Below are 82,134 nucleotides of genomic sequence, written 5' to 3' on the forward strand. Positions count from 1 at the left end.
ATTCATGATTTTTTTCGGTTTTCGGATTAGCATCCACCCACACCAGACCGCCACCACGGAAGTAGCGGCGAAAACTGGCGTCACCGGAAATGAGGGTCAACGGGAGGTTGGCGTCACCGGAAATCCGGCGTGCCCATTGCAAAAGCAGGGAAGCGCGATCGTGCATGAGTCGGGAACCAAATTGGAAAGCAGCACTTGGTTGTTAGCCCTGGCCGCAATAATGCTTTATCATTGCCGGCTAACATAAAGCAATGACATGCAATGTCAACTCGATGGATCCTGACATAAAATGCATGCCCTGAATCAACCGTTTTTACTACGGATTGCGCGAGCCTTTCACATGACAAAATGGACACTGGGGTATTCCTGTCCCATCGCCCTGACCATCAGCCTTGTTCCTGCCCTGAGTCCGCTCATGGTCCAGGCAGCGCCACTCAATGCGCCACCCGCCACCGGGATCCTCGACAGCCTCTGCTATGACTATGTGCCCAAGATAGAGAAACCCAGCGCAAACGAGGACGCCAACGCCCTGCCCGTCGAGGTAGATGCCGATCGCCTGGAAGCCAAGCAGGGCGAGACCGCCGTCTACGAGGGTGACGTCAAGGTGCGTCAGGGCGTGCGCAAGTTCGACTCCGACTATGCCCAGCTGGACCAGAAGAGCCGGGATGTCATCGCCATCGGCAACATCTATTACAACGACGGCCAGATCACGGTCACCAGCGACAAGACCCTCAAGTCCAACCTGGACACCAAGAACTCCGAACTGGAGGAGGGCAAATATCAGGTTCATGGCTCACCGGTACGCGGCTTCGCCGAGAAGGTGACCATGACCAACAACAACCAGAACATCACCCTGGAGGGCGCCCAGTACACCACCTGCCCGCCGGGTCAGGAAGCCTGGACCCTGAAGGCAGGCAGCATCGACATCGACCAGTCGGAGGTGTTCGGGGAAGCCTGGAATGCCAGCCTCTGGCTCTATGACTACCCGGTCTTCTATTTCCCCTACATCAACTTCCCCATCAAGGACGAGCGCAAGACCGGTCTGCTCTACCCCGGCTATACCCAGAGCTCCAAGAACGGCATGGACATCACCCAGCCGTTCTACTGGAACATAGCGCCGAACTACGATGCCACCATCACCTCCCGCTTCATGGACAGACGGGGCCTGATGGAACAGGTCGAGTTCCGCTACATGCCGGATCCGGCCCATACCGGCAGCCTCTACTTCGAGAACCTGGCGGACGACAAGCAGTACGACGAAACGGACAGCCTCAACGACTACCTGTCCGATGGGCACCGCTACCTGCTGAACGCCCGCCACACCTCCAGGTTCCTGGACAACGCCCTGCAGGTGTCGGTGGACTACACCAAGGTGCGGGATCAGGATTACAACTACTTCAACGACTTCTCCCCCAAAGTGGGGACCCAGGTTGACAACCAGCTGCAGCAGTCCCTGAAGGCCGGCTACTTCCAGCAGAACTGGAACCTCAACGCCGAGGTGCGGACCTACCAGATCCTGCTGGCCAGCGCCCAGCAGCCCCACGAGCTGATGCCGCGCATCAACCACAACTACTACCAGCAGGGCAACTGGTACGATCTGGCCTGGAACACAGAGCTCACCAACTTCGGTTACAACAACGACCAGGCCGTCGAGCAGAACAAGGGGGAGGCCTACACCGGCACCCGCTTCTACACGGCCCCGACCCTGACCATCCCCCTGGTGGACGAAGCCGGTTACTTCCTCGACAGCCAGTACAAGCTGATGTACACCCGTTACGATCAGACGGTGCCTGACAACATGAGCAGCACCTTCACAAACCGCTTTACCCCGCGAGAAGGGGGAGACGTCACCCTGGAAGAAGGCGTCATCACCCGGGTGCTGCCCTCGTTCCGCCTCAAGGGCGGCATGACCTTCGAGCGCGACCAGCAGTGGTTCGGGGAAGGGGCCAACCAGACCCTGGAGCCGGAGTTCCAGTACCTCTACGTGCCCTACAAGGATCAGGACAACATAGGCGTCTATGACTCCACCACCATGCGCCAGGACTACTACAGCCTGTTCAGCGATCGCCGCTACGCCGGTCTTGACCGGATCAGCGACTCCAACCGGCTCTCAGTGGGGGTCACCACCCGCATCTATGATCCGGCCGGGGATGAACGAATCCGGCTGGCCGTTGCCCAAGCCTTCGACTTCGTGGCCCCCAGGGTCAAGCTCTACAGCAGCGACGAGCTGAGCACCAATACCCGCTCGCCGCTGTCGTTCGAGGGGGACGCCAAGATCAACGAGCAGTGGTATGCCCATGCCGGGGCGCAATATGATGTGGAGCAGCGCCAGATAAGCTCCGCCAACAGCGCCCTGGAATATCGCCACGAGAAGCTGATCAGCCAGTTGAACCACCGCTTCGTGCGGGACGCCAACTACGACCTGGACCACAAGGGCCAGGTGACGGATCTCAACCAGATAGGCCTGCTGCTGACCACGCCGCTGAACAACCAGTGGCATCTCTACGGAGGCTACTATCAGGAGCTCGACCAGAACGTCAAAGTGGACCGCAAGGTGGGCCTGAAGTACGACTCCTGCTGCTGGAGCATCAACTTCAACCTGGAGTGGGTCAATACGCCAGACAACGTGAACATGGCCCCGACGTCCGAGCGCAGCCTCGGCATTCAATTTGAAATGAAAGGATTGGGTAGCGTGGGTACCGGCTCCAAGGGCACGTCCCTGGACACCGAAGCACTGCCTTACATTCGTCCGTTTAACCTGCGAGACCAGTAACGGGTCTGGCAAACGCCTTGAGAGATGGATATGAAGAAGACGTTGATTTCCCTGCTGACCGCAGGCCTGTTCGGTGTCATGAGCCAGGGCGCCCTCGCCGCTCCCGAGCTGGTGGACAAGGTACTGGCCGTGGTCAACAAGGACGTGGTGCTGGCCAGTCAGCAGGAGGCCCTGGTGCAGAAGGTGAAGGCCTCCGCCCAGGAGAGCGGCCAGTCCCTGCCCGATGACGTCACCCTGCGCAAGCAGGCGCTGGATCGCCTGATCCAGGAGAGCCTGCAACTGCAACTGGCGGAGCGCCAGGGGCTCAAGATCAGTGACACCCAGCTGGAGCAGGCCATCCAGAGCATCGCCGCCGACAACAAGATGACCCTGGAGCAGCTGCGTGCCCAGCTCGAACGGGAGGGGCTGACCTATGCCCAGTACCGGGAAGAGGTGCGCCGCGAGATCCTGATGAACGAGGTGCGCCGCAGCCAGGTGCGCCGCCGCATCAACATCTCCGAGCAGGAGGTGAAGCAGGTGGTCGAGGCGCTGGGCAAGCAGGGCCAGCAGCAGACCGAGTACCACATCGGCCACATCCAGGTTGCCCTGCCGGACAACCCGAGCGCCGAGCAGCTCAACGCCGCCAAGGCCAAGATCGAACGCATCCTGGCCGCCCTGAAAGAGGGGGCGGACTTCCGCAAGCTGGCCATCGCCGAGAGTAACGGTCCCAAGGCCCTGGAAGGGGGTGATTGGGGCTGGATGAGCCAGCAGGAGATGCCCACCCTCATGGCGGAGGCGGTACAGGGCGCCAAGAAGGGCGACATCGTCGGCCCGCTGCGCTCCGGCGCCGGTCTGCACATCGTCAAGATCTTCGACACCAAGGGTCAGCAGCAGGTGATGCAGACCGAGGTGAAGGCGCGCCACATCCTGATCAAGCCCTCCATCATCCTGAGCGAGGAGAAGGCCAAGGGCACCCTGGACGGCATACTGCACGACATCAAGAGCGGCAAGGCCAGCTTCGCCAGCATGGCGGAGAAGTACTCCGAGGATCCGGGCTCCGCGGTGCAGGGCGGCGAACTGGGCTGGTCCGATCCCAACGTCTATGTGCCGGAGTTCCGCGACATGGTCAATCGCCTGCAACCAGGCCAGATCAGCGAACCCTTCCGCACCACCCACGGCTGGCACATAGTGCAGCTCGAGGATCGTCGCAGCCAGGACGCCACCGGCAAGGCCCAGGAGCAGCGCGCCTACCAGCTCATCTTCAACCGCCGCTTCACCGAAGAGTCCCAGGCCTGGCTGGATGAACTGCGCGACGAAGCCTACATCCAGATAGAACCGAACTGATGAACTGCCATCGTCTTGCCATCACCCCGGGTGAACCGGCGGGCATAGGCCCGGATCTGGTGCTGCACATCGCCCAGCGGGCGTGGCCCCACCAGCTGGTGGTGATCGCCGACCCGGCCCTGCTGCGCGAGCGGGCGGGATTGCTGGGGCTCGCCATCGAGCTGGAACCCTACGATCCCTGCGCCCCTGCCCGCCCGCAGCGGGCGGGCACCCTGACGGTCTGTCCGGTTTCCCTCGGTGCCCCCGTAGTACCGGGCACCCTCGACGAGGGCAACGGCGCCTATGTGCTGGCCACCCTGCAGCGCGCCTGCGACGGCAACCTGAGCGGCGAGTTTGCTGCCGTGGTGACCGGGCCGGTGCACAAGGGGATCATCAACCAGGCAGGGGTGTCGTTCAGCGGCCACACCGAATTCTTCGCCCAGCAGTCCGACACCGCCGACGTGGTGATGCTGCTGGCCACCGAAGGGTTGCGGGTGGCGCTCGCGACCACCCATATCCCGCTGGCCTACGTGGCCATGGCCATCACAGAGGAGCGCCTCGGCAAGGTGATCCGCATCCTGGATGCGGATCTCAAGGGCAAGTTCGGCATCGAACACCCCCGGATCTACGTCTGCGGCCTCAATCCCCACGCCGGGGAGGGTGGCCATCTCGGCCGGGAGGAGATCGACGTGATCGAACCCGCCCTGGCCGGCCTGCGCCAGGAGGGGCTCGATCTGGTCGGTCCGCTGCCCGCCGATACCCTGTTCCAGGACAAATACCTCAAGGATGCGGATGCGGTACTCGCCATGTACCACGACCAGGGGTTGCCCGTGCTCAAATACAAGGGCTTTGGCAACTCGGTCAACATCACCCTCGGACTTCCCTTCATCCGTACCTCGGTGGATCACGGCACCGCGCTGGATCTGGCAGGCAAGGGCCTCGCCGATCCCGGTAGCCTGATCACCGCGATCAACCACGCCATCCAGATGGTAGAGAAAAAAAGATATGAGCAGTAAGGTGCACATGGGCCACACGGCCCGTAAGCGTTTCGGTCAGAACTTCTTGCACGACCGTTACGTGATCGACCAGATAGTGGCCGCCATCAACCCGCAGCCGGGCCAGAACCTGGTGGAGATCGGGCCGGGTCTGGCGGCGCTGACCGAGCCGGTCGCCGCCCAGATGGACAAGATGACGGTGGTCGAGCTGGACCGGGATCTGGCGGCGCGCCTGCGCGAGCATCCCACTCTTAAAGACAAATTAACCGTGATCGAGGCCGACGCCATGCGCTTCGACTTCGCGACCCTGATGGGAGAAGGCAAGGGGCCGCTTCGCATCTTCGGCAACCTGCCCTACAACATCTCCACCCCGCTCATCTTCCACCTGTGCGAGTTCGCCGATCGGGTCGAAGACATGCACTTCATGCTGCAAAAGGAAGTGGTGCTGCGTCTGGCCGCAGGTCCCGGCAGCAAGGCCTATGGCCGTCTGAGCGTGATGACCCAGTACTACTGCCAGGTGATCCCTGTGCTGGAAGTCGGCCCGGGCGCCTTCAAGCCGGCCCCCAAGGTGGACTCCGCCGTGGTGCGCCTGGTGCCGCACAAGAACCCGACCATCGTCGCCAAGGACATCCGCTGCCTGAACCGGGTCTGCACCGAGGGCTTCGGCCAGCGTCGCAAGACCATTCGCAACAGCTTCGCCAACTTCATCACCGACGCCCAGCTGACCGAGCTCGGGATCGATGGCAACCTGCGCCCGGAGAACCTCTCCCTCGAGCAGTTCGTCACGATCGCCAACTGGCTGGCCGATCAGCAGCAGGCCTGATCCCATGGCCACACCCCGGATAGTGGTTCGCCCGCACCCCAGCTATGTGGCGGGCACCCAGGATCCCTACCATTTTCTCTACCTCATCGAGATAGAGAATCTGGGGCCGGGGACCGTGCAGCTGCTGCATCGACGCTGGCTCATCACGGATGCCAATGGCAAGATGCAGGAAGTAGAGGGGCCCGGGGTCGTCGGTGAACAACCCCTGATCGCCCCCGGCGAGACCTTCACCTACCAGAGTGGCGTCCCCCTCGCCACTCCGCTCGGCGTGATGGAAGGCAGCTATATCCTGCAGGATGAATCGGGGCAACGATTCGAGGCCCCCATAGCCCCCTTCACGCTGGCCGTTCCCAACATTATCAACTGAGGTTTCATGGCGAACTGTTTCGTCGGTGATATCCAGGGCTGCTACGACGATTTGCGCCGTCTGCTGGATCTTGCCGAGTTCGACTTCGATAACGACACACTCTGGCTGTGCGGCGATCTCGTCGCCCGCGGGCCGGACTCTCTCAACACCCTGCGTTTCGTCAAATCACTGGGACAGCAGGCCGTGACCGTGCTCGGCAACCATGACCTGCACCTGCTGGCGGTCGCCCACGGGGTCGCCCCGCTCAAGAAGAAGGACAAGCTGCAGGAGCTGATGGAGGCGCCGGATCGGGAAGAGCTGCTGGAATGGCTGCGCCACCGCCCGCTGCTGGCGGAGCACCCGGATCTGCCCATCATGATGATCCACGCCGGCCTCTCCCCCGCCTGGGATGCCCACACCGCCCGCAGCTGTGCCCGGGAAGTGGAAACCCTGCTGCGCGGGGATCAGTACAGCTGGCTGCTGCACAACATGTATGGCGATCTGCCGGACAGCTGGAACGACAGTCTGGTGGGGATAGAGCGTTACCGTTACATCATCAACAGCTTCACCCGCATGCGGTTCTGCTACTTCGATGGCCGGCTCGACTTCAAGTGCAAGAAGGGTCCCAAGGAGTCCACACCAGGCCTGCGCCCCTGGTTCGAGCAGCGCGAGCACCACGACGACGACCCCATACTGGTGTTCGGCCACTGGGCGGCGCTGATGGGCAAGACCGGCAAGGACGACATCAAGGGGCTGGACACCGGCTGCGTCTGGGGCAACAGCCTCACGATGTGGCGCTACGAGGATGACGCCCTGATAGCGACCCCCTGCCCGGCCTACGCCAAGTGAACATGACGACCTAGCAGCGACCCCCTGCCCCGCCTATGCCAAGTGAGGCAAGGAACAGGGATGGGAAATAAAACGGGCCCGGCATTGCCGGGCCCGCTCTTTATGGGATAGAGAAACACCTCACAGCCTGCGCCCCAGCCGTTTCTCCACCTGACGTCGCTCCCATTCAGGCCCGAGCAGCCTGAACGGCTGGAACAGGTTGATGGCGTGGGACATCAGCCCCAGGCCCCAGCCCAGCATGGGCCACCAGGCCCAGATATGGTCCGGGTTGCTCAGGTAGTTGATGACGAACAGGCCCGTCATCACCAGCACATAGCTGATGAGGTGGCCATAGAAGCCCTTGAGTCCCTCGACAAACTTCATCGCCTCCCGCTCATCCCTGGCCAGGTTCAGCCCACCCTCTGTCTCATTCCCTTTCATCTCGCTCTCCTGCAGTTGAGTCACATCGAGCTCAAAGACGGAGGCCAGGGCCTTGAGGGATTCCAGTCCGGGTTGCTGCCCCTGCTCGATCCGCTGAATGGTGCGAACGCTCAGGCCGGTAAAGGCGGCCAACTGCTCCTGTGACCAGCCCCGCTGCAATCTCAATTTCCTGACTATCATCATCGGCTCCTCGTGATATTGGACAGGGCCAGCATAGGGTCGAGTGGCAACAGGCGACACGACAGAGGCCTGACAGCAATCTGACTATCGTTTTAAACCAATGGCTTATATATCATCCCGCCGTTTGGTTCAGAGGCTCTGCATCAGCTCGGCGCCGAGCTCGAACGAGCGCAGCCTCGCCTGGTGATCGACGATGGGGCCGTTGAACATCAGCTCGTCGGCACCGGTCTCGGCCAGCAGGGCCTTGAGACCGTGGCGCACCCGATCCGGATCCCCCACCAGGGAGCGGGCCAGGGTCTGCTCCATGGCCATCAGCTCGCGGGCAGACCACTCCTCCCCCAGCGTCTGCACCGGCAGCGGCAGCTTGCCGGCATCGCCGCGATAGAGCCGCAGGAACTGCTGCTGCAGGGTGGTGAACAGGAAGCGCGCCTCCCGATCGCTGTCGGCGGCGATCAGGTTGACGCAGACCACGGCATAAGGCCTGGGCCAGCGCGCCGAGGGGCGGTACTGGGTGCGGTAGAGCTCCAGCGCCTGCAGCAGCAAGCCGGGCGCGAAGTGGGAGGCGAAGCCGAACGGCAGCCCCATGGCCGCCGCCAGCTGGGCGCTATAGAGGCTGGAGCCCAGCAGCCAGATCGGCACGTGCAGCCCCTGACCGGGCACCGCCTGCACGGCGCCAATCTCGTCCCCAAAGTAGCCCATCAACTCGCGCACATCCGCCGGGAAATCGTCCACCTCGCCGCTGCGCTGGCGGCGCAGCGCCTGCATGGTGCGCTGATCGGTGCCGGGGGCCCGCCCCAGCCCGAGATCGATCCGATCCGGATAGAGGGAACTTAGCGTGCCGAACTGCTCGGCGATGACCAGCGGCGAGTGGTTTGGCAGCATGATGCCGCCCGCCCCGAGCCGCAGGGTGTTGGTGCCGCCGGCCAGGTGGCCGATGAGCACGGCGGTGGCGGCGCTGGCGATCCCCGGCATGTTGTGATGCTCCGCCAGCCAGTAGCGGTGATAGCCCCAGCGCTCCGCATGGCGGGCCAGATCCAGCGAATGGCGGAACGACTCGGCCGGCAAGGCGCCTTCGGGCACGGGCACCAGATCCAGCACGGAATAGGGAACGACAGACATGGGACACTCCATTGATTCACAGGCCATTTGCCAGTGGAGCAATGTAGCACGAGATATCTGAATGAATCACGTGACCACAGGAGTGTGCCGGACTGGGGGTCCTCTCCCGTCCCAAGCTCAGGCTCAGGATGCACGCCGTCCTCACAGACAACCCGATCAGGCCCTATGCTTTTTGTCATCCTGCGAGCACACTCTCAGGAGATCATCACGGCGATCGCCGGGACAAGGACAGGTCCATGACAACAGCACGCCTCAGTCGAAAACCCTTTTACGTACACATTGCCACCCTCTTCATTCTGCTCTTCTCTCTGCTGGGAGGGGCCCTCATCGTGCTGCAGTTTCAGCAGGGCATGCGGCAGGGGCTGGAGCACGAACGACAGAGCTTCCAGCACTACCGGGAGCAGCTGGCGCTCGCCTTCAAGCTGAACCAGCGTCCGGCGCACATGTCACTGAGCCTCCTGCGCAGCGGCCAGCTGGCCGCCATGACCAGCCTGGAGGAGCGGCTCGCCTATCTGCCCCAACTGGCCGAAGTGCTGGCCAACAGCGCCAGCTATGGCGCCATCTATGCCGGTTACGAGAACGGCGACTTCTTCCTGGTGCGCAAGCTGACCGAGCGGGCAAAGGGGGCGCTGGACAACCCGCCGCCCGAGAGCCGCCTGCTGGTCCAGAGCCTGAGCCAGGGCCGGGGGGAGTTTCTCTATTTTGACCAGCGGCAGCGGCTGCTGGAGCGGCGTCCCATGCCGGACTACCGTTTCGATCCCCGCGACCGTGGCTGGTACAAGCAGGCACGCTGGAGCACCGGCATCATAGTGACCCATCCCTATCTCTTCTTCACCACCCGGGAGCCGGGCATGACGCTGGCGGTGGAGAGCGACGATCGCCGGGCGGTGATCGGGCTGGACGCCGGCGTGGAGGGGCTCTCCTCCCTCATCGGTGAGCTGCCTCTTCCCAGCCACAGCCAGCTGGTGCTGTTCGACGAGACCGGCACCCTGCTGGCTACGGATCCCGAGCGGTTGCCCAGCTTTGACCAGCTGAGCCGCCTGCCCATGCTGTCGGCGCTCCAGCACCCGATCCTCACCAAGCTGCAACAGGAGATGGCCACCCAGCCCACCCTGCTGCACCAGCCCGCCGAGCTGACGCTGAACGATGGCAATGGCTCCGACTGGCTCGTCAACCTCTCGGCCCTCGGGGAGGGATCTCCCTTCTACCTCGCCCTGCTGGTGCCGGCGGAGGTGCTGACCGCGCCGGCCCGTCAGGATGCCCTGCGCAACCTAGCCTGGGCATGTGCCGGCTTGCTCCTGCTGCTGCCCGTCATCTGGCTGGCGGCGCGGCGCACGGCCACCCCCCTGCTGGCACTGACCCAGGAGGCCGAGCGGATCCAGCATTTCGACTTCGGCGAGAGCGAGGGCCCGGACTCGGCGATCCGGGAGATAGACGACCTGGCCCGCGCCATGTCCAGCATGCGCCTGACCCTGGGCAACTTCATGAACATGGGGCGGGCGCTGACGGCCGAACACCGCTTCGACTCCCTGCTCAACCGCATCCTGCACGAGACGGTGGCGGCGGCCCAGGCAGAAGGGGGGTGTCTCTACCTGGCGAAGGAGAAACAGATGCAGGCCGTGCAGGCCATCTGGCAGTCGCAGCCGCTGGCCTGTGAACGGGTGCACTGGCAGACGGCGCTGCTCGGCGGACTCTACCACACGGATCGCCTCAGCCTGCCCCTCGATGAGGAGCAGTGGTCCCGCTACCTCGCCGACTGGGGTCCCTTCCCCGGCCCACGCCAACTGCTGGCCGAGCCCCTGTGCAACCATCGCCAGGAGCTGATCGGCTGCCTGTTGCTGGTGCTGCCGGACTGTGCCCCCCGGGAGCTGGCATCGCGCATCAGCCTCATCGAGGCGCTGGCCGGCATGTCGGCCTCCGCCATCGAAAACCAGCGCCTGCTGGAGGAGCAGAAGCAGCTGCTGGAGGCCTTCATCGAACTGATCGCGGGGGCCATCGACGCCAAGAGCCCCTATACCGGCGGCCACTGTCAGCGCGTGCCCGAGCTGGCCCGGATGCTGACACAGGCCGCCTGCGATCAGCAGCAAGGCCCCTTCAAGGACTTTCGCCTCGACGACGAGGAGTGGGAGGCCATCCATATCGCGAGCTGGCTGCACGACTGCGGCAAGGTCACCACCCCGGAGTTCGTGGTGGACAAGGCCACCAAGCTGGAGACCATCTACGACAGGATCCACGAGATCCGCACCCGCTTCGAGGTGCTCAAGCGCGACGCCCATATCGACGCGCTGGCGGCCCGGCTGCCGGCCTCGGAGCGGCAGGCGGCCGAGGAGGAGGCCGGCCCGCGCTGGCACGCCCTGGACGAGGAGTTCGCCTTCGTCGCCGAATGCAATCTGGGAGGGGAGTGGATGGCGCCGGAGAAGCTGGAGCGACTCGCCACCATCGCCAACCGCACCTGGCTGCGCACCCTGGACGATCGCCTAGGCATCAGCCAGGAGGAGCTCAGGCGCCACCCCGGCCCCTCCCCCCTGCCCTGCCGCGAGACGCTGCTCGCCGACAAGCCGGTTCACCTGATCCCCCGCCCCGCCCAGGACAACCTCGCCCGCCACAACCCCTGGGGCTTCAAGGTGCGGGTGCCCGCCCACCTCTACAACAGGGGCGAGCACTATAACCTCGCCATCGGCCGAGGCACGCTCACCGAGGAGGAGCGCTACAAGATTAACGAGCACATCATCCAGACCATCCGCATGCTGGAGCGGCTCCCCTTCCCCCAGCACCTTCGCAAGGTGCCGGAGATAGCGGGAGGCCATCACGAGCGGATGGATGGCACCGGTTATCCGCGCCAGTTGCAGGGGGGGCAGATGAGCATCCCCGCCCGCATCATGGCCATTGCCGACATCTTCGAGGCGCTGACCGCGAGCGACCGCCCCTACAAGTCGGGCAAGACGGTCTCCCAGTCCCTGGCCATCATGCAGAAGATGGTGCAGGAGCATCACATAGACCCGGCCCTGTTTGCCCTCTTCATCGAGAGCGGCATCTGGCGGGACTATGCGAAGCGCTTCCTCGCCCCCCAGCAGCTGGACGAGGCGGCCTGTCAGGCCCTGCTGGCGGAGGCGCACTGAGCCGCTCCAGCCCGCATAAGCCCATAAAAAAACGGTCAACCCAGGTTGACCGTTTTTCGTGTGGGGCCGTCTCTTAGAACAGCAGGTGGGCGACGCCGGCGATCACCGGCAGGGTGATCAGGGTGCGCAGCAGGAAGATGACGAACAGCTCCCACAGCTTGACCGGGATCTTGCTGCCCAGCAGCAGGGCTCCCACTTCCGACATATAGATAAGCTGGGTGACCGACATGGCGGCGATCACGAAGCGGGTGATGTCGCTCTCTATGGTCGAGGCCAGCACAGCCGGGATGAACATGTCGGCGAAGCCCACCATGATGGTCTTGGACGCGGCTTCTGCCTCCGGCAGTTGCAGCAGTTCCAGCAAGGGAACAAACGGCGCCCCCAGCCAGTTGAAGATGGGGGTATGCTCCGCCAGCATCAGGGCACAGGTGCCGATCGCCATCACCACGGGCAGCACGCCGAACACCATGTCCAGGGCATTCTTCACCCCTTCCCGCGCCACGGCGCCCATGTCGGTCATGCTGTCGGCCTTGGCCAGGGCGCGCTGATAGCCATAGCTCAGCACGCTGTGCTGGTGGGGGATCGCCTCCTGCTTGCGGCACAGCGGGGTGCCGTCGCTGTAGACATCCTTCTTCCAGGAGAGCGGCGGCAGGCGCGGTACCACGATGGCCGCCACCACGCCGGCCAGGCAGACGGTGAGGTAGAAGGGCACGAACATGTGCTCCAGCTTCACCTGGGAGATCACCACCAGGCAGAAGGTGATGGAGACCGCGGAGAAGGTGGTGCCGATGACGGCGGCTTCCCGCTGGGTATAGAACTTGCCTTCATACTGCTTGCTGGTGAGCAGGATGCCGACACTGCCGTCCCCGAGCCAGGATGCGAAGCAGTCCACCGCGGAGCGCCCTGGCAGGCGGAACACAGGGCGCATGATGCGGGTCATCATGGTGCCGACGAACTCCAGCAGGCCGAAGTCCAGCAGCAGCGGCAGCAGCAGGCCGGCGAAGATGAACACCGAGAACAGCACGGGCAGCAGGTCGTGCAGCACCAGGCCACCGGTCGCCCCGGAGCGCAACGCCTCGGGACCGGCCTCGAAGAAGGTCAGCAAGACGAAGATGCCCCCCAGCACCCGCACGCAGGCCCAGAAGGGGGAGACGTTGAACAGGCTGTTGAGGAAGGGGCGCCTCACCAGGATCGCCGGCTTGAACAGCCAGGCGACCAGGGTCATCAGCATGGTGGTGGTGATGATGGCGCTGACCATTGCGACCAGGTGGTCGGCAAACACCGTCTGCACCAGCTTCGCCAGCACGGCCACGGGGATGGTGACATTGCCGTCATAGATGACCGGGGTCATGAACAGCAGGATCCCGATGAGCGACGGGATCAAAAACATCAGCACGTTGCGGCGAGTGCGGATCGCCGGTGCCTCCAGGGTCTTTTCCAACATGATAGACAACCTTAAATGTGACTTTTCCTTCAGCCAGGCCACCTGCATATCCATGCCCTCACCCGGCAAACGGGCGCAAGAATAACGCAAAAAACTGCACAAACAAGCTTTTAATACATTATTTCAAGCATAAATATTTTATCAGGAGAACCATCCATAAGAACAAACCAAAACAGTCATGCATATCAATTCATTTTTGATGGTTAGCATAATGTTTCATACAGGTTAAGTTCAGGTGCGCAGTATAATGGGTTGCGGCTGGCAGGCAATAAATGACATGAGAAATATATCTATAGAGTGATCCCGTCGATCCTCCCATAAAAAAACCGGAGCCTGTCAGGGCTCCGGTCTTGTCACGAGAGAGAGTCTCAGTCGCGGACGTAGATCACTTCGACGCCGTCGTCGTCCTCATCGTCCCAGTCATCGTCATCCAGGCTGTCATCAAAGGCCTTTGAAGCCGCCAGGGCGTCGGCTTCCGCCTTGGCCAGCTGGTTCTTGTGGTAGTCGTCCCACTTGAACTCCACCTTCTCGATGGCTTCCCTGGCATCCTCCGCCAGCTGACGGGGCATGGTGTCCAGCAGATCTAGGATGTCGTAGCACACCTTCTTGGTGCCTTCCTTGCTGATGGCGGTGATGGCGTAGACCGGGCCTTCGTGGTTCAGGGCGGCCTTGACGCGCTCCATCACCTCGCCCGCCTCTTCCTCCAGGATGAGATCCATCTTGTTGAACACCAGCCAGCGCGGCTTGCCCGCCAGCTCGGGGCTGTATTTTTCCAGCTCCCGGACGATGGTCACGGCGTTCTCGGCAGGATCGGAACCATCCACCGGGCAGATATCCACCAGGTGGATCAGGACGCGGCAACGCTCCAGGTGCTTGAGGAAGCGGATCCCCAGGCCTGCACCCTCGGCAGCCCCTTCGATGAGGCCGGGAATGTCTGCAATGACGAAGGAGCGGGAGTTCTCGCCACGTACCACACCCAGGTTCGGTACCAGGGTGGTGAAGGGGTAGTCTGCCACTTTCGGACGGGCCGCAGAAACGGCGCGAATGAAGGTGGACTTGCCTGCGTTGGGCAGACCCAGCATGCCGACATCCGCCAGCAGCAGCAGCTCCAGCCTCAGGGTACGCACTTCACCCGGGGTGCCGTTGCTCTTCTGGCGCGGCGCCCGGTTGACCGAGCTCTTGAAGCGGGTGTTGCCAAGGCCGTGGAAGCCGCCCTTGGCAACCAGCAGCTTCTGATCGTGACTGGTCAAATCCCCCAGCAGTTCGCCGGTGTCTTCATCGGTGGCACGGGTTCCCACCGGCACGCGCAGGATCTTGTCCTTGCCGCGACGACCGGTACAGTTGGCACTCTGACCGTTCTCGCCACGCTCGGCGGCGTGGAAGCGCTCGAAACGGTAGTCGATCAGGGTGTTCAGGTTTTCATCGGCCACCAGATACACGTCGCCACCATCACCGCCGTCACCGCCGTCCGGGCCGCCATTCGGGATGTACTTCTCTCGGCGAAAGCTCACACAACCGTTACCACCGTCACCGGCATCGACTCGAATCTGGACTTCATCAACAAACTTCATAGGTAACCGTCACCTTAATTCGAAAAACCGATACGCAATTATAGTGATACGGGCCCCTTCGGGCGAGGCGCATCTGGCCGATGAGGGCTGTCAGCGCCGGCTCATCCGCGTGCCGTTTTTTCGTCAAACTCATCAGAAAAACAAAAGCCCCGCCAGGTTGGCGGGGCTTCGGATCCTTGCGGTCCGTAATTACTCAGCAACGATGCTGACGTACTTACGATTCTGCGGACCTTTAACTTCGAACTGCACTTTACCGTTCGCGGTAGCGAACAGAGTGTGGTCCTTGCCCAGACCAACGTTCTCACCAGCGTGGAACTTGGTGCCGCGCTGACGAACAATGATGCTGCCAGCCAGAACTGTTTCGCCGCCGAAACGCTTCACGCCCAGGCGTTTAGCTTCAGAATCGCGACCGTTGCGGGATGAACCGCCAGCTTTTTTGTGTGCCATCTATCGGACTCCTCTAATTAAGCGCTGATGCCAGTGATTTTGACTTCAGTGAACCACTGACGGTGGCCCGCTTGCTTACGGTGGTGCTTACGACGACGGAACTTGACGATAGTCACTTTCTCGCCACGGCCGTGAGCCACAACTTCAGCCACAACCTTGCCACCTTCAACGAAAGGAGCACCTACTTTGAAAGTGTCGCCTGCAGCAACCATCAGCACTTCGTTGAAGTCGATGGTAGCGCCAGTCTCAACGTTCAGCTTTTCCAGACGAACGATTTGACCTTCGGCCACACGGTGTTGTTTTCCGCCGCTTTGGAATACCGCGTACATTTGATTAACTCCGTAAAGGCGTGTCTTTTGCTCAAGGCCAGACACGCACAAAAACCTATAACAATGGGCGGGCATTCTACGCAGAACGATTTGCCGAGGCAAGGCCAATTTAGCAAAAAGTTTATTTTGTGCGCATATCTGCCCCCGTGAATAAACGCCTAACTGTAACCCATTGTGAAATCGTGTAGAATCCCCGCCATTGCTAAAAACGCAGTAAATGCTGCCGTCACGTTACGAGACTTATGGACCAACAGACTATCCGTGCGCTCTGTGCCGCCGACATGACGGCGGTCAATGAACTGATCCTGGCGAGGCTCCAGTCCGATGTCAGCCTGATCAACCAGCTGGGTTTCTATATTGTCAGTGCAGGCGGAAAACGGATGCGCCCCATGCTGACCGTGATGGCCGCACGCGCACTGGGCTATGAGGGTGAAGATCACCTGAAACTGGCCGCCATCATCGAGTTCATTCACACCTCCACCCTGCTGCACGACGACGTGGTCGACGAATCCGACCTGCGCCGCGGCCGGGAAACCGCCAACGCCCTGTTTGGCAACGCTGCCAGCGTCTTGGTGGGTGACTACCTCTACAGCCGCTCCTTCCAGATGATGAGCGAACTCTCCAACCTGAAGGTGATGGAGATCCTCTCCGATGCCACCAACACCATCGCCGAAGGGGAAGTGTTGCAGCTGATGAACTGCAACGATCCGGATACCACGGAAGAGAGCTACATGACGGTCATCTACTGCAAGACCGCCAAGCTGTTTGAAGCCGCGACCCGACTCGCCGCCGTGCTGACCCATCAGCCCGAGCCCGTCGAGCAGGCCATGACCGACTACGGCAAGTACCTGGGTACCGCGTTCCAGATCATCGACGACGTGATGGACTACTGCTCCCAGAGCGAGGAGATGGGCAAGAACGTGGGTGACGATCTGGCCGAAGGCAAGCCGACCCTGCCGCTGTTGCGCGCCATGGAAGTGGGTACCCCGGAAGAGCGTCAACTGGTGCGCGATGCCATCGAGCACCGCAACGGTATGGATCACCTGGAGCGTATTCTGGGCATCCTGGATCGCACCGGAGCTCTCGAATACTCCCGCCAGCGAGCTCGGGAAGAGGCTGACAAGGCCATCGCCGCCCTCGCCATCCTGCCGGACTCCCGGCACAAGCAAGCGCTGGAGACCCTGGCCCACATGGCGGTGCAGCGCAGCGCCTGATGCCAGCCGGCGGACAATAAAAAAGAGGCTCTCTGGCCTCTTTTTTATTGTCCGAATTCCCCGTGCACTGTCGTATCAACACAGGTTCTAACGGGCCAACGCCCACAAGATGACACCACCTGCCACCACCAGACAGCCGCCGATGCGGCGCAGCTGTTCCGGCGGCAACTCCCCGAGCTGGCGCAGCATCTGCTGCCATGCCCTGGGAGCGAGCAAGGGCCCCAATCCTTCGAAGAGCAGCAGCAACCCCAGCCCCATCAACATGGATGTCAGCATCACCTCTCCTTATCCCTGATCCCCTGCCGGTCTGTGGCCGGCAAACAAAAGGGCCTGAATCATCAGGCCCTTGGGTCATATCAACACATGTTTACTGCTTGTTGCCGTGCGGCGACTTGAGGTAGCGGAAGAACTCGCTGTCCGGTTTCAGGACCATGAGGTCGTTGCCACCGGCGAAGCTCTTGCGATAGGCCTCCATGCTGCGCACGAAACTGAAGAACTCCGGGTCCTTCTTGTAGCTGTCGGCATAGATCCTGGCGGCTTCGGCATCCCCTTCACCACGCAGTTGACGGGCATTACTCTCGGCGTCGGCGATCATCACAGTCACCTTGCGGTCGATGTCGGCACGCAGGATCTCGGCCTGCTCGCGGCCCTGTGAACGGTGTTCACGGGCAACCGCAGTCCGCTCGGCACGCATCCGCTGATAGATGGAGCTGGAAACTTCCACCGGCAGGTTGATCTGCTTGATGCGCACATCCACCACCTTGATGCCGAGCTCGGAGGAGCGCGCCATCTTCATCAGGGCATCTTCCATCACGGTACTGCGCTCGCCGGAGACGATGTCCTTGATGGTGCGGTTACCGATCTCGGAACGCAGGCCGTTGTTGATCTTGCGCTTGAGCAGGTCTTCAGCCTGGATCTTGTTGCCACCACCGGTCGCCAGGTAGTACTTGGAGAAGTCCTCGATCTTCCACTTCACGTAGGAGTCGATGATGAGGTCCTTCTTCTCGGACGTAACGAAGCGATCCGCCTGGCCTTCCAGAGTCTGGATGCGGGCATCCATCTTGCGTACCTGGTCGATGAGCGGCACCTTGAAGTGCAGGCCCGGCTCGTACAGGCGCGGTTCACCGGAGTCGACCCGTTTCACCTTGCCAAACTGCACCACGATCCCCTTCTGTCCTTCATCGACGATGAAGATGGACGAGAAGCAGACCATGGCGGCCACAGCGATGACACCAATAGCTAGCTTTTTCATCTATCAGTTTCTCCCTGTGCTGAAACGATCACCGCCACGCAGCGGGGTCGGAGTGGAGTTGGCCCCTTCGTTGGACGGCTGGGCCGCCTCGACTGCCGGGGTGCCCGCAGGACGTGCCGGTTGCACGGCATTCGCCTTGCCAGAGAGCTTGTCGAGCGGCAGGTAGATCATGCTGTTGTTGCCAGCCGGCATGTCGACCACCACCTTGTTGGCCTGCTGATAGAGCTCTTCCATGGTTTCCAGGTAGATACGATCACGGGTCAGCTCGGGCGCGGCCTGATACTGGGGCAGCAGCTCGTTGAAGCGAGCGACTTCACCCTTGGCCTTCAACACGATCTGGGACTTGTAGGCTTCGGCCTCCTGCTCCAGACGTTTGACCTGGCCACGAGCCTTGGGCTCCACTTCACGGGCATAGGCTTCCGCTTCACGGATGAAACGCTGCTCATCTTCCTGGGCGGAGATGGCGTCATCAAACGCATCCTTCACCTCTTCCGGCGGACGCGCCGGCAGGAAGTTGACGTCCACGATCTGCAGACCCATCTGATAAGGCTCGATGATGCTGTCGATCACCTGCCAGGTTTCCTGACGCACCTTCTCACGACCCGTGGTCAGCACATCGTCCATCCGGGTGTGACCCACCACGTAGCGCAGGGCGCTGTCCGTGGCCTGGCTCAGGCTCTCGTCTGCATTGGTCACGCTGAACAGGTACTGCTCGGGATCGACCACGCGATACTGCACGTCCATCTCGACCCGCACCACGTTCTCATCCTGGGTCAGCATGAAACCGGACGCCGGCAGGGAACGGACAGACTCCACGTCCACCGGGATCACCCGGTCGATGAAGGTCGGTTTCCAGCGCAGGCCGGGATCCACGTTGTGGGAGTATTCGCCAAAGCGCAGCACCACGCCCCGCTCGGCTTCGCGAATGGTGTAGAAGCCGCTGACGACCCATACCACCACGGCCACCACCAGCGCGATGGAGAGGCCGAACTTGCCGACGTCACCACCACCGGATTTGCCACCACCGAGCAGACCGCCAAAACGACGGCTCACCTTGCGAAGCATCTCGTCCAGATCAGGGGGGCCCTGATTCTTGCCGTTGTTCCCCCAGGGGTCACGGTCTTTGCCATTGTTACCAGGCTCATTCCAAGCCATCAGCGTCTCCATTAATACATGCGGATGGATATCATCTCTATCGGGCCACAGAGGGGCGATGAAATCAGCAAACCAGTTATGTTCATCGACCCATCAATGCCTGATAAAGCGTTGTAAACTCTCACCTTCTTGTTTCATGAGGCGGTTCCAGTCAGCCAGTTGCAGGCGAACTTCCAGCACAAAGTCCCCCTCCTCGCTGAAACCTTCCTGCTCGATACCTTTCAGCCGATAGAGCGCACTGCGCAGTCTGGCGGCGGAAGGGGGCAGTTGCAGGGTGTGATGCACCATGGAGCCAGCCAGCAGTTCGGTCAGTGCCTGGAACAGGTATTCACTGCCCTCGCCAGTCTGGGCCGACAACCAGACTCGCACCGGTCGTCCAGCCTCATCCCGTTCAAGACCAGCCGGACGATCCCCCAGCTTGTCGATCTTGTTGCAGATCATCAGTTGGGGACGGTCATCCGCCTCGATCTCGGCCAGCACACGCTGGACCGACTCGATATTCTCCTGCATCTGTTCATCGGCGCAGTCCACCACGTGCAGCAGCAGGTCCGCTTCGCGAGTCTCCTGCAGGGTCGCCTTGAAGGCCGCGACCAGATCATGGGGCAAGTGCCGAATAAATCCAACTGTATCCGCCAGGATCACATCACCCACATCCTGGATCACCAATTTGCGCAGGGTGGGGTCCAGGGTTGCGAACAATTGGTCGGCAGCATACACGCTGGCATCTGTAAGTTGGTTGAACAAAGTGGATTTTCCGGCGTTGGTATACCCCACCAGAGAAACGGTCGGCACTTCGTTGCGGTTGCGGGCACGGCGCCCCTGCTCCCGCTGCTTGGCCACCTTGTCGAGGCGGCGCAAAATGGCCTTGATGCGCTCACGCAGCAGGCGTCGGTCGGTTTCAAGCTGGGTTTCACCCGGGCCGCGCAGACCGATCCCCCCCTTTTGTCGCTCAAGGTGGGTCCAGCCTCGCACCAGACGAGTGGAAAGATGGCGCAACTGGGCCAGTTCGACCTGCAACTTGCCTTCGTGAGTGCGGGCGCGCTGGGCGAAGATATCGAGGATAAGGCCTGTCCTGTCCACGACCCGGCACTGGAACAGACGCTCCAGGTTGCGCTCCTGGGCGGGGGTCAGGGCATGGTTGAAGATGACCACATCGGCGTCCAGCATCTGGACCTGGGACGCGATCTCTTCCGCCTTGCCGCTGCCGACAAAAAATTTGGCGCTGGGTGCGCTGCGACTGGTGGTGATCACCCCCAGTGCATTGACCCCGGCCGAGCTCACCAGCATCTTGAGCTCGTCCAGATCCTCCCGCTCGCCCTCATCGCTGAAGTTGACATGTACCAGAACGGCCTGTTCACCAGCTTCGTAACGGTCAAACAAGCGCTTGCTCCTTGACAGGTATCATGATGGATCTGAGTTGGCGAGTGGACTCGCCGCAGGATATCACGCCTCGGCTTCACCCTGCTCTTCACCGGCGGCGCCCGGGGCGTGCTGGTGATGGTTGACGGCACGGGCCGGCACCACGGTGGAAATGGCGTGCTTGTAGACCATCTGGCTCACGGTGTTCTTCAGCAGAATCACAAACTGGTCAAACGATTCGATCTGACCCTGCAGTTTGATGCCGTTCACCAAATAGATAGAAACAGGAATACGCTCACGGCGCAGCGCATTCAAAAACGGGTCTTGGAGAGATTGCCCCTTAGCCATCTTTCTTTTCCTTATAGTTTGTTGTTTTTAAACACCGGATATTCAATATAACAACCTGATTATACAGGAGTGTCAAGCCGGACCAGCTTGGGCGACGACCCTGGCCAGATTGCCAGACTCACCAGATTCCAACCAGGTCACATCAGGCCAACCGCGCAACCAGGTCATCTGACGCTTGGCCAACTGGCGGGTGGCAACAATGCCGCGATAACGCATCTCATCATACTCCACTTCCCCCGCCAGGTAGTCCCACATTTGGCGGTATCCCACGCAGCGAATGGAGGGAAGATCCGGGGTGAGATCCCCCCGCTCGTAAAGCGCCCTGACCTCCTGCTCGAAGCCGCTGCCCAGCATCTTGTCAAACCGCTGTTCGATGCGCTGGTGCAGCACGGCCCGATCCCTCGGCGCGATGGCAAACTGCAGCGCCCGGTAGGGCAGCCCCTCTCCCTGTACCTGGGTCAGCTCGGTGAGGGTCTTGCCGCTGATGCGGTAAACCTCGAGCGCCCGGCACAGGCGCTGGGGATCGTTGGGGTGGATGCGGGCACCGGCCACCGGGTCGATGCGCACCAGTTCGTCGTGCAGCGCCTGCCAGCCGAGGCGGGCAGCCTCTTCCTCGATGCCGGCCCGCACGGCAGGATCGGCGGAAGGCAGTGGAGAAAGCCCCTCCAGCAGCGCCTTGAAATAGAGCATGGTGCCGCCCACCAGCAGCGGAATGCGGCCACGGTCGGCGATCTCTTTCATCTCCCGCAGGGCATCCTTGCAAAAATCCGCCGCCGAATAGCTCATGGCGGGATCCAGGATGTCGATGAGCCGGTGCGGGGCCTGCGCCAGCTCGGCTGGCGTCGGCTTGGCGGTGCCTATGTCCATGCCGCGATAGATGAGCGCGGAGTCCACGCTGATGATGTCGCAGGGCAGGGCCTGGCACAGTTCAATGGCGAGATCCGTCTTGCCGGAGGCCGTCGGCCCCATCAGAAAAATTGCAGTCGGCAAGTCAGCCACGTTAAACACTCCCTTCGGCCGCCCCTTCACGGGCGAGCCGGCATAAAACTGGTCATATGGATGCAACAGACGACGAGACGCCGTCAGTTGCCATCGGCAAACTCGGCCAGCACGTTCGCCAGCGGCAACGGACGCACCATGCGAACGTCTGCCAGTTGGTCACTGAAATCGGCAACAAGTTCCGTCAACAACCGGGTGGCAGTGGCAAAATCGTATATTTTTTCGGCACTTATGCCTTGTTCCACCAACCACTGGCATAGTACCCCAGCCTGCGTGTCGGCATCACTGTCAGATCCGCTCTCGACCAGTTGCAACAATTCGGGTAAGAGGCGGGCCAGATCGGTCTGGCGCAGCAGGGCGGGCACCCGAGTCAGGATCATGGTGTCGCGTCCCCCGCTTTTCAACTCCAGCCCCATGCGTTTGAGCAGACGTTCCCGCTCCTCCACCAGGGCGACCAGGTTTTTCGGCAGCTTGAAGGAGACCGGCAGCAACAGAGGCTGGGCCGCCAGCCCCTGGCCCCAGGCATCCAGCAGCCAGTGGCGCAACAACAGACGCTCGGCGCGCACCAGGGAGAGCAGCGCCAGTTGCCCCTGACGCTCCATCAGCAGATAGGCCTGCTCGACCAGGCTCAGGGCGCGCCACTCCCCCGTTCGGGCTGGCGTCTCGACGGCACCGCTCTCGGCTCCGGGCCGGGATGCCGGCGTCGCCACCTCGGGCAGGGTGGTGAGCAAGGCGCCCATGCCTCGCATCGCGGCCCGGCTCGGGGGTTCGGGAGGCTGGTAGTGTCCTCCCCTGCCACCACCGCCTTCCCGCACGCCGTCGCCATCTCGTGCAGGGGCAGGAGCCCGATAGCCGTGTTCGGCACCGTACCACTCGGTGCGCGGCGCCTGACCCGGATAGGTGATCTCCGGGCTGCCCGGCAGCTCGACCTGGGTCTCGGCCAGGGGGGCATCGGTGGCGCTCCCTGCCCCGTCCTGGCGCAGGGCGGTAAACAGCGCCTGGAAGATGAAATCGTGGATGAGACGCGCCTGATGGAAACGCACTTCGTGCTTGGCCGGATGGACGTTGACATCCACCTGGCGGGGATCCAGCTCGATATAAAGCACATAGGCCGCGAAGCGATCGGCGGGCAGCAGCTCGTCATAGGCCTGGCGAATGGCGTGATTGATGAGCTTGTCCCGCATCATGCGGCCATTGACATAGGTGTATTGCAGGTCGTTCTGCGGCCTGGCTCCTGCCGGGGTGGCCAGCCAGCCCCACAACCGCACGTCGCTGTGTTCGCTCGATACCGCCAGGGCATGGTGCATGAAGGGGGAACCGCAGACGGCGGCGAGGCGGCGCTCCTGCTCCGCCACCGTGTTGGCCGCCTTGTACTGGCGCACCACCTTGCCGTTGTGGCGCAGGATCAGGGTAGCGTCGAAGCGGGAGAGCGCGATGCGGCGCACCAGTTCGTCGATGTGGGCAAATTCGGTCTTTTCGCTGCGCATGAACTTGCGCCGCGCCGGGGTGTTGAAGAAGAGATCCACCACCTCCACCGTGGTGCCCACCGGGTGGGCCGCCGGCTTGACGGTGACGCTCATCTCACGCCCTTCCGCCTGGGCCTGCCAGGCCTCGCTCTGCTCTGCCGTACGGGAGGTGAAGGTGAGGCGGGAGACGGAGCTGATGGAGGCGAGCGCCTCCCCGCGAAAGCCCAGGCTGTTGATCCCTTCCAGATCGTCCAGGGTCGCCACCTTGGAGGTGGCGTGGCGCGACAGCGCCAGCACCAGCTCATCCCTGGCGACACCGCAGCCGTTGTCACGAATGCGGATAAGCTTGGCGCCTCCCTTGTCGATGTCGATCTCGACCCGGTCAGCCCCCGCATCCAGGCTGTTTTCCACCAGTTCCTTCACCACGGAGGAGGGCCGCTCCACGACCTCACCGGCAGCAATCTGGTTGGCCAGAATCGGCGGCAATATACGGATTGGCATCGCTTGCTCCTGCAGATGAAAAAGGGGAAGAGGTGGACCTGGCGCCATCAACGCTCACCGCCCCTCCCTGCCATCGGCAGAGAAGGGCGGCGTTCTTCAGCCCGCGCTATTTTCGCGGAATATAGAGCACCTGCCCTATCTGGATGTCCCGCGACTTGAGCTTGTTGATCTCCACCAGTCGCGCCTGGCTCACCCCGTGTTTCTCGGCGAGCCGGGAGAGACTCTGGCCACGGGTGACCACGTGGCGGATCATGTTGGACTTGTCGTTGCTCTGCACGCTGGCTACCGGCGCACTCGGCTCCTGGGCTGCGACCTTGTAAGGTTTGATCACGCCGGCACCGGAGGCGCTGCCGACACTGCTGACCGGGGCGCCGCCCTCACCGACGCGATAGGGCTCGCTCGCCGGCATCCGGTTGGTCACGACCTGCTGCGTTGGCTGGGCAACCGGCTTGCTGACGGCGACCGGCTTGCTGGCAGGCGCCTGACGCGGCGGGGCGGCAACCTGGCCCTTGCCTGTGAGCATGGGCCCCTTGGTCGGATGGCTGCGGTAATAGGCGCGGATCCCCTCGAAGATGGCGCGGGCCAACTGATCCTGATAGCTGGCGGTGGCCAGCAGCTTCTCTTCCGCGTGGTTGGAGATGAAGCCCGTCTCCACCAACACCGAGGGAATGTCCGGCGCCTTCAGCACCGCCAGACTGGCGTGCTCCGGCGCCTTCTTGTGCAACCGGGCCACCCTGCCCATGGAGCGCAGGATCTGGCGGCTCACCTCATAACCTTCGGCCCTGGACTTGTCCATGGAGAGATCCAGGAAGGTCTGTGCCAGATAGGGGTTGGGATCGGATTCGGCCAATACCTTGCCGACGCCGCCGAGCAGTTCCCCCTGCTTCTCCTGCTTCTCGAGCCAGCTGCCCATCTCGCGGTTGGCACGGTTGGTCGACAGCACCCACACGGACGCGCCGCGCGGGGTCGAGTTGTGGAAGCTGTCGGCGTGCACCGACACCAGCAGATCCGCCTTGGCCTTGCGGGCGATCTCGGAGCGCTTGTTCAGGTCGACGAAATAGTCGCCGCGCCGGGTCAGCACGGCACGCATGCCGGGCTCGCGATCGATGAGGGCCGCCAGCTTCTGCGACACCGACAGGGTCACCCGCTTCTCGTAGGTGCGGCGCGGGCCGATGGAGCCCGGGTCTTCCCCGCCGTGGCCGGGATCGATGGCGATGACGATGGCCTTGCCCTGTCCCCCGACGGGCGCGGGTTGTGCCGTGGCGCTGCCCTTCTCTTCGTAGGGCAGATCGATCACCAGCCGGTGGCCATAGGGACCAGCCGGCGCCAGCGGGAAGACCACTGGCTTGATGGAAGAGCTGAGATCCAGCACCAGGCGCAGGCTGCCTTGTTCAAGGGGCGTGCTCTCGCGGATCTTGCGCACCAGCTCGCTCTTGTTCTCGATGCGGGCCAGGTTGGCGGCATTGCTGGCGCCCTTCAGGTCGATCACCAGGCGGCTCGGGCCGGTCAGGGTGAAGTAGTTGAAATTGGGGGCACTGCTCATGTCGAGCACCACCCGGGTGTTGTCCGGCGACGGCCATACCCGCACACTCTTGAGCTGATTCGCCCAGGTGGGTAAGGCCATCAAGGAGAGAACAAAGACGAGGATCAAGCGCACTGAGATGACAACCGTTCCAGAATGGCTTCGCCGATAGCAGTGCGGGCCACGATCTGGGCCTCGCGCTGCTCGTTAACATAGGTCAGGGTGATCTCGAGATCCGGGGCGGGCAGCCAGCCCTCCCCTTTCTCCGGCCACTCCACCAGGCAGAGGGTATCGGCACCGAAGTAGTCGCGAATACCCATGAACTCCAGCTCTTCCGGGTCGGCAAGTCGATAGAGATCGAAGTGATAGACCTGCCACCTGGCCAGTTCATAGGGCTCCACCAGGGTATAGGTCGGACTCTTGACCTTGCCTTGATGGCCGAGCCCCTGCACCCAGCCTCGGGTCAGGGTGGTTTTGCCGGCCCCGAGGGCGCCGTGCAGAAAGACCGTGGTCGCCTGCTGGCACGCCTGCGCCAGCCGGCCGCCCAGGGCCACTGTTGCTGCCTCGTCCGGCAGTGTCATCATCAACGTTTTTGCCATGTTCTTCTTTTAACTTGTTACTGTGTCGGATTGACCAGACGGCGGATCCAGGGCAGCAGATCCGATGCCAGCATGCCCCTCTCCCCCTCGGCCGCAGCCAGGTCGGCCGCCTCGCCGTGGATCACGGCCCCGAGTCGGGCGGCCATCCCCGCAGGCCAGCCCTGGGCCAGGAGGGCGGCGATTATACCAGACAAGAGGTCGCCCATGCCGCCGCTGGCCATGCCCGGATTGCCCTCGTCGCAGAGGGCGATGGTCGGGCCATCGCAGATGAGCGACCCGGCCCCCTTGAGCAGCACCACGCCACCGTAGCGCCGCTGCAGCCGCGAAACGGCGGCGAAACGATCCGCCTCGACCTCGTCGATGGTGCAGCCCAGCAGGCGGGCGGCCTCCCCGGGGTGGGGGGTAAGCACCCAATTATCCCGATGACGGGGGGCCTGCGCCAGCCAATTCAATCCATCGGCGTCCAATACCAGTGGCTCCGGGGCCGCGAGGCGGTGCTCGAACCGGGCCCGGGCCCACTCATCCTGACCGAGTCCGGGCCCCAGCACATGCACCGAGGCCCAGGCCTCGTCCATGCCGGCCGGGCACCCCATCAGCTCGGGCTGTACCAGGCTGGCAGGGGGGGCGTCCGGATGCTGGCACAGGCGCACCAGGCCCGCCCCCGCCCGCAGGCAGGCCTGACCCGCCAGCAAGATGGCTCCCTGCATCCCCAGGTTGCCGCCCGTCAGCAGCACCCGGCCGCAGCGTCCCTTGTGGGCCGAGCGCGCACGCGGAACCAAGAGTCCCTTGAGGCGGGGATAATCGATCCGCTCGGCGGCGGGGATGACACCATCCTCGGGCCCCACCCCCAGGGGATCCCAGTCGAGGTGGCCGACCCCGTCCACCCCCTCCGCGGTGAGCATGCCCTGCTTGATGCCGATGAAGGTGAGGGTGCGGGTGGCGTACACCAGGGCGCCCATGGCGCGACCTGTATCGGCATTGAGCCCGGAGGGCAGATCCACCGCCAACACGGGAACCCCCAGGCCGTTGATGGTTGCGACAGCCTTTGTCATGGAAGGGGAGAGGGGTAGCTGGACACCGGTGCCGAGCAGCGCGTCTATCACCAACTCCGGCAACGGCAGTGCCGAGTGTGCCAGCTCATCGGCCATCATCACGCTGCCTCCCGAGGCCAGCCACTCCTCGGCGGCCCGCCTGGCGTCCCCCTTGAGCAGGCCGGGGGCCCGGGCGGCGATTACCAGGGGCTCGAGGCCGAGGCGCCTGGCGAGGCGGGCCAGCACATAGCCATCCCCGCCGTTGTTGCCCGGGCCGACGAAGATCCACCAGCGGCTGCTCTCGGGCCAATGATGACGGGCATAGTTGCACAGGGCGGCCCCCGCCCGCTCCATCAGAACATAGAGGGGCAGCCCCTCGCGCTCGGCCCAGCGCCGCTCCAGGCGGCGGATCTGTTCGGCCCGCCACAGGGGTTGTGCTAGACTGTCGCCCTCTTTCCTGCGGATAGCGTCCTCGAACACCTGTACCATGACGGCCCCCAAGCTTCATCATCCCATGACCCGGCAACTGGCACGCCATATTGCCACCCTGCGCCTGCCACAGCCCTGTCGGCAGAGGGGCAACGCAGCATGACGGCCGCCGAACTCGCACAGCTGGCCCACGATATCAAGCTCTGGGCACGGGAGCTAGGATTTGACCAGGTCGGCATCACAGACACGGATCTCGCCCTGGAGGAGCCCAGACTGCAGGCCTGGCTGGACGCCGGCCACCACGGCACCATGGACTACATGGCGCGCCACGGCATGATGCGGGCCCGCCCCCACGAGCTGCTGCCGGGCACCCTGCGGGTGCTGTCGGTGCGGATGAATTACCTCCCGTTCGAGGCGGGCTTCGCCGCCACCCTGCGCGACCCCACGCTCGGCTATATCAGCCGCTACGCCCTCGGCCGCGACTACCACAAGGTGCTGCGCAACCGGCTCAAGCAGCTGGGGGAGCGCATCGAGCGGCGCTGCGAGGCGCTGTTGCAAGGTTCACAGGAGACCCTGGGCGAGTGGCGTCCCTTCGTCGATTCCGCTCCCATCCTGGAGCGCCCGCTGGCGGCCAAGGCGGGGCTCGGCTGGGTGGGCAAGCACTCGCTGCTGCTCAACGAGTCGGCGGGCTCCTTCTTCTTCCTGGGGGAGCTGCTGGTCGGCCTGCCGCTGCCCCTGGACGCCCCGGTGGAGAAGGAGCAGTGCGGCAAGTGCGTGGCCTGCATCAACATCTGCCCCACCGGTGCCATCATCGCCCCCTATGTGGTGGACGGCCGTCGCTGCATCTCCTATCTCACCATAGAGAACGACGGCCCCATCCCCGAGGAGTTCAGGCCGCTGATGGGCAACCGCATCTATGGCTGCGACGACTGCCAGCTCATCTGCCCCTGGAACCGCTATGCGGATGCGAGCCCCGAGCCCGACTTCAGCCCGCGCCCCACTCTGCACCGCCCGCCCCTGCTTGATCTGTGGGGCTGGAGCGAGAGCGATTTTCTCAAGCACACCGAGGGCAGCCCGATCCGCCGCATCGGCTACCGGCGCTGGCGCCGCAACCTGGCGGTGGCTCTTGGCAACGGTCCCGCCAGCCCGCAGGTCATCGAAGCCCTGCAGCAGGCGCTCGGCGAGGCCGAGCCCATGGTGGCCGAACATATCGAGTGGGCGCTGGCGACCCTGGCCAACCGCCAGCAGGAAGACCACAAGAAGACCCGCCTGCTGATCCGCTGCATCGAAAAAGGTCTGCCGGATCACGCATAGGCGATCTGGCCCTTGCCGGATCGCAGGCATTTTTTCATGCTCTGCCGACCATTGACCATCGGCACAATAAAAGGAAGATTCGGATGCAGATGTTGGGAGTAGATATTGGCGGATCCGGGATCAAGGGCTGCCTGGTCGACACCGAGACCGGGGAGCTGATTGGCGAGCGCCACCGCATCGCCACGCCGCAACCGGCCACCCCGGCCGCCGTGGCGCACACCCTCAAGGCGCTGGTCGAGCATTTCCAGTGGAAGGGCCCGGTGGGATGCGGCTTTCCCGCCACCATCCACAACGGCATCGCCAAGAACGCCTCCAACATCGACAAGAGCTGGATCGAGACCGATGCCGCCCACCTGTTCGCCGACGTGACCGGCCTGCCTTGCTATGTACTGAATGATGCCGATGCGGCGGGCCTCGCCGAGATGCGCTTTGGCACCGGGCGGGATCGCCAGGGGGTGATCATCCTCATCACCGTGGGCACCGGCATCGGCACCGCGGTATTCGTCAACGGCCAGCTGCTGCCCAACACCGAGCTGGGCCACCTCATCCTGGAAGGCATGGTGGCCGAGCACTACTGCTCCGACGCCGTGCGCAAGCGCGAGGATCTCTCCTGGAGCCGCTGGGGCAAGCGCTTCAACAAGTACCTGGCCCGCCTGGAATTCCTCTTCTCCCCCGACCTCTTCATCCTGGGAGGCGGCAGTGCCGCCAAGCTCGACAAGTTCATCGACCGAATCGAGACCCGGGCCCCCCTGGTCGCGGCGGCAAACCTCAACCAGGCCGGCATCATAGGAGCCGCCCTCTACGGCGCGGCCCGGCAGAAGGGCTGATCCCTCCCCGTCATGCCCCCGACAGATCCGGCCCCTGTCGGGTCCCTTGGTTCAGATGTCGTCGAGCCGATGAGCCCCGTGCACCAGCCGGGTCAACCGGGATCGCGCCATCGAGGCCAGGGCCTTCAGCAGTGCCCCCGTGTCAGGCGTGGGGCACTCCCGGGCAAGGCGCTCCAGCTCGGCGATGAGCCTCTCCTCCTGCTGCGACACCAGGGCCACTATCTCCTCCGGCTGAGTGCCGGCCGCCAGCGCCAGGCGCTCGCACTCCGCCAGCAGATCCTCGCCGAATCCCTGATCCAGCCAGGTCTCCTTGACCGCCTTCCCCATCTGCTCGCGATAGTCGTGCAGATGGGCCGCCGCCGCGTCTTCCCGTCCCTGCAGATAGGCCAGCAGCATCCGGCTGCGCTCCCCGTCCACCCTGGGGATCTGGCGCCCGTAGCTGAGCCCCTGCTGATGATGAAGCTGCTCGAGATAGAGCATCAGGTCCTTGATCTGTTGAAATCGCATCTCTCCCTCCTCCTGGCATCCACCTTCTGCCAGTATAAGGAGGTGGCGCCTGGTCCCGACCGAAAAATGGTTATTTATTGTTCTGCATCAAGGGGATGGTGAAGAAAAAAAGCCGCGGGATGCGCGGTGGGCGAGAGGCGGCGCCGGGGGGGCGAGGAGTCGGTCTACCACAGGCGGGCTCCGAGAGAAGCATCGAATAGACAAGTTGTGGTTAATTTTCCAGGTTATATTCGGTCATGAATCATCAAGTCAGAATCTGATCTTGAGACTCCCGATCCCCCCTCGCCGCCATAGTCGGTGGACGGAAATCCTTATCCATTTTTTAGACGTCTAGACGTAAAAACATACGTTGACACAGCCATCCGGACATCTTAGCATCATCCTCCATGATGACAGAGCTACCCAGTGAAACCTCTGCCCAATTTACCCGCCTGTAGCGCCCTGTGCTTTAAGGCTGTTAGCACGGAAGAATCCATGATTAAGTTGATCGGTCTCAACAAAGTCTACGGTAAAGGCAGTGATGCCGTGCACGCCCTGCGTGACGTGAGCCTGCATGTGCCGCAAGGCAAGATCTTCGGGGTGATCGGTGCCTCCGGTGCCGGCAAGAGCACCCTCATTCGTTGCGTCAACCTGCTGGAGCGCCCCACCGAGGGCCAGGTCATCGTCGATGGCCAGGATCTGGTCGCCCTGAGCGAGCGGGATCTGACCCAGGCCCGCCGCCAGATCGGCATGATCTTCCAGCACTTCAACCTGCTGGCCTCCCGCACCGTCTCCGCCAACATCGCCTTCCCCCTGGAGCTCGCGGGCTGGAGCAAGGCGCAGATCCAGAGCCGGGTCAGCGAACTGCTGGCCCTGGTCGGGCTGGAAGCCCGCGCCCATGCCTATCCGTCCGAGCTCTCCGGCGGCCAGAAGCAGCGCGTCGCCATCGCCCGCGCCCTGGCGCCGGCGCCCAAGGTGCTGTTGTGCGACGAGGCCACTTCGGCCCTGGACCCGCAGACCACCCGCTCCATCCTGAGCCTGCTCAAGGAGATCAACGTCAAGCTGGGGCTCACCATACTGCTCATCACCCACGAGATGGACGTGGTGAAGGGGATCTGTGACGAAGTGGCCATCATCAGCGACGGCCGCCTGATCGAGCAGGGCGAGGTCGCCTGGTTCTTCAGCAACGCCAAGACCCAGCTGGCTCGGGATTTCATCCACTCAACCATCCACCTGGAAGTACCCCAGGAGTATCAGGAGCGGATGAGTGCGGAGCGTGTGCCCGGCAGCTACCCATTGGTCAAGCTGGGTTTCACCGGTGCCACCGTCGATTCGCCGCTGATTTCCGAGGTGAGCCGCCGTTTCAACATCGACATCAGCATACTGAGTGCGGACATCGAATACGCTGGCGGCGTCAAGTTCGGCTTCCTGCTGGCCGAGCTGTTCGGGGACGAGGCTCAGTGCGAGGCGTCCCAGCAGTTCTTCATCGACAACCACATTCAGCTGGAGGTAATGGGCTATGTCCGAAGCAATGACTAATCTGCTGCGCCCCATCCTCGGCGACTCAGCCATCCTATCCAGCTGGAGGTAATGACTCATGTCCGAAGCAATGATTAATCTGCTGGTCTCGGCCCTCGGCGACACCCTGATCATGGTGTTTGCCTCCGCCCTGTTCGGCTGCCTGCTCGGCCTGCCGCTCGGCGTGGCGCTGCACGTGACCAAGGCGGGCCAGATCCTGGCCAATCCGCTGCTCAACAAGGTCCTGGGCGTCATCGTCAACGTGGGACGCTCCGTGCCCTTCATCATCCTGCTGGTGGCCATCATACCGCTGACCCGATTCATCGTCGGCACCAGTATCGGCACCATAGCCGCCATAGTGCCGCTGACCGTCGGCTGCATCCCCTTCATCGCCCGTCTGGTGGAAGGGGCCCTGATGGAGGTGCCGGACGGCCTGCTGGAGGCGGCCAAGGCCATGGGGGCCAAGCCCCTGCAAATCATCGCCAAGGTGCTGCTGCCCGAGGCCCTGCCGGGGATCCTCAACAGCATCATCATCACCCTCGTCACCCTGGTGAACTACTCCGCCATGGCCGGCGCCATCGGGGGGGGAGGTCTGGGGGATGTGGGCATTCGCTACGGCTACCAGCGTTTCGATCCCACCGTCATGCTGGTCACCGTGGTCATTCTGGTGGTGCTGGTTCAACTCATCCAGAGCGCGGGTGAGCGCCTGGTCAAACAATGTGATCATCGTTAATCGTCGATTTCTGACAGGAGGTTTTTATGAAATTGGGCATTAAATCCGCGGCAGCCGCGCTGCTGGCAACCCTGGTACTGGTCGGCTGCGGCCAGAAGGAAGAGAACAAGACCCTGAAGGTGGGCGCCATCGCCGGCCCCGAGACCGAGCTGGTGGAGACCGCGGCCAAGGTGGCCAAGGAGAAATACGGTCTGACCGTCGAAGTGGTCACCTTCTCCGACTACGTCACCCCGAACGTGGCCCTGAACGACGGCAGCGTCGACGTCAACGCCTTCCAGCACAAGCCTTACCTGGACGCCCAGATCCGTGATCGCGGCTTCAAGCTGGTGCCGGTAGGCAACACCTTCGTCTACCCGATCGCCGGTTATTCCAAGAAGATCAAGGCGCTGTCCGAGATCAAGGACGGCGCCCAGATCGCGGTGCCGAACGATCCGACCAACCTGGGTCGCTCCCTGATCCTGCTGGAGAAGCAGGGCCTGCTGAAGCTGAAGGAAGGCGCCGGTCTGGAAGCCACCGTGCTGGACATCGTCGACAACCCGCGCAACTTCAAGATCGTCGAACTGGAAGCCGCCCAGCTGCCGCGCTCCCTGGAAGACGTGGATCTGGCCATCATCAACAACACCTTCGCCGGTCAGATCGGGCTGACCCCGACCGAGAACGGCCTGTTTGTCGAAGACAAGGAGTCCCCCTACGTCAACCTGATCGTCGCCCGCGAGAACAACAAGGACGACGAGAAGGTCAAGGAGTTCGTCCAGTCCTTCCAGACCGACGAGGTCTACAAGAAGGGGACCGAGCTGTTCAAGGGCGGTCTGGTGAAAGGTTGGTAATCACTCACTCTGTAAAAAAGGCCACGCCAAGCGTGGCCTTTTTTTTTGCCCCCGTTATCATAGTCGGAAGCACGGCAACACGAAAAACAGAACAACAATGAAGAAATGGTATCTGGCCTACTGCAAGCCCAAGGAAGAGGCCCGCGCCCGAGCCCATCTGGCAGCCCAGGGCGTCGAATCCTATTACCCCATGGTCGAGATCGAGAAACTGAAACGGGGCAAACGGGTGCCGGTGCGGGAACCCATGTTTCCCAACTACCTCTTCATCTATGTGGATCTGGAGGAGGTGACCCCGGTCACCCTGAAATCGACCCGCGGCATCAGCCGCATCATCCACTTCGGCAAGGAGTGGACCCCTGTCAGCAGCCAGCTGATCTATCAGTTGATGAGCCGGGACGACAGCGACGAGGCGCGCGCCAGCTATGCCCGTTTGCCGACCCAGGGAGACAAGGTGCTTATCGAATCCGGCCCCCTCGCCGGCTTCGAGGCCATCTATCTGGAGCCGGATGGAGAGAAACGGGCCATCCTTCTGGTCACCCTGCTCAATCAGGAGACTTGCAGCAGCTTTGAGAATCAGACCTTCCGCCGTCTGGAGTGACCGCGCAGCGTCTGATTCGCGGCGAGAAGCGCCCCCTTCGCCTGCTGGTCACCCTGCTCAATCAGGAGACCTGCAGCAGCGTCGAGAACCAGACCTTCCGCCGTCTGGAGTGACCGCGTCCCACGGTGATCAACTTCCCCGCGGGTCACCCTGCTCAATCAGGAGAACACTGGCGGCATCGACCACCTGACATGCCGGCCTTGGGGCTGAAAAAAACGGGACAGACCCGCCGGTCTGCCCCGTTTTGTTGCCGCCCGGTCGGCGTCAGGCATCCAGCGCGAAGCGGCTGATGGCCGAGGTCAGCCTGCCCGTCTCCCGCGTCAACCTGGCGGCGATCTGCTCCCCCTGCTGACTGTGTTCGCTGGACTGATGGCTGAGCCCGGCGATCTCCTCCACCGTGCCGGCGACCGACTGTGCCACCCTGGACTGCTGCTCGGTCGCCGCCGCGATGGCCGCGAGCCGGCCGCTGAGGTCCTGCACCAGCGCCGTCATCGCCTCCAGGGTCTCGGTCACCGAGGCCAGGGCCCCCCGTCCCTGCGCCACCAGCCGGGTGCCGTCGCCCACGGTATCGGCGGTCTCCCGGGTCTGCTGCTGGATGCTGGCGATGGTCTGGTTGATCTCCATGGTCGATGCGCTGGTACGACTCGCCAGCTGCCTCACCTCATCGGCCACCACCGCAAAGCCGCGCCCCTGTTCACCGGCCCGCGCCGCCTCGATGGCGGCGTTGAGGGCCAGCAGGTTGGTCTGCTCGGCGATGGTGGCGATCACCTCGGTGACGCGCCCCACCTGTTCGCTCTGGCTGCTGAGTTTCTCCATCGCCTGATCCGCCTGGGTGATCATGGCGGCGATCTGCGCCATGGTGTCCCCCATGCGTCCCAGCACCTGCTCACCCTGCCTGGCCTGCTGTTCGGTCTGGCGGGCCGCCCCGGCGGCGTCGGCAATGTTGCCGGCCACATCCCGGGTGCTGACCGACATCTGCTCGATGGCGGCGGCCACCGAATCCAGCCTCTGGCTCTGGCTCGCCAGGTCGTCCACGATGGCGTTGGTGGTCTGGCCGACCTCGCGACCAGCCCCCTCCACCTGGCCGACCGCCCCCTGGATCTCCCCCACCAGCTCGCGCAACTGGGCCGACATCCGATTGATGGAGCCCGTCAGGCCGCCCAGTTCATCCTGGCGCAGCACCGGCAGGGGGGCGAGCGGCAGGCGGCCATCGGCCACCTGACCGGCCCGGTTCACCAGGCTGGCAATCTCCCGGGTCAGACGCCGGCTGAACAGCAGGGCCACCAGGGTGCCGAGCAGGATGACGCTGGTGGTCGCCAGCAGCAGGGTGCGATGAATGGTCTGGCCGGCCGCGGTCATCTCGCCGGCCATCTTGTCCACATCCCCCCGGGTATGGGTCACCTGGGCCGCCAGCTGGTCGGCGAGCCGGGTCAGGGCGGGCTCTATCTCGGTGGCCATCAGGTGGTTGGCCCTGTCCCAGTCCGGCGCCTGGCGCTTCTCGATCACCTGGCCGACCAGCTCGGCGAAGGGGGCGGACATCTCCTCGAACAGCGTCCACAGCCCCTTCTGCGCCTCGGTGAAGCTGGCCTGTTGCTGCTTGATCTCGGCCACCCGCTGCAGATGGAACTGGTAGTAGTCCTGGTACTTGTCGCGATACGCCTTCTCCCCCGAGATGAGAAAATCCCGCAGGGCGGAGAGGGCATTGGCCAGGCCGTTGTAGGCATCCCCCACCTGCTTGAGCAGCAGGCGGCGATCCCCTGGCAGCTGATCCTGCGGGGTCGCCACCTCTTCGTTGGCAATGGATTGCAGCTGGTCCAGGGCGGCCTCCGCCAGGGGGCCCGCCTCCAGCAGCATCAGGGTGTGGGCAGGCAGGTTATCCTCGGTATGGGCCAGGGCCCAGACCTTCTCCTGCGCCTCCTTGAAGCCCCTCAGGGAGCGGGTCAGATCCGGGGTGAACGACTGCCGCTCGATGAGCCGCCAGGCCCCTTCCCACTCCTGTTTCAGGCGCGCCGACTCGGCTGGGTCCTTGCCGAGGATGAGGTAGCCACGCAGGGAGGAGACGGTGGCGATCAGCGCCTTCTGGCTCGCCTCGTCACGCTGCAGGGCGGGCAGGGCCTGGGCCAGCAAGGCATCCTGCGAGCCCTCAATCCGGCCGAGCTGATGGTAGACAAGGGTCGACGAGAGAATGATGAGCAGATTGATAAAACAGAAGCTCAACAACAGCTTGCTTGATAGTTTCATGGCCATCCTTGTGTGACTGCGGGCATCCTGCCCTGAATTAGCGCCTGATCAGCGTGGGTAGCCGTGCCAGCCAGCTCTCATGCCAGACGCTCAGCTCCTCGCGGGGCATGGGACGGGCGGAGAAGAATCCCTGGCACTGATCGCATCCGAGCCTCGCCAGCAGTTGCCAGGTGGCCTCGTCCTCGACCCCTTCGGCCACCGATTTCAACCCCAGCTTGCGCGCCAGCTCGATGCTGGATTCGATGATGGCAAGGCGGGAGGGATCCTCGTAGCAGCGATCGACGAAGGATCTGTCCAGCTTCAACTCGGTGAAGGGCAGCAGGGCGAGCTGCTGCATGGAGGAGTAGCCTGTGCCAAAGTCGTCGATGGAGAGGCCAAAGCCGTGCATGCGCAGGCGCGTCAGCACCTCCAGCGACTTGCCGAGATCCTTGACGAAGGCGCTCTCGGTCACCTCCAGGGTGATGAGCTCGGGGTTGATGCTCCAGCGTTGGCAGTGGCTGAGCAGGGTGTTGCACAGATCCCCCTCGATCAGCGAGGTGGTGGAGAGGTTCATCGACAGGTTCAGCGAGAGTCCGGTCTGCTCCCAGAGGTGACCATCGCGCAGCGCCTTGCCGATGATCACCTCGGTGAGCGGGTCGATGAGCCCGTTGTGTTCCGCCAGCGGAATGAAACGGGCCGGGGAGATGAGGCCGTAGAGGGGGTGCTGCCAGCGGGCGAGCGCCTCCATGCCGGTCCAGCGCCCGTTGTCGAAGCTCACCTTGGGCTGATACCAGGGCAGCAGCTGATCCTGCTCCAGGGCGCGGCACAGATCGTCCAGGGTGAGCTGGAAGCCGTCCTCCTCCTGACTGCGCACCTGCTGGGGGCGCCAGGCGCCGATCATCTGCGCGATCTGCTGATCGGAGGCGGGCTTGTCGATGCGCCCCAGCACCTGCAGGCCATAGGCCCGGCTCATGCGCAGCACCGCATCCACCACGTCATCCTCCAGGGCGCTGCACAGCACTATGCCGCCGCGAAACCCGCCGAGGGAGAGGCGACGCAGCAGGGCCATGCCATCCATGCCGGGCATGCGCAGATCGCAGAACAGGATGTCCACCTGGTGATGCTGGCACTGGGCCAGCGCCTCCTCCCCGTCCTGGGCCTCCAGCAGGTGGGGGTAGCCAAGCCCGCGGATCTGGTGCATCAGGGCCTTGCGCTGGAAGTTGTGATCTTCCACCACCATGATCACCCACTCATGCCGTGCACTATTCATCTAGCCATAACCCCGTTTCACCTCTGATCCCGTTCATCAATGCCTGTACTGCCAGGGCCAGCTCGTCGAGTCTGTCCCACTGCTTCAACCTGGCCGCCGCCTCCAGCCGGGCGGCCTCCTCTGCCAATGCCTGCTGCCCCACCATGCGGGCGGCCCCCTTGATGCGATGGGCCGTCTCCACCAGCGCCTGGCTATCCTGCCTGGCCAGGGCCTGCCTCATGTCCTCGCTGTCCTGCTCATTGGCTTCCAGGTATTCGGCAGCCATGCTGCGGGCCACCTCCTCGTCCCCGAACAGGGTCAACCAGCTTATGCCCGGCACCTGAACCCTGGCTTGCCGGGAGGCCATTGGCCGGGGCTCCCGGGCCGGCAGCCAGCGCACCAGGATCTGGCGCAACGCATCCAGGCTGTAGGGCTTGAACAGCATATCGTTCATGCCCGCCTCCCGCATCTGCTGGCTGGCCTCCTCCGACGTATCGGCGGTGACGCCTATGATGGGCGTCTGGTCACCAGACTCTCGCAAGGAGCGTGCCAATGCATAGCCATCCATCACCGGCATGTGGCAGTCCGTCAGCAGCAGGGCAAACCCCTGCCCCTGCCAGGCGAGCAGCGCCTGCTCCCCGTCCTCCACCACCTCGGACTCGAGCCCCAGGATGGCGAGCTGGCGGGTCAGCAGCGCGCGGTTGACGGGGTGATCGTCCGCCACCAGCACCCGCCCCCTGAGCGCCTCCCCCTGAACCCTGGCCGCCTCGCTGGGCCGCTGGCTCGACAGCTGATGGCAGGTCTCCAGCAGCAGGTCGGGATAGAGTGGAGACTGGCCGAGTCGCCACCAGGCGTCGCTCCCCATGCGTCCGCGCAGCGCCTCATGGTGCGAGAGTACTATGCCCTTGAGCGAAGAGCGCTGCAAATGCGCCAGCCAGTCGCTGCCCAGGGCCTGCTCCAGAGTGCGTTCCTGGGCCAGCAGGTAACCCTCGAGGGGCTGCTGCCACTGGCTGGCCCTCAGCCGGTGCAGCCGGGCACCGAAGCGCTCCATCATGGCCGGCAGCGCCTCGTCCTCACCGAACCACCACCACGCCTGCTCGGCCAGCGGCGGCGCGTCCCACTGGCAGTCGACCAGCGGAATGGCAAAGGTCACCGTGGTCCCCACCCCGGGCTCGCTCTCCAGGGTCAGACTGCCCCCCATCTTCTGGGTCAGCTGATGACAGATGGCGAGTCCGAGCCCGGTCCCGCCGAAGCGCCGGTTGATGTCTGACTCCACCTGCCTGAACGGGATGAAGAGGTTGTCCTGCTTCTCCCCCGCGATGCCGATCCCCGTGTCCCGCACCCTCAGGGTCAGCCTGTGATCCTGGTAGGCCACCTGGATGGCCACCCCTCCCGCCTCGGTGAACTTCACCGCATTGCTCAGCAGGTTGGAGACAACCTGCCCCACCCGCACCCCATCGATGCTGGCCTGATCCGGCACCTCCCGCCCCCATGCCAGCGTCACATTGAGCCCCTTGCCATAGGCATGGGCGGCATGCCCCCGGATGACGTCGCAGATCACCGAGGTCAGCCGGCAGCGATGGGGATGCAGCTGCAACTGCCCCGCCTCCATCTTGGAGAAGTCCAGAATATCGTTGACCAGGTAGAGCAGGTGGTTGGTGGAGGTCGAGATGTTGCGCAGCATGTAGCGCTGGTCGTCGTCGAGGGCGCTCATCTGCAGCAGCTCCAGCATGCCGTGCATGCCGGAGATGGGGGTACGCAGCTCATGGCTCATGGTGGCGAGGAAGCGGCTGCGCGCCTGGGTCGCCTCCTCCGCCACCCGCCTGGCCTGGCGCAGCTCCAGCTCCTGACGCTTCAACTTGGTGATGTCCTGCACCACCCCGTTCAGCACCACCCCTTCGAGCCCCTCCTGGTGCACGAAGTGCCCCCGGATCTGCAGATAGCCCGATTGTCCCTGGCGCTGGATCTCCACCTCGAGATCCAGCGGCTCCATGGCCCTGGCATGGCGCTCCACTGTGGCCACGAACTCCTGATGGGCCTGCCCCGTCAACCCCAGGATGGCGGCCCCGGTCACCTTCTCCCCGACGGGATCCATGTCATAACCCACCATCTCCTTCAGCCCCTGCGAGGTGTAGAGGAAGCGCCCGTTGCCCGGTCCCAGCCAGTGGTATTGGTAGACCAGCCCCGGCATGCTGTCGGTGATCTGGGTGAGCCGGGTCTGCGCCTCCTGGGCCGCGAACCGCGCCTGCTCCAGCTCGGTCACATCGGTCAGCACGGTCAGGATCCCGAGCCGCTTGCCGTCCGGCCCCACGAACAGCCGCTTGGTGTAGATCATCTGGTGCAGGCTGCCGTCATCGCGCAGGAGCTCACCACGGCCATGAAACTCCTCCCCGCTCTCCCACACCCTGGCATCTTCCTCCACGACTCTGGCCCGGATCGCCTCCGGCAGCCGATCCTTGAGCAGCCGCTCATAGGAGCCCATCAGGTTTTCCCCGCCCAGGAACATCTGCCGGTATGCCCGGTTCGTCATCGCGACCTCGTAGTGCTCGTTGGTCAGCACCACCAGGTTTGGCAGGGCGTCGAGCATCATCTGGACGAACGCAAGCTGCTCCTCGAGCCGCCGCTCCACCTCCCGTCGCTGGCTGACCTGACGGCGCAGCGTCCGGTTCCACCCCAGGAACAGCAGGAGGCTGAGCAGGAAGAGTCCGCCACCGAGGGAAGACCAGAGCAGCACCTTCTGCGGATCCAGCCCCGTCTGTATGGTCAGGGAGAGCCACTTCTTCTCCAGGGCGGTCAGCTCCTCCGGAGGGATGGCAAGCAACACCTTGGTCAGGATCTGCTGCAGCATGGGATCCTGCCGCTGGGTCGCCATGGCGACGGGCACCCGCAGATCGTTGCCGGAATACACCACCTGATAGCGATCGCTGAATCCCTTCTTCAACGACTGCTCCAGGGTGGTCATCCCCATCAGCACATAGTCGACCTGTTGCCGATCCAGCAGCGGCAGCAGCTCGGGATCGCTGGCCACCGGGACGGAGACGGCCCCCACCTCGGTCAGCAGCATTTTTTCCACCGAGCCCCCCACCATGCCCACGGAGTGCCCTTTCAAGTCCTTGGGGCTGGTCAACTCTTCCATCCCCTTCCTGGCCACAACCACCCAGTTGAGGGAGGCATAATTGGGGGTGAAGCGGGCAAACTGCTGACGCTCAGCGGTCGGCGTCATGGCCGGGATGAGATCCAGCTTGCGGGCCTGGAACAGCGCCAGGCTCTGGGTCCAGCTTTCGGTCGGCACCAGGGTAAACTGGAGCCCGGCACGCTGACTCATCATCGCCAGCAGCTCGGCAATGAACCCCTTGAGACGCCCCCGCTCGTCGATCTCGCTCATGCCGGGCCAGTTGGGGGCGACACCGTACCGGATCACCGGGTGCGCCTGCAACCACGCCTGCTCCTGCGGGCTGAAGACGATCTCCCTGTTTCCTTTGACCAGGGCGTAATCCAGGATGCCCCCCGCCTCCAGGATGCTGCGCCGCTCCAGTGCAGAGATGTCGTCGAGGGCCCGCTCCAGCAATCCCTGCAGGACGTCTCCCTCCGGCGCGACCGCCATGGCGAGGGAGGTATCCCTCATCCAGTCCACCGTGACCAGCGTCATGCCCGCCATGACCTGCAGACGGCTCAGCATGGGCAACTCGGCCAGATAGGCGTCCGCCTTTCCCTCCTTGAGCAGGAAGACCGCCTCGTCCCGGCTGTCGACCGTGACCAGATTCGAGATGCCGAGGCGCTGCAACTCGTCGCAGGCGCTGACGCCGAAGACGCAGACCCAGCGCACGCCGTAGGCCTCCTCCAGGGAGAGGCTCTCCCGCCCTCCCGTCAGCAGGATGGCGCGAGGCAGCGCCATCAGCTCGGAGGTGAACCGCATCCGCAGTGTGCGGGTCGGGCTAGGCGCCACGCCGATCAGCATGTCGACCTCGCCGTCCATCAAGGCCTGCTGGAGCCCCGCATTGTTGGCATAGGCCCGGTAGCGCCCCCCCAGCCCCAGCCTGCCTGCAATCTGGGAGGCGAACTCATTCAGGGGGCCGGTGAAGTTGCCACGGCCATCGGTATAGACATAAGGGGGCCAGGCCGTCGCCGGCATGCCGATCACCAGCTCGTGGTGGGTTGCGAGCCAGGCCTGCTCCGCCGGCGTGAAGGCGCTTGCGTCCAGCTGCGACGAATGGGCCGTCGCCACCAGGCTCCAGCAGGTCAACCAGCACAACAGGATGAGGCGACAGCAGCGGCAGAACATAATCAGCTCCCTTACAGACTGGAGGGGGATCATAGAGTGTTTGGCCCTGTGTGCGACACATAATTTGAGGCCATTCACGGCAGAAAAGAAAAATGGCAGGCCCAGGCCTGCCATCCGCGAGGTCGGGGGCTGAGCCCCCTCCCCTCAGGTTATTCGATTCCCGAGCCGGAAACCGGTTTGAAACTCCCGCTCACGGATGTGGGCGATCTGCACGTTTTGCCCCTCCAGCCCGATGTCTTTGAGCAGGGCCGGGGAGAGATGCAGATAGCTGACGCGACGCTCCAGCCGGGTGATCCGTTTTTGAACCAGGGTCTCGACGTGGCGCAGCAGGGTGAGTTCGATAGACATGATATTCTCCAGTTGAACGTGCGGTTCCCCCGGAGAGAGGTGATCACCCTGCGGGACAACCGCGGGTGATGGAAAAGCAGGTGTTACCTGTTCCCTCCACGCGGCGAATAAAGAGCACGAGTCTTCGCGCTGCCAGAGCAGCGATCGAACGCAACGTTGAACATGGAATGTTGCATATTCGTCTCCTTACCGTGTGAAAGTTGAACAAGTTGCCACAGTGTAAAAAAACACCGAATTTTACGCAATCTCTCCCCCACCCATATGGGTGGGAGGCCGTCCGGGCGAGGCCCCCTCATATCCCGGACAGCAGCCGGAACTCCTCCAGCGCATAGGTATCCGTCATGCCGCTCACATAGTCGAGCAGCAGCCGCACCCGGTAGTACCACTCCTGCTCGGCCCCCTCGTGAAAGCGCGGATCCCGGCTCGCCACCGCCAGCCGGTATGCCTTGAGGTGGCGGGCGGAGAGCCTGTGATACAGGCGGCGGGCGAAGAAGAGCTCGCTCCCGCCGTCGCCGGCCAGCAGCCGCTCGAACTGGCTGGCGGGCAGGGCCAGCAGGCAGGCATAGGTGGAGAGCACGCCGCGCAGGGCGGCATAGCCCTCCAGCTCCAACGCCTCCACCTCGGGACGCATGAACACCTGCACCTTCGCGACTTGTTTGAGCACATCCAGCACCCTGGCCGCCGGGGCCTGGCCGTGCAGCAGCGCCCTGGGGTAGGCACCGCTCAGGATCTCGTCGTGCTCGCTCACATAGGTGTGGGCCGCCAGCGCCACCAGATCCCGGGTCAGCCGATGGCGGAAATGGGGGAAGAAGCCGCGGCCAGAGGCGAGGGCCTCATCGAGCAGGGTGGTCATGTAGTCGCTCTCATCGGCGGCCCTCAGCGCCGCCAGCAGCTCGCCCTGGGTGAGGATGCGCCTGTCCACCGCATCCTCCAGATCGGCGATGCAGTAGGAGATGTCGTCCGCCGCCTCCATGATGTAGACCAGCGGATGGCGGCATCCCGGCGCCAGCCCCAGACTCTCGCCCAGGGCCCGGTAGAGGGGCTGCTCGCTGAAGAAGATGCCGCGCTTGCTGGTCCAGCCGTGATGCTGGCCATAGCCCTGGGGGCTGTGCAGCCCGGGTTGGGGCTGCTGCGGATATTTGCACAGGGCCGCCAGCTGGCCCAGGGTGAGGTTCAGCTCGTGCAGGCTATGCACCAGCCGCAGGCTCTGGGCGTTGCCGTCGAACACCAGCAGATCCTGGCGAAGCGTTGCCCACTGGGCACTCGGCAACTGGTCGTGGGCACGGGCAAAGAGACTGTCCAGCTCCTGCGCCAGCCACTGGCTCATCACCTGCTCCCCGAAGTGGCCAAACGGCGGGTTGCCGACGTCGTGCAGCAGGCAGGACATCTCCACCAGATTGATGAAGGCCCCCTCGCAAACCGACCCCGGGGGCAGGGCCGCCAGGATGCGCCGACTGATCTGGCGGCCAGTCTCCTGCACCTCCAGGGAGTGGGTGAGGCGGCTGCGCACCGAGGCCTTCACGTCGAGGGGGAAGACCTGGGTCTTCTGCTGCAGCCGGCGCACCGGTGCCGCCTGCACGATGCGGGCGCGATCCTGCTCGGTCGCCTCCAGCAGGTCGTCATCGCCCCAGGGGTGGATCCGCTCCGGGGTAATCAAACGGTCATACATCTTGTGGCTCCTTGCCCGGTTTTTTTGCCCGCCTCACGACAGCAACCAGCGCCGCAGGCGGGCGATGTCGCCCGGGTATTCCCGGCGCAGCGTCTCAATCCAGTCTTCCACGTTCTCCCACCAGGCCGGGTGATCCGGGCTCTGGATCAGCTGGGCCGTCTGCTGCAGCCGGCGCAGGCCGATGGAGCCCGCCGCCCCTTTTATCTTGTGCGCCTCCTCCACCACGCCGGCCTGATCCCGGGCAATCATGTTGGAGTCGAGCACCGCCATGTAGTCGGGCATCATCTTCTCGAACAGATCCACGCTGGAGATCAGCACCGGTTTGCCGACCGTGCTGGCGTAATCGGTGAGGAAGGGCAGGTCCAGCAGGGCATCCTGGTGGTGGGCATCATCCTGCTCGTCCGCCTCGTCGTCGGAGAGATCCGCAAACAGGTGGCCTATCACCTCCCGCACCGCCCTGGAGCCGAGCGGCTTGTTGATCACGTCCTGCATGCCGTGATCCCGGTAATACTGGCGATCCCCGGTGGCGTTGGCGGTGAGTGCCACCATGGGAGGCAGGCTGTCGCCGTAGCGCGCCAGCAGCTGCTCCGCCACGTCGAATCCGGTCATGTCCGGCAGCTGGATGTCGAGCAGGATAAGGTCGAAGTCATCGGGATTGGCCATGGCCAGCGCCTGGGCGCCGTCCCGCGCCACCTTGACCTGATGGCCGAGCTTGTTCAGCAGGGCGCAGGCCACGGTCACGTTGAGCTCCACATCCTCCACCAGCAGGATGTCGAGGGAGGGCATCTCCGGCTCCGCGGCCGCGGCCTGGGGCTCGACGCACTCCACCTCCAGCTCGGCGGTGAAGCAGGCGCCTTCGCCCGGATCGCTGTCCACATAGAGCTGCCCCCCCATGGCCTGCACCAGCTGGCGGGAGACCGCGAGGCCGATGCCGGTGCCGGTGGCGTGCTTCTTGCCCTGCACCTGGTAGTACATGGCGAAGATCTTCTCCTGCTGGGCTCGGGGAATGCCCACCCCGGTGTCCTCCACCTCGAAGTGCAGCGCCAGCTTGCCCGGCACCTCGGCGGCGTGGGCGAGGCAGCGTATGGTCACCCCCCCCTCGTCGGTGAACTTGACCGCGTTGCCCACCAGGTTCCACAGCACCTGGCGCAACCGGGTGCCGTCCGCCATCACGAATTGCGGCATGTCGCCATCCCGGTCGAAGTGCAGATAGAGCCCCTTCTGCTCCGCCTGAATGCGCGACAGCGTCTCCAGCTCGTCGAGGAAGGCGGGCAGATCCAGGGGGGCCGGCGCGATTTCCAGCCGGCGCCGGTCGAGCTTGTCGAGATCGATGATGTCGTTGAAGATGTTGCCGAGCGTCACCGCGCTCAGGTGGATGGTCTTGAGCTGCTGCTGCTGCTTGGCATCGAGGGGCGTGTCCATCAGCATCCGGCTCAAGCCCACTATGCCGTTGAGGGGGGTGCGCAGTTCGTGGCTGATGGTGGAGATGAAGGTCGTCTTGTCCCGGCTCGCCTTCTCCAGCTTGTCCTGGTACTGCTTGCGCTCTGTGATGTCGCGGCCAAAGCCGAGCAGGCCGAGGCGCTTGCCGAAGCGATCGAAGAAGGGCACCTTGCGCAGCTCGAAGTAGGCCTTGCGGCCGTCCGGGTACTCCAGCCACTGCTCATAGGTGAGCGGCTCGTTGCTGGCGAAGACCTGCTTGTCGGTCTCCACCACCTTGCTGGCGATGTCGTGCTTGTAGACATCGAACGGCGTCAGCCCGATGAGCTCCGCCTCCACCTTGCCGGTCAGCTCCTCCATGGCCCGGTTGCAGCCGGAGAACTGCTCGTCCTCGTTGCGGTAGTAGACCAGATCCGGCGAGCAGTCGATGAAGGAGCGCAGCAGGGCGGTGCGCTCCCCCAGGTGCAGCTGGGCCTTCTCCCGCTGGAACACCTCGTTCTCCAGATCCTCGATGGCCTGCTGACGCAGGGTCTCGGCCCGGTTGGTCTCGGCGATCTGGGCGTTGAGCCGGCTGATGTTCTCCTGCAGCTGGCTGTTGAGCTCAAGGTCCCGCTCGCGCATGTCCTGCAGCTTGCGCACCATGCGGGTCAGCCGCTGACGGGAGTCCTCCAGCTGATCCACCACGATGGAGAGGAAGTAGACGGCCCAGGGGGTCACCAGCAGGCCGAAGAAGACCGAACGCACCAGGTCGACAACGTCCACCGTGCCGCGCAGAAACAGGGTCACCCCCATCTGGATGGAGACCGCCAGCACTATGATGGCGGTCGCCAGGAACATGCTGAAGCGCACCAGTCCCAGCTTGGTCATCAGGTCGACGTAATATTGCGCCCAGGATTTGATCTGCTTCATCTCGTTGCTTTCCCCTCTCGATTGCGCAAACAGAATACCAGTACGGCGCCCTGAACTCTTGCCCGCCGCATCTTAAATTATTGATTAACGTCACACTCCGGCTGGGGTAGCATGCCTGCCATGAGTCAGTCAGCTCCGGTTCAGCCAACCAGGCCGGACCCCGCTGCCACCCATGTCATCCGTTATGTCAGGAGCACTCCCGATGCGCAATCATGTTCTGTTGAGTCTTGGCCTGCTGGTCGCCAACGTCGCCCACGCCGATCTGGGGGAGATCCCCCGCCAATCCGGCTGGTCCGGTTTCCTGCTGGGCGGGGTCAATGTCGGCAGCCACAAGTCCAACTTCTACGCCGGCGATGACAGCGACAGCCGCATCCAGGATCTCGGCTCCCCTGACAGCGAGAGCGGCCTGAGCCCGCTCATCAACGCCGACATCCGCTACACCTTCGCCGACACCCGCACCCAGGTGTTCCTCGGCAACCTGATCCAGGACGCGGTGCGCTTCGACTTCACCCAGCAGCTCGGCCTGCGCCAGGAGATGGGCGACAAGGGCATAGTCGCCACTTCCCTGGTGTTCAACGTCATGCCGGTGGAGCTGTGGAGCGATCCCTTCGCCACCGGGGTGGATCGCAGCTCCACCGATCTCGAGTCGAAAGGAGTGCGATTCGCCTGGGACAGGATCTGGGGCAGCAACTTCTACGGCAGCCTCACCAGCCGGGAAGTGGAGCTCGACCAGGAACGCAGCGGCCAGCAATACGACCAGACCCACGGCACCCAGTATGCCCCCATGCTGGATCGCAACGGCAAGGTCCACGCCATGGAGCTCTCCTATCAGTTCCATTTCGCCGACAACCAGCTGCTGGAGCCCGCGCTCCTCTACCGGCAGGCCGACCTCGATGGCAGCGCCGAGAGTTTCAAAAACACCGGCCTGCAACTGACCTACGCCAGGCGCGCGTCCCAGTGGTCCATCGTGAGCAACCTCTATGCCGGCAAGCGCAAGTATGACGAGGCGAACCCCCTGTTCGGCCGGCATGCCGACGCCAGCGAGTTCGCCCTCAACGGCACCTTCTTCTGGCACAACCTGTTCGGGGTCAAGCCGCTCTCCGCCACCGTCACCCTGGCCTATTCCAGCGCCGACTCCGACATCGACTTCTACGACAGCCAGGCCAGCCGCTTCAGCACCGGCCTGCTCTACAACTTCTAACGCGGTTCCCCGCAAACAAGGAGGCCACCCCGGGGGTGGCCTCTTCATTCGTGGTGCCCGTCGCCATCAGATGCCGAGGGAGTCCAGCAGATCGTCGTGCTCGTTGCTCGCCGGGGCGATGGCCTGGGCCGGCTTGGCTGCCAGCTTGGCCTGGGCGATCAGCTCGTCCGGATCCACCTCCTCCTGCACGCCGCCATCATGAATCCGGATGAACTCCGTCTTGTCCATGGCCAGCTCCAGATAGAAGATGTTGTTGCTGGCGGTGAAGAAGGTGACCCTGCGGGTCTCGGGGTTGTCCAGGTTGGTATCGACGCTCAGCATCACCTGCTTGTTCAGGGCCAGCATCTTGGGCTGGTTCTGGGTGATGTGGGTCTGCAACTCGCGCCCCACCTTGGTAGTGAAGCTGCCGACGATCTGGTTCATCAGCTCGCCCATGACGTTGCTCACCTCGTCCGAGGTGTGGGAGATGGCGAGATCCTCCTTGGAGAGCCCCATGCTCAGCATGTAGCGCTCGTAGAGCTCCATGGCCGCGGCGGCGGAGAAGTTGATCACCACCAGCCCGGAGAAGCCGCCGTCAAACAGCACGAAGCAGCCGATGTCCGGCTTGAGGCAGGTCTTGCTGATCCGTTGCACCATGCCGGAGAAACGCACCTGGGTCTGGGTCGCCGCACTCAATACGCTCGTCACCGAATTGCACAGGCTCAGCAGCACATCCTCTGTGGTCAATACGGCATCATCCTCGGATCTTGTCACTATCATGGAACCTTCCTGCTGATCGAAAAAAATAGACGGGTCTGTCTCAGCGCCCATGTCATCACGCACGGGCGCGAGACGCTAACAGATTGAGCTATCCCTGTGCGCAAACCGCGAGCCACCTCTCACTTGACTGGATTATCAGTCAGCCAGGGCTGGAATCCATCCAGGGTGGCCAAGCGGGCACGCCAGTTATCGGCCGCCGCTTGCAATGTTTGCGCCTCATGGGGAATGGCGGGACAGGCTCCCCAGATGGGGCCGGGCCAGGCGGCATCGGAGCTGAAACGGGCCACGTGATGCAGATGCAGCTGGGGCACCAGGTTGCCGAGCGCCGCCACGTTGATCTTGTCCGGGCGCAGCACCTGCTCCATCAGAGTGGCGACGGCGCAGGACTCCTGCATCAGCTGTTGCTGCTGTTCGGGGAGCAGGTGATGGATCTCCCGCAGGTTGGCGACCCTGGGCACCAGGATGAGCCAGGGATACTGGCTGTCTTTGGCAAGCAGGACGCGGCACAGGGGCAGATCCCCGAGAATCCGGGTATCCGCCTGCAGGCGGGGATGCAATTCGAACATGGGGGCCTCGCTGGTCAACTTGGGCACTCGGGAGATGAGAGTGCCCACGTTACTGCAACCAGGGACAAACTTAAAGACGGGGCACGGCCCAGCCGATGAAGCGCTTGCGAAGTTCGGGGTCCGCCTTCAGGAAGAGTTGCTGCAACTGCCCCTCCAGCTCGCTGGCGGGAAGGGCCTGAGCCGGCGTCGCCGCAGCCGTGGCCGCCACCGCACCGGCCGCCAGCACCGCCTGTCCGGCGCCACGGTTGTATTCCGCCAGCCTGGCATGCCAGTCCATGCCGATCTGCATCCCCTGCACCACCAGCGGCTCCTGCCGCACCTCGAGGGGCTGCCCTCCCGCCAGCAGGCTCAGGGTGGGCGCCTTGGCATAACGCTCCATGCCTGCCTCATCGGTGGGTACGGCGGCCTGCAGGCGGACCGACTGCCCGCGGGCCTCATAGCGGATCACCTGGGGCTCGGAGCGAACCAGGCGATCGTTGTCGCTGCTGCTGCGGCTCGGGATCACCCCCTCATAACGCACCAGCAGTTGCTGCTCCCCGTCCGCCAGCAGGGCGTGCTGCTCGTCCTGCACCTTGCCGGCGCTCACCGCCAGGATCTGGAAATCCCGGGGCACCTCGACCCTGACCTCGGCCTGCACCGAGCCGGCACACAACAAGCCGGCACACAACGACATGACTCCGACCCAACCCTGATGACCCTTCATTCCCTGCCTCTCTTGCGTTCGCGATGATGGGGCAGGGTAGCAACCCCAGATGACAGAAAAATAACGGGACTCTGACTCACCGCAGCAGATAATGGGGCCGCTCGGCGAACCACTGGGCCAGCACCTGCTTGAACAGCCGGATCTTGCGCGGCACCCGCCGCTGCTGGGCGTGCAGCACGTGCAGCGGATGCAGCCCCGTTTGCCACTCGTCCAGCACGGCCACCAGCTCTCCCCTGGCCAGGCTGGCCTCCACCAGCATCAGCGGGCACTTGGCAAAGCCCATGCCAGCCCGGGCCAGCTGCAACACTGTGCTGTAGTGATTGGCCCGCACCCTGCCCTGCACCAGGATGTGCGCCTCCTCCTCTCCCCTGCGAAAATGCCACTGCTCCCAGGCCGGGTTGTGGCCCTGCAGCAGACAGGGGCGCCCCCCCAGCTCATAGGGGGTGGCGGGGCTCCCCTCCCGGGCCAGCAGGGTTGGGCTGGCCACCACCACGTCCTTCAATCGCCCGAGGGGCAGCGCCACCAGGTTGTCGGGGATCTGGCTCATGGCCCGCAGGGCGATGTCGTGCTCCCCCTGGCTCATGTCGATCGTCGCGTTGGTGAAGTTGAGCTCCACCTGGACACCGGGACAGAGCTCGGCAAAGCGGGCGAGCAGCTCGCTCACCATGCGGTCCCCCGTGCTGACCGGGCAGGTGAACCTCAGCCGGCCGCTGTCCTCCTCGGTCAGGGCCTGGATGTCCTGCTCCGCCTGGCGGGCCAGGGCGAAGATCTCCCCCGCCTGCTGATAGAGGGTCTTGCCCGCCTCGGTCAGGCTGAGGCGGCGGGTCGTGCGCTGCAGCAGCTGGGCGTTGAGGGACGACTCCAGGGCGCCGACGTGGCGGCTCAGCATCCCCTTGCTCACCCCCAGGGCATCGGCGGCGGCGGAGAAACTGCCCCGCAGCACCACCTCGTAGAAACTGGCCAGATGGGCGATGTCCATTCATTAGCTCCAAAACGGAAACAATGGGTTCATCATAAGCGCTTTTTCTCCTGTCGGAGACGACTAGAATCATCAATATCCCAAACAGGAGTGACCAAGATGAAAATCGTGATCGTGGGTGCCTCCGGCACCATAGGTTCCGCCGTCAGCGACCTGCTCGCCCAGGACCACCAGGTGATCCGGGTCGGCCATAGCCGGGGGGACGCCAGGGTCGACATGCGGGACAAGGCCTCCATCGAGGCGCTGTTCGCCCAGATCGGGCCCTTCGACGCCCTGGTGGTCGCCAGCGGCAGCGTCGCCTTCAACGCCCTGACCGAGATGAGCGACGAGCAGTGGCAGCTGGGGCTCCAGAGCAAGCTGATGGGCCAGATCAACCTGACCCGGGCCGCCATTCCCCACCTGAGCGATCGGGGCTCCATCACCCTCATCAGCGGCATCCTGAGCGAGGAGCCCATCAACTGGGGGGTGAGCGCCAGCACCATCAACGGCGCCATCGAGCACTTCGTGAAGGCGGCCGCCTGCGAGCTGCCCAGAGGACTTCGCATCAACGTGGTGAGCCCCACCGTACTGGCAGAGTCCATGGACAAGTACGCCGACTTCTTCCCGGGCTTCGTGCCGGTACCCGCCGCCCGGGTGGCGCAGGCCTACAGGAAGTCGGTGCTGGGGGTGCAGACCGGCCAGGTATTCAGGGTCAACGGCTGATCCCGGCAGACAGAGCAATAAAAAGCGGGCCCCGTCATGGGGCCCGCGTCTTTGTCGGTCTGCGGTTTTCACCGCCGGCAAACGTTTGTTCCTGGGCGGCAAAAAAGGCTGTCAGCCTCAGTCGATCAGGCCGTACTGCTCGCGCAGCACCTCGATGATCTCCTGCTTCGGGTTGGCGCTGCGTACCAGCGGCTGGCCGATGATCTTCTCGGCGATCCCCACATAGGTGTGGGAGATGTCCATCATCACCTCGGTGGGCAGCTTGTTGTCCCGGGCCAGGGCGAAACGCTCAGGCATGCGGTTCTTGTTGAGCAGGATGTCCGGATCCGGGAAGTGGTTCAGCAGCCACTGGCGGAAGCCCTCTTTGGACTTCTCGACGATCTCGCCACGGCGCAGGGCGGCACCGTCCCAGATGCGGGAGCTGTCGGGGGTACCGACCTCATCCATGTAGATGAGCTTCTCGCGGCCGGCGGCATCGGTCACGTAACCGAACTCGAACTTGGTGTCGACGAAGACCTGATCCAGCGCGGCCAGCGCCTCGCTGATGACATTGAAGCCTTCCTTGAGCAGCGTCTCGTAGCGGTCGATGTCCGCCGCGGAGCGGAAGCCGAAGGCCTGATGGTGGCGCGCGATGTCGGCGCGGGAGACATTGACGTCATCCGCCTCCGGCACGCCGTCCAGCCCCTTGAGGAGCCCCTTGGTGGACGGGGTGATGAGGATCTCGGGCAGCTTCTGATCCTTCTTCAGCCCTTCCGGCAAGGTGATGCCGCAGAACTCGCGCTCGCCGTCCTTGTAGGCACGCCACATGGAGCCGGTGATGTATTGACGGGCGATGGCCTCGATCATCACGGGACGGGCTTTTTGCACTATCCAGACGAAGGGGTGCGGGATGTCCAGGATGTGGCTGTCCGCCAGCCCCTTCTCCTTGAACAACTTGAACCAGTGGCTGGAGATGGCGTTGAGCGCCGCCCCCTTGCCGGGGACGCCGTTCAGGCCGTCCACCCCTTGCCAGATGCAGTCGAAGGCCGAGATGCGATCACTGATCACCATGAGGGCGAGCGGCGTGTCGGCCGGCACATCATAGCCTTTCTCTCTGATGAGCCGGGCACTGTCTGCCGGGGTCAACCAGTAGACGCTGCGCACTTTGCCGGAATGGACAGGTTTATCGGTACGGATCGGCAAATCGTCGTTCACCGCCAATACTTGATCTGCAAGACTCATGGCTAATAACACTTCCTGTTGTGGGACTAGTTGGACAGGCGCACAGGCCCCTGTCTGTGGGGATTCAGCTCGCCAGACACCCGTGCTGCCGGGCCGACAGGGGCAGCGGCGGGTCGGGCATAACAAAACAGGGGCACGAGGCCCCTGTTTTTATTCTGTTTTTGCAGCTTGGTCAGCCAGACCCTTGGCGAATGCCTCGGACAGGCTGATATACATCTGGGAGATGACGCCGGATGAGACAGGCTTCTTGTCCTTGTCAAACAGGGTGATGGAGGTCTTGCCTCCCGCCATCTCGCCGAGCTGGAAGCGGTACTGCTCTTCCTCCAGCTTGAACGGCTCGGCCCCCTTGGCCTTCCAGAATTCGGCATCCGGCTCGTCGTACTCCACGTCGATCCAGCCCAGGGACTGCTGGGTGTCCTTGATGGTGAAGCCGTAGGCCGGCAGCACCTGGTTGAGGCGGCGCCAGACCTGGTCAAACGACCCCTCGGCAATCCAGGCGCTCAGCTCGTTGTTGTCCAGCCCCAGTTCCAGCCCCATGCCATCGCTGGACTTGTGCTGCTCGCGGGCCTTGAGCTGCTTGTCGTAATAGAGGGAGAACTGGTTCAGGGCACGGGTCGCGTAGCGCTGGGCATCGGCCGGCGTCAGCGCCGTGCTGGTCTCACCGTCGATGGTCTCTTCGTGCTCCAGCACCCGGACCGACATCATGGTGGCGTGGCGCTGCACATCATTCTTCAAGACGAACTGGTAACGCTGACGGATCTTGAAGTCATCGTCTTCTTCCGCCCAGCCATCGAGCACTGCGGTGTTGTCAAACCAGCCGGTCTGCAATACCCCGGCCTGCTGATCCAGCTTCTCGGTGGTCACCTTGTGCTCGGCCAGGAAGTTCATCAGGAAGGCCCAGGTGTCGCGCTCCACGCTCTGGCTGGTGCTCAGGGCATAGAAGGCGATGGTCGGCTCCTCGGCGTTGGCCACCACCTGGCTGCCCGGGACCACGGTCAGCAGCTGGGCGGGCGGACGCACATCCACCTTGGCGCCGATGGCGCCCTCACGGCTGCTCTCTGGCAGCGCCGGAATGTCGAAACCGTTGTTAAAGGCGGGGGTACTCAACCCGGCGGGCACAAGGAAGGCACGGCCTTCGAGGCGGCTCTCTTCATACTCGAAGCCACGGTTGGCCATCTTGCGGTCCTGGGGTGAGCTGCAGGCTGCCAGCACGGCAACCGTCGCGACACTCAGCACCAGGCGCCCTGCATTTCCCTTTCCATTTGCTTTAAACACTCGCCATCAACTCCGCAGTCGTCAGTGCTCGCGCCATCGCCTGCTCTCCCTCTGGGGTGAGGTCGGTCAGGGGCAGGCGCAAGGTCGCCGTCGCCATCAGTCCCAGCCGGGCACAGGCCCACTTCACCGGGATGGGACTCGGTTCACAGAACAGAGTCTGATGCAACGGCATCAATCGATTGTTGATGTCATGCGCCCGTCCGGCATCTCCGGCCAGCGCAGCACGACACATGTCGGCCATCTGGGGCGCCGCAATATTGGTGGTGACCGAAATGACACCATCACCCCCTTGCAGCATGAAATCACATCCGCTGGCGTCATCACCACTATAAAGCGCAAAATCCGGCCCGCACAGCTCGCGCAGCAGCGGGGTGCGGCCGAGATCGCCGGTTGCCTCTTTCAAACCGATAATGCCGGGCACCTTGGCCAGACGGGCCACCGTCTCCGGTTTGAGGTCACAGCAGGTGCGACCGGGCACATTATAGAGAATTTGAGGCAGACCACTAGCCTCGGCGATCGCACAATAGTGACGATAGAGGCCTTCCTGGGTGGGTTTGTTGTAATAGGGGGTGACCGAGAGACCCGCCACCACGCCGGTGCTGGCGAGACGCCTGGAGAGGGCGATGGCGTGCGCCGTGTTGTTGGAGCCGCACCCCGCGATGACCGGGATGCGCCCTGCGGCATATTCCACCGTTTTTTCGACGACGGCGATATGTTCCTGCTCGCTCAGGGTGACCGACTCCCCCGTGGTGCCCACCGCGACGATGGCGCTGGTGCCGGCATCCACATGATACTCGACCAGCTCAGCCAGACTGCTCCAATCGATGTCACCCGAGGCCAGCATGGGGGTAACGAGCGCAACAATACTACCGCGTAACATGGATAATTCTCCCGATTTTCAGGGGCGTAATGGTAAAGCTGCCCCTTTTGAAAAACAAGGGAGGCAAGGGACAAGCCGTGTTACCATCCGCCACAAAACGTATGGATGCACCAGGGCAGGACAGGGCCCGAAGCAGGGCGCCATGCCCGTCAGCGGCGCCCGCTGTCACCGCATTCGCAATAATGGACGAGAGACGATTTATGACTCACTACCTGGTCGTAACGGCCATCGGCACGGACAGGCCTGGCATCGTCAATGAGGTGACCCGTCACGTCAGTGGCTGCGGTTGCAACATTGTCGACAGCCGTCTTGGCATCTTCGGCAACGAATTCACCTTCATCATGCTGCTGTCCGGTGACTGGAACAGCCTGATGCAGCTTGAAATCAGCCTCCCCCTGCGCAGTCAGGAGTGGGATCTCATCACCATGATGAAGCGCACCGAGCGCCACCAGTCGCTGCAATATGACATCAGCGCCAGCGCAGAGGTGCTGATCCGGGATCAGCCCGGCATCGTAAGCCAGTGTACCCAGTTCTTCAGCGATCACGGCTGGGACATCCAGGCCATGCAGACCATGACCCTGGAACAACAGCCGTTCAACCTGCTCAAGGCAAACTTCCAGTTGAATCTTTCCAAGCAGGGAGAAGAGAGTGGCTCCAAGGCCGCCTTCGCCGGCTTCTGTCGCGAGCTGGGCGCAGAGTCCTTCGAATTCATCGTCAATCACAAGTACGCCTGATGGCGTTTGGAGACCCCATGTCACCACTAGAAGCTGGTACCCAGGCCCCCGATTTTTCCCTCTCCGACCAGGATGGCAACCAGGTGCGCCTCGCCGATTTGCGCGGCAAGAAGGTGCTCGTCTACTTCTACCCCAAGGCGATGACCCCGGGCTGCACCACCCAGGCCTGCGGCCTGCGCGATGTCAACGCCGAACTGGCGGCTCTGAACGTGGTGGTGCTCGGCATCAGCCCGGACAGCGCCAAGCGCCTGAAAAAGTTCGAGGAGCGCGACAGCCTCAACTTCCGCCTGCTGGCCGATGAGGATCACGCGGTGGCCGATGCGTTCGGCGTCTGGGGCCCGAAGAAGTTCATGGGCAAGGAGTATGACGGCATCCACCGCCTGAGCTTCCTTATCGACGAGGAGGGCAAGGTGGCCCATCGCTTCGACAAGTTCAAGACCAGCGATCACCATCAGGTGGTGCTCGACCTCGTCAAGGGGTAACGCCGTCACCTCGACGCTGCAGCAGGGCCCGCCATCGTGGGCCCTGCCCGTCTCGGCGCGGCATCGGGTGGCCATCCAGGACGGCTTGCCAGCATGTCTCCCCCTCCATTTTCTCGCCAACCTCCCCTGCCAGATCAAAAAATTCATCCTGGATATGGGTTAACGTGACCCCAGTTTCATTTTCCAGTGAGAAAGCCCATGAACATGAGCCACACCGAACGCCTGATCCTGAGCAACCAGTACGAGATCCTGGCCAAACTCAATCCGGAGAAGGCGGCGTTTTACCAGCGGGCCAGCACCATAGTCGAGCGCGGCTACTGCCTGCAGATCCTCGAGCTGGAGAAGAGCTTCGGCCACCTGGATCTCGCCACCTGCCAGGAGGTGATAGACACCCTGGAGATGCACCACGCGCTGGCCATCTCCTGGGGCAATCTGGACGCCGGCGCCCGGGCCGAGGTGAATGAAAGCCGTCTGGCCTTCAACGGCTACAGCCGCAGTCAGGAGCGGGAGCTGGCGGACTATGTCTGCTTCCTGCTGGAGGTGGACAAGCGTTTCCCCGAACTGCCCTGCCCCTGCGACGAGCTCTCCAGCGACATCGCCATGCGCGACAAGTACCAGCGCATGCTGACGATCTGGCGCCAGTGCCCCCGTCAGTACAAGCTCTCCATCCAGGAGATCAGCAAGGTGCTGGCGGCCTGACCATGAAAAAGGCGCCCCGGGGCGCCTTTGTCGAATGAGCAACCAGGGTCACTCGTAGAGGAAGGATTTGTCCAGCTGCTTGAAGGCGGCGTTGAGGGTATCGGCCAGCTCCTCGTAACGGGGACGAGCCACCAGCTGACGCTGGCCACCCTGCTCGTTCATCTTGCCGTTGATCTCCCGGTACCAGTTTGCGAGGGAAGGGGGCAACCGGGTGTCGGCGCGCTGGCCGAGCCAGTAATAGCCCTGCAGCGGCAGGCTGAGCAGGAAGAGGACGGACGCCATGACGGAGGGCCAGTAATGCAGTTCGCCGAACTGGAACTGCACCATGACGCTGAGCACGGCCAGGGCCGGGATCACCTTGAGGGCGAACTCGGTCGCCCTGATCACCCGGTTTTCCGGGAACATGGAATTAAGCTCGGGACGGCGCGGCCAAAGAGTCATATAATGACGGCCTTGCTGTAATTTAGTTCCAAAAATGTTCATGCTCATGCTACCTCCGAGCTCTTTTCGAACGCATTAACGGCAAAACCTCGACAATATTTGAGAAGCAATAACAAAGGTTGAGGATGACTTTGTTATTTTTCAACAATCAGGTTATCCTTTGTACGCCCATTTTTACGCTGGCGCATCGCCGCTGGCCAGTCAGGGACGTCTGAGTTTCGGGTCTTGTATCACTATACAAGGGGCAAGCAACAGATTGCCAACCCTCATAAGGATAAGTTGATTGTTTTTGGACGCACCGCGTCCGGCGCATCCTCCAACCCAACCCAATCTGCGATAGGATTTATTCATGAGTAAGCTGGTTCTTGTTCTTAACTGTGGCAGCTCGTCCCTGAAGTTTGCTGTCATTGACGCAACCACCGGTGATGATCTGCTGTCCGGCCTGGCCGAATGCTTCAACCTCGACGATGCCCGCATCAAGTGGAAGCTGAACGGTGAGAAAGGCAACGCCGATCTGGGTGCCGGTGCCGCTCACCAGGAAGCGCTGGACTTCATCGTCCACAAGATCCTGCCGCTCAACCCTGAATTGTCCAAGAACCTGATCGCCATCGGTCACCGCGTGGTACACGGCGGCGAGCGCTTCACCTCTTCCGTGCGGATCTGCGACGACGTGATCGCCGGCATCGAAGCCGCCATTCCTTACGCACCGCTGCACAACCCGGCTCACCTGATCGGCATCCGTGCCGCCCTGAAGGTCTTCCCGGAGCTGGCCGAGAAGAACGTGGCCGTGTTCGACACCGCCTTTCACCAGACCATGCCGGAAGAGGCCTTCCTGTACGCCCTGCCGTACAAGCTCTACAAGGAGAACGGCATCCGTCGCTACGGCGCCCACGGCACCAGCCACTACTACATCAGCCTGGAAGCGGCCAAGCAGCTGAACAAGCCGGTTTCCGAGCTGAACATCATCAACTGCCACCTGGGCAACGGCGGCTCCGTCTGCGCCATCAAGAACGGCCAGTCCGTCGACACCTCCATGGGCCTGACCCCGCTGGAAGGCCTGGTGATGGGGACCCGTTCCGGTGACATCGATCCGGCCATCATCTTCTTCCTGCACGACAAGCTGGGCATGAGCGTAGCCGAGATCAACACCATGCTGACCAAGGAGTCCGGCCTGCAGGGTCTGACCGAAGTCACCTCAGACTGCCGTTTCGTTGAAGACAACTACGACAGCAAGGAAGAAGCCAAGCGCGCCATGGACGTGTACTGCTACCGTCTGGCCAAGTACATCGGTGCCTACGCCGCCGCCATGGACGGTCGCCTGGATGCCGTGGTCTTCACCGGCGGCATCGGCGAGAACTCCGCCCCGATCCGCGAGATCACCCTGGGCAAGCTGGGCCTGCTGGGCTTTGACGTCGACCACGACGCCAACCTGAAGGCACGCTTCGGCAAGGGCGGCGAGATCACCAAGGCTGGCTCCACCAAGGCCCTGGTTATCCCGACCAACGAAGAGTGGGTCATCGCCCACGACGCGCTGGAACTGGTCGGCGCATAAATTAGCTGTAGAGCAAGGCCGCCCCAGGGCGGCCTTTTCCTGATCCCAAAAAATGAACAAGGGGTAATAAGTGGCACGCACTATTATGCTCATCCCGGTCGGCACTGGTGTCGGCGTAACTTCCGTGAGTCTTGGCGTCGTTCGCGCCATGGAACGTCACGGTGTCAATGTCAGCTTCTTCAAACCGGTCGCTCAGCCGCGTCCGGGTGAAACCGGTACCGAGCGCTCCACCGCCGTGATCCGCGCCGCCGCCAACATCAACCCACCCGAGCCGTTCGCCCTCTCCTACGCCGAGAACATGATCACCTCCAGCAACACCGACATCCTGCTGGAAGAGATCGTGGCCCGCTTCGAAGAGCACGTGAAGAGCAGCGGTGCCGAAGTGGTGGTGATCGAGGGCCTGGTGCCGACCGACAAGCAACCCTTTGCCAACAAGCTGAACTACGACGTCGCCAAGGCGCTGGATGCCGACATGGTGTTCGTGACTCATCCGGGCAACGACTCCAGCCAGAAGCTCAAAGAGCGTATCGAGCTGGCCTGCTCCAACTTCGGTGGCGTCAGCAACCCGCGCATCGTGGGCTGCGTCATCAACAAGGTGGGTGCCCCGGTTGACGAGCACGGCGTGACCCGTCCCGACCTGACCGAGATGTTCGAGGCGCACCACCACGGCGCCGACACCGGCCACAACCTGGAAGTGTTGCAGGTCTTCGGCAAGAGCCCGCTGCGCATCCTGGGCTGCATCCCCTGGAACACCCAGCTGATCGCCCCCCGCGCCAAGGATCTCGCCAAGCACCTGGCCGCCAAGATCATCAACAAGGGTGAGCTGGATAGCCGCCGCCTGCAGACCGTGACCTTCTGCGCCCGCTCCATCCACAACATGATCGAGCACTTCCGTCCGGGCAGCCTGCTGGTCACCTCCGGCGACCGTTCCGACGTCATCGTCTCCGCCTGCCTGTCCGCCATGAACGGCGTCAAGCTGGGAGCCCTGCTGCTGACCGGCAACTATCATCCGGAACCCCAGGTGATGGCCCTGTGCCAACAGGCCATGGCCACCGGCCTGCCGATCATGATCACCGGCACCAACACCTGGCAGACCGCCGTCAGCCTGCAGAACTTCAACGTCGATATCCCGGAAGATGACCGCGAGCGGATCGAGCTGGTGCAAGACTACGTGGCTGGCCACATCGACAAGCACTGGATCGAGTCTCTCTCTGCCAAGTCCACCCGCTCCCGTCGCCTGAGCCCGCCGGCCTTCCGTTACCAGCTGACCGAGCTGGCCCGCCAGGCCAACAAGCGCGTCGTGCTGCCGGAAGGGGAAGAGCCGCGCACCATCAAGGCCGCTGCCATCTGTGCCGAGCGCGGCATCGCCCGTCCGGTACTGCTGGGCAACCCGGACGAGATCCGCCGCGTCGCCGAACAGCAGGGCGTGATCCTGACCGACCGCGTCGAGATCATCGATCCGGTGGCCGTGCGCGAGCGCTACGTGGCCCGTCTGGTCGAGCTGCGCAAGAACAAGGGCATGACCGAAGTGGTTGCCCGCGAGCAGCTGGAAGACAACGTGGTGCTGGGCACCATGATGCTGGAGCGCAACGAGGTCGACGGTCTGGTCTCCGGCGCGGTGCACACCACTGCCAACACCATCCGTCCGCCGATGCAGATCATCAAGACCGCTCCGGGTTCTTCCCTGATCTCCTCCATCTTCTTCATGCTGCTGCCGGATCAGGTGCTGGTCTACGGTGACTGCGCCATCAACCCGGATCCCACTGCCGAGCAGCTGGCCGAGATCGCCATCCAGTCCGCCGACTCCGCTGCCGCCTTCGGCATCGAGCCGCGCGTGGCCATGATCTCCTACTCCACCGGCACCTCAGGCGCCGGCGCGGACGTGGAAAAGGTGCGTGAAGCGACCGAGCTGGCCAAGGCCAAGCGTCCCGACCTCATCATCGACGGTCCGCTGCAGTACGATGCGGCCATCATGGAGAACGTGGCCAAGTCCAAGGCCCCGAACTCCCCGGTTGCCGGCAAGGCCACCGTGTTCGTGTTCCCGGACCTGAACACCGGCAACACCACCTACAAGGCGGTACAGCGCTCCGCCGAGCTGGTCTCCATCGGCCCCATGCTGCAAGGCATGCGCAAGCCGGTCAACGACCTCTCCCGCGGCGCCCTGGTGGACGACATCGTCTACACCATCGCCCTGACCGGTATCCAGGCAGCCCAGGCCGAGTAATCGCCTTTTCTGCCTGTCCCGTGAAAAACCCGCCGAGAGGCGGGTTTTTTTATGTCTGGTGGAAGATCTGTTGATCGGCAAGATCAGGACAGGATCCCGCCGGGATCCAAGGGCGGATCCCCATAGCTCCTGCCGCAAGGCGCGGACGATAAGCAAACACTCACACCCTCGCCAGAGGATTGCGCAAATGCGATCCAGCCGGGATCAACTTGAAATACCTCTTTAAGATCAAGCTACTAACGCCAGAAACACCGCTAATCTACAGAGTTTTCCACAGCTTTTGTGGATAGTTTACCGATCATTTGAAAGAAAATGACAGATTCGCTCAGCCCCCTCTTGGGCATGACGCAGGGTCATGCCCCTCTCGGGCAACAGGGAGGACTCGCCAGGCCGAAGGATACGCCCGGGGCAGACATGACAAAGGGCTCCGAGGAGCCCTTTGGAATACTATCGGACCGGATTCCCGATCAGGGGCGCAGTGACTTGTCCGCCCGGGAGATGCCGCAGACGCCGGAGCGCACCACTTCGATGATCTCGTTGGTCTGGGCGGCGGTCTTGATGAAGGCGTCCAGCTTCTCGCTGGTCCCGACGAGCTGCACCGTGTAGAGCTCGGGGGTGACGTCCACGATCTGGCCGCGGAAGATATCCGCCAGCCGTTTCAGTTCGTCACGGGCCCCGCCGGCGGCGCGGGCTTTCACCAGGGCGATCTCCCGCTCGATGTGCTCCCCTTCGCTCAAGTCGCACACCTTGAGCACGTCCACCAGCTTGTGCAACTGCTTCTGGATCTGCTCCAGCACCCGCTCGTCCCCCATGGTGACGATGGTCATGCGAGACAGGGTGGGATCCTCGGTGGGGGCCACCGTCAGGGTCTCGATGTTGTAGCCGCGCTGGGAGAAGAGGCCCACCACGCGGCTCAGGGCGCCGGATTCGTTCTCCAGCAGTACTGAAATGATGTGTCTCATCAGGTTCTCTCCGTCTTGCTCAGCCACATCTCGTCCATGGCGCCGAACTTTATCTGCATTGGATAGACGTGCTCGTCCGGGTCAACCGAGATGTCCATGAACACCAGCCTGTCCTTCATGGCGAAGGCCTTCTCCATGGCGCTCTCCAGCTCGGCGGGATCGCTCACCGCCATGCCGACGTGACCATAGGCTTCCGCCAGCTTGACGAAGTCCGGCAGGGATTCCATGTAGGAGTGGCTGTGACGGCCGCCGTAGAACATCTTCTGCCACTGCTTGACCATGCCCAGCGCACGGTTGTTGATGGAGATGATCTTGATGGGCACCCCGTACTGCATGCAGGTGGAGAGCTCCTGGATGTTCATCTGCACCGAGCCGTCGCCGGTGACGCAGCAGACCACCGCATCCGGATTGGCAAACTGGGCGCCCATGGCGGCCGGGATGCCGAAGCCCATGGTGCCGAGGCCCCCTGAGTTGATCCACTGGCGCGGCTTGGCAAACGGGTAGTAGAGGGCGGCGAACATCTGGTGCTGGCCCACGTCGGAGGCGACGAAGGCTTCCCCCTTGGTCACCTTGTAGAGCGCCTCGATGACCTGCTGCGGCTTGATCAGGGTGGGATGGGTCTCGTAGGCCAGGCAGTGGCGGGAACGCCACTGATCGATCTGGCTCCACCAGTCCGCCAGCACCTGCTTGTCGTTGTCGAAGCCGCACTCGCGGATCACTTCCAGCATCTGCTCCAGCACGGTATCCACCGAGCCGACGATGGGCACGTGGGCCTGCACCGTCTTGGAGATGGAAGTGGGATCGATGTCGATGTGCACCACGGTGGCATTGGGGCAGAACTTGGCCACGTTGTTGGTGACGCGGTCGTCGAAGCGGGCTCCCACGGCGAAGATGAGGTCTGCGTTGTGCATGCTCTTGTTCGCTTCGAAGGTGCCGTGCATACCGAGCATGCCGATGAACTGCGGGTGGGTGCCGGGGAAGGCGCCAAGCCCCATCAGGGTGGTGGTCACCGGCAGGTTCAGCTGCTCCGCCAGCTTGGTCACCAGGTGATCCGCATTGGCGTTGATGGCGCCGCCGCCCACGTACATCACCGGACGGCTCGCCTCGGTCAGCAGCTTGGCGGCACGCTTGATCTGGCCCTTGTGTCCGGCCTTGGTCGGGTTGTAGGAGCGCAGGGAAACGGACTCGGGATACTGATAGGGGAACTTCTCTTTCGGATTCTGCACGTCTTTGGGCAGATCCACCACCACGGGCCCCGGGCGGCCACTGGCGGCGATGTAGTAGGCCTTCTTGATGGCCTCGGGAATGTCGCTGGCTTTCTTGCACAGGAAGCTGTGCTTCACCACCGGGCGGGAGATCCCGATCATGTCGGTCTCCTGGAACGCATCCTCCCCGATCATGCTGGTCGGCACCTGGCCGGACAGGATCACCAGGGGAATGGAGTCCATGTAGGCGGTCGCGATGCCCGTGATGCAGTTGGTGGCGCCGGGACCCGAGGTCACCAGCACAGTGCCCACCTTGCCGGTGGAGCGGGCGTAACCGTCCGCCATGTGTACCGCGGCCTGCTCGTGCCGCACCAGGACGTGCTCCATCTTGCCGTTTTCGAAGAGAGCGTCATAGATGTCGAGCACTGAGCCACCAGGGTAGCCGAATACGTGCTCAACTCCCTGATCTTCCAGCGCTCTAACCACCATCTGGGCGCCTGATAACATCTCCATGATAAAGCCCTCCAGGCTTTGCTCCGTTAAGCGAAAGCTATCGACAGTCCGCTGCTTCCCGGCAGCGCCGATCCGAGTCTTGTTGTTGTCTGCAGGCAGATCTGGCGAGTTCGGAGCCGTCGATAGTAGAAAAGTAGGGGTTTTCCATCATTCACCCAAAAAGCGGGTGAAAAACCAACTTAACCCGCCCGTGAACGCTTGTCCACGGCTTTGTCTGGCGAGAACAGTCAGAAATTTCAAACAGCCATTAACATTCAGTGACTTAGTCAGACGACCTGCAACAAAGAGGGGTGTATGGGGAACAAACCAGAGGATCATGCTGCCAATCTGCGAAGAGACCAAAATAAACGGCCCACCCCCAGGGGGTGGGCCGTCAAAGACAGGCCAGTTTCACTGCTCGTCTTCGGGCTCCGCCAGCCAGATCTGCTGATCCGGGTCCGTCTCTTCGCAGACCGAGATGCTGACCCCCATGTCGATCAGCTCGTGCAGCGTCAGATTGTCCGCCAGGGTCATGGTGTCGCCGTTTTCATTGGTAAAGCGCATGTTGTCCGTCCTCTCCGTGATGGGATCAACTCAGTTTAGTCAAAGGCGCTGAGTTGGGATAACCAGGGTCGCGCCAGGGGGTTGCCCGCCAATTCGCTGAGCCGATCGCACACCTCCTCCGGGAAGAGGGTTCGGGCCCACAACCGGCGGGAGAGTGACTCGGTTTCTTCCACCGCCCCTGCGGCCAGCCAGTCGGCCAGCTCACCCGCCACATCGGGATAGCACACCCTGCCGGGGGCTGGCGCATCCAGCCAGGCTCTCACCCCATTGGCATCCAGCGCCTCCATCAGCTGGGCCAGCCCCATCAGATCCAGGGTCCTGCCGTTGGTCAGCTGCTCGAACTGGCCGACCAGGGGTTTGACCAGCAGTTTCTTGCCCAGCGACAAGGCTTCGGACGCCAGCTCGAACCCCGCATTGCTGATGACGCCGCGGCAACCCGCCAGCGCCTGCTTGAACCCCTCCCTCGCCTGGGGTTCGAAGCAGATGTTGCGCCACTGGCTGGCACTGCGAATGGCCGGATGAAAGCAGATGAAGCGCTGCTGGCTGAAACGCGACAGCAGGGCCGCGATGGCCTCGGTCTGCTCGAACGGCAGATAGACCAGGATCTGCTGGTTGTCTGGGGTCGGCGCCAGAGGATCTATGATGGGCGGCAGCAGGGGCTGGCCGAAGTGAAACCAGTGCAGGCCAAGTGACCGGCTCACCGGCGCGAAATGACGCATCAGCTGGTGATTGAAGCGGCTCTCTCCCCAACGCGGAATGGGCCAGTCGAAGCTGGCCTGATGGCTGATGGTGAGGCTGGGCTTGCCCCAACGCCGGGCGGCATGGGCCGTGATCGGCTCGAAGTCGCTGATGACGAGATCGTAGTCGCGGCAGTCGAGGGCGCGCAGATCCTGCCAGAAACGCAGGGGCGAGAGACCCTTGAGGGTGCGCCAGCCCGAGATTTTCCCCTGATGGCTGGTGAAGGTGATACCGGGAAAGGTGCGATAGTCCCCGAATTCCCCCATCTCGAAGTAGCCGTCGGCGGCACGGCCGCTGAACAGGTAGTCGACCTCGATCCCCCTGGCTTTCAGCGCCCTGGCCAGCGTACGGCTGCGACTGATGTGGCCGTTGCCGGTCCCCTGCACCCCGAACAGTATCCTCATCCCTGGCTCCAGCCGAGTGCCCAGAGGGCGCAACCGCCGCCGAGCAGGGCGCCGGCCACCAGATCGCTGAGATAATGCACCCCGAGCAGCAGGCGGGAGGCACCCACCAGCGTCGCCCAGACGAACAGCCATGGAGCCCAGCCTGGGAAACCCACGGCCAGCACGGTCGCCATCAGGAAGGCCGCCGCCGTGTGACCGGATGGCAGGCTGTAGCGATCGGAGGGAGTGATGAAGACAGGCAGGCCCGCCGGGCGCTGGCGCCTCAGGGCATTCTTGAGCAGCAGGTAGAGCGGCAGCTCGAGGGCAAAGGCCCACAGCGCCGTCTGCACCACGGCTCGCCCGCTCTCTCCCTGCCACCAGAGCAGGGCCGCCAGTACCCCATAGAGGGGACCGTCGCCGGTACGGGAGACGAACCGGCTGATACTGGCCTGCGGCCGGTTGTAGGGATGGAGCAGGCAGACACGGCACACCCGCAGGTCCCATTGCTGGATCTTGTTCATCACGCCCCCTTCCCTTGAGTCTTGGATGCAGACTAGGGGAGCGGCGTGACACTTCGTTGACGTTCAAATAACAGATCGATGAAAAAAGGGCCCTGCGGCCCTGTTTTCATCGATTTCCGGCACACCTCAGTTCAGGGAACCGCGCAGACCGTTCTCCATCAACTGGCAGTTGTGGGCCGCCAAGCGGCTCATGAAGCTCTCGTCCACGGTCAGACCGAACACCTGCTCGTAGAGATCCTTCATCACGAACGGCTGCCACATCATGCTGAGGAAGGAGATTTTCAGCATCTCGGGATCCAGGTTGTCCGCCAGCTGGCCGTTGGAACGCATGGTATCGAGCAGGGCATCGAACTGGGGAAGCTGGCGTTCCAGTAGACGGTTCAGCACAAAATCCCGCCCCGGGCTCTTCTCGGTCGACAATGCGCTGGAGATGGCGGAGGTCAGCTCGCTGTTCGGCGCCATCACCTGGTAGTAGGTGTTGAGCAGATCGGTCAGGCTGCGATTGCTGCTCTCGTCGTGCCAGGCCTGCTCCAGCGGCTCGGCCACATCCCCCAGCACCGCCTTGTAGAGGCCTTCCTTGCTGCCGAAGTAGTAGTGGATCATAGCCAGATTGGAACCGGCCAACTCGGCAATCTCGCGGGTCGTCACCTTGCTGTAGGGGGTGTTGAGAAAACGTTCGCGTGCGGCGGCAAGCAGCTTGTCACGAATGTCGGAACGTCCGACCGGACGGCCAGGTCTGCGTTTTTCCATGGAATACCTCAGATAATTCAGCAAGGGCTGATAAGTCGATCTGATTGTGCGGGTGATCGAGTACAGCAGGAATGACCAGATAATCAGGCATGAACCGAATATGGGACAAGAGAATTTGCACTCCTTTACAATCCGATTAAATAACCCAGTGAATTGAACCTGTCCGTTCAGGTTGACACAGCATAAAAATCTCGATATTGGTAGTAGCGTTATCGACTGGAAGGATTGAGTCATCATGCGTATTGCCGCCCCGCTACTACTGCTCTCCCTAATCGCGACTCCTCGCGCGGGATCCTTGTAGCCGGGCTAAGGCATAGCCGGAATTTACAGAAACCCGTGCACCCCGCACGGGTTTTTTTATGCCATGCAGGATGCACGCACCGAACTTAGGAAGAGGGAAGTCACATGTCAGATCGAGTCATCATATTCGATACCACCTTGCGTGATGGCGAGCAGGCGCTGTCGGCCAGCTTGACGGTCAAGGAGAAGCTGCAGATTGCCCAGGCGCTGGAACGGCTCGGAGTCGACATCATGGAAGTGGGTTTCCCCGTCTCCTCCCCCGGCGATTTTCAATCGGTGCAGACCATAGCCCGCCACATCAAGAACAGCCGGGTCTGCGCCCTGGCTCGCGCCCTGCAAAAAGACATCGACGCCGCCGGCGAGGCCTTGAAAGTGGCCGAGGCGTTTCGCATCCACACCTTTATCTCCACCTCATCGATTCATGTGGAGAGCAAGCTGAAGAAGAGCTTCGAAGACGTGCTGGAGATGGGGGTCGGCGCCATCAAGCACGCCCTGCGCTACACCGACGACGTGGAGTTCTCCTGCGAGGATGCGGGTCGTACACCGATTGACAACCTCTGCCGCATGGTGGAGGCCGCCATCAAGGCCGGCGCCCGCACCATCAACATTCCGGACACCGTGGGCTACACGGTGCCGACCGAATTTTCCGGCATCATCCACACCCTGTTCAACCGGGTGCCGAACATCGACAAGGCCATCATCTCGGTGCACTGCCACGACGATCTGGGCCTCTCGGTGGCGAACTCCATCGGCGCCGTGCAGATGGGGGCCCGCCAGATCGAGTGCACCATCAACGGCATCGGCGAGCGGGCGGGCAACTGCTCCCTGGAAGAGGTGGCGATGATCCTGAAAACCCGCGCCGACCTGCTCGGGGTGCACACCAACATCCGCCACCACGAGATCCACCGCACCAGCACCCTCGTCAGCCAGCTCTGCAACATGCCGGTGCAGCCCAACAAGGCGATCGTCGGGGCCAACGCCTTCTCCCACAGCTCCGGCATCCATCAGGATGGGGTGCTCAAGGCAAAGAACACCTACGAAATCATCACCCCCGAGAGCATCGGCCTCACCCAGAACAACCTCAACATGACCTCCCGCTCCGGTCGCCACGTGATCAAGCACCGGATGGAGTCCATGGGCTACGCCGAGAGCAGCTACGACCTCGACGATCTCTACGCCAAGTTCCTGGTGCTGGCGGACAAGAAGGGCCAGGTATTCGACTACGACCTCGAGGCCCTCGCCTTCTTCAGCCAGATCCACGAGGAGCCCGAGCACTTCAAGCTGGAGTACCTCGGTGTGCAGAGCGGCAGTTCGGTGCTCGCCACCGCCTCGGTGAAGCTGAAGGTAGGCCAGGATCTGGTGTGCGAGGCGGCCACCGGCAACGGCCCGGTGGATGCGGTCTACCAGTGCATCAATCGCATCACCGGCTACGAGATCCGCATCGACAAATACGAACTCAAGGGCAAGGGCGAGGGCAAGAACGCCCTCGGCCAGGTGGACATAGTCGCCGAGTACAAGGGGCGCAAGTTCCACGGCATGGGGCTGGCCACCGACATCATCGAATCCTCGGCCCAGGCCCTGGTCCACGTGATTAACAGCATCTGGCGCGCGGACCAGGTGGCCGAGCAGATGGAGCGCAACCACACCATCAAATCGGAAACCGTCTGAGCCCGCCGCCGGACAAGATGACAGCATGACATGGGGAGGACCGGGGCCTGGGCAGTGGTCCGGACCGGCCTCCCGGATGAAACGGAATCACACTATCAAGACGGAGAGAGTATGAGCAGTTATCGGATCGCAGTATTGCCGGGTGACGGCATTGGCCCGGAAGTGATGGCAGAGGCCATCAAGGTACTGGAAAAGGTGCAGACCAAATTCGGCTTCTCCCTCGACTATGACCGTCACGACGTCGGCGGCATCGCCATCGATAACCACGGCACACCGCTGCCCCAGAGCACGATCAAAGGCTGCGAAGCGGCCGATGCCGTGCTGTTCGGCTCGGTGGGCGGCCCCAAGTGGGAACACCTGCCGCCCAACGATCAGCCGGAACGCGGTGCCCTGCTGCCCCTGCGTGCCCACTTCAAACTGTTCTGCAACCTGCGCCCGGCCCGCATCTACACCGGTCTGGAGCAGTTCTCCCCGCTACGTGCCGACATCTCCGATCGCGGCTTCGACATCGCCTGCGTGCGCGAGCTGACCGGCGGCATCTATTTCGGCCAGCCCAAGGGGCGTGAAGGGGAAGGCGCCACCGAGAAGGCCTTCGATACCGAGGTGTACCACCGCTTCGAGATCGAGCGCATCGCCAAGATAGCGTTTGAATCGGCCCGGGTGCGTAAGGCCAGGGTCACCTCCATCGACAAGGCCAACGTGCTCGCCTCCTCCATCCTGTGGCGCGAGGTGGTGACCGAGGTCGCCAAGTCCTACCCGGACGTGGCCCTGAACCACATGTACATCGACAACGCCACCATGCAGCTCATCAAGGATCCGTCCCAGTTCGACGTGCTGCTCTGCTCCAACCTGTTCGGTGACATCCTCTCCGACGAGTGCGCCATGATCACTGGCTCCATGGGCCTGCTCCCCTCCGCCAGCCTCAACGAATCCGGCTTCGGCCTGTTCGAGCCGGCCGGTGGCTCGGCCCCGGATATCGCCGGCAAGGGGATCGCGAATCCCATCGCCCAGATCCTCTCCGCCGCCCTGATGCTGCGTTACAGTCTCGGCCAGGAAGCCGCCGCCCAGGCCATCGAGCAGGCCGTGGCCCAGACGCTGGCAGAAGGTTACTTCACCGCCGACCTGCACCAGGCGAGCGCCAAGCACCCGGTACAGAGCACCGCCGACATGGGCAGCCAGATCGCCGCACGCATCTGACGCCACCAGATAACAAGGAAGAGAGCAATGTCCAAGACCCTCTATCAGAAAGTGTTCGACGCCCACGTGGTGCGGGAAGTGGAAGGGGAAACCCCCCTCATCTACATCGACCGCCACCTGGTGCATGAAGTGACCAGCCCCCAGGCGTTCGACGGCCTGCGGGCCATGAACCGCCAGTTGCGTCGCCCGGATCTGACCTGGGCCACCATGGATCACAACGTCTCCACCACCACCAAGGACATCGCCGCCTCCGGCGAGATGGCCCGCATCCAGATGGAGACGCTCGCCGCCAACTGCAAGGAGTTCGGGGTCCGGCTCTATGACTTGAACCACAAATACCAGGGCATAGTCCACGTGATGGGTCCCGAGCTCGGCATCACCCTGCCCGGCACCACCATCGTCTGCGGCGACTCCCACACCGCCACCCATGGCGCCTTCGGCGCCCTGGCGTTCGGTATCGGCACCTCCGAGGTGGAGCACGTGATGGCCACCCAGACCCTGAAGCAGGGCCGCGCCAAGACCATGCGCATCAGCGTCAACGGCAAGCTGAGCGAGGGGATCAGCGCCAAGGACGTGGTGCTCGCCATCATCGGCAAGGTCGGCCACGCCGGTGGTACCGGCTATGTGGTGGAATTCGCCGGTGAGGCCATCGAAGGGCTCACCATGGAAGGGCGCATGACGGTGTGCAACATGGCCATCGAGCTCGGCGCCAAGGCAGGGATGATTGCCCCCGACCAGACCACCATCGACTACATCCGCGGCAAGGAGTTCGCTCCCAAGGGCGAGGTGCTGGAGCAGGCCATCGCCTACTGGCAAACCCTCAAGAGCGATGCCGATGCTAAGTTCGACGCCGAAGTGGTGCTGGACGCCGCCGACATCGCCCCTCAGGTCACCTGGGGCACCAACCCGGGCCAGGTCATCGCCGTCAATGAGCCCATCCCGGCGCCGGAATCCTTCACCGACCCGGTAGAGCAGCAGTCCGCCCGCAAGGCCCTCGCCTACATGGACCTGCAACCGGGCCAGAAGCTCTCCGACGTCGCCATCGACAAGGTGTTCATCGGTTCGTGCACCAACAGTCGCATCGAGGATCTGCGCGCTGCCGCCGCCATCGCCCGTGGCCGCAAGGTCGCCGCCGGGGTACAGGCCCTGGTGGTGCCGGGCTCCGAGCAGGTAAAGGCCCAGGCCGAAGCCGAGGGGCTGGACAAGATCTTCATCGAGGCAGGTTTTGAGTGGCGTTTGCCCGGCTGCTCCATGTGTCTGGCCATGAACAACGACCGGCTGCAACCGGGGGAGCGCTGCGCCTCCACCAGCAACCGCAACTTCGAAGGGCGCCAGGGCCGCGCCGGCCGCACCCACCTGGTGAGCCCGGCCATGGCTGCCGCCGCCGCCGTCACCGGCCGTTTCGCCGACATTCGCGCGCTGTAAGAGGGGTTGAGGATGAAAGCATTCAAACAACACGGACGGCCCTTCGCCGTCACCGACATCATCTTCGCCGACATTCGTGCACTGTAAGAGGGAACGTACATGACAGGTTTCAAACAGCATAAAGGGATCGTCGTCCCCCTCGACAGCGCCAACGTCGACACCGACGCCATCATTCCCAAGCAGTTCCTGCAGAAGGTGAACCGCATCGGCTTTGGCAAGCACCTGTTCCACGACTGGCGCTTCCTGGACGATGCAGGGGAGCAGCCCAACCCCGAGTTCGTGCTGAACCAGCCACAATTCGCCGGTGCCAGCATCCTGCTGGCCCGCGAGAACTTCGGCTGCGGCTCGAGTCGCGAGCACGCCCCCTGGGCGCTGGCGGACTACGGCTTCAAGACCATGATTGCCCCAAGCTTTGCCGACATCTTCTACGGCAACGCCATCAACAACGGCATGGTGCCGGTTCGTCTGAAGGAGGAGGAGGTCGAGGCCCTGTTCCAGCTGGTCGCCGCCCAGCCGGGCATCGAGATCGAAGTGGATCTGGAGGCCAACCAGGTGCGGGCCGGTGCGCTCACGTTCGGCTTCGAAATCGACGAGTTCCGTCGTTACTGCCTGCTCAACGGGTTGGATGCCATCGGTCTGACCCTGCAGCACGAGACTGCCATCAGTGCCTTCGAGGCGAAGCAGCCGAGCTGGATCTGACGGGCTCAAGGCCGGCATAAGTGCCTTCGTGACAAGGTGAGACAACCGAACGGGATCTGACGCACCCGGTGCCATAAAACGAGTAGAATCCACAGGGAGCCCAGGCTCCCTGTTCTATTTTCCACCCCGCCACTGGGGTTCACCGCTCAGGAAGGCATGATGAAGAGACGCCCCCTCCCCCTGCTGCTCAGCCTGCTGCTTGCCCTGCCGGCCAGTGCAGGACAGACCCATTTTGGCAACAATGGGGGCCTGCTCAGCGTCGACTGGCAGGACAGGGAGGGCCAGGCGCAGCAGCTCGGTTACCGGCTGGAGCCGGGCAAGCTGCCACCCCTCATCGCCTATCGCCCGGCCCGCATGCAGGAGGAGGTGTTGCAGCGCCTGCTGCAACAGGCCGCCACCGAGTTTCCCGAGGTGCAGTTCTCCCTCGTCCGCCCCGGCATGACCCTGAGCCTCAAGAGCCGCAACGCCGACAAGGCGAGGGAAGCCTCCCAATGGGTCAAGCCGGAGCAGGCCAGGCTGGAGCAGGAGTGGCTCAAGCAACACTATTTCCAGCCGTTCACCACTCCCGACGGCACCCCCGCCATCAAGCAGGATCATGTGCGCATCGCCCTGGAGAGCCGGTCCGAGCTGGCGCCGCTCGCCGATCAGCTCAAGCAGCAGGGCACCACGGAGACCGAGGCGCGCCAGAAGACGGTGGTGTACATCCTCGACTTCATCCAGACCATTCCCTATCAGCTGCTCGACAGCCAGTCGGGGCGCTCGGGCAAGGGCTTTTTAAGCCCGCGTCAGGTGCTGGAGCAGAACCGGGGGGATTGCGACAGCAAGGTGACCCTGATGGCCGCCCTGCTTGCCCAGCTCTTCCCCGAACTGAAGCAGGCCATGGTGTTCGTGCCGGGTCATGCCCTGCTGGGGGTGGCCCTGCCGGCCGGGCCGGGGGATGCCACCCTGAGCCACGAGGGTGAAACCTATCTGCTGATGGAGCCGACCGGCCCGGCCCAGCTCCCCATGGGCCAGCTCGCCCCCGCCAGCCGGGTTCTGGTCGACAGCAGGCAGCTGAGCGTACAGCCGGTGCTGGCCAGCCAGTGAGGCATCTGCCCGCGGGCATTGACGTTAACAGGGGAAACCGGCCAGCACGGGGTTGGCCGATGACGGGGGCAGGATGAGGCAGGCGCCTCAGGCCAGGGATTGGAACTCCAGGGCCAGCAGGAGGCCATCCTCCTCCTCCAGCACCCGCACTATGCGGGCCTGGGCCTCGAAGGGCGGCAGCAGGTTGCTTCTGGTGGCCAGGCTCACCCGGATGGGCTGCTCCGGATCGAACCCGTGTTCATTCACCTCGACGCCCATGCCGTTGGCGCTGAGATCCCGGCAGATCCCCTCCAGCACCTGTTCATGCTGGAACAGGGTGACGGGGGCATTGATGACCATGCGCTGGAAGGCTCGTCTTTCCTTGGTGCTGGTAATCACTTGGGCTTCCTCCTCGGTGGTGGCGCGCACGATGCGGCCCGTGAAACATAGTGCTGGCCTCCCCCCAGGAACGCCAATACAATGCGGAGCGTTGCTCAAACGGGGTGCGGTTTACCGCTGAGATTATACCCGTGAACCTGATCCAGATAATGCTGGCGGAGGAATTTGAGGCATGGCGCGCGTTTTTGCGCCCTCATCCGCTGGCCCTCACCACACGAGACGTGCCATCGATGAGCAGCCCGCTGCCCATGGCACCTCAGGACCCACAGGAGTGCCATTGATGAAGACCCTGCTGTTGCTCGCCACCGGCCTGCTCTCTGCCCAGGCGTTTGCCGCCGACACCCTCACCGTCTACACCTACGACTCCTTCGCCGCCGAATGGGGGCCGGGTCCCAAGATCAAGCCAGCATTCGAGAAGGAGTGCGGCTGTACCCTCAACCTGGTGGCGCTGGAAGACGGCGTCGCCATCCTCAATCGGCTGCGGCTGGAAGGGCAGCACAGCAAGGCCGACCTGGTGCTGGGGCTGGACGATGCCCTCATCAGCGAAGCCAAGCAGAGCGGCCTGTTCGCCCCCCACAAGACCGAACTCGCCACTCTCAAGGTGCCCGGTGGCTGGCAGGACGACACCTTCGTCCCCTATGACTACGGCTACTTCGCCTTCGTCTACGACGGCGGCAAGCTCAAGCAGCCTCCCAAGAGCCTGAAGGAGCTGGTGGAGCGCCCCGATCTCAAGGTGATCTACCAGGATCCCCGCACCTCCACCCCGGGTCAGGGGCTGATGCTGTGGATGAAGTCCGTCTATGGCGATCAGGCACCCGCCGCCTGGGCGCAGCTGGCCAAGAAGACAGTCACCGTCACCAAGGGGTGGTCCGAGGCCTACGGCATGTTCCTCGATGGCGAGGCGGACATGGTGCTCTCCTACACCACCTCCCCCGCCTATCACCTGATCGCCGAGAACAAGCCCCAGTACCGGGCTGCCGCGTTCGAGGAGGGGCACTATCGCCAGGTGGAGGTAGCCGCCAAGCTCAAGGGCACCAAACAGGACAAGCTGGCGGACCAGTTCCTGCAGTTCATGGTCAGCCCCGCCTTCCAGAACGAGATCCCCTCCGGCAACTGGATGTATCCGGTAACAGACGTGGCGCTGCCCAAGGGTTTCGAGCAAATGATCACCGTCACCAGGCCGCTCGCCTTCACTGCCGATGAGGTGGCCGCCAACCGCAAGGGGTGGATCCGCGAATGGCTGCAAGCCGTCACCCAGTGAGACCTCACGCTCGCCCGCTCTGGTGGCTGCCCGGCAGTGCGGCCACTAGCCTGATCCTGCTGTTGTCTCTGGGGCCGCTCGTGGCCCTGCTGTGGCAGGCCGGCACCCTGTCGCCCCGCACCCTGATGGCCGATCCCTACCTGCGCCACGTGCTGGGCTTCAGCCTCTGGCAGGCCCTGCTCTCCACCCTGCTGAGCTTAGGTATCGCCATCCCGGTGGCGCGAGCCCTGGCGCGGCGCCGTTTTCGAGGCCGCCGCCTGCTGCTGAAATTGTTCGGCCTCTCCCTGGTACTGCCCGTCATCATCGCCATCTTCGGCATGGTTGCGGTGCACGGCCGCCAGGGGTGGCTGCCGCAACTGCTGCACGGCCTGGGCCTGGACCCCGGCAACTATCTGTACGGCCTGTTCGGCATCTTGCTGGCCCACGTCTTCTTCAACATGCCGCTGGCCGCACGCCTCATCCTGCTGAGCATAGAGAGCATCCCCGAGTCCTCCTGGCGCCTCGCCAGCCAGCTCGGCATGCGCTCCTCACATATCTTCCGGCTGCTGGAGTGGCCGCTCATCCGCGCCATACTGCCGGGGCTGGCCAGCCTTATCTTCATGCTCTGTTTCACCAGCTTCACCACAGTGCTGGCCCTCGGCGGCGGTCCCAAGTCCACCACCCTGGAGGTGGCCGTCTACCAGGCCCTGCGTTTCGACTTCGACCTCGCCACCGCCGGCGGACTCGCCCTGGTGCAGCTGCTGCTGACCCTGCTCCTGCTCCTGCTGCAACACAAGCTGCAGACCACCCCGGCCAGCCGGATCGAGAGTCGCCGCCCCTGTCTGAGGCCGGATCGCCATCAGGCGGGCACCCTCTGGGTGGATCTGGCCGCGCTCGGCCTCGCCCTCGCCATCTTCCTGCCGCCGCTGCTGGCCATCGTCGTCGCCGGGTTCAATCCCGGCCTGCTGACGGCGCTGGGGTCACACCAGCTGTGGCAGGCGGGGGGCCAGTCGCTCGTGATCGCCCTCGCCGCCGGCTCCCTGGCGACCCTGCTCGGCGCCGGCCTGCTGCTCACCAGCCGTCACCTGAGGGTGCGGGATCGCAAGCGGCGGGCCGCCGCCCTGTGGGAGGCCAGCGGCTCCATGATCCTGATGATCCCGGCGGTGGTGCTCTCCACGGGCCTCTTTATCCTGTTTATGCCGTTCACCGATGTCTTCGCCCTGGGGCCCTGGCTGGTGGTGCTGGTCAACGCCCTGATGGCGCTGCCCTATGTGCTGCGCACCCTCAGCGCCCCCATGCAGCTGGTGGTGCGCCAGTACGATCGGCTGGCGGACAGCCTGGGGGTGCGCGGCCTGCATCGCCTGCGTCTGGTAGAGTGGCCCCTGCTGCGCCGTCCGCTGGCGCTCGCCATGGCCCTCTCGATGATACTGTCCCTCGGGGATCTAGGCGCCATCGCCATGTTCGGCAGCCAGACCCTCACCACCCTGCCCTGGCTGCTCTACCAGCAGCTCGGCAGCTACCGGCTGACCGAGGCGGCCGCCACCGCCCTGCTGCTGCTCACCCTCTGCTTCTCCCTGTTCTGGCTGGTGGAGCGGGGGCTAGGAGGAAGAAATGTCGATCATTGATACCCAGTCCCGTGTTCCCATGTCTTACGTTCTGGCTGGTGGAACGAAAGACGGGAGGAAAGCATGCTGATCATTGACGAGCTGATCACCAGCTATCCGGATTGGCGGGTCAGCTTTACCGCCACCCTGCCCAGGGGAGAGATCACCGCCCTCATCGGTCCGAGCGGCGCCGGCAAGTCCACCCTGCTCGGCATGATAGCGGGCTTCGTCCCGGTGGAATCCGGCACCCTCGCCTTCGACGGTCAGGATCTGCTGCCGCTCGGCCCCGCCGAGCGCCCGGTCACCACCCTGTTCCAGGATCACAACCTCTTCCTGCACCTGTCGGTATTCGACAATATCGCCATCGGCCTGCACCCCGGCCTGCGGCTGAGTGCCGCCCAGCGGGCACAGGTGATCGATGCGGCCGGACGGGTCGGTCTTGGCGAGATGCTGAGCCGCCTGCCTGAGCAACTCTCCGGTGGCCAGCAACAGCGGGTCGGGCTCGCCCGCGCCCTGGTGCGGGGCAAGCCCCTGCTGCTGCTGGACGAGCCCTTCTCGGCGCTCGATCCCGCCCTGCGCCGGGAGATGCTGGCGGAAGTCGCCCGTCTCGCCTGCGAGCAGGGCATCACGGTGCTGATGGTGTCCCACAACCCTGAGGATGCCCAGCTAATTGCCGATCAGGTGCTGTTCGTGGACGAGGGGCGCATCGCCTTGCAGGGGACTCCAGACATACTGCAAAACAGCGATCACCCGGGGCTGCTGCGCTACCTGGGTCGCGCGCAGGGATAACGAGGCCAAGGGGATCAAAAAAGGGGAAGCCGGACGGCTTCCCCTTTCTCATGCAGAGATTACGTTAAATCAGAGATTTTCCTCGGCGAAGGAGGCGAGCCGGCTGCGCACCACCCCGTTCAGGAAGATGTTGGCACTGCCGTCGAAGTCCTTGAAACGCTCGACTATGTAGGTCAGCCCCGAGGTCACCGGGCTCAGGTAGTTGGAGTCGATCTGGGCCAGGTTGCCGGAGCAGACGATCTTGGTCCCCTCGCCGCAGCGGGTGATGATGGTCTTGATCTGGGAGGCGGTCAGGTTCTGGCACTCGTCCAGCAGCACGAAGGTGTTCTGGATGCTGCGCCCGCGCATGAAGTTGACCGATTTGAACTGGATATTGGCCTTCTCCATGATGTAACTCAGGGACCCGCTCATGTTCTCGTCCTGCTTGTGCAGCACTTCCAGGGTGTCGGTCACCGCCGCCAGCCAGGGCATCATCTTCTCCTCCTCGGTGCCGGGCAGGAAGCCGATACTCTCGGCGATCTCCGGGGTATTTCGGGTGACGATCACCTTCTCGTAGATCCCCTTCTCGATCACCAGCTCCAACGCGGCCGCCATGGCGAGCAGGGTCTTGCCGCAGCCGGCCGGGCCGGTCAGGATCACCAGGTCGATGTGCGGATCCAGCAGGGCATCCAGCGCCATGCCCTGATAGACGTTCTTGGGATGCACACCCCAGGCCTTGCGCGACATCAGCCGCTCGCGGCCGAGATCTTTCAGGCGGATCTTGTTGCCGTCGTGGCTCAGCACCCTGGCTGCAAAGAAGTTCTCCTCGTCCAGCAGGTACTGGTTGACGTGCACGCCCTCCAGCAGATTGGCGTCGATGACGTGGACCGTATCGCGACCATGGGTCTCGCTGTCGCACTCGCCGACCCGCTCCCAGAAGCTGCCGGGCACCACCTGGAAGCCCTTGGCCAGCAGACGGATGTCATCGATCAGCTGGTCGCTGCGATAGTCCTCCACATGGGCAAGTCCCGCCCCCTTGGCCTTGAGGCGCATGTTGATGTCTTTGGTGACCAGCACCACCTGGCGCTTCATCTCGTGTTTTTGCAGGTAGAGGGCGGCGTTGATGATGCGGTTGTCCGCCTCCTTGTCGGTGAACACCTCGGCATCCTGGGGCAGATGGTGATCGCTGAAGATGGAGATATGGCCGCTCGCCTCACCGGCCAGCGCCACCCCTTGCACTATTTGCTCGGGGGTCGCGTCACGGAATACGTCCTCCAGCGCGCGGATGGCGATGCGGGCATCGCGGCTGACGTCCTTGTGGCGATCCTTTATGTTGTCGAGCTCTTCCAGCACCGTCATGGGGATGAGCACGTCGTGCTCTTTGAAGGAGTAGATGGCGAGGGGTTCGTGAAGCAGAACGTTGGTATCCAGGATAAACAGCTTTCGGTCCGTGTTGTCCATAAGCATCCTCCTTGGCACTGAAGGTGCCACGTGTGTGAATCTCAGATGTCATTGAAACCACACGGCCGTGACAGTTTTATTACCCCCAACGCTACGCCCGAATTTACCAGCACGCAACAAATCGCTGCCGCCATAGGCGTCGTTCGAACATAAAAGCGGCAATGAAAAGGCCGGCATTGCGCCGGCCTTCTCTCGCTGTCAGCGGCTCAACCGCACTTGGAATCGCCGCAGTTGAGGCAGGTCATGCAGCCATCCTTCAGCACCAGCGCCTTGGTGTGGCACTTGTAGCAGAGCGCCGCACCGGGCGGGAAACCGCTGCCCGCCTGCTGTTCTTCTGCCTGTTGCTGTGCCTGCAGTTCCGCCTGCTTCTCGGCCAGAAACGCCTGCTGGTGCTCGTCCAGCCCGGGCACCTTGAGCATGCCGATCTCGGTGAGATGGGTCTCGATCACGTTGCCAATCTCGGCAATCAGCGACGGCACGTACTTACCCTTGTTCCAGTAGCCCCCCTTGGGATCGAACACGGACCTCAGCTCCTCCACCAGGAAGGTGACATCCCCTCCTTTGCGAAACACAGCCGAGATGATGCGGGTCAGCGCCACTATCCACTGGTAGTGTTCCAGGCTCTTGGAGTTGATGAAGATCTCGAACGGGCGGCGCGTCTCGTGCACCGTGCCCTCGTTGAGAATGATGTCGTTGATGGTGATAAACAGCGAGTGCTCGGAGACATGCTCCGGCGTCTTCAGCTTGTAGGTGGTGCCCATCAGCCGCTCAGGGCGCAGCACCGTCTCGTGCATATGCACCACGTCATCCTCGGGGGCCTGCGCTTCTTGCGGCTCATCCCTGGTTTTCACCTTGTAGGCGACGATTTTCCTGTCGATCTTCTTGACCATGATCTGTTCTCAGAATTTGCCGTAATAGCCTTCTTTCAAGGCGTCATAGAGGTTGGCGGCGGTGTGCAGCTCGCCATCGTATTCGATCTCTTCGTTCCCTTTCGCCGTGATGACGGAGCCATCCTCCAGGGTGAACTCGTACTGAGTGTTCTCCAGATCCTGCTCCTTCACCAGCACCCCCTGGAAGGCCTCGGGGTTGAAGCGGAAGGTGGTGCAGCCCTTGAGGCCCGAGTCCGAGGCATAGAGATAGATATCCTTGAACCGCTCGAACGGGAAATCGGTCGGCACGTTGGCGGTCTTGGAGATGGAGGAGTCAATCCAGCGCTGGGCGGCGGCCTGGATGTCCACGTGCCCGGTCGGGCTGATGTCGTCGGCGGTGATGAAGTAATCCGGCAACCGGCTCCCCTCATCCTCCCCATAGGGCATGGCCCCCGGGTTCACCAGCTCGCGATAGGCGAGCAGCTCGAAGGAGTAGACGTCCACGCTCTCCTTGCTCTTCTTGCCCGGCTTGATGACGTTGCGGCTGTAGTGGTGGGCGAAGCTCGGCTCTATGCCGTTGCTGGCGTTGTTGGCCAGCGACAGGGAAATGGTTCCGGTCGGCGCTATGCTGCTGTGGTGGGTGAAACGCCCGCCCACCTCGGCCAGCTCGGCCACCAGGGCGGGATCCACCTCGGCCACCTGCTGCATGTAGCGGCTGTAGCGGGCGTGCAGCACCTTGCCCTTCACCTTGTCGCCGAGCTTGATGCCGTCCGCCGCCATCTCGGGGCGCAGGCGCAGCATCTTGCCGGTCACCTCGAACTCCTGCTCCATGATGGGTGCCGGGCCCTTCTCCTTCGCCAGACGCAGAGACTCCTGCCAGCCGGTCATGGCCAGCTCCTGGGAGACCTGCTCGGTGAAGGCGATGGAGGCCGCGGAGCCGTATGTGAGCCGCAGCATGGTGAGGGTCGAGCCCAGGCCGAGGAAGCCCATGCCATGGCGGCGCTTGCTGAGGATCTCCTCGCGTTGCTGAGGCAAGGGCAGCTGGTTGATCTCCACCACGTTGTCGAGCATGCGGGTGAAGATGGCCACCACCTTGCGAAACGCGGGCCAGTCGAAGGCGGCCTGTTCGGTAAAGGGGTCACGCACGAAGGTAGTCAGATTGACCGAGCCGAGCAGGCAGGCGCCATAGGGCGGCAGGGGCTGTTCGCCGCAGGGGTTGGTGGCACGGATCTCCTCGCAGAACCAGTTGTTGTTCATCTGGTTCACCTTGTCGATCAGGATGAAGCCGGGCTCCGCATAGTCGTAGGTGGAGGTCATGATGACGTTCCAGAGCTTGCGCGCAGGCAGGGTCTTGTAGAGCTTGCAAGCCACCTGGCCCAGCTCGTTGATGACCACCCCCTCCTTGTTGGGCCAGTCCGCCCAGATCACCCTGGCGGGGTCATCCAGCGCTATGCCGTCCTGCTCCACCTCCTTGGCGGTGTAGGGGAAGATCAGTTGCCAGGGGGCATCTTCCTTCACCGCGTTCACGAACTCTTCGGTGATGAGCAGGGAGAGGTTGAACTGGCGCAGGCGACCATCCTCCCGCTTGGCCTGGATGAATTCGACGACATCGGGATGACGGATATCCATGGTGCCCATCTGGGCGCCACGACGACCACCGGCAGAGGAGACGGTGAAACACATCTTGTCGTAGATATCCATGAACGAGAGCGGCCCCGAGGTATAGGCCCCCGCTCCCGAGACGAAGGCTCCGCGCGGTCGCAGGGTCGAGAAGTCGTAACCGATGCCGCAACCCGCCTTCAGGGTCAGCCCCGCCTCGTGCACCTTGCCGAGGATATCGTCCATCGAATCTTCAATGGTGCCGGACACGGTGCAGTTGATGGTGGAGGTCGCCGGCTTGTGCTCGAAGGCGCCGGCGTTGGAGGTGATGCGGCCCGCCGGGATGGCGCCGTTGCGCAGGGCCCAGAGAAAGGGCTCATACCAGGCGTCAGGTTCACGCTCTTGCGCCGCCAAGGCACGGGCGACCCGCTGGTAGGTCTCGTCGATGGTACCGTCGATGGGCGTACCGTCCTTGCTCTTGAGGCGATACTTGCTGTCCCAGATCTCGAGGGACGTCTCCTGCAGGGGGATCTGGCGGGCGGCGGTGACACCCTCCAGCACAGGGATGGATTTGGCCATGTTCAATCAACCTCATATGAATGCAGCAGCATCTCGATGTCAAAAACACTACTAATAGTGAACATTTACACCACAAACACAATATATAGTAATTCTGTCGTGATAAGGGCGCAGATTCTATCCTAAAAAAATGCCCCGGCCAGCAGATTTCTGGGCCAGGGCATTCAACCGGTTCAATTTCCGAGAGATTTAACGCGAAGGGCTATCTCAGGGTTTCTTGACGTATACGCTCGGTGTCTCACCAGCCATATTCAGATAAAACTCGTAGACGCCATCCGCATCCGGTGAGAACTTCATGTCCTCATACTTGGAGCACGGGTTGACCGGTACAGGTTCCCCGCCGAGCACGGCAACGCCATCGCTCGGGCTCTTGTAACCAAAGTTGGTGCCGCAGCTCCAGCCGGAGTCGGCAAACTTGAACTTGTAAGGAGCCCACTCTTTCTTGAGTGTGCCCTTGGCCATGTAGAGCTTGTCGGCAACCTTGACCACCTTGCTCTCATCGGTCGCCATCCAGTCGTTCATCTCACCACGAAGGTAGATGGACTTGCCGCCGAAGTCGCTGTTGTCCGCCGCTGCCTGCTCTGCACCACCATTGGATGCGCAACCGCCTAATACCAGGGTTCCCGCCGCCAGCATCATCGTTACTGTTCTTTTGAACATGTGTCCATTCCTCAAATTATTGTGATTCCTTGGCCCAATCGAATGTGGGCAGACGAATTAAAGCAGAGCGGGACCGGCAAGAAAGGTAGGGGTATCACATTCTGTGCTTTTTATATCCAGCACACGGCGCCGATGGATAAATATCGAACAGAAAACCAGGAAGGTTATTGAATCGCAGATGGTACGCAGCAAGAGTGATGGGGAGTGCGAAGGGCCAAGACCAGCCAATCTGGCTGATTCTGAAACAATAAAAAACCCCGCTCAAATGAGCGGGGTTTTTCGTGTTGGGTGCCTGGCAGTGTCCTACTCTCGCATGGCGAATGCCACACTACCATCGGCGCTACAGCGTTTCACTTCTGAGTTCGGCATGGGGTCAGGTGGTTCCACTGCGCTATTGCCGCCAGGCAAAATCTTCAATCTGAAAAAGCTGATTTAATTATTCGTTCTCGGTATCTGCTACAAGCCTTCGAACACTTCTTGGGTGTTGTATGGTTAAGCCTCACGGGTAATTAGTATGGGTTAGCTCAACACGTCGCCGCGCTTACACACCCCACCTATC

72 protein-coding genes, 1 rRNA gene, 1 pseudogene and 1 riboswitch (1 of these 75 only partly in view) are annotated in these 82,134 nt (G+C 63.0%); of the genes and pseudogenes, 30 read left to right on the forward strand and 44 right to left on the reverse strand.

Going from position 1 to position 82,134, the window contains the following annotated elements; genetic code table 11:
- Positions 1–166: the start of an aminoglycoside phosphotransferase family protein gene (locus tag AB5Y72_RS09315; protein WP_202211650.1), read on the reverse strand. It extends 845 nt beyond the left edge of the window; the window shows 166 of its 1,011 coding nt (coding positions 1–166); its start codon is at positions 164–166; the stop codon falls past the left edge of the window.
- Between the two features lie 174 nt (positions 167–340).
- Here AB5Y72_RS09315 and lptD point away from each other — a divergent pair, with 174 nt between their 5' ends.
- Genes lptD through AB5Y72_RS09345 form a run of 6 tightly spaced genes read left to right on the forward strand, consistent with a single transcriptional unit; the run spans position 341 to position 7,088 of the window.
- Complete coding sequence (gene lptD / locus AB5Y72_RS09320; RefSeq protein WP_042074236.1) at positions 341–2,773, forward strand: LPS assembly protein LptD; 2,433 nt, start codon at positions 341–343, stop codon at positions 2,771–2,773.
- A 30-nt stretch (positions 2,774–2,803) separates the two neighbouring features.
- Positions 2,804–4,096 (forward strand): peptidylprolyl isomerase SurA, encoded by a 1,293-nt coding sequence (gene surA, locus AB5Y72_RS09325; protein WP_042074237.1) that lies wholly within the window; start codon positions 2,804–2,806, stop codon positions 4,094–4,096.
- Complete coding sequence (gene pdxA, locus AB5Y72_RS09330; RefSeq protein ID WP_202211651.1) at positions 4,096–5,091, forward strand: 4-hydroxythreonine-4-phosphate dehydrogenase PdxA; 996 nt, start codon at positions 4,096–4,098, stop codon at positions 5,089–5,091. Before surA ends, pdxA begins: the two co-directional genes overlap by 1 nt.
- The gene (gene rsmA / locus AB5Y72_RS09335; protein WP_042074239.1) at positions 5,081–5,893 is read left to right on the forward strand and encodes a 16S rRNA (adenine(1518)-N(6)/adenine(1519)-N(6))-dimethyltransferase RsmA; all 813 of its coding nucleotides are present in this window, start codon (positions 5,081–5,083) and stop codon (positions 5,891–5,893) included. Before pdxA ends, rsmA begins: the two co-directional genes overlap by 11 nt.
- 4 nt (positions 5,894–5,897) lie before the next feature.
- The gene (gene apaG / locus AB5Y72_RS09340; RefSeq protein ID WP_042074240.1) at positions 5,898–6,260 is read left to right on the forward strand and encodes a Co2+/Mg2+ efflux protein ApaG; all 363 of its coding nucleotides are present in this window, start codon (positions 5,898–5,900) and stop codon (positions 6,258–6,260) included.
- 6 nt (positions 6,261–6,266) lie between these two features.
- Entirely contained in the window at positions 6,267–7,088 is an 822-nt protein-coding gene (locus tag AB5Y72_RS09345) for a symmetrical bis(5'-nucleosyl)-tetraphosphatase (RefSeq protein WP_202211652.1), read from the forward strand.
- 120 nt (positions 7,089–7,208) lie between these two features.
- On the opposite strand, the gene AB5Y72_RS09350 is transcribed toward AB5Y72_RS09345, so the two are convergent.
- Together AB5Y72_RS09350 and AB5Y72_RS09355 are read right to left on the reverse strand one after the other, a co-directional pair.
- On the reverse strand, positions 7,209–7,688 hold the full coding sequence (locus AB5Y72_RS09350) for a 2TM domain-containing protein (protein ID WP_202211940.1): 480 nt from the start codon (positions 7,686–7,688) through the stop codon (positions 7,209–7,211).
- Between the two features lie 129 nt (positions 7,689–7,817).
- Entirely contained in the window at positions 7,818–8,807 is a 990-nt protein-coding gene (locus AB5Y72_RS09355) for a luciferase-like monooxygenase (RefSeq protein WP_202211653.1), read from the reverse strand.
- 236 nt (positions 8,808–9,043) lie between these two features.
- On the opposite strand from AB5Y72_RS09355, the gene AB5Y72_RS09360 reads away from it, so the two are divergent.
- A complete protein-coding gene (locus AB5Y72_RS09360; protein WP_368198909.1) occupies positions 9,044–11,926 on the forward strand; it encodes an HD domain-containing phosphohydrolase in 2,883 nt (960 codons plus the stop codon).
- Between the two features lie 73 nt (positions 11,927–11,999).
- Here AB5Y72_RS09360 and AB5Y72_RS09365 read toward each other — a convergent pair whose 3' ends face one another.
- From AB5Y72_RS09365 to rplU, 4 genes are all read right to left on the reverse strand, one after another.
- Positions 12,000–13,370, reverse strand: a complete 1,371-nt coding sequence (locus AB5Y72_RS09365; RefSeq protein WP_042078336.1) for a YjiH family protein — start codon at positions 13,368–13,370, stop codon at positions 12,000–12,002.
- Between the two features lie 368 nt (positions 13,371–13,738).
- Entirely contained in the window at positions 13,739–14,941 is a 1,203-nt protein-coding gene (gene cgtA / locus AB5Y72_RS09370) for an Obg family GTPase CgtA (RefSeq protein ID WP_325781872.1), read from the reverse strand.
- Positions 14,942–15,130: 189 nt separating this feature from the next.
- Positions 15,131–15,388, reverse strand: coding sequence for a 50S ribosomal protein L27 (gene rpmA / locus AB5Y72_RS09375; RefSeq protein ID WP_010673199.1), 258 nt, complete (start codon positions 15,386–15,388; stop codon positions 15,131–15,133).
- Positions 15,389–15,405: 17 nt separating this feature from the next.
- Complete coding sequence (gene rplU / locus AB5Y72_RS09380) at positions 15,406–15,717, reverse strand: 50S ribosomal protein L21 (RefSeq protein ID WP_005304210.1); 312 nt, start codon at positions 15,715–15,717, stop codon at positions 15,406–15,408.
- Between the two features lie 242 nt (positions 15,718–15,959).
- Between rplU and ispB the strand changes: the two genes are divergently transcribed.
- The gene (gene ispB / locus AB5Y72_RS09385; RefSeq protein WP_010673198.1) at positions 15,960–16,931 is read left to right on the forward strand and encodes an octaprenyl diphosphate synthase; all 972 of its coding nucleotides are present in this window, start codon (positions 15,960–15,962) and stop codon (positions 16,929–16,931) included.
- An 87-nt stretch (positions 16,932–17,018) separates the two neighbouring features.
- Here the strand turns inward: ispB and AB5Y72_RS09390 are convergent, their stop codons facing one another.
- The 10 genes from AB5Y72_RS09390 to AB5Y72_RS09435 form a co-directional block, all read right to left on the reverse strand.
- Positions 17,019–17,207, reverse strand: a complete 189-nt coding sequence (locus AB5Y72_RS09390) for a DUF2065 family protein (RefSeq protein WP_182957019.1) — start codon at positions 17,205–17,207, stop codon at positions 17,019–17,021.
- A gap of 91 nt (positions 17,208–17,298) precedes the next feature.
- Positions 17,299–18,183 (reverse strand): protease modulator HflC, encoded by an 885-nt coding sequence (hflC, locus tag AB5Y72_RS09395; RefSeq protein WP_010673196.1) that lies wholly within the window; start codon positions 18,181–18,183, stop codon positions 17,299–17,301.
- Positions 18,184–18,186: 3 nt separating this feature from the next.
- Positions 18,187–19,338, reverse strand: a complete 1,152-nt coding sequence (gene hflK / locus AB5Y72_RS09400; protein WP_010673195.1) for an FtsH protease activity modulator HflK — start codon at positions 19,336–19,338, stop codon at positions 18,187–18,189.
- Between the two features lie 93 nt (positions 19,339–19,431).
- Positions 19,432–20,718, reverse strand: coding sequence for a ribosome rescue GTPase HflX (gene hflX, locus AB5Y72_RS09405; protein WP_010673194.1), 1,287 nt, complete (start codon positions 20,716–20,718; stop codon positions 19,432–19,434).
- A 63-nt stretch (positions 20,719–20,781) separates the two neighbouring features.
- Complete coding sequence (gene hfq / locus AB5Y72_RS09410; RefSeq protein WP_011704864.1) at positions 20,782–21,045, reverse strand: RNA chaperone Hfq; 264 nt, start codon at positions 21,043–21,045, stop codon at positions 20,782–20,784.
- A gap of 72 nt (positions 21,046–21,117) precedes the next feature.
- Positions 21,118–22,035 carry a tRNA (adenosine(37)-N6)-dimethylallyltransferase MiaA gene (gene miaA / locus AB5Y72_RS09415; RefSeq protein ID WP_080990034.1) on the reverse strand — a complete coding sequence of 306 codons (918 nt, stop codon included), beginning with the start codon at positions 22,033–22,035 and terminating at the stop codon, positions 21,118–21,120.
- A 92-nt stretch (positions 22,036–22,127) separates the two neighbouring features.
- Positions 22,128–24,011, reverse strand: coding sequence for a DNA mismatch repair endonuclease MutL (gene mutL, locus AB5Y72_RS09420; RefSeq protein ID WP_324033471.1), 1,884 nt, complete (start codon positions 24,009–24,011; stop codon positions 22,128–22,130).
- Positions 24,012–24,117: 106 nt separating this feature from the next.
- Positions 24,118–25,635: an N-acetylmuramoyl-L-alanine amidase gene (locus tag AB5Y72_RS09425; RefSeq protein ID WP_223930434.1), complete on the reverse strand. Its 1,518-nt coding sequence runs from the start codon at positions 25,633–25,635 to the stop codon at positions 24,118–24,120.
- 23 nt (positions 25,636–25,658) lie between these two features.
- A complete protein-coding gene (gene tsaE, locus AB5Y72_RS09430) occupies positions 25,659–26,132 on the reverse strand; it encodes a tRNA (adenosine(37)-N6)-threonylcarbamoyltransferase complex ATPase subunit type 1 TsaE (RefSeq protein WP_202211656.1) in 474 nt (157 codons plus the stop codon).
- Between the two features lie 17 nt (positions 26,133–26,149).
- Complete coding sequence (locus tag AB5Y72_RS09435) at positions 26,150–27,652, reverse strand: bifunctional ADP-dependent NAD(P)H-hydrate dehydratase/NAD(P)H-hydrate epimerase (RefSeq protein ID WP_042078341.1); 1,503 nt, start codon at positions 27,650–27,652, stop codon at positions 26,150–26,152.
- A gap of 99 nt (positions 27,653–27,751) precedes the next feature.
- On the opposite strand from AB5Y72_RS09435, the gene queG reads away from it, so the two are divergent.
- Entirely contained in the window at positions 27,752–28,906 is a 1,155-nt protein-coding gene (gene queG / locus AB5Y72_RS09440; protein WP_202211657.1) for a tRNA epoxyqueuosine(34) reductase QueG, read from the forward strand.
- Between the two features lie 83 nt (positions 28,907–28,989).
- Entirely contained in the window at positions 28,990–29,733 is a 744-nt protein-coding gene (ppgK, locus tag AB5Y72_RS09445) for a polyphosphate--glucose phosphotransferase (protein ID WP_209794631.1), read from the forward strand.
- A gap of 51 nt (positions 29,734–29,784) precedes the next feature.
- Here the strand turns inward: ppgK and AB5Y72_RS09450 are convergent, their stop codons facing one another.
- Positions 29,785–30,240, reverse strand: a complete 456-nt coding sequence (locus AB5Y72_RS09450; RefSeq protein WP_042078319.1) for a hypothetical protein — start codon at positions 30,238–30,240, stop codon at positions 29,785–29,787.
- A 474-nt stretch (positions 30,241–30,714) separates the two neighbouring features.
- Between AB5Y72_RS09450 and metN the strand changes: the two genes are divergently transcribed.
- The 5 genes and pseudogenes from metN to AB5Y72_RS09475 all read left to right on the forward strand — a co-directional run.
- Complete coding sequence (gene metN, locus AB5Y72_RS09455) at positions 30,715–31,758, forward strand: methionine ABC transporter ATP-binding protein MetN (protein ID WP_042078318.1); 1,044 nt, start codon at positions 30,715–30,717, stop codon at positions 31,756–31,758.
- A gap of 58 nt (positions 31,759–31,816) precedes the next feature.
- Positions 31,817–32,470 (forward strand): methionine ABC transporter permease, encoded by a 654-nt coding sequence (locus AB5Y72_RS09460; RefSeq protein WP_042078317.1) that lies wholly within the window; start codon positions 31,817–31,819, stop codon positions 32,468–32,470.
- Between the two features lie 26 nt (positions 32,471–32,496).
- Positions 32,497–33,297: a methionine ABC transporter substrate-binding lipoprotein MetQ gene (gene metQ / locus AB5Y72_RS09465; RefSeq protein WP_042078315.1), complete on the forward strand. Its 801-nt coding sequence runs from the start codon at positions 32,497–32,499 to the stop codon at positions 33,295–33,297.
- Between the two features lie 97 nt (positions 33,298–33,394).
- Positions 33,395–33,895 carry a transcription/translation regulatory transformer protein RfaH gene (rfaH, locus tag AB5Y72_RS09470; RefSeq protein WP_202211660.1) on the forward strand — a complete coding sequence of 167 codons (501 nt, stop codon included), beginning with the start codon at positions 33,395–33,397 and terminating at the stop codon, positions 33,893–33,895.
- A gap of 20 nt (positions 33,896–33,915) precedes the next feature.
- A pseudogene (locus AB5Y72_RS09475) lies at positions 33,916–34,008 on the forward strand (transcription/translation regulatory transformer protein RfaH); the annotation flags it as partial.
- Positions 34,009–34,159: 151 nt separating this feature from the next.
- Here the strand turns inward: AB5Y72_RS09475 and AB5Y72_RS09480 are convergent.
- From AB5Y72_RS09480 to arcB, 6 genes are all read right to left on the reverse strand, one after another.
- Positions 34,160–36,136 carry a methyl-accepting chemotaxis protein gene (locus tag AB5Y72_RS09480; RefSeq protein WP_368198913.1) on the reverse strand — a complete coding sequence of 659 codons (1,977 nt, stop codon included), beginning with the start codon at positions 36,134–36,136 and terminating at the stop codon, positions 34,160–34,162.
- A 37-nt stretch (positions 36,137–36,173) separates the two neighbouring features.
- Positions 36,174–37,385 carry an EAL domain-containing response regulator gene (locus tag AB5Y72_RS09485; protein WP_325781870.1) on the reverse strand — a complete coding sequence of 404 codons (1,212 nt, stop codon included), beginning with the start codon at positions 37,383–37,385 and terminating at the stop codon, positions 36,174–36,176.
- On the reverse strand, positions 37,378–41,646 hold the full coding sequence (locus tag AB5Y72_RS09490) for a transporter substrate-binding domain-containing protein (RefSeq protein ID WP_368198915.1): 4,269 nt from the start codon (positions 41,644–41,646) through the stop codon (positions 37,378–37,380). The genes AB5Y72_RS09485 and AB5Y72_RS09490 overlap by 8 nt, the downstream gene beginning before the upstream one ends.
- Before the next feature lie 144 nt (positions 41,647–41,790).
- Positions 41,791–41,994, reverse strand: a complete 204-nt coding sequence (locus tag AB5Y72_RS09495; protein WP_042078308.1) for a hypothetical protein — start codon at positions 41,992–41,994, stop codon at positions 41,791–41,793.
- 292 nt (positions 41,995–42,286) lie between these two features.
- Positions 42,287–43,663, reverse strand: coding sequence for a dGTPase (gene dgt, locus AB5Y72_RS09500; protein WP_368198916.1), 1,377 nt, complete (start codon positions 43,661–43,663; stop codon positions 42,287–42,289).
- A 33-nt stretch (positions 43,664–43,696) separates the two neighbouring features.
- On the reverse strand, positions 43,697–46,009 hold the full coding sequence (arcB, locus tag AB5Y72_RS09505) for an aerobic respiration two-component sensor histidine kinase ArcB (RefSeq protein ID WP_368198918.1): 2,313 nt from the start codon (positions 46,007–46,009) through the stop codon (positions 43,697–43,699).
- 202 nt (positions 46,010–46,211) lie between these two features.
- Between arcB and AB5Y72_RS09510 the strand changes: the two genes are divergently transcribed.
- Entirely contained in the window at positions 46,212–47,210 is a 999-nt protein-coding gene (locus AB5Y72_RS09510; RefSeq protein ID WP_368198919.1) for a DUF2860 family protein, read from the forward strand.
- 66 nt (positions 47,211–47,276) lie between these two features.
- Here AB5Y72_RS09510 and AB5Y72_RS09515 read toward each other — a convergent pair whose 3' ends face one another.
- The 4 genes from AB5Y72_RS09515 to AB5Y72_RS09530 form a co-directional block, all read right to left on the reverse strand.
- Complete coding sequence (locus AB5Y72_RS09515; protein ID WP_042078301.1) at positions 47,277–47,969, reverse strand: DUF3334 family protein; 693 nt, start codon at positions 47,967–47,969, stop codon at positions 47,277–47,279.
- A 119-nt stretch (positions 47,970–48,088) separates the two neighbouring features.
- Positions 48,089–48,535, reverse strand: coding sequence for an HIT domain-containing protein (locus tag AB5Y72_RS09520; RefSeq protein ID WP_219142768.1), 447 nt, complete (start codon positions 48,533–48,535; stop codon positions 48,089–48,091).
- A 70-nt stretch (positions 48,536–48,605) separates the two neighbouring features.
- Complete coding sequence (locus AB5Y72_RS09525; RefSeq protein WP_209794619.1) at positions 48,606–49,238, reverse strand: DUF2057 domain-containing protein; 633 nt, start codon at positions 49,236–49,238, stop codon at positions 48,606–48,608.
- A 76-nt stretch (positions 49,239–49,314) separates the two neighbouring features.
- Positions 49,315–50,217 carry a LysR family transcriptional regulator gene (locus AB5Y72_RS09530; protein WP_368198921.1) on the reverse strand — a complete coding sequence of 301 codons (903 nt, stop codon included), beginning with the start codon at positions 50,215–50,217 and terminating at the stop codon, positions 49,315–49,317.
- A 99-nt stretch (positions 50,218–50,316) separates the two neighbouring features.
- Between AB5Y72_RS09530 and AB5Y72_RS09535 the strand changes: the two genes are divergently transcribed.
- The gene (locus tag AB5Y72_RS09535) at positions 50,317–50,919 is read left to right on the forward strand and encodes a short chain dehydrogenase (RefSeq protein WP_209794617.1); all 603 of its coding nucleotides are present in this window, start codon (positions 50,317–50,319) and stop codon (positions 50,917–50,919) included.
- A 117-nt stretch (positions 50,920–51,036) separates the two neighbouring features.
- On the opposite strand, the gene AB5Y72_RS09540 is transcribed toward AB5Y72_RS09535, so the two are convergent.
- The 3 genes from AB5Y72_RS09540 to dapA all read right to left on the reverse strand — a co-directional run bounded on the left by AB5Y72_RS09540 (position 51,037) and on the right by dapA (position 54,295).
- Positions 51,037–52,140 (reverse strand): phosphoribosylaminoimidazolesuccinocarboxamide synthase, encoded by a 1,104-nt coding sequence (locus AB5Y72_RS09540; protein WP_368198923.1) that lies wholly within the window; start codon positions 52,138–52,140, stop codon positions 51,037–51,039.
- A gap of 150 nt (positions 52,141–52,290) precedes the next feature.
- Positions 52,291–53,415 (reverse strand): outer membrane protein assembly factor BamC, encoded by a 1,125-nt coding sequence (bamC, locus tag AB5Y72_RS09545; RefSeq protein WP_042078293.1) that lies wholly within the window; start codon positions 53,413–53,415, stop codon positions 52,291–52,293.
- The gene (dapA, locus tag AB5Y72_RS09550) at positions 53,408–54,295 is read right to left on the reverse strand and encodes a 4-hydroxy-tetrahydrodipicolinate synthase (protein WP_042078292.1); all 888 of its coding nucleotides are present in this window, start codon (positions 54,293–54,295) and stop codon (positions 53,408–53,410) included. Before dapA ends, bamC begins: the two co-directional genes overlap by 8 nt.
- Before the next feature lie 200 nt (positions 54,296–54,495).
- Here dapA and AB5Y72_RS09555 point away from each other — a divergent pair, with 200 nt between their 5' ends.
- The 3 genes from AB5Y72_RS09555 to AB5Y72_RS09565 all read left to right on the forward strand — a co-directional run bounded on the left by AB5Y72_RS09555 (position 54,496) and on the right by AB5Y72_RS09565 (position 56,210).
- Positions 54,496–55,029, forward strand: a complete 534-nt coding sequence (locus AB5Y72_RS09555) for a glycine cleavage system protein R (RefSeq protein ID WP_042078290.1) — start codon at positions 54,496–54,498, stop codon at positions 55,027–55,029.
- A 17-nt stretch (positions 55,030–55,046) separates the two neighbouring features.
- A complete protein-coding gene (bcp, locus tag AB5Y72_RS09560) occupies positions 55,047–55,511 on the forward strand; it encodes a thioredoxin-dependent thiol peroxidase (RefSeq protein WP_042078289.1) in 465 nt (154 codons plus the stop codon).
- Between the two features lie 198 nt (positions 55,512–55,709).
- Positions 55,710–56,210: a YfbU family protein gene (locus AB5Y72_RS09565; RefSeq protein ID WP_325781862.1), complete on the forward strand. Its 501-nt coding sequence runs from the start codon at positions 55,710–55,712 to the stop codon at positions 56,208–56,210.
- Positions 56,211–56,258: 48 nt separating this feature from the next.
- Here AB5Y72_RS09565 and yfbV read toward each other — a convergent pair whose 3' ends face one another.
- Positions 56,259–56,699 (reverse strand): terminus macrodomain insulation protein YfbV, encoded by a 441-nt coding sequence (gene yfbV / locus AB5Y72_RS09570; RefSeq protein WP_042078286.1) that lies wholly within the window; start codon positions 56,697–56,699, stop codon positions 56,259–56,261.
- A 301-nt stretch (positions 56,700–57,000) separates the two neighbouring features.
- Between yfbV and AB5Y72_RS09575 the strand changes: the two genes are divergently transcribed.
- Positions 57,001–58,203: an acetate kinase gene (locus AB5Y72_RS09575; RefSeq protein WP_042078285.1), complete on the forward strand. Its 1,203-nt coding sequence runs from the start codon at positions 57,001–57,003 to the stop codon at positions 58,201–58,203.
- A gap of 70 nt (positions 58,204–58,273) precedes the next feature.
- A complete protein-coding gene (gene pta / locus AB5Y72_RS09580) occupies positions 58,274–60,427 on the forward strand; it encodes a phosphate acetyltransferase (protein ID WP_257519449.1) in 2,154 nt (717 codons plus the stop codon).
- Between the two features lie 467 nt (positions 60,428–60,894).
- Here pta and ilvN read toward each other — a convergent pair whose 3' ends face one another.
- The 6 genes from ilvN to AB5Y72_RS09610 all read right to left on the reverse strand — a co-directional run bounded on the left by ilvN (position 60,895) and on the right by AB5Y72_RS09610 (position 66,042).
- The gene (gene ilvN / locus AB5Y72_RS09585; RefSeq protein ID WP_010673160.1) at positions 60,895–61,389 is read right to left on the reverse strand and encodes an acetolactate synthase small subunit; all 495 of its coding nucleotides are present in this window, start codon (positions 61,387–61,389) and stop codon (positions 60,895–60,897) included.
- Positions 61,389–63,107, reverse strand: a complete 1,719-nt coding sequence (locus tag AB5Y72_RS09590) for an acetolactate synthase 3 large subunit (RefSeq protein WP_042078282.1) — start codon at positions 63,105–63,107, stop codon at positions 61,389–61,391. Before AB5Y72_RS09590 ends, ilvN begins: the two co-directional genes overlap by 1 nt.
- A gap of 390 nt (positions 63,108–63,497) precedes the next feature.
- Positions 63,498–63,650 (reverse strand): hypothetical protein, encoded by a 153-nt coding sequence (locus AB5Y72_RS09595; protein ID WP_084202933.1) that lies wholly within the window; start codon positions 63,648–63,650, stop codon positions 63,498–63,500.
- A 35-nt stretch (positions 63,651–63,685) separates the two neighbouring features.
- Complete coding sequence (locus tag AB5Y72_RS09600) at positions 63,686–64,792, reverse strand: MJ1255/VC2487 family glycosyltransferase (RefSeq protein WP_325781861.1); 1,107 nt, start codon at positions 64,790–64,792, stop codon at positions 63,686–63,688.
- Complete coding sequence (locus AB5Y72_RS09605) at positions 64,789–65,292, reverse strand: phosphatase PAP2 family protein (protein ID WP_325781987.1); 504 nt, start codon at positions 65,290–65,292, stop codon at positions 64,789–64,791. Before AB5Y72_RS09605 ends, AB5Y72_RS09600 begins: the two co-directional genes overlap by 4 nt.
- A gap of 126 nt (positions 65,293–65,418) precedes the next feature.
- The gene (locus tag AB5Y72_RS09610) at positions 65,419–66,042 is read right to left on the reverse strand and encodes a TetR/AcrR family transcriptional regulator (RefSeq protein WP_216990930.1); all 624 of its coding nucleotides are present in this window, start codon (positions 66,040–66,042) and stop codon (positions 65,419–65,421) included.
- Between the two features lie 405 nt (positions 66,043–66,447).
- On the opposite strand from AB5Y72_RS09610, the gene leuA reads away from it, so the two are divergent.
- The 5 genes from leuA to AB5Y72_RS09635 all read left to right on the forward strand — a co-directional run bounded on the left by leuA (position 66,448) and on the right by AB5Y72_RS09635 (position 72,417).
- Positions 66,448–68,010 (forward strand): 2-isopropylmalate synthase, encoded by a 1,563-nt coding sequence (gene leuA / locus AB5Y72_RS09615; RefSeq protein ID WP_325781860.1) that lies wholly within the window; start codon positions 66,448–66,450, stop codon positions 68,008–68,010.
- 111 nt (positions 68,011–68,121) lie between these two features.
- On the forward strand, positions 68,122–69,207 hold the full coding sequence (leuB, locus tag AB5Y72_RS09620) for a 3-isopropylmalate dehydrogenase (protein WP_325781859.1): 1,086 nt from the start codon (positions 68,122–68,124) through the stop codon (positions 69,205–69,207).
- A 27-nt stretch (positions 69,208–69,234) separates the two neighbouring features.
- Entirely contained in the window at positions 69,235–70,632 is a 1,398-nt protein-coding gene (gene leuC, locus AB5Y72_RS09625; protein ID WP_216990932.1) for a 3-isopropylmalate dehydratase large subunit, read from the forward strand.
- Positions 70,633–70,731: 99 nt separating this feature from the next.
- A complete protein-coding gene (leuD, locus tag AB5Y72_RS09630) occupies positions 70,732–71,331 on the forward strand; it encodes a 3-isopropylmalate dehydratase small subunit (protein ID WP_216990933.1) in 600 nt (199 codons plus the stop codon).
- Between the two features lie 156 nt (positions 71,332–71,487).
- Positions 71,488–72,417 (forward strand): transglutaminase-like domain-containing protein, encoded by a 930-nt coding sequence (locus AB5Y72_RS09635; RefSeq protein WP_216990934.1) that lies wholly within the window; start codon positions 71,488–71,490, stop codon positions 72,415–72,417.
- Positions 72,418–72,504: 87 nt separating this feature from the next.
- Here the strand turns inward: AB5Y72_RS09635 and AB5Y72_RS09640 are convergent, their stop codons facing one another.
- A complete protein-coding gene (locus AB5Y72_RS09640; RefSeq protein WP_216990935.1) occupies positions 72,505–72,795 on the reverse strand; it encodes a PilZ domain-containing protein in 291 nt (96 codons plus the stop codon).
- 90 nt (positions 72,796–72,885) lie between these two features.
- Positions 72,886–72,976: riboswitch (TPP riboswitch) on the forward strand.
- Between the two features lie 99 nt (positions 72,977–73,075).
- Here AB5Y72_RS09640 and thiB point away from each other — a divergent pair.
- The 3 genes from thiB (at position 73,076) to thiQ (ending at position 76,428) form a co-directional block, all read left to right on the forward strand.
- Positions 73,076–74,056, forward strand: coding sequence for a thiamine ABC transporter substrate binding subunit (gene thiB / locus AB5Y72_RS09645; protein WP_219142775.1), 981 nt, complete (start codon positions 73,076–73,078; stop codon positions 74,054–74,056).
- Positions 74,032–75,660 (forward strand): thiamine/thiamine pyrophosphate ABC transporter permease, encoded by a 1,629-nt coding sequence (thiP, locus tag AB5Y72_RS09650; RefSeq protein ID WP_325781858.1) that lies wholly within the window; start codon positions 74,032–74,034, stop codon positions 75,658–75,660. The genes thiB and thiP overlap by 25 nt, the downstream gene beginning before the upstream one ends.
- Before the next feature lie 63 nt (positions 75,661–75,723).
- Positions 75,724–76,428, forward strand: coding sequence for a thiamine ABC transporter ATP-binding protein (thiQ, locus tag AB5Y72_RS09655; protein ID WP_219142777.1), 705 nt, complete (start codon positions 75,724–75,726; stop codon positions 76,426–76,428).
- A gap of 69 nt (positions 76,429–76,497) precedes the next feature.
- Here thiQ and AB5Y72_RS09660 read toward each other — a convergent pair whose 3' ends face one another.
- The 5 genes from AB5Y72_RS09660 to rrf all read right to left on the reverse strand — a co-directional run bounded on the left by AB5Y72_RS09660 (position 76,498) and on the right by rrf (position 81,980).
- On the reverse strand, positions 76,498–77,868 hold the full coding sequence (locus AB5Y72_RS09660) for a PhoH family protein (protein ID WP_042078269.1): 1,371 nt from the start codon (positions 77,866–77,868) through the stop codon (positions 76,498–76,500).
- Positions 77,869–78,074: 206 nt separating this feature from the next.
- Positions 78,075–78,758: an NrdJb gene (locus AB5Y72_RS09665; protein WP_216990939.1), complete on the reverse strand. Its 684-nt coding sequence runs from the start codon at positions 78,756–78,758 to the stop codon at positions 78,075–78,077.
- Positions 78,759–78,767: 9 nt separating this feature from the next.
- The gene (locus tag AB5Y72_RS09670) at positions 78,768–80,915 is read right to left on the reverse strand and encodes an adenosylcobalamin-dependent ribonucleoside-diphosphate reductase (RefSeq protein ID WP_216990940.1); all 2,148 of its coding nucleotides are present in this window, start codon (positions 80,913–80,915) and stop codon (positions 78,768–78,770) included.
- 207 nt (positions 80,916–81,122) lie between these two features.
- Positions 81,123–81,575: a pullulanase gene (locus AB5Y72_RS09675; RefSeq protein WP_042078267.1), complete on the reverse strand. Its 453-nt coding sequence runs from the start codon at positions 81,573–81,575 to the stop codon at positions 81,123–81,125.
- Positions 81,576–81,865: 290 nt separating this feature from the next.
- A 5S ribosomal RNA gene (gene rrf, locus AB5Y72_RS09680) occupies positions 81,866–81,980 on the reverse strand.
- Between the last annotated feature and the right edge of the window lie 154 nt (positions 81,981–82,134).

This window comes from Aeromonas sp. R7-4 (assembly GCF_040908055.1).
In the GTDB taxonomy this organism is placed as follows: domain Bacteria; phylum Pseudomonadota; class Gammaproteobacteria; order Enterobacterales; family Aeromonadaceae; genus Aeromonas; species Aeromonas sanarellii.

What these genes read in the sequence shown, in the direction of transcription:
- AB5Y72_RS09575 (WP_042078285.1), top strand. Translation starts at nt 57,001, where the DNA reads ATGAGTAAGCTGGTTCTTGTTCTTAACTGTGGCAGCTCGTCCCTGAAG.
- yfbV (WP_042078286.1), bottom strand. Translation starts at nt 56,699, where the DNA reads ATGAGCATGAACATTTTTGGAACTAAATTACAGCAAGGCCGTCATTAT.
- AB5Y72_RS09485 (WP_325781870.1), bottom strand. Translation starts at nt 37,385, where the DNA reads ATGAATAGTGCACGGCATGAGTGGGTGATCATGGTGGTGGAAGATCAC.
- AB5Y72_RS09530 (WP_368198921.1), bottom strand. Translation starts at nt 50,217, where the DNA reads ATGGACATCGCCCATCTGGCCAGTTTCTACGAGGTGGTGCTGCGGGGC.
- lptD (WP_042074236.1), top strand. Translation starts at nt 341, where the DNA reads ATGACAAAATGGACACTGGGGTATTCCTGTCCCATCGCCCTGACCATC.
- AB5Y72_RS09595 (WP_084202933.1), bottom strand. Translation starts at nt 63,650, where the DNA reads ATGCGCTTTACCAATGAAAACGGCGACACCATGACCCTGGCGGACAAT.
- AB5Y72_RS09675 (WP_042078267.1), bottom strand. Translation starts at nt 81,575, where the DNA reads ATGTTCAAAAGAACAGTAACGATGATGCTGGCGGCGGGAACCCTGGTA.
- AB5Y72_RS09515 (WP_042078301.1), bottom strand. Translation starts at nt 47,969, where the DNA reads ATGATAGTGACAAGATCCGAGGATGATGCCGTATTGACCACAGAGGAT.
- rsmA (WP_042074239.1), top strand. Translation starts at nt 5,081, where the DNA reads ATGAGCAGTAAGGTGCACATGGGCCACACGGCCCGTAAGCGTTTCGGT.
- AB5Y72_RS09480 (WP_368198913.1), bottom strand. Translation starts at nt 36,136, where the DNA reads ATGAAACTATCAAGCAAGCTGTTGTTGAGCTTCTGTTTTATCAATCTG.
- cgtA (WP_325781872.1), bottom strand. Translation starts at nt 14,941, where the DNA reads ATGAAGTTTGTTGATGAAGTCCAGATTCGAGTCGATGCCGGTGACGGT.
- AB5Y72_RS09350 (WP_202211940.1), bottom strand. Translation starts at nt 7,688, where the DNA reads ATGATAGTCAGGAAATTGAGATTGCAGCGGGGCTGGTCACAGGAGCAG.
- mutL (WP_324033471.1), bottom strand. Translation starts at nt 24,011, where the DNA reads ATGCCAATCCGTATATTGCCGCCGATTCTGGCCAACCAGATTGCTGCC.
- rplU (WP_005304210.1), bottom strand. Translation starts at nt 15,717, where the DNA reads ATGTACGCGGTATTCCAAAGCGGCGGAAAACAACACCGTGTGGCCGAA.
- arcB (WP_368198918.1), bottom strand. Translation starts at nt 46,009, where the DNA reads ATGAAGCAGATCAAATCCTGGGCGCAATATTACGTCGACCTGATGACC.
- leuA (WP_325781860.1), top strand. Translation starts at nt 66,448, where the DNA reads ATGTCAGATCGAGTCATCATATTCGATACCACCTTGCGTGATGGCGAG.
- metN (WP_042078318.1), top strand. Translation starts at nt 30,715, where the DNA reads ATGATTAAGTTGATCGGTCTCAACAAAGTCTACGGTAAAGGCAGTGAT.
- leuB (WP_325781859.1), top strand. Translation starts at nt 68,122, where the DNA reads ATGAGCAGTTATCGGATCGCAGTATTGCCGGGTGACGGCATTGGCCCG.
- apaG (WP_042074240.1), top strand. Translation starts at nt 5,898, where the DNA reads ATGGCCACACCCCGGATAGTGGTTCGCCCGCACCCCAGCTATGTGGCG.
- AB5Y72_RS09435 (WP_042078341.1), bottom strand. Translation starts at nt 27,652, where the DNA reads ATGGTACAGGTGTTCGAGGACGCTATCCGCAGGAAAGAGGGCGACAGT.
- AB5Y72_RS09605 (WP_325781987.1), bottom strand. Translation starts at nt 65,292, where the DNA reads ATGAACAAGATCCAGCAATGGGACCTGCGGGTGTGCCGTGTCTGCCTG.
- AB5Y72_RS09355 (WP_202211653.1), bottom strand. Translation starts at nt 8,807, where the DNA reads ATGTCTGTCGTTCCCTATTCCGTGCTGGATCTGGTGCCCGTGCCCGAA.
- AB5Y72_RS09535 (WP_209794617.1), top strand. Translation starts at nt 50,317, where the DNA reads ATGAAAATCGTGATCGTGGGTGCCTCCGGCACCATAGGTTCCGCCGTC.
- hflK (WP_010673195.1), bottom strand. Translation starts at nt 19,338, where the DNA reads ATGGCTTGGAATGAGCCTGGTAACAATGGCAAAGACCGTGACCCCTGG.
- hfq (WP_011704864.1), bottom strand. Translation starts at nt 21,045, where the DNA reads ATGGCTAAGGGGCAATCTCTCCAAGACCCGTTTTTGAATGCGCTGCGC.
- AB5Y72_RS09665 (WP_216990939.1), bottom strand. Translation starts at nt 78,758, where the DNA reads ATGGTCAAGAAGATCGACAGGAAAATCGTCGCCTACAAGGTGAAAACC.
- hflC (WP_010673196.1), bottom strand. Translation starts at nt 18,183, where the DNA reads ATGAAAAAGCTAGCTATTGGTGTCATCGCTGTGGCCGCCATGGTCTGC.
- dapA (WP_042078292.1), bottom strand. Translation starts at nt 54,295, where the DNA reads ATGTTACGCGGTAGTATTGTTGCGCTCGTTACCCCCATGCTGGCCTCG.
- thiP (WP_325781858.1), top strand. Translation starts at nt 74,032, where the DNA reads ATGGCTGCAAGCCGTCACCCAGTGAGACCTCACGCTCGCCCGCTCTGG.
- AB5Y72_RS09360 (WP_368198909.1), top strand. Translation starts at nt 9,044, where the DNA reads ATGACAACAGCACGCCTCAGTCGAAAACCCTTTTACGTACACATTGCC.
- AB5Y72_RS09525 (WP_209794619.1), bottom strand. Translation starts at nt 49,238, where the DNA reads ATGAAGGGTCATCAGGGTTGGGTCGGAGTCATGTCGTTGTGTGCCGGC.
- ilvN (WP_010673160.1), bottom strand. Translation starts at nt 61,389, where the DNA reads ATGAGACACATCATTTCAGTACTGCTGGAGAACGAATCCGGCGCCCTG.
- AB5Y72_RS09540 (WP_368198923.1), bottom strand. Translation starts at nt 52,140, where the DNA reads ATGAGTCTTGCAGATCAAGTATTGGCGGTGAACGACGATTTGCCGATC.
- AB5Y72_RS09590 (WP_042078282.1), bottom strand. Translation starts at nt 63,107, where the DNA reads ATGGAGATGTTATCAGGCGCCCAGATGGTGGTTAGAGCGCTGGAAGAT.
- AB5Y72_RS09345 (WP_202211652.1), top strand. Translation starts at nt 6,267, where the DNA reads ATGGCGAACTGTTTCGTCGGTGATATCCAGGGCTGCTACGACGATTTG.
- AB5Y72_RS09425 (WP_223930434.1), bottom strand. Translation starts at nt 25,635, where the DNA reads ATGGCCTTACCCACCTGGGCGAATCAGCTCAAGAGTGTGCGGGTATGG.
- AB5Y72_RS09510 (WP_368198919.1), top strand. Translation starts at nt 46,212, where the DNA reads ATGCGCAATCATGTTCTGTTGAGTCTTGGCCTGCTGGTCGCCAACGTC.
- AB5Y72_RS09365 (WP_042078336.1), bottom strand. Translation starts at nt 13,370, where the DNA reads ATGTTGGAAAAGACCCTGGAGGCACCGGCGATCCGCACTCGCCGCAAC.
- leuC (WP_216990932.1), top strand. Translation starts at nt 69,235, where the DNA reads ATGTCCAAGACCCTCTATCAGAAAGTGTTCGACGCCCACGTGGTGCGG.
- thiB (WP_219142775.1), top strand. Translation starts at nt 73,076, where the DNA reads ATGAAGACCCTGCTGTTGCTCGCCACCGGCCTGCTCTCTGCCCAGGCG.
- AB5Y72_RS09610 (WP_216990930.1), bottom strand. Translation starts at nt 66,042, where the DNA reads ATGGAAAAACGCAGACCTGGCCGTCCGGTCGGACGTTCCGACATTCGT.
- ispB (WP_010673198.1), top strand. Translation starts at nt 15,960, where the DNA reads ATGGACCAACAGACTATCCGTGCGCTCTGTGCCGCCGACATGACGGCG.
- bcp (WP_042078289.1), top strand. Translation starts at nt 55,047, where the DNA reads ATGTCACCACTAGAAGCTGGTACCCAGGCCCCCGATTTTTCCCTCTCC.
- surA (WP_042074237.1), top strand. Translation starts at nt 2,804, where the DNA reads ATGAAGAAGACGTTGATTTCCCTGCTGACCGCAGGCCTGTTCGGTGTC.
- AB5Y72_RS09565 (WP_325781862.1), top strand. Translation starts at nt 55,710, where the DNA reads ATGAACATGAGCCACACCGAACGCCTGATCCTGAGCAACCAGTACGAG.
- dgt (WP_368198916.1), bottom strand. Translation starts at nt 43,663, where the DNA reads ATGTATGACCGTTTGATTACCCCGGAGCGGATCCACCCCTGGGGCGAT.
- AB5Y72_RS09635 (WP_216990934.1), top strand. Translation starts at nt 71,488, where the DNA reads ATGATGAAGAGACGCCCCCTCCCCCTGCTGCTCAGCCTGCTGCTTGCC.
- AB5Y72_RS09600 (WP_325781861.1), bottom strand. Translation starts at nt 64,792, where the DNA reads ATGAGGATACTGTTCGGGGTGCAGGGGACCGGCAACGGCCACATCAGT.
- AB5Y72_RS09390 (WP_182957019.1), bottom strand. Translation starts at nt 17,207, where the DNA reads ATGCTGACATCCATGTTGATGGGGCTGGGGTTGCTGCTGCTCTTCGAA.
- AB5Y72_RS09660 (WP_042078269.1), bottom strand. Translation starts at nt 77,868, where the DNA reads ATGGACAACACGGACCGAAAGCTGTTTATCCTGGATACCAACGTTCTG.
- AB5Y72_RS09490 (WP_368198915.1), bottom strand. Translation starts at nt 41,646, where the DNA reads ATGTTCTGCCGCTGCTGTCGCCTCATCCTGTTGTGCTGGTTGACCTGC.
- rfaH (WP_202211660.1), top strand. Translation starts at nt 33,395, where the DNA reads ATGAAGAAATGGTATCTGGCCTACTGCAAGCCCAAGGAAGAGGCCCGC.
- queG (WP_202211657.1), top strand. Translation starts at nt 27,752, where the DNA reads ATGACGGCCGCCGAACTCGCACAGCTGGCCCACGATATCAAGCTCTGG.
- AB5Y72_RS09555 (WP_042078290.1), top strand. Translation starts at nt 54,496, where the DNA reads ATGACTCACTACCTGGTCGTAACGGCCATCGGCACGGACAGGCCTGGC.
- tsaE (WP_202211656.1), bottom strand. Translation starts at nt 26,132, where the DNA reads ATGGCAAAAACGTTGATGATGACACTGCCGGACGAGGCAGCAACAGTG.
- AB5Y72_RS09495 (WP_042078308.1), bottom strand. Translation starts at nt 41,994, where the DNA reads ATGTCTATCGAACTCACCCTGCTGCGCCACGTCGAGACCCTGGTTCAA.
- ppgK (WP_209794631.1), top strand. Translation starts at nt 28,990, where the DNA reads ATGCAGATGTTGGGAGTAGATATTGGCGGATCCGGGATCAAGGGCTGC.
- rpmA (WP_010673199.1), bottom strand. Translation starts at nt 15,388, where the DNA reads ATGGCACACAAAAAAGCTGGCGGTTCATCCCGCAACGGTCGCGATTCT.
- AB5Y72_RS09450 (WP_042078319.1), bottom strand. Translation starts at nt 30,240, where the DNA reads ATGCGATTTCAACAGATCAAGGACCTGATGCTCTATCTCGAGCAGCTT.
- AB5Y72_RS09520 (WP_219142768.1), bottom strand. Translation starts at nt 48,535, where the DNA reads ATGTTCGAATTGCATCCCCGCCTGCAGGCGGATACCCGGATTCTCGGG.
- AB5Y72_RS09460 (WP_042078317.1), top strand. Translation starts at nt 31,817, where the DNA reads ATGTCCGAAGCAATGATTAATCTGCTGGTCTCGGCCCTCGGCGACACC.
- AB5Y72_RS09670 (WP_216990940.1), bottom strand. Translation starts at nt 80,915, where the DNA reads ATGGCCAAATCCATCCCTGTGCTGGAGGGTGTCACCGCCGCCCGCCAG.
- metQ (WP_042078315.1), top strand. Translation starts at nt 32,497, where the DNA reads ATGAAATTGGGCATTAAATCCGCGGCAGCCGCGCTGCTGGCAACCCTG.
- leuD (WP_216990933.1), top strand. Translation starts at nt 70,732, where the DNA reads ATGACAGGTTTCAAACAGCATAAAGGGATCGTCGTCCCCCTCGACAGC.
- pdxA (WP_202211651.1), top strand. Translation starts at nt 4,096, where the DNA reads ATGAACTGCCATCGTCTTGCCATCACCCCGGGTGAACCGGCGGGCATA.
- thiQ (WP_219142777.1), top strand. Translation starts at nt 75,724, where the DNA reads ATGCTGATCATTGACGAGCTGATCACCAGCTATCCGGATTGGCGGGTC.